This is a genomic window from Zhengella sp. (genome assembly GCF_041397485.1).
GTDB lineage: Bacteria > Pseudomonadota > Alphaproteobacteria > Rhizobiales > Rhizobiaceae > Zhengella.
This window is the reverse complement of sequence record NZ_JAWKWO010000001.1, coordinates 454,914-567,453: the sequence shown is the minus strand read 5'-3', so window position 1 is coordinate 567,453 and position 112,540 is coordinate 454,914. Positions and strand designations below refer to the sequence as shown.

Sequence of the window (112,540 nt, the reverse complement as noted above, 5' to 3'; positions counted from 1 at the left end):
GACGATGGCTCCATCGAGCGTGGCTGGCTGGGTGTCCAGATTCAGCCCGTCACCGATGATATCGCCGAATCGGTCGGGCTTGCCGATGCCAAGGGTGCGATCATCGCTGAACCGCAGCCGGGCAGCCCGGCGCTGGCCGCTGGCCTGAAGGCGGGCGACATCATCACCGCCGTCAATGAGGAAACGGTCGACAGCCCGCGCGATCTTGCCCGCAAGATCGCGGCGATCGATCCGGGTACGAATGTGAATGTCGCCGTCTGGCGCAATGGCGAGGCCGAATCGGTAACCGTGAAGCTGGGCGTCATGCCCAAGCCGGACCAGATGGCGGCCGGTGAGAACGGCCAGCAGACCGTTCCGGCCGAACCGGGGACGATGGATGAATTCGGCCTGACGATGACGCCTGCCGATGACGGACGCGGCGTGGTCGTCACCGATGTTGAGCCCGGTTCTGACGCCGAGGATCGCGGCATCCAGGCCGGCGATGTCATCAGGTCGGTGAACTCGAACCCGGTTGGCAGCGTCTCGGACGTCGAGAAGGCGGTTGATGAAGCCGGAAAGGCTGGCCGCAAGGCTGTGCTCCTTCAGGTGGAACGCAACGGCCAGAATCGCTTCGTCGCGCTGCCCGTGCTGCGCGGCTGAACGGCCAGGTACATGCCCCGCCTGTTCGGCCCGTCCGGAGGCGGGGCAGGATGCAGCCCGGTGTAGTGTTCAAGAGGCTGCGCGGCAGCGGGTTCCCATCGCCCGCTGCCGCATGCGTTTTTTCGGGAGGCTTTCTTGGCGAATATGCAGTCCCAAATCGGTCGTGAATCCGTTAAGACCATTCCCATGAAGATTTTGGTGATCGAGGACGACCGCGAAGCGGCCGGCTATCTGGCGAAGGCGTTCGAGGAAAGCGGCCATGTGGCCCATGTGGCTGGGGATGGCGAAACCGGTTTCGCGCTGGCGGAAGCCGGCAATTACGACATTCTCGTCGTCGACCGCATGCTGCCGCGCCGCGATGGACTGTCAGTGATCGCCGGATTGCGCGCCCGCGGCATCGAAACGCCGGTTCTCATTCTTTCCGCCCTTGGTGAGGTGGACGACCGCGTCACCGGCCTGCGCGCCGGTGGAGACGATTACCTCACCAAGCCCTATGCCTTTTCCGAACTGCTGGCGCGGGTGGAAGTGCTCAACCGGCGCTCCGGCGCTCGCGACAGCGAAACCGTCTATCGTGTCGGCGACCTGGAACTGGACCGGCTGGCCCATGCGGTCCGGCGCGCCGGGCAGGACATCACGCTGCAGCCGCGCGAATTTCGCCTGCTCGAATATCTCATGCGCCATGCGGGCCAGGTGGTCACCCGCACCATGCTGCTGGAAAACGTCTGGGATTACCATTTCGACCCGCAGACCAATGTCATTGATGTCCATGTCTCGCGCCTGCGCTCCAAGATCGAGAAGGGCTTCGAGACGCCCATCCTGCATACGGTGCGCGGCGCGGGTTACATGCTGAAGGCAGGATGACATCATGCGCCTGCCGGCGATCCTCAACACGACCGCCGCGCGCCTTTCGGCGCTTTTCCTCCTTCTCTTCATGGTCTGTGCCTTGGCGCTGGTCACCTACATGACTTCGCTTTCGGTGCGAATGCTGACGGCCCAGACGCGCGAGGCCATCGACCAGGAAATCGCCCAGCTCAATCAGGTCTACCAGATTGCCGGCCTGCCGGGCCTCGTGCGCTCCGTGGACCGCCGCGCCCGCCAGCCGGGCGCCAATCTCTTCCTCATCGCCGACCCCGCCGGGCGCATCCTGGCCGGCAATGTCGAGAGCCTGGCGCCGGGCATTCTCGACGATACCGGCTGGACGGAGCATCCATTCACCTATGTCCGTTATGGCGAGATCGCGTCCACGCGCACGGGCGGCGAACGGCATGAGGCCATCGCCCGTGTCTTTGAATTGCCCAACGGCCTGATCGCGCTGGTCGGCAAGGACCTGGGGGAACCGGAGCGTCTGCGCATCGTCGTGCGCAAGGCGCTGATTCTGGCGCTGGGCATGATGGCGCTGGGCGGCTTCCTGATCTGGTTTTTCGTCGGCCGCCGCGCCCTCAAGCGCATCGATGCCGTGTCGGCCGCCAGCCGCCGCATCATGGGCGGTGATCTCTCCGGGCGTCTGCCGGTCAGCGGTTCTGGCGATGAGTTCGACCGCCTGTCGACCAACCTGAATGCGATGCTGGCCCGCATCGCCGACCTCAATGACGGGCTCAAGCAGGTGGCCGATAACATCGCCCATGACCTGAAGACACCGCTGACCCGCCTGCGCAATCGTGCCGAGGCGGCGCTGGCATCCGGTCGCAATGAATCGGAGTTGCGCGCAGGCCTCGAGCAGGCCATTGCGGAATCGGATCAATTGATCCGCACCTTCAATGCCATCCTGATGATTTCGCGCCTCGAAGCGGGCAATGGCGCAAGCGAACGCGGTGCCGTGGATCTCGCCGCCGTGGCGCGCGATGTTTGCGAACTTTATGAACCATTGGCGGAGGAAGCCGGTGTCTCGCTCGCCTGCGGCGCACTGGCCGATGTCACCGTTATCGGCAACCGCGAACTGATCGGCCAGATGGTGTCCAATGTGGTCGACAACGCCATCAAGTATGCCGGCGGGGAGGGCAAGCACGCGCGCGTGCTGGTGACGGTGGAGAAAAGCGCCGCAGGCCCGGTTCTCACCGTTGTCGACAACGGCCCCGGCATCCCCGTCGAGGACCGCGAACGGGCCACCGAACGCTTCGTGCGGCTGGAGGAAAGCCGCAGCCAGCCCGGTTCCGGTCTCGGTCTGGCGCTTGCCAAGGCGGTGATGAAGTTCCACGGTGGGCACCTTGTCCTCGGTGATGCGGAGCCGGGGCTGGCCATATCCATGATCTTTTCCCGAGGGGAGGAAAAAAGATGACTTCCGGTGTCGGACATGCCTTCAAGCCGTGGTTTGGCGAGGCCCAGGCCGTACTCAGACCGCTCGACCCGGACAATGCGCGCGCCGAGATCGCGGATCTGGCCGGCCGCGCCCGCGCCGCCGGACACGAGGCGCTGGCTGCAACATTGTCCGACGCCGAAGACCCGAACGCCGCCTTCATCGCCGCGGCGCTCGATCTTTCCCCATTCCTGCGCGACACCATCCGCCGTGATCCGGCCATGCTGCAGCGGCTGGCGCAGGAAGGGGTGGAAGCGCGGCTGGACGCGCTGCTTTCCGCGATCCGTGCGGCGGGTAGCGCCGAGGGGCAGAGTGAAACCGGCCTGATGCGCGACCTGCGCCTGCTCAAGGCCGAGGCCCACGCGCTGATCGCGCTCGATGACCTTGCCCATGGCGGCAATGCGCGCGCAACCGTTGGCCGGCTGTCGGCATTGGCGGATGCCGCCATCGGCTCCGCCATCCGTTTCCTGCTGCTGGAGGCAGCCGGACGCGGCAAGCTCGACCTGCCCGATGCGGCCGATCCGGAAAAGGGATCCGGCTGGGTCATCCTCGGCATGGGCAAGCTTGGCGCCTGTGAACTGAATTTTTCCTCTGACATCGATCTCGTGGTCTTTTTCGATCCTGAAGCGCCGGCCGTGGGCGACCCTTGGGACGCCGCAGACACCTTCGTGCGCATGACCCGCCGGCTCGTGCGCATCCTGCAGGACCGCACCGAGCATGGCTATGTGTTCCGCACCGATTTGCGCCTGCGCCCCGATCCGGGTTCCACGGCGCTCGCCATTCCGGTCGAGGCGGCGCTGATCTATTACGAGGGCAGGGGGCAGAACTGGGAGCGCGCCGCCATGATCAAGGCGCGCCCGGTGGCCGGCGACATCCGCGCGGCAGAAGGGTTCCTGAAGGAATTGCAGCCCTATGTCTGGCGCAAATACATGGACTACGCCGCCATTGCCGACGTTCATTCCATCAAGCGCCAGATCCACGCCCATCGCGGGCACGATGCGATTGCCGTGCATGGCCACAACGTCAAGCTGGGGCGCGGCGGCATTCGCGAGATCGAGTTCTTCGTCCAGACCCAGCAGCTCATCGCCGGTGGCCGTTTTCCGGAACTGCGCGGCCGGCAGACGATCGCCATGCTCTACATGCTGGCCGACCGCAAATGGATCGAGCCGGAGACGGCGTCCGAACTGGAGGAGCAATACTGGTTCCTCCGCTCTGTCGAGCACGCCATCCAGATCGTTGCCGACGAACAGACCCACATCCTGCCGGAAGATGACGAAGGCATCCGGCGCATAGCGCTCATGCTGGGATTCGCCGGTGAAGAGGCTTTTGCCGAGCGGTTCCGCGCTGCGCTGAAGACCGTCGAGGGCCATTATGCCGCCCTGTTCGAGACGGCGCCGCAGCTTTCCGGCGACATGGGCAATCTCGTCTTCACCGGTGAGGACGACGATCCGGGCACGCTGGAAACACTGTCGCAACTGGGCTTCGAACGCCCGAGCGATATGGCGCGCGTCATCCGCACCTGGCATTTCGGCCGCTACCGCGCGACGCAATCGGCCGAGGCGCGCGAACGGCTGACCGAACTGACGCCGGCCCTGCTCAAGACCTTCGGCGCAACCCGCCGGGCCGATGAGGCGTTGCTGCGCTTTGATGAATTCCTGGCCGGTCTGCCATCGGGCATCCAGCTCTTTTCGCTTCTGCAGACGAATCCGCCGCTGCTCGGCCTCCTGGCGACCATCATGGGCGCCGCGCCGCGCCTGGCCGCCATCATCACACGCCGGCCGCACGTCTTTGACGGGCTTCTCGACCCGGCGCTGATTTCCGACCTGCCCACCCGCGCCTATCTGGCCGACAGGCTGGAAACCTTTCTCGCCGGCGCCACCTTGCACGAGGAAGTGCTGGACCGGCTGCGCATTTTCGCCGCCGAACAGAAATTCCTCATTGGCATCCGTTTGCTGACCGGCGCCATTGACGCAAGGCGCGCCGGCAAGGCGTTCTCCGACCTGGCTGACCTGACGATCAGCGCCGCCCTCGATGCGGTTCAGGACGAATTCGCCCTGCGCCACGGCCGCGTCCCCGGCGGGCGCGTGGCAATTCTCGGCATGGGCAAGCTCGGCAGCCGCGAATTGACCGCCGGTTCCGATGTCGACCTCATCCTGCTTTACGATCATGACCCGGACGCGATGGAAAGTGACGGGGAAAAGGGCCTGGCACCATCGCAATACCATATCCGCCTGACGCAGCGCCTCATTGCCGCCGTCTCGGCCCCGACCGCGGAAGGCGTGCTCTACGAGCTGGATCTGCGCCTGCGCCCCTCCGGCAACAAAGGGCCGGTGGCAACCCATGTGGAGAGTTTCGCCAAGTACCAGCGCACCGAGGCCTGGGTCTGGGAGCACATGGCGCTGACCCGTGGCCGCATGATTGCAGGCGATGCGGGATTGTGCAGCGAAATGACCGCCGTGATGGCCGACTTGCTGGACGAGGCCGGCGCCGATGGCGCGAAGATCGCGAAGGAAGCGCGCAAGATGCGCAAGCTCATCGAGGAGGAAAAACCGCCGCGCGATGCCTGGGACCTGAAACTCGTGCCCGGCGGCCTGATCGATCTGGAGTTCATCGCCCAGGTGGCGCGCCTGACCGGCCGCCTGGACCTGCCGGAAGATGGGCCCGTCCCCACCGCCACCGTGAACGTCCTTTCCATCCTGTCGCCGGACTTCGCCGATCCGGCGGTCCGCGACGATCTGGTCGAGGCGGCACAGCTCTACATGGATCTGACCCAGATGCTCAGGCTTTGCCTGACCGGTCCGTTCGAGCGCGACGATGCGCCGCCCGGACTGGTGGACCTGCTCCTGCGCAGCACCGATTTACCCGATTTCTCGGTGCTGGAAGCCCATGTCAAGGAAACCGCAGGGCGTGTGCGCAAGTATTTCGAGGCGCTTCTGCGCGCGGCAGACCGGTAGGCCTGCCACCGCGCGTACAAGCATAGAAGCCCCGGAGGATCGATCCGCCCGGGGCGTTCCGTGGACAGGGCGGGGCGCCGCCGGCGCGTCAGGCCGCCAGCTTGTCGGCCTGCGCATGCGGGATACGCACCGAGACGATGGTGCCGCGGCCCTCGCGCGAGCGGATCTTCAGCGCGCCGCCATGCAGTTCGGCCAGCGAGCGGGAAATCGCCAGCCCCAGGCCGGACCCGTTGTGGTTCTTGGAAAACTGGTTCTGCACCTGCTCGAACGGTCTGCCCAGCTTGCGCAGCGCGGCGTGGGGAATGCCGCAGCCATTGTCCTCGATGGTCAGCGTGACGGCGCCGGACATGTTGCGCGCGCGCACCATCACGCGGCCGCCTTCGCCGGTGAACTTCACCGCATTGGAGAGCAGGTTGAGCGTGATCTGCTTCATCGCCCGGCGGTCGGCAAACACGGTCAGGCTGTCGGAAATCCGGGTCTCCATGGTGATGTTCTTCGCCTTGGCCTGAAGCGAAACCATGGAGACGGTTTCCTTGATCATCGGGCAAAGATCGAAGCTTTCGCGATCGAGCGTGAAGCGGCCGGCCTCGATCTTGGACATGTCGAGAATGTCGTTGATGACGTTCAGCAGGTAATTGCCGCTCTGGTGGATGTCGCGGGCATATTCCTCGTAGCGATCCGACCCCAGCGGCCCGAACAGGCCCGATTGCATGACCTCGGAAAAGCCGATGACGGCGTTGAGCGGCGTGCGCAGTTCATGGCTCATATTGGCCAGGAATTCCGACTTGGCGCGGTTTGCCGCTTCCGCCCGGTCCTTCTCCACCTGGTATTTGCGGTTCAGATCTTCCAGTTCGCGCGTGCGCTCCTCGTCGGTCTTGCGCATCAGCGACAGGTCATGGATCGTCGCCATCAGCCGGCGCTCGCTTTCCTGCAAGCGCTCCTGATGAACCTTGAGCGCGGTGATGTCGGTTCCGATGGAAACCGTGCCGCCATCGCGCGTGCCGAATTCGTTGACCTGCAGCCAGCGCCCGTCCGCAAGCTGGCGCTCCCATGTGGCCCCGCCATGGCCGCTGGCCATGCGCTTCTGTGCCGCGAAGGGCGCCATCTGCGCTTCCACGTGGTCGCGATGGGTGCCCGGCTGAACATCCGATGCCGTCAGCCCCATCTGTTCCAAATACTTGCTGTTGCACAGGACGAGGCGCTCGCTGGAATCCCAGAGCACGAAGGATTCCGGCACGTTCTCGATGGCGGTGCGCAGCCGCATGTCGGCTTCCTCGGAGGCCTGTGCCAGCCTGTGCTGCTCGGTCACGTCCACCGCGATGCCGATCAGGTGCGCTTCCGGCGCTTCCGGATCGACAACCTTGGCGCGCGCGCGCATCCAGACCCAGTGGCCCTTGGCGTGGCGCATGCGGAAGACCTGGTCGATATGGTCGATCTCCCGGCCGGCAATGCGCGTGGCGATCTCGAACAGGTCGCCATCCTCGGGATGGATGATGCGCGACACCTCGCCGAAGGAAAGCATGCCCTCGCTTGGCGCGTAGCCCAGCATGTCATACATCGAGCGCGACCAGTACATGCAGCCGCGCGCCATGTCCCAGTCCCACAGCCCGCAGCGTCCGCGCATCAGCGCCATGTCGACATGGTCATGGGCCTTGGCGTACATCGCGTCCGCGGCGCGGGCACGGGCCGCCTGGCCGAAATAGGCGTAGAGGATGACGATCAGCACCATGGCCGTGGTGACGAACAGGGTCACGTTGAGCGAGACCGTCTGTTTCCATGCGGCAAAGACCTGCGTCTCGGGAACGATCGCCAGCGCGCCATAAGTCCGTCCCGGCGTGAAATCCATGGCCGCGAACTGGCGGCTGCCGGCCATGTCCACCGTCATCACGCCGGCCTTCTCGCCAAACAGCACGAGCGGCTGGCCGCCGGTCAGGATGGAATCGAGGCTGCGGCCCACCAGTTGCTGCGATGTGCCGACCGAGGCGACGACGGCCAGGGAATTGTCCGTGACGATCAGTGCGGAGCGGCCGTCGAGTGCGCCCAGTGCGTTCACATCCTCGATGGCCGCCAGCACACGCGAAAGCGGGGCGCCATCCTCCATCTGGCCGAGTTCGCTGGCCAGCTTGCCGGCGCTCATCTGCAGCATGACACGGGCCGTCTGCGCGGCTTCGTCATGCTGGTTGAGGACGCTGATGAAGCGGGCAGCCGCGATCATGCACAGGAAGATGACGATAAGAACGGGAACCGAACGGCGAAGCACCGGCTCGGAGGCTATCAGACGGCGATAGGCCGGTTCTGCAAGCAATTGCGCTGCCCCCTTCAGCGTGGCCGACCGGCCGCTTCCGGCGCTGCCACGCACAAATGTGTCCCGTTCGGCCGCGCCGCACGCGTCCGCCTTGGCCATGTCTGGCCTCCCCGTTCCCTGTTAGCCGCTCATCGATCCGGCAACGCCGCACAACCGAATCGTCTATAAGGAATCATCGGCGATTCCCCTTGTCCAGTCCCCGGGCTTCAAAAAGTTACGAATTGATGAAACCAGCCGGGATGGATATCAGGCCAGCGTGCGCTCCAGAATGTCCTTCAGATCGGTCGAGAGATTTTCCTGCCCCGCCATGAACACCAGCGCCTTGCGGGCCCTGTCGCGGCGTTGCGGTTCCAGCGACCGCCAAGACCGGAGCGCCGTTGCCAGCCTTGCGGCCACCTGCGGGTTCATGCCGCCGATCTTGAGCACCGTCTCGGCCAGGAACATGTAGCCTTCGCCGTCGCGGCGGTGGAAACCGGTCTGGTTGGCGCTGGCGAAGGCGCCGATCAGGGCGCGCACCCGGTTCGGATTGGCGAGCGAGAAACCGGGATGATCCATGAGCGCCCGGATGCGGGCAAGCGCGCCGTCTCCCGGGATCATGGCCTGGATGGAAAACCACTTGTCGAGCACCAGCGGATCGTCGATGAACCGCGTCTCGAAAGCGGCCAGCGCCTGCGCGGCTGCCTCAGTCCCGCCGGCCTTCTGGGTCAGCGCCGACAAGGCGCCGGCCAGATCGGTCATGTTCGTCGCCGTTTCGAAATGCGCCGTGGCCAGTTCCGTGCTGTCCTCACCGGTGAGATAGGCCAGAAGCGTCAGGCGCAGCGCCCGCCGGCCAGCCTGCTCGGCATCCGGGCTGAACGGCCCGGTATCCGCAAGCTGGTCGTAGAGCGCGCGGAAGCATTGCGCGTTGGCCTGCGCGATGGTCTTCGACAGCGCCTCGCGCGCGGCGTGGATGGCATCGGGATCCACATCCTCGCCGATTTCGCGCGCAACATCCGCCTCGCCGGGCAGGGTCAGCGCCAGCGAACGGTAGGCCGGCTCCAGGGCCTCGTTGGCGGCAACCTCGCCGGCAAGCTGCGCCAGCCGCATGTCGGCCTTCAGCGGCTTGCCACCGCGCGCCAGCCGCGTCAGGCGGATCAGTTCGTCGCTGAAAAGCCGGTCGAGCGCCTGCCAGCGGGAAAACGCGTCGCTGTCGTGGCGGGCAAGGAAGATCCGGTCGGCCTCGCTCTGTTCCAGCGCCATGGTGACGGGCGCGGAGAAGCCGCGCAGCAGCGAGGGAACCGGCCGCTCCTGGATGCCGGCAAACCGGACCGTGTGCTTGCGCTTCTTCAGGTGGATGACGCCGTCGCGCACCTCCGCGCCGTCGGCGGATGACGGCTCCAGGTCCAAGCCATCCGGTCCCACCAGCCCGAAGGCCAGCGGAATGTGCATCAGTTTCTTGCGGCTCTCGCCCGGCGTGGCCGGTATCGACTGCTCGATGTCGAGCACGAATTCGCCGGCCTTGGCGTCGTGGCTGGCCTTGATGGACAGATGCGGCGTGCCCGCCTGGTGATACCAGAGCGCGAACTGCTTCAGGTCGCGCCCGGAGGCGTCCTCGAAACAGGTCAGGAAGTCCTCGATCGTCGCCGCGTCGCCGTCGTGGCGCGCGAAATACAGGTCCATTCCCGTCCGGAACGTCTCGGAGCCCAGGATGGTGCGGAGCATGCGCACCACTTCCGAGCCTTTTTCGTAGACGGTCGCCGTATAGAAGTTGTTGATCTCGCGATAGGCGCGCGGGCGCACCGGATGGGCCAGCGGACCGGCATCTTCCGGGAACTGGTGCGACTTGAGAAGCCGAACCTCGGCAATCCGCTTGACGCCTCGCGAGCGCATGTCGGCCGAGAATTCATGGTCGCGATAAACCGTCAGCCCCTCCTTGAGACAAAGCTGGAACCAGTCGCGGCAAGTGATTCTGTTTCCTGTCCAATTGTGGAAATATTCATGCGCGATGATGGCCTCGATATTGGCGAAATCCGAATCGGTCGCCGTCTGCGCATCGGCCAGCACGTATTTGTCGTTGAAGACGTTGAGGCCCTTGTTCTCCATCGCGCCCATGTTGAAGTCGGACACGGCGACGATGTTGAACACGTCGAGATCGTATTCGCGGCCGAAGACGTCTTCGTCCCAGCGCATGGAGCGTTTCAGCGCATCCATCGCATAGGCCGCGCGGTCGCCCTTGCCGTGTTCGACAAAAATGCCGAGATCGACGCACCGTCCGCTCATCGTGGTGAAGGTGTCGCTCACCCGTTCGAGATCGCCGGCCACCAGCGCGAAGAGATAGGACGGCTTGGGGAAGGGGTCATGCCATTCGGCGAAATGCCAGCCGTCGTCCATCGCGCCCGATGCACCCGGATTGCCGTTGGAGAGCATCACGGGGTGGCCGTCCTTCGGCGCCTCGATTCGCACCGAATAGATGGACAGCACGTCGGGACGGTCGAGGAAATAGGTGATCCGGCGGAAGCCTTCCGCCTCGCATTGCGTGCAGTAGTTGCCCGATGACCGGTAGAGCCCGGAAAGGGCCTTGTTGGCGTCGGGATCGAGCCGGGTCACGATTTCCAGTTCGAACCTGGCAGGAGGGGAGGAAAGCGCCAGCTTGTCCGGTGACGCCTCGAATCCGTCATTGAGCAGCCGTCCGTCCAGCTTCAGCGAAACAAGCGCCAGCCCGTCGCCGTCGAGCACCAGCGGCGTACCCTCGGCCACACCGTCGCGTCGCTCCACGCTCAGCACCGTACGGCAGGTGACATTGCCTTCCTCCAGGCGGAATGTCATCTTCGTCTCGGGAATGAGGTAATCCGTCGGCCGGTATTCGGAAAGCTTGAAGACCTGTCCTGAGTCGGTTCGCATTGCGGCCCTTTCGCCGGCGTCCTGCCGGTGCTATCGCTTGAGCGCCCCGCCGGCGGGGCTGGATCGTGTCACGGTCCGCGCCTGTTTATCCAATCGGGACCAATCGACAAAGCCTTTTGCTGACCCAGATAGGGTGCTGGCTGACAGAGCAAGGGAGAGGGATGGCCATGGGCATGGCAAATGTGAAATTCGGCTTCGGTGCATCGGCGCGCCGCGTGGAGGATCAGGCCTTCCTGACGGGCCAGGGCCGCTATACCGACGACATCGCCCCGCAAGGGTGCCTGCATGGTTATGTGCTGCGCTCGCCGGTGGCGGCCGGCACGTTCACGATGTCAGCCGATTCGCTTGAGGCCGCGCGCACCGCGCCGGGCGTGCATCTGGTACTGACCGGCGCGGACACGGCGGACCTGGGCGATCTGACCTCGCCCATGTACAGCGTGCTGCCGCAGTTGAAGGAAGAGACGCCGCGCAACATTCCGGTCCTGTGCCGCGATACGGTGCGCCACGTGGGCGACGCCGTGGCCTTCATCGTCGCCGAAAGCCGTGCCCAGGCCATGGACGCCGCAGAGCTGATCGAGGTGGACTATGAACCGTCCGCCGCGGTGACCGAGACGGCCAGGGCGCTCGATGCGGACGCACCGCTGGTGTGGCCTGATGCGAAGAACAATCACGCCTTCACCTATCATCGCGGCTCGGCGGATGAGGCCGATGCCGCCTTCGCCAAGGCTGCCCATGTCACGAAGGTCGCCTTCGTCAACAACCGCCTCGTCTGCAACTACATGGAGCCGCGAGCGGCCATCGGCGACTGGCGCGACGATGGCATCACCCTGACCACGGGCTCGCAGGGCGTGTTCGGCATGCGCCGTCTGCTCTGCCAGAACGTTTTCCGCATCGAGCCGGAGCGCATGCGTGTCATCACGCCCGATGTCGGCGGCGGTTTCGGGCCGAAAACCTTTGTCTATCGTGAGTACCCGCTGGTGCTGGAAGCGTCGCACCGTCTCGGCCGGCCGGTCAAGTGGACGGGCGACCGCACCGAGCATTTCCTGCAGGATGCCCAGGGCCGCGACAATGTCGTGGAGGCGGAAATGGCCATGGATGCCGAAGGCCGCTTCCTCGCCCTGCGGATCAACCTGATCGCGGCCATGGGCGCCTATGCCAACCAGTTCGGCCCCTTCATTCCCTGGGTCGGCACCTCCATGACCACCGGCGTCTATGACATCCCGGTCATCGACGTGACCGTGGAATGCGTCTACACCAATACCGTGCCGGTGGATGCCTATCGCGGCGCCGGCCGGCCCGAGGCCGCCCTGCTGATCGAGAAACTGGCCGACCAGTGCGCCCGCGACATGAACATGACGCCCGATGCGCTGCGTGCGGCAAACTTCATCCGGCCCGGACAGTTTCCCTACACCACGGCCACCGGGCGCATGTATGACGTTGGCGAATTCGAGGGCCACATGCGCGCGGCCATGGAAAAGGCCGACTGGAACGGCTTCGAGTCTCGTGCGGCTGAAGCCCGCGAACGGGGCCTGATTCGCGGCATCGGCATGGCCACCTATATCGAGGCCTGTGCCTTTGCCGGCTCCGAGCCCGCGCATCTGAAACTGGAAGACAGCGGCGACGTCACCCTTTTCATCGGCACCCAGTCGAACGGCCAGGGCCATGCGACCGCCTATGCGCAATTCGTCGCCGACAAGCTGAACCTGCCGCTCGAACGCATTCATGTGCGCCAGGGCGACACCAACGAACTGGCCAATGGCGGCGGCACGGGCGGCTCGCGCTCGATACCGCTGGGCGGTGTGTCGGCCTCGCGCGCCGGCGAGGATCTGGCGGAAAAGCTGCGCCGGATCGCGGCATCGGAACTGGAAGCCGACGCCGCCGACATCGAGCTGGAAGACGGCCTCGCGCGCATTGTCGGCACCGACCGCTCCATCTCCTTTGCGGCAATCGCGAAGGCGGCGAAGGATCCGGAAGACCTCAAGGGTTTCGGCGAGTTCAAGCAGGACGAGGCCACCTATCCGAACGGCACCCATGTCTGCGAAGTGGAGATCGACCCGCAGACCGGGGCCACCGAAATCGTGCGCTACACCATCGTCGACGATTTCGGCGCCACGGTGAACCCGATGTTGCTGGCCGGCCAGGTGCATGGCGGCGCGGTGCAGGGCATCGGCCAGGCATTGATGGAAAACACGGTTTATGACGACAGCGGCCAGCTGATCACCGCCACGTTCATGGACTATGCCATGCCGCGCGCCTCCGACATGCCGGCCTTCGATTTCGAGACCCGCAACGTGCCCTCGACCACCAATGCCATGGGCATCAAGGGAGCCGGCGAGGCCGGCACGATCGGCGCGACACCGGCGGCACTCAACGCCGTCACCGATGCGCTGTGGCGGGCCTGCGGCGTCTCCCACATCGAGATGCCGGCGACGCCCGAGCGTATCTGGCGCGCCATCGACCAGGCCGGCGGTGTGAAATGACGGGCAGGTAGAGGCTCATGGCGCAGGCTGCCGCCGCGGAAGGCACGGACGAGGAGCGCCCGCTTCTGGGCATTGGCCTGAAAATGGCATCGGTCACGGCATTCGTGACCATGTCGGCGCTCATCAAGGGCGCGGGGCAATTGCCGCCAGGCCAGATCGTCTTCTTCCGCTCGGCCTTCGCCATCCTTCCGATTCTCGTATGGCTGGCCCTGCGCGGCCAGATGCGCGGCCTGTTGCACACCAACCGGCTGAAGTCCCACATCCTGCGCGGGCTGTTCGGTGTCACGTCCATGGGTCTCGGCTTTTTCGGGCTGACGCGGCTGCCGCTGCCCGATGCGGTGACGCTGAACTATGCCAGCCCGCTCGTGGTGGTCATCTTTTCGGCCCTTTTCGTCGGCGAGTCGGTGCGTCTCTTCCGCTGGACCGCGGTCGTGGTCGGCCTGATCGGTGTGGTCATCATTTCATGGCCGAAGCTGACCCTGCTGACCACACCGGGCGGTATGGCCAATGACGAGGCGCTGGGCGTCATCGCCATTCTTTGCGCCGCCGTCATGACGGCGGCGGCGATGATCCAGGTGCGCGGACTGGTCAAGACAGAACGGACGCCGACCATCGTTCTGTATTTCTCGCTGACCGCCAGCGTGGTGGGTCTGGCCACGTGGTTCTTCGGCTGGGCGGACCTGACCCGCCTTCAGGTGGCCCTTCTGGTCATGGCCGGTTTTTGCGGCGGCATCGGCCAGATCCTGATGACGCAGAGCTACCGCCATGCGGCCATGTCCACCATCGCGCCCTTTGAATACACATCGATGATCCTGGCCGTCGTGATCGGCTACCTGGCATTCGGCGACCTGCCGACGGTCTGGACCCTGACGGGCGGCGCCATCGTCATCGGCTCGGGGCTGTTCATCATCTGGCGCGAACACCGCCTCGGCCTGGAACGGCGCGCGGCACGGCGCTTCCAGCCACCCCAATAGGCGTCAGCTGAGCGCGTCTCAGCCGTTGAGGCGCTCCTCTTCGGGTACGTCCTCGATGCGCGGGTCGAGTTGCAGGCTCTCCGGCGTCTGCGGCACGGCAGGCGTGATCACCTGATAATCGGTGCGGTCTTCCGCCGGCACCGCCTCGCGCCGCATCGAACGCCAGAGGGCATAGCCGCCATAGACGGCAAAACCGACGCCAAGGCTCATGAAGACGCCTGACTTGCCGACCGCATCGATGATCGGACCGCCGGCCAGCGGTCCGGCTGTCGTGCCAAGCCCGTAGAAGATCAGGATGCCGCTTGAAATCTTCACGAAATCCTCCGGCTGGGCGATGTCGTTGGCATGCGCGCTCGCCAGCGCGTAAACGGGGAACAGGACCATGCCGAGGGCGAAGGTGAAGCAGAAGATGATCCACGGCGTGGTGGGGGCGATGATCGCCGCCGGAATGCAAAGGGCCGCGCCAAAGACACCGGCGCCGGCCATGACATAGCGCCGGTCCATGCGGTCCGACATGCGGCCGATGGGAAACTGCGCGATGATGCCGCCGAGCATCGCGAAGGCCAGCATGGTGGCGATCGTCAGGTCGGAAAGACCGGCCATCTTGCCGTAGACCGGCACGAAGAAGGACCAGATCGAAAACACCATGCCGGCCATGAAGGCCCCCACCATGGCGGCAGGCGAGGCCCTGAACAGCCCCTTGAGGTCGATCGAGACCTGCGTGATCGGGCGTGGCGACTGGGCGCTCGTCAATGTCACCGGCAGAACGGCGGCGGCGAAAAGCAGCGCACAGACGATGAACAGCGCCTGCCTGGTCGGGTCGCCGGCCGGCGCCAGGTATTGGCCCGAAGCGACCGCGGCCATGGACACGATCATGTAGGCCGACATCACGGCGCCGCGCGTCTCGTTGGTCACACGCTCGTTCAGCCAGCTTTCCAGCACCATGTAGCTGCCGGCGACCGACGCGCCGGCGATCAGCCGGAAGGCCGCCCAGGCCAGGGGATCGACGACCAGCGCATGCAGCAGCAGCGAGGCGACCAGCAGCGTCTGCATGGCGGCGAAGACGCGGATATGGCCCACGCGCAGGACGAGGCGCGGCACCACCACGCAGCCCGCCGTGAAGGCCGCCGCATAGGCTGCACCGATCCAGCCGAGCGTCAGCGTCGACCAGTTTTCGGCCGTGGCCCGCAACGGGATCAGGATGCCGGCCAGGCCCACCCCGGCCACCATGAAGAAGGCGCTGAGCATGAGGGCGGCAATCGGGCGAATCTGTGCGAACATGAAAAACCGGTATTGCTGGAGTTCGGGATATGCAGGTGGCTGCCTGCGCTGACCGCCTCGGGACGAGGGCTCTCATGATTTGCCCGCCGGCGATGACGCGAATGCGACGCCTCGTATCGCATTCCGTTGCAAGCAGGAAAAAGCGCGATGCCGCGCGGCGTCAAGTCTCTGCCCGCAAAACGGATGATTTACCAGTTCCTGATGTTTCCGCTCCGCTTTACCGGGGGGAAGGCCTTGCCGGCCAATGATACCACGTCTGCGGGCAGGGAGTTCATGCATGCGAACCTATTGGAAGGCCCTTCTGGTTCTGGTTGCCATGGCATTGGTGATGGCCGTCGATGGCGTCGCCCTGGTCGCCGTGCTGTTGACCTTCGGGCTCGCCTTTCCGCTGGTTTTTGCGGCAACCGGTGCCCTCGCGCTCCTCTGCCTTTATCCGGCCGTTCGCGGCTGGAAGGACAACCGGGTTCGCGGTGTGCTGCTGAGCGCGGCCCTCGCGGCCATCGTCTTTGCCGGCCCCGCCATCGTGGGCGACTGGCAGGCCCGCCGCCTTGTCGCCGTCGCCACGTCCGCTGACGTCGCACCGCCTGCCATGCCGGAGAATCCCGGTTCGCTGGAAATACGCCGCCCGTCATCCGGGCATGACGGGCTGTTCGAGGGTTCTGGCGCGTGCGGGAGCGAATGCAGGGCGCTTCTGCGTTCGGGCCGTGTGGATTGGGTGCGCGTCGTCATGCTCGACATGCGCGGCAAGCCACTGGACGAACAACCGGTGCGCGTCCGGCTTGGCCGTGGCGATGACTGCGCCGCGCCCGGCTTTGCCGCTGACGGCGGCGACACCTGCATTCTCCAGTCTGCCGACGATGGCGCGCCCGCCGGCCTGGTGCTGAGTTTTGAAACCGGTAGCGGCAAGCGGGTCGAGGGCCTGACGGACAGGGGGTTCGCCGGGCCCCGCCGCATCTGGCGCGTGACCGCCCGCCGTCCGGGTGACGCGGCCCCGGTCCTGCGCCGGACCGCCGTCGAAATCAGGCGGCCTGCAATGCCGGCGATTGTTGGGCCGGAATTCAACGGCATGAACTCCGAAGGGATCCGCTTTCAGCAAACGGCGCGCAGGCATGGCGATGTCTCCCTTTCGGCCACGCTTGCCGCCCTCGGCCTGGCAGTGAACCCCGCTGCCATCGCCGAAGAGCGCACCGCCGCCGTCAGGACACGCGGTGAACCGCCTTCTGCCGCCACCACGCGCTCCATGGTCGCGGTGCTCGATCTGCCCCAGGCCGCGCCCTTCAGCCGCGATCAGGCCAGACCTGTTGCGCAATGGGTGATGCAGGCCCGCGCCATCCGTGACTGGACCCCGGAACGAACCGCGCTGTTCAGGCGGGTCCTGCGTGACAGGCGGATCCAGTCACCCACATTCGCCGATCAGATCTTCGCGCGTAACCCGGACCTTGCCCGCCAGATGCTGCCGGACCTGCTGGAGGTGCTGGAGACCGACGATGGCGAGGCAGTCTATACGCAGGCACGCCGGATCGCCTACAGCCTGGCCGATATCGACCCCGCCTTGCTGGCGCCCCATGCCACCCGCCTTGCCGCCCTGGCCCGGCGGGACGACCGCACCGGTCATGCCGTGCTGCTCGCCGCCGGTCGGCTCGGCATCGATCCGCGCCCGCTCCTCGTACCCTTTGCCGGCGAGGGTGACGCGCGCGGCGCCTCGGCGCTTGTGCGCCTGCGTGCCGCCTGCCGGGCGGAAGACCGCTGGGGCGAGGCGCTCGTGCCGCCTCTGAAGGACGCGCTGCGGGACGTGCGGGGAACGCCCGGCTTCAGGCGCGATTTCGTGGATGCTGCCGCCCGTGCGCTGGCCCGGTTCGGCGAAACCGACCATCTGCGTGCCACGCTGCCCGGCCTCGGCTGGGATGAACGCCGCATCGAAAACACCATCCGCCGCGCCGGCCGCGAGAGCCGCAACGGCCCCGACTGCTGATCGCTCAGCCGGTCTCCAGATTCCGCAGGCGCATCTTCAGCGACAGGAAGTCCTTCCAGGCGAAAGCCTTGTGCGCCGGATTGCGCAGCAGATAAGCCGGGTGCAGCGTTGGAAGGACCGGTACCTCGACACCCGATGGCGTGCGGTGGACGAGCCATGAGCCACGGGTGCGCATGATGCTGTCATTGCGCCCTGTCAGCACCGCCATGGAAGGCCGGCCGAGGGCAAGGATGACATGGGGCGCGGCCAGTTCGATGTGACGTTCGAGGAACGGCCGGCAAATCTCGGTCTCATGCGGTGTCGGCGTGCGGTTGCCCGGCGGGCGCCATGGAATGACATTGGTGATATAGGCGCTGGTCCGGTCGCGGCCGATGGCGGCCAGCATGCGGTCGAGCAATTGGCCCGACCGGCCGACGAAGGGCAGGCCCTGCAGGTCCTCGTCGCGCCCCGGCGCCTCGCCGATCACCATCAGGCCGGATGCCGGGTTTCCGTCGCCGAACACGAAGCTCTTGGCCGTGACCTTCAGGTTGCAACCGTCGAAACCGGAAAACAGCGTCTTCAGTTCATCCAGGCTTGCCGCCGATCGCGCCATGTCGCGCGCGCGCGCCACTTGCGCTTCATCGGGTACGGCGGCTGTTGCGGAAGGAATGGCCGGGGGCGGGGGAGGGGCAGCCTTGCCGGGCGAAGGTGTCCGCTCCCGGTTCCGCGCCGGCCCGCCCGGTTCTGCGTCGCGTGCCGCGCGCGCCTCCCGCTGCGCCTGCTTCAGCCGCTGCGCCTCGGCGAACCGGTCGCCCGGGGTGTCGTCCAACACCCAGTCCACGCCCGCGTCGCGGTAGAAGTGCAGGAGGCCGGCCAGATCGTTCATGGAAAAGAGCAGTGCCATGCCGGCCCGCCCGGCGCAAGGCATGTCTCGGGCCTGTGACGTTTTCGTTGACGCAAGCCGCCGGAGGCTGTCGGCAAGGTCCGGCGCCGGTGGACTGCGGCCGGCAAAATATTGACGTGGACGTAAAGGTAAATTATTTGGGAGGATCAATGGCCGAAATCGGTCTTGCCTGTGCCTGTGCGGTTTTCTTGGCTCTTGCCTTGCGCTAAGGGCAGGGGATGATAAGGCAGGCCGGATCGAGGCTTACCCGGCGGAGGAACCGATGAGCGAAGTTGAACGCGAAAGCATGGAATTCGATGTCGTGATCGTGGGCGCGGGCCCGGCCGGCCTGTCGGCGGCGATCCGGCTCAAGCAGGTCAATCCGGACATTTCGGTCGTCGTGTTGGAAAAGGGTGGCGAAGTGGGCGCGCATATCCTCTCCGGCGCGGTCGTCGATCCCATCGCGATCAACCGCCTCCTGCCGGACTGGAAGGACGATCCGGATCACCCCTTCCGCACGCCCGTCACCGATGACCACTTCCTCTGGCTTGGGCCCGCCGGCTCGTTGCGCCTGCCGAATTTCGCCATGCCGCCGCTGATGAACAATCACGGCAATTACATCGTCTCGCTGGGCAATGTCTGCCGCTGGCTGGCCGCCAGGGCCGAGGAACTGGGCGTGGAGATCTATCCGGGCTTCGCTGCCGCCGAAGTGCTGTATGACAACAACGGCGCTGTGATTGGCGTGGCGACGGGCGACATGGGCATTGGCCGCGATGGCGAGCCGGGACCGAACTTTGCGCCGGGCATGGCCCTGCTTGGCAAGTATACGCTGATCGGCGAAGGGGTGCGCGGATCGCTGGCCAAGCAGCTCATCGCGAAATTCGATCTGGCCCGCGACAGCGAGCCGGGCAAGTTCGGCATCGGCCTCAAGGAACTGTGGGAAGTGAAGCCGGAAAACCACCGGCCGGGCCTCGTCCAGCACTCCTTCGGCTGGCCGCTGGACGGGCGCACCGGCGGTGGCTCCTTCCTCTATCATCTGGAGGACAACCTCGTCGCCGTCGGCTTCGTGCTGCATCTGAACTACCAGAATCCCTATCTCTCGCCCTTCGAGGAGTTCCAGCGCTTCAAGACCCACCCGGCCATCGCGCCGGTTTTCGAGGGCGGCAAGCGGCTGTCCTACGGCGCGCGTGCCATCACCGAGGGTGGCTGGCAGTCGGTGCCGAAGCTGACCTTCCCCGGTGGCGCGCTGATTGGCTGTTCGGCCGGTTTCGTCAACGTGCCGCGCATCAAGGGTTCCCACAATGCCATGCTGTCAGGCATGCTGGCCGCGGAAAAGGTGGCAGAGGCCATTGCCGCGGACCGGGCGCAGGATGAGCTGGACGCTTATGAGAATGAATGGCGGGGCACCGACATTGGCAAGGACCTGAAGAAGGTCCGCAACGTCAAGCCGCTCTGGTCGCGTTTCGGCACCATGCTGGGCGTCGGGCTGGGCGGGCTGGACATGTGGACCAACCAGCTTTTCGGCCTCTCGCTGTTCGGCACCCTCAAGCATGGCAAGACCGACGCGGCTGCACTCGGGAAGGCAAAGAACTTCAAGCCGATCGCCTATCCCAGGCCTGATGGTGTGCTGACCTTCGACCGCCTGTCCTCGGTCTTCCTGTCGAATACCAACCACGAGGAAGATCAGCCCATCCACCTGCAGGTCAAGGATCCGGCCTTGCAATATTCCTCCGAACTCAAGGAATTTGCCGGCCCGTCGACGCGCTATTGCCCGGCCGGCGTCTATGAATGGGTGGACGCGGAAGGCAATGCCATTCCCGCCGGCGAGATGACGTCGGCAGGGTCGGAAGCGCGTTTCGTCATCAATGCGCAGAACTGCGTCCACTGCAAGACCTGCGACATCAAGGATCCCAACCAGAACATCAACTGGGTGCCACCGCAGGGCGGTGAGGGGCCGGTCTATCCGAACATGTGATCCCGTCTTTTCGACGCGCATTGCACAGGCCCGGCCGGCGCCGGGCCTTTCTTATTGGCGCAGCGCAAGATCGGCGATCACCGGCAGGTGGTCGCTGCCCGATGACGGCCCGGTGCGGATGGTGCGGATACGGATGCCTTCCGACACCAGCACATGGTCGATCGGCAGGCCGACGGCCGGACGCAAGGCATCGGGTGCTTTCAGAAACAGCCATGACGGGCGCAGGCCGGGCGCGATGCGCGTGCCCGTGAGCGCGGCCACCCGCGAGACCGCCTGGCTCCATGGCGCAGCGTTGAAGTCGCCGCCAAGGACCAGCGGGTGCGGCAAGCCTGCCAGTATGGGTGCGAGGCGGTCGATCTGGCCGGCCTGGTTGATTGGCCAAGGCCATTTCAGGTGCAGGCTGGCGAAGGTGACCGGCTTGCCGCGCACCAGCAGGCGCACGGCGGCCAGACGGGAATCGCTGCTGCAGGCATGTGCCGGGTCGTCGATCGTCGGCCAGCGGCTGAGCACCAGGATCCCGCCCCGCCAGATCGGATAGCGGCACCGGGCACGCACCGGCCAGGCATCGGACAGCAGGTCCGCGAGTCCGCCCGGTCCGAATTTCGCCTCCTGGATGATGATGACATCGGGCGCGAACCCTCGGATATGCGCGGCAGCGGTCGCGATTGCGCGGTTGCCGGAATGGGCATTGAACTGGACGATGCGCAGGCCGTCCGGGCCGGCGGCGGCTTTGCTCATGGCCGCGCCCGGCAGAAACGGCGCGGTCCACACGGCTGCGAGCGCCAGGACGGCAAGGCCGGAAAGGGCCTGCCGCCGCAAGCCGTTCACCCAGGCCGAAAGGCAGGCCAGCGCCAGCAGGACCGCCAGATGCAGCCGGAAATGGGCCAGGGAATCGAGGGCCGGATGCAGCGGGGCAGCCAGCGAAGCCAGAAGCGCAACGGCCAAGGGCACCATCGCCGGGCGCAGGAAGAAACGTGTCGGTCGTGGCGTTGCGGACATGGGTTCTTGCGGCTCCCGGTTGCCGTCCTGTCTATTGCCCAAATCAAAACGGAAAGTTGGCCGGTTTTCGCGGATTTTAGACAATCGCCTGAAAGCGGCCCGCCCATCGTGTTGCAGGGCGCGCCGCCTTGTGGTTTCCTTGCTCCCGGTTCGGCAATCCCAGAGGTTGCGCATGCGAATGCCCTGGTTTTCCTGTCTTGCGGTCCTCATCGCCGTGATGGCTCGGCCGGACGCGGCCGAGGCCGGGGCGCGCATCACCACCACGACGAAATATTACACGGTTCAGGGCGAAAACGGGCATGCCCTGTTCAGGTCGATGAACCGCAACGGGCCGCGCCATGCCTTCATGAAAAAGGCCATGGCCCAGACCCAGTACAAGACCAGTCCGCGCGGCAAGATGACATGGAAGGACGGCGTCTGCCGGGTGGACGATGGCGGCTACGATGCCGAGATCACCTACGTCTTTCCCAAGCCTGCCCGGCGTCTGACCGGCGACATGGCCCGGCGCTGGAAAGCCTTCATGGTGCACACCGTGGCCCATGAGAAGGTTCACGGACGCATTGCCGCGCAGATGGCCCACGCGCTGGACCGCCATATCCGCCAGTTCGCCATGAAGGATGGCAAGGGTTGCCGCCGGGCACTGGCCCGCCTGCGCAAGGACGTCAAGGCCATCTACAAGCGTTTCGATGACAAGCAGAACGCCTATGACCAGCGTGAACACCGTGAGGGCGGCGCGGTGGAAAAAAGCGTGCTGCGCCTCGTAAAATAAGGCACGTCATCGGCGCATTGATTCGCGGCGGTGGCGTCTCTCCCTCGTCATCCTCGGGCTTGTCCCGAGGATCCGCGACGATGGCGGACAACGCATCCGCGTATCGGTCTGTGAGGCACGGGTGCAGATCCTTGCAGAAGGGCGAGGATGACGGTCCACACGAGACGGCCACCCTGAAATGAGCGAGGGGCGAAAAACCCATGGCCCTGTGACGCGAAAAAGAAAATGCCCGGCTCACGTGCTCGCCGGGCAGCGCCACCAAGGAGTTGGAGGCCCGGCACGGGGCGGCTTGGCGGTCACGTTTTGCGCCACGGCCAGAAGCCATGACACGAGAAGTTCGCCCGGTTCACACGCATTGCCGGGCCGTGCTGCCAAGGAGTTCGAGACCCTCCGCGTGGGGTACGCTTGGCAATCGCATTTCGCGCCGGACCTTGTGGCGCGGCATGAAAGTCAAACGCCCGGCTCACGCGTCTTGCCAGGCTGTGCCGTCAAGGAGTTCAAGCTTGAAACGCGAAACGGCTTGACAAGCACACGTTTGACGATAGCTGTGGATGCACGGAAATGCAAGTCTCGCGTTCAGAAAAATTCCGTTTCAACCGGAAAGGCAGGCCCCGGCGCATGCGGGTTGCCGGGGCATCCGGTGGAGGGGTAGCCCGCCCGCACGGGTGCCAGCCGGATCTACTCCACCATGGCGGGAAGAACGATCATTGTCAACGCCGGTCTGGTACTACTGGAACGCGGTTTCGGTGAAGCTCCTGAGCTTGCGCGAATGCAGCCGCTCCGGCGGCATGGCTGCCAGCTTTTCCATGGCGCGAATGCCGATGTCCAGATGCTGCGCCACCTGCCGCTTGTAGAACTCCGTCGCCATGCCCGGCAGCTTCAGTTCGCCATGCAGCGGCTTGTCGGAAACGCACAGCAGCGTGCCATAGGGAACCCGGAAGCGGAAACCGTTGGCCGCGATGGTCGCCGATTCCATGTCCAACGCGATGGCGCGGCTGACCGAGAGCCGCTGCACCGGGCCGCGCTGCTCGCGCAGTTCCCAGTTCCGGTTGTCGATGGTCGCCACCGTCCCCGTGCGCATGATCTTCTTGAGCTCGTAACCCGAAAGGCCGGTCACTTCGGCCACCGCTTCCTGCAGCGCCACCTGCACTTCCGCAAGCGCCGGGATGGGCACCCAGACAGGCAGGTCGTCGTCCAGCACGTGGTCCTCGCGCACATAGGCATGAGCGAGCACATAGTCGCCCAGCGCCTGGCTGTTGCGCAGCCCCGCGCAATGACCCAGCATCAGCCAGGCATGGGGCCGCAGCACGGCGATGTGGTCGGTGATCGTCTTGGCGTTCGAGGGGCCGACGCCGATATTGACCATGGTGATGCCGCTGTGATCGCCCTTTTTCAGGTGATAGGCCGGCATTTGCGGCAGGCGGGCCAGCGCGGCGCCGGACGAGGGGTCGCGCTCGCCGGCCAGCGTCACCGAATTGCCCGGTTCGACGAAAGCCTCGTATCCGCCGCCACCCCGCGCCATGAGCTGGCGCGCGAACATGGCGAATTCGTCGATATAGAACTGGTAATTGGTGAACAGCACGAAATTCTGGAAATGGCCCGGGCTGGTGGCCGTGTAATGCGCCAGCCGGTGCAGCGAATAGTCGATGCGCTGCGCCGTGAACGGCGCCAGCGGCAGCGGCTCGCCATCGGCGGGTTCATGGGTGCCGTTGACGATGTGGTCGTCGGTGGCGTTGAGGTCGGGCACATCGAACAGGTCACGCAGCGGCCGCGACACGCGCTCGGCCACATTGGCCTCCACATGCGATCCTTCCGAAAAGCAGAAATGCAGCGGAATGGGCGTGGCCGATTCGCCCACGCTCACCGGCACGCCATGGTTCTTCATGATCAGGCCGATCTGGTCCTCCAGATAGTCCTGGAACAGGTCCGGCCGGGTGATCGTCGTGGCATAATCGCCGGGCATGACCATGTGGCCATAGGCCAGGCGGGAGTCCACCTGCGCGAAGGAGGATGTCGCCACCCGGATATCGGGATAAAAGGCACGCCAGCGCCGGTCGCTGCGCCCTGTCGTCGCCACGGTCTCGAAGGCGTCGCGCAGGAAGGTCGTGTTGCGCTCGTAGATGTCCGTCAGCGCCTTCACGGCGGCTGCGGCATCGGTAAGGTCGCGTCTTTGCAAACGCTCCGGCATGGCGACGTCGGCAATCGGTGAGGGATAGATTCGCTTTTCCATGGCCCACTGTAGTCAGTCAATGTGACAAGGGAAGGGGGCGCGGCGGTGATTTCCGCGCCCGCCGCCGTGGTTTCGCAGGCGCGTCAGCGCGGTTCCGGGCCGAACCGGTTCGGGCCTTCCGTTCCGCGCTGGATGAAGAAGATCAGCAGCACGATGAAACCGATCAGCGGGATGAAGACCATCAGGTACCACCAGCCGACGCGATCCGTGTCGTGCAGGCGGCGCACACCGACCGCGATGGAGGGAATGAGCATGGCCAGGCTGAACACCGCGCTCAGCAGGCCGGCATCCGATGCCGCGCCGAAAATCGCCACGTCGAGAAAACTGGCCACCATGGATCCGGCAAAGGTGAACAGCGCGAACCACCAGAATTCCGGCCGCCGCGCCCGACCCTCGAAGGTCGCGTATTTCGAGAGACAGGTCTTGACGGCGCCCATGAATGTATCGGGATCGGGCGCGTCGGCATCGCGCATGCCGCCTTGCGTGCTGCCCGCGCCGGTGCCCTGCCACGGACCGCGGCTGTCCGCGCCGGCCGGTTGCCGCGCGGCCTCGGACCGCTCGAGCGGCGGCGCACTGACCGGAGGCGGGGCATCGCCGCCCCAATGGGATGGACGGATCCCGGCCGGCAGCGTGTCCGCGGCTTTCTGCCAATTGTCCATGCCGGCTGTCCAGACCAGCGTTTCAGGCCGGATCAGGCCGCTTTCGGCCATGCCGCGCACCTCGTCCTCGCCCACCGGTCCGCGCCGTTCCTGCGCCTCGGCGTAATACCACTGCCGCTCACTCATTCCGGCTCACCCTCTTCTGACCATCACCCGCGCCACTGTGGCAGAAGACGCCACCGGGCCGCAAGCCGTGGTTTCAGCGGCACAACCCGGATTGATGGGCGAAGCATGGCGCTGCAGCCGCTTCCCAGGAGCGGGCAGGGCGCGCCGTTTCGGCAATCAGGATGGAGAGCCCGCTGCCCATGATGGCGGCAAGCAGACAGACAATGACAAAGCGGCGGGCGAGCATGAAACGCATCCTTTGCAATCGGGATGCCGAAACCATGCCGCAGCCACCCTGAACCGGCCCTGATGCGGCCGTTCATCCACGGTTCAAGATGGTTGACGCGTCACCTGTGCATTGCCCGCTTGAGGGCGGGGACGGCCTGTGCTTGTCTGCCCGCCATTCCCGGAGGACAGGACCATGACAGCAACCAACACCCGGCCGATCGCGCTTCATTACTGGCCCACGCCCAACGGCTGGAAGGTCGCCATCATGCTGGAGGAACTGGGCGTTCCCTACGAGTTGCACTTCGTGGACATCCTCAAGGGTGAGCAGTTCGAGCCGGATTTCCTGGCCATTTCGCCAAACAATCGCATGCCTGCAATCGTCGATCCGGAAGGCCCGGACGGCGCGCCGGTCTCGGTCTTCGAGAGCGGCGCCATCCTGCAATATCTCGGCCGCAAGTTCGGCCGGTTCTATCCTTCGCAGGAGCGTGCGCGCATCGAGGTCGAGCAATGGCTGTTCTGGCAGGTCGGCGGCCTCGGCCCCATGTGCGGCCAGGCGCATCATTTCCGTGGCTATGCGCCCGAGGAAGTGCCCTATGCCATCGAGCGCTACACCAACGAGGTCAACCGGCTCTACGGCGTGATGAACCGCCGCCTGGCCGACCGCCAATTCCTTGCCGGCGACTATTCCATCGCCGACATGGCCTGTATCGGCTGGGTGAAGCCCCACAAGCGGCAGGGCCAGAGTCTCGATGATTTCCCGAATGTGAAACGCTGGTTCGAGGCCATGATGGCGCGCCCGGCAGTCGAGCGCGGCATCCGGGCGGGTGAAGAGAAGCGACTTTCCATCAACGAGATGACGAAGGACCGCGACGCCTGGAACCTGCTCTTCACGCAGAAGGCGCGGTAATCGTCACGCCCCTAGCGCTTCGTCCAGGTTTGCGTCTTGCAGAAGATCTTCAGGGCGCAGCCTTTCAGCTTCATCGATGCGCCGGCAACCTTTGCCGAACCGGAATAGGTCTTGTCGTCGGCCGGATCGGTAATCGTGCCGGAATAGTCTCCGCTTGAACCCGACATCTTGCCGATGCGCTTGCCGTTGTACTTGCCGCTTTTCAGCGTGATGCAATAGGCGCCGCCGCAAGGCGCGATCGCCGCGGTCTCGCCGCTTTCGGTGCGCCAATTGCCTTCGATCGGGTCGGCCATCGCCGCTGCGCTCATCAGTACGAACGTCGCGGCGGTCAATGAAATCATGCGCATCATGTCATTCCTCCCATGGCGCCGCCATCCGGCAGCACCTCAGAATACGTCTAACGTAAACGTAAAAGCAATCGCCTCCCGCGTGACGCTGGGAAAGCATGGCGCGGCGCGCCTTGGCGGACGCGGGGCCTGGACGGGGCGCGCCTGGACACGGTGCGCGGTGCGTTTCCGGTGCGCCGGGAGCGGGCCGAGCCGTTTTCGTGTTGTTGTCTTGGTCAATGAATCCTTGATTTCAGCGGCTCGTATTTTAGGAGAATTCTCGCCGGAATCCCGGAACGGCGCGGGTTGCAATGCTTAATGAAGACTGAGGTTTACGCCTTGTTTTCATTTTGTTTGTTTCAAATTAAGCACAAGTTTTTACGGCGGATTCAAGGCTCTGCGGCATTCTCGGAACCATGAAGAGCGGCCCTCGAGTGAGGCAAGGAAACGGGCCGCGACACGGGATACAGGGGATTGGGAAATGGCACGTTTTGACATGCACGAAGCCGGCGCTGGCGCCATGGACGCGACGACCCAGGCAGACATCCTTTTCGAGATGGGCATGATGTATGCCACCGGCCGCGATTGCGAAATGGATGTGGTCGCCGCGCACAAGTGGTTCAACATCGCCGCCATCAAGGGCTCGGCCCGCGCGGTGGCCCTGCGCGCCGAAATGGCCTCGCAGATGTCGAAGGCGGAACTGGCCCGCGCCCTGCGCGAGGCACGCGAATGGATGACGATGCACTGAACGTCGTTGCGGCCTGGTCCGGCGCGAATGCCGGGCCCTGCCTGGAATGAAGGTTTCAAGCCCCGCACGGCAAGAACGGGGCCGGTCTGCCGCAGGCAGACACCGCCGGTCGGCGCAACAACAAGAATACGGGCCCTTCTGGGATAGGGAACCGATAGCCAGGACCGGCAGGCGGACGCGATTTTCGGCGTGGGGACGCAGGGGGACGCGACCGTGAACTGAAGTGAGCCGCGACCGGCAGGGGACAGGCCGGCGCGGCTCTTTTTTCAGGTCGGGGACGGCCTGACGCCGCCCGCACGCGTTCAGCCGCTCTCTTCGAACCGCACCAGCACGGTGCCGTCCGTCACCTGCGCGCCCTGGGCAGCCACCTCCGCGATCACGCCGTCATGGGGCGCGGCTATGGTGTGCTCCATCTTCATGGCTTCCAGCACCAGCAGAGGCTGGCCCTTGGTCACGGTCGCACCGGCCTCGACATTCACCATCTTGACCAGCCCGGGCATCGGCGCGGTCAGCTTGTCGGCACCCGCTGAATCATCGGCATCCGCAAAGGGATCGCGCAGCGAGAAGTCGATGGCATGGCCGGCGGAAAACACGGTCACATGGCCCGGCCAGTGGACTGCCGCGCCATCGCCAAGCGGCAGCGTGACCGGAGGATGGCCGCCGGCGGCCACCTTCGCCGACCGGCCGTCCACCGGCGTGACCCGCGCCGGGACCGTTTCGTCGTTGCGGGTCAGCTCGACCGCGATGGACAGCGGGTGGAAATGGCTGAACCCGGCCAGCGAATCCCACGGATCGCTTCCCGCTGCGGGCTTGAGACCCGACGCGGCCAGCGCGGCTTCCGCCACCATGCGCGCCGAGGCTTCCGGCCTGGCCACGAGAGAGGTCTGGTCGCGCTCGATCAGCCCGGTATCCACATCCCCGGCCGCGAAGCCGGAATGGCGGGCCAACGCGGCCAGGAAGCCGGTATTGGCGGTGGAGCCGGCCACCTGCGTGGCCTCAAGGGCTTGCGCCAGTCCCGAGAGCGCGGCTGCACGGTCGCTGCCCTGCACGATCAGCTTGGCGATCATCGGATCGTAGAACGGGCTGATGGCATCACCCTGTTCCACGCCGCTGTCGATGCGCATAAGCGCGCCCTCCACCGATGCCGGAAACGCGAGATGGTGCAGGGTGCCGATGGCCGGCAGGAAGCCGCGCGCCGGATCCTCGGCATAGACGCGCGCCTCGAAGGCATGGCCACAGAGCGCGATTTCGTCCTGGCTTCGGGGCAGCGGCTCGCCGGCGGCGACCCGCAATTGCCACTCGACGAGATCGATGCCGGTGACGCATTCGGTCACCGGATGCTCCACCTGAAGGCGGGTGTTCATTTCCATGAACCAGAAGCCGTCGGGCCTCAGCCCGTTCGAGCCGTCGACGATGAATTCGATCGTCCCCGCGCCGCGATAGTCGATGGCCTTGGCCGCCTTGACGGCCGCCTCCGTCATCGCCGCGCGCATCTCATCGGTCATGCCGGGGGCAGGGGCTTCCTCGATCACCTTCTGGTGGCGGCGTTGCAGCGAGCAGTCGCGCTCGAACAGGTGAACGACATGGCCGTGGCTGTCGCCGAAAACCTGCACCTCGATATGGCGCGGCTTCTCGATATATTTCTCCACCAGCACCCGGTCGTCGCCGAAGGCGGCCTTGGATTCGCGCCGCGCCGCCGAAAGCGCATCCTTGAAATCCTCCGGCCGCTCCACCTTGCGCATGCCCTTGCCGCCACCGCCTGCGGCTGCCTTGATGAGCACGGGATAGCCGATCTCGCTGGCCTTGGTGGCCAGCACCACCAGTTCCTGGGCGTCGCCGTGATAGCCGGGGACCACCGGCACGCCGGCCTTTTCCATCAGCCGCTTGGCGGCATCCTTCAGCCCCATGGCGCGAATCGACGCCGCCGACGGGCCGATGAACACGAGGCCCGCCGCCTCCACCTTCTCCACGAAACCGGGATTTTCCGAGAGGAAGCCGTAGCCCGGATGAATGGCCTGTGCGCCCGTGGCCTCAGCCGCCGCGATGATGCGCTCGGCGACCAGATAGCTTTCCGCCGCCGCCGCCGGGCCGATATGCACCGCCTCGTCGGCCATGCGCACATGCAGGGCGTTGCGGTCGGCATCGGAATGGACCGCCACGGTGGCAATGCCCATGCGCCGGGCGGTGCGGATGACGCGGCAGGCGATCTCGCCGCGATTGGCGATGAGGATCTTGGTGAACATGGTCTAGGTCTCCCTGAAGGGGCTGCGGCTGATCGCGCCCGGAATTACGCTTGACGTACCCCCCTCTGTCCTGCCGGACATCTCCCCCACAAGGAGGGAGATCGGCTGAACCACGCTTGGGTGCAAAATGTTGCGGCCGGCAAGTTTGCGGATCGTTGAAGCGACTTGTTCTCCCCCCTTGTGGGGGAGATGTCCGGCAGGACAGAGGGGGGTGAATGCCATTTCCATCCTGCTCACATCCTGAACACGCCGAATTTCGTGTCCTCCACCGGCGCGTTGAGCGCGGCCGAAAGCGAAAGTCCGATCACGTCGCGCGTCTTGGCCGGATCGATGATGCCGTCGTCCCACAGCCGCGCCGAGGAATAGAGCGGATGGCCCTCGCGTTCGTATTTCTCCAGGATGGGCGCGCGGAAGTCGGCTTCCTCTTGCGTGCTCCAGGTGCCGCCCTTGCGCTCGATGCCCTCACGCTTGACCAGCGCCAGCACCGTGGCGGCCTGTTCGCCGCCCATCACCGAGATGCGCGCATTCGGCCACATCCACAGGAAGCGCGGCGAATAGGCCCGCCCGCACATTCCGTAATTGCCTGCGCCGAAAGACCCGCCGATGATGATGGTCACCTTCGGCACTTTCGCTGTCGCCACCGCCGTCACCAGCTTGGCGCCGTCCTTGGCGATGCCGCCGGCCTCGTACTTGCGGCCCACCATGAAGCCGGTGATGTTTTGCAGGAAGACGAGCGGAATCTTGCGCTGGCAGCACAGCTCGATGAAATGCGCACCCTTCTGCGCGCTTTCCGAAAACAGCACGCCATTGTTGGCGATGATGCCGACCGGAATGCCGTGAACATGGGCAAAGCCGGTGACGAGCGTCGTGCCGTAATTGGCCTTGAACTCGTCGAATTCGGACCCGTCCACCGTCCGTGCGATGACCTCGCGCACGTCGAACGGCTTCGACAGGCTCTGCGGCACGATGCCGTATACTTCGTCAGGGGCGTGAAGTGGCGGCAGCGGGTCGCGAAGAACGAGGTTCATCTGCTTGCGCCGGTTGAGGTTTTTCACGATCCGCCGGACCATGGCCAGCGCGTGATGATCGTCCAGTGCGTAGTGATCGGCCACACCGGATTCGCGCGTGTGCAGATCCGCGCCGCCGAGATCCTCGGCCGACACTTCCTCACCCGTCGCCGCCTTCACCAGCGGAGGCCCGCCCAGAAAGATGGTTGCCTGCTTGCGCACCATGATCGTCTCGTCGCTCATCGCCGGCACATAGGCGCCCCCGGCCGTGCAGGAGCCCATCACGCAGGCGATCTGCGGAATGCCTTTGGCGCTCATGTTGGCCTGGTTGAAGAAGATGCGTCCGAAATGGTCGCGGTCGGGAAACACCTCGTCCTGGTTGGGCAGGTTGGCCCCGCCCGAATCCACCAGGTAGATGCAGGGCAGGTTGTTCTGCTCGGCGATTTCCTGGGCGCGCAGATGCTTCTTCACCGTCAGCGGGTAATAGGTGCCGCCCTTCACTGTGGCATCGTTGACCACGATCATGCATTCGGTGCCTTCCACGCGCCCGACACCGGTGATGATGCCGGCCGACGCGATATCGCCGCCATACATGCCGAAGGCGGCGAACTGGCCCACTTCGAGAAACGGCGAGCCGGGATCGATCAGTGCCGCCAGCCGCTCGCGCGGCAGCAGCTTGCCGCGCTCCACATGGCGCTGGCGGGCGTGGTCTGGTCCGCCAAGCTCGATGGTGGCCGCCTTTCCGGCCAGATCATCCAGCAGGGCGCGCATGGCCTGTGCATTGGCGTTGAAGTCGTCGCTGCCGGTCGAGACCGAAGAGGTGAGAGCGGGCATGGTGCGCCTTCCGATTCGTGACTGCTTCGGGAAGAGGGTAGCTGCAAGGCAGGGGCGTTGTCACACGCCCTCGGCCATCATTTCCCGGCCGATCAGCATGCGCCGGATTTCCGATGTGCCCGCGCCGATCTCGTAAAGCTTGGCATCGCGCAGCAGCCGGCCGGTCGGATATTCGTTGGTGTAGCCGTTGCCGCCAAGAAGCTGGATCGCATCCAGCGCGCATTGGGTGGCCTTTTCCGCCGAGAACAGCACGCAGCCCGCCGCATCCTTGCGCGTCGTTTCGCCCCGGTCGCAAGCCGCGGCCACCGCATAGACATAGGCGCGCGCCGCGTTCATCGTCGAATACATGTCGGCAAGCTTGCCCTGGACAAGCTGGAAATTGCCGATCGGCTCGCCGAATTGCTTGCGCTCGTGCACATAGGGCACGGCCACGTCGAGACAGGCGGCCATCAGGCCGAGCGGGCCGCCCGACAGGACAACGCGCTCATAGTCCAGCCCGCTCATCAGAACCGCCACGCCCCTGCCTTCCTCGCCGAGCACGTTCTCGAACGGCACTTCCACGTCCTCGAACACCAGTTCGCCCGTGTTGGAGCCGCGCATCCCCAGCTTGTCCAGCTTCTGCGCCACCTTGAAGCCTTTCATCTCCTTCTCGATCAGGAAGGCGGTGATGCCCTTGGAATGGGCGGCCATGTCGGTCTTGGCATAGACCACCAGCGTATCGGCATCCGGACCGTTGGTGATCCACATCTTCGAGCCGTTGAGCACATAGCGGTCGTTCTTCTTGTCGGCGCGCAGCTTCATGCCCACGACATCCGAACCGGCGCCGGGCTCGCTCATCGCCAGCGCGCCCACATGCTCGCCCGAGCACAGCTTCGGCAGGTATTTCTCCTTCTGCTCCGCCGTGCCCCAGCGGTTGATCTGGTTGACGCAAAGGTTGGAGTGGGCGCCATAGGAAAGCCCGACAGACGCGGAGGCCCGGCTGATCTCCTCGATCGCCACCGTATGCGCCAGGTAGGTCATGCCCGAACCGCCATAGGCAGGATCGGCGGTGATGCCAAGCAGGCCGAGCGCGCCGAATTCCTTCCACAGGTGGGCCGGGAAATTGTCGTCCCGGTCGATCCGGGCAGCCAGCGGCGCGATCTTTTCCTGCGCGAAACGGTGAACCATCTCGCGCAGGGCCTCGATCTCCTCACCGAGCCCGAATTTCATGGAGTGGTGGTACATGGCGTTTCTCCTCGGCAGCCAATGCGCCCGCCAGGCGCATGGTCATGGTTTGATACTTGGTGGTCACGTCTTCGATGGAAAGGCGGTCGTCGGGCCGGAACCAGACGATGACGCCGGTAATCATCTGGATGATCGCCATGGACGTCAGCGCAACATCGTCCACGGCAAAAACGCCGGCGTCCTGCCCGTCACGCAGGATGGCGCGCAATTCCTTCTCATAGGCCGAGCGCAGCCGCAGGATTTCGCTCAGATGGTCGCGCGAGAGGCTGCGCAATTCCATGTTGGAAACATGCGTGGCGTGGCGGCGCTCCACATGGAAGCGCACGTGGTTGGCGATGAACGCTTCGAGGCGCGCGCGCGGATCGCCATGGGCGGGCAGGGCGGCCTCCAGCGCTTCGGCCAACCCGTTCATGTGGTCGCGCATCAGCTTGAAAAGCAGGTCTTCCTTGGATGGAAAATAGCGATAGAGCGCGGCGGCCTGCACACCCACTTCCGCCGCAAGCTGGCGCATCGTCACCGCCTCGAAACCGTGCCGCGCGATCAGTTGCGCGGCCGCCTCGCGGATCGCCGCTTCCGTCCTTTCGCCATCCGATCCGGCCGTGCGCGCCATGGTTCCTCCTGTTGGCCTGAATTAATAAAACAAACGTTCAATTCTTTCAAGGGATGGATACGGGCTCACGGCAAGAGGCCGCTTTTTTGTGCCCGGTCATTGCGCGGTCATGCGGACAGGGTTCAAGATGCGGCCAGTCCGACCTGCCGAGCGAAACCCCATGAAGCCCATTCTCGCCATTGCCCTCAATCCGACCATCGACATGGCGTCGGATGCCCGGCGTGTCCAGCCAACCTTCAAGATCCGCACCCGCAACCAGCAATTCTACCCCGGCGGCGGCGGCACCAATGTCGCCCGCGTGATCGCCGAACTGGGTGGCGCGGTGGAACTCGCCTATCTAGCCGGGGGCGCCACCGGCCCGGTCTTTGAAAGCCTGCTGGCGGATACGGGCATCACGTTGCATGCCTTCCCCATGCGCGGCGCCGTGCGCATTTCCGTGACCATCTTCGAGGAGGAGACCGGCTTCGAGTATCGCGCCGTCCCGGAAGGCCCGCAGGTCAGCGAGGCGGAACTCGAACCGGTCCTCGATCTGGTACGCCGGTTCACCGACGGCTATATCGTCGCATCCGGCAGCCTGCCACGCGGCTGCGCAACGGATGTCTATGCCCGCATGGCAGACATCGCGCAGGCCAATGGCGTCCGCTTCGTGCTCGATACATCCGGCGAAGCACTCACGCAAACCATTGAAAGGTCGAAGATATTCTTGCTGAAGCCGAGCATCGGCGAATTGTCCGCCCATGCCGGGCGCAAGCTGGACGAGGATGGCGCGGTGGAGGCGGCCTGCGCCATCGTGACGTCCGGCGCGGCCGAAAACGTGGCCGTGTCGATGGGCCGCGATGGCGCGTTCCTGGCCAATGGCGAGGGCGTGATCCGGATGCCGCCGGTGCATGTGAAGACGCAATCGGCCGTTGGCGCGGGCGACAGCTTCGTGGCCGCCATGGTGCTCAAGCTGGCCGCCGGCATGCCCATGCGCGAAGCCTTCCGCTATGGCATGGCGGCGGGCGCTGCTGCGGCCATGACCCCGGGCACGGTTCTGTGCCGGCGTGCTGACGTGGAACGTCTCTACGCGGCGATGGACTAGGGGTGAGCCGGGCCGCTCACCCTGTTTTCTGCTGGTCGGCGAAGTGGCGGTCTATATAGGCGAGCCAATGGCTGACATCCGCCTCCAGCGCGTGCAGGTCGCGCTCCACCTCTTCGCGCACACCGACCAGAAGGCTGCTTCCATCCGCCGGAAGCTTGTCTTGCAGCGCCCGCGCCCGCGCTTCCATGTCGGTCATGGAATAGGTGAGTTCGCCATCCTTCACCAGATCTTCGGCTGTGCGTGCGAGGCGCGCGCGCAAGGCCTCGATCCGTTCCCCGAGTTCCGCTGTGGTCTGTTGCCTGGACATGATTGGTCTCCTTCCTGCCATTGGATGCAGGCCCGGTCGGCGATCAGTCCCGGCCGCGCCGCATCTTCACGGTGAAGACAATGCGGTAGAACAATGGCAGGATTTGGAGCGCGGAACAGTCTTCCGCCGCAAGGGGAAAACGCCGGGCCTGACCGGTCAGGCTGAAACCGCTGCCAGCGATTCGGCCAGCGCCGCGGCGAAGAGATCGAGATCCGCATCCGGCCCGCAGGAAATGCGGATGCAGCGGTCCAGCCCTGGCGCCATGGGCTTTCGCGCGAACACGCCGCGCGCGACAAGCCCGTTCATCACCGAAAGCGCGAACGCGCCGTCGCGGCCGCAATCGATGGTGACGAAATTGGTCGCGGAGGGCAGGGGCTTCAATCCGTTTTCCGTTGCAATGGCACCGATGCGCCCGCGTGCGCGCTCCACGTTTGCGATGGTCTGCGCCAGGTAACCGGTGTCGCCGAGGGCCGCCAGGCAGGCCGCCTGCGCCATGCGCGTGATGCCGAAATGGTTGCGCACCTTGTCGAAGGAGGCGATGGCGTCCGCTTCGCCGATGCAATAGCCGCAGCGCAGGCCCGCCAGCCCGTAAGCCTTGGAGAAGGTGCGCATGCGCAGCACGTTCGGGCGGTCCGTCTCGATGTCCGGCATGGTGCCGGCTGGCGCGAACTCGCCATAGGCTTCGTCCAGCACCAGCATGGTCGTTGCCGGCAGGGCCTCGATGAAGGCCTGCACCGCGCCGGCTTCGTGCCAGCTTGCCATCGGATTGTCCGGATTGGCGAAATAGACCAGCCCCGCGCCCTCGCGCTTCACCGCGTCGAGCAGCGCCTGCGGGTCCTCGCGGTCGCCCGCATAGGGCACGGCGACCAGCCGGCCGCCGAATCCGCTGACATGATAGTTGAAGGTGGGATAGGCGCCGAGAGAGGTGACGACCGGCTGCCCCGGCTCGACATACTGGCGCACGACGAGGCCGAGCAGCCCGTCAATGCCTTCGCCCACCATCACGTTCTGCGGCGAAACATCCAGATGCGCGGCCAGCGCATGGCGCAGGTCGTGGTTTTCCGGGTCGCAATATTTCCACATGTCGGGCGCGGCCGCTGCCATGGCCGCAATGGCGCTGGGCGATGGGCCGAAGCCGTTCTCGTTGGCGCCGAGCCGCGCCGCGAAGGGCTTGCCGCGCGCCCGTTCCTGGGTTTCCGGCCCGACGAAGGGCACGGTGGCGGGCAGCGACTGGACAAGCGGTGTGGAACGGGGGCGAAGCGTCATGGGCATGATCCTCCTGCGGGCCTTCCGCTTTACCAAGCCGCGCGGCCTGCCGGAAGCACCAAAAGGAGAAACCGCCCCTCAGCGGACGGGGCGAGCCCGCCCGATCCAATTGGGCAAAAGAAAGCCGCCCAATCCAATTGGGCAAAAGAACGCCGCCCAATCCAATTGGGCAAAAGAAAACGGGGCGCCCGGAGGACGCCCCGCAATCTGTTTCACGCGAACTTCAGATTAGAAGTAGCGGGTGAAGCGCAGGAAACCGGAGAACGTGCCATCGGAGTTGGCAATGTCGGAGTCCTGGTAAGCGAGTTCCGAACGGACCTCGAAGTTCTGGACCGGGGTCCAGACCATCGACAGTTCAGCGGCCCAGGTGTCAACACCCGAGTTGAGGCTGGTGCCGGCGATGTAGTGGTCGTTGTTGTACTGGAAGGCCACGGACGCCGAGAAGGTCGACGTGAAGACGTGGTTATACGAAGCCAGGATCGACCATTCGGCGGAGCCGAAGCCGATGCGGGCAACGCCGTAGGCGTTGTCGCCGGAGGAGTAGTAACCGATCAGGCGCGCAGGCTGGAACCGTTCATGTTCGGGATGTTATACTGCATGCCGAGAGCGCTGAACCATCCCGACGACCGGCGGCCATGGAACATGTCGGAATCGTAGGCCGAGCGTGGCCCAGACAGCGCACCCAACCGGCGTTGTAGGAAACCTTGACACCACCACATCCGGAACCCAATCGGCAGCGTTGGCAGAGCCGGCGGTTCCGAGAGCGCCATCGTCATCATGCTCCACGGAGACGGCGGCGAAGCCGTTGCCGGAGAAGGTGTAGCCGATCTGGTGACGCTGCTGGTAGCCGTAGTACATGCCCGGTCCGGAGTGCGAACCCGCTGAACATGGATACACCGCCGCTGTTCTGCGAGTTGCCGAAGGCCGACCGGTGTGTAGCCGAGGCGCAGACCACCGAGCTCGAGGATACGCCTGGTCGAACGACAGCGACCATCGGTGTGTGCCCCAGGTGCCCTGAATGCGGCATAAGAACGCAGCGTGCCCCACTCGGTGTCGGAACGGGCATCGAAGTTCACGCGGGCACGGGTCAGCACTTGCAGCCGTCGTTCACCGCACCGTAGTGACAGGACGGGGCGTCGTTGACGTTTTTCCAGACCGCCGCCACCTGCATGCACACGTAGCCGCGGATGGACAGGCAGGCTCGGTGCCCGGGATGAAGGAAGCAGCGCCGTAAGCATCGCAGACGCGGGACATACTCAACCGGCTCCGGCTCGTACACGATGGCGTCGGCGGCCTGGCGCAGAAGCGGCAACCATGGCAGCCGCGGAGCCGAGAAGAAGGCTCTTGATGTCATTGTTGACCTCCAGTCAAAGTTAATAACGGGTCTGGGTACTTTAGCTGAAGGACAGCGTTTCCCTGCCCCATCCCCAATTTGCCGAAAAAGACGCGCTGTCCGCGCCCCTTCTTCGAGGCTGACAATACGCATGGGCTTGCCCCGTTCAACAAAGAACATCACCGATGAGGGCGGGGGCGATGCCGATGCACCCTGCTTGTTGCACAAATGACACGGTTTGGCCGGCGGCGGTAACGCGTTGTTAACGAAGCATGCGAATTTCCCGGGTTTTCGTGATGCCGGCTGGCGCCCGAGCCGACGCAATCCGCTGGAAAATGCCGGAATCACTGGGGGAATCAGGCTGCACGGCCCTGCAAGGGGGATTCGGTGGCGGCTGGCTGTTTTCCGGCTGCCCTTGCCGGCCGGCAGGGCGCGCGGACCATGCCTTTATATATGGAGAGCGCAAGCGGGCGGCTGGCCGCGCCTGCCCGGGGAAAGAAAATGGCGGCCAGGCTGCAATGCGATGTTGATTATCCGGGGGCTTTTCTTTATCCACCGGCGCTGTGGAGAGGTGGCCGAGTGGTCGAAGGCGCTCCCCTGCTAAGGGAGTAGACGGGAAACCGTCTCGAGGGTTCGAATCCCTTCCTCTCCGCCACTTTATCTGGCCTCACGCTGCCGCCCTGCGGGCTTCGCTCCGGCCGGGGCCTCGCATCGGCCCGGACGGCCCTCGGCCTTGCGGACCCTGAGGGCCCGATCCACATCTGGCCTCACGCTGCCGCCCTGCGGGCTTCGCTCCGGCCGGGGCCTCGCATCGGCTCGGACGGCCCTCGGCCTTGCGGACCCTGAGGGCCCGGAATCCCTTGCTTTTTGCCACCGGTTTTTTCTCAAAATTCCGGAGGTCATAAAAAAGGCCCGAGCATTCAAGCTCTTGGGCCGCATTTAGCTGTCCGTGCCGTGCGATTGCGTTCATCGTTGACTGGAGGTCAACAATGAACATCAAGAGCCTTCTTCTCGGCTCCGCGGCTGCCATGGTTGCCGCTTCCGCTGCCCAGGCCGCCGACGCCATCGTGTACGAGCCGGAGCCGGTTGAGTATGTCCGCGTCTGCGATGCTTACGGCGCTGGCTTCTTTTACATCCCGGGCACCGAGACCTGCCTTGCCATTTCCGGCTATGTCCGCATGCAGGTGGGCGGCGAGACGTGGAAAAATGCTGGCGATTCAGCTTCTTATCTCGCTGCCTTTTCCGCTGCCACTAACGATGCGGTGGACGGCTATGCCGTGCGCACTCGTGGCCGCGTGAACTTCGATGCCCGTTCCGACACCGAGTGGGGTACGCTGCGTTCTTATGTCCGCATTCAGGGCACCTGGGGCACGAACACCGATGGTGCGGTGTCGTTTGATCAGGCCTATATCGAACTCGGTGGTCTGCGCCTCGGCTACACTGAATCGGCTTGGGCCCAGTCCCAGCGCGGCGGTGTATCCATGTTCAGCGGGTCGCACTCCGACACGGGTATGTCCTATGGCTACCAGCAGCGTCACCTGATCGCCTACACCTTCGGTGGCAACGGCTTTGCCGCTACTGTCTCGGTGGAGCATGATGATGATGGCGCTCTTGGCACCGTCGGTTCTGCCAACGCTGCCGATTGGGTGCCGGATGTCGTGGGTGTCGTTTCCTACAACGCCGGTTGGGGTGGCGTCTGGGCAAAGGCGGCCTACGATTCTGATGCTTCCATCGCAGCAGGTCGTCAGGGCGAGTGGGCTGCTCAGCTCGGTATGCAGTATAACATCCCGAACATGAACGGTTCCAGCCTGCGCCTGATCGGTTACTACGCCTCGGAAGACAATGCCTATGCGGTTGGCTCGGAATTCTCCATCCTGGCCTCCTACAACCACGTCTTCACGAACACCTTCTCGGCCTCCGTTGGTTTCCAGTATTTCAACGATACCAATTACGGTGCTGTCGGCTCGCCGGACGCCTATGCGGCTGAACTCTCCATGATCTGGACCCCGGTTCAGAACTTCGAGGTCCGTTCGGAACTCGGCTACACCAAGGAAGATGCTCTGGACGGCACCTTCTCCGGTTACATCCGTTTCACCCGCTACTTCTGATCTGAAGTTCGGTTGATGTGATCGAGGGGCGCCGGCCGGCAAAGGCCGGCGCCCTTTTTCTGAAGCAAGCATTCGAACGCGAAAGGAAACCGGGGGCTTTCGGCGAAAGCGCATGGATGCAGGGCCGGCAAGGACGCAGGATCGGGTCGCGCGGGTGAAAGCCGCGCCATGACAGGACTCGACGCGGCGCAACTTTGCCGATAGATGCCATGGCCGTGTGCGGTTCTGGATGAACGATTTCGGATCGGGTGTGCAATCGATCCGGCGTTTTGACAGGGCAGATGACTCTGCGTGGGGTGAACGCCGTGAGTGAAAGACGAAGCAATCTGCGGCGGCGGGCGCTTGCGCCGGCCGGTCATCGGGCAGTCGTGTCCGCACCGCGCGTGAAGATTGTTGAAAGCGTGACCGTGGGTGAGCTGGCGCGCCGCTATCTGGACATTCTCTGGGAGGAGGGCCAGCACAAGCGCCATGTCACCGCCTTCCTCGACGAGATCGACCTGCTCCTGAAACGGCGGGAGTTCAGCGTCTTTTCCGAGGACATGCTGGATGAAGTCACCGGCAGCCTTCGGGCCAAGGGCAATTCCAACGCCACCATCAATCGCAAGATGGCGGCACTGGGAAAGCTGCTTCGCAAGGCGCGCAAGATGGGCGATATTGTCGGCCTGCCGGAATTCCGGCGCCAGAAGGAAAGGCAAGGGCGCATCCGCTTCCTCGAATGGGAAGAGGAGGATCGCCTGTTTTCCGCCATCCGCGCCCACAGCGAGGATGCCTGGCGGCTCTGTGTCTTCCTCGTCGATTCGGGCGCACGCCTCGGCGAGGCGCTGGCACTCACCTGGAATGATGTGCATGATGGCCGCGCCACCTTCTGGGTCACCAAGTCCAACCGCAGCCGCACCGTGCCGCTCACCGCGCGTGCCCGCGACGTGCTCGACATGCGCCGGGGCAGGGGGCTGAAAGGCCCTTTCTGCATGCTCAACCAGCAGGCCTTCCGCTTTGTCTGGAACAAGGCGAAGAAGGAATGCGGGCTGGGCACCGATCCCCATGTCGTGCCGCATATCCTGCGCCACACCTGCGCCTCGCGCCTCGTCAAGGGTGGGGTGGATATCCGCCGCGTGCAGATGTGGCTCGGCCACCAGACCCTGCATGTCACCATGCGCTACGCCCATCTGGCCGCCAACGATCTCGACGCCTGCGTCAACGTTCTTGAGGCCAACCGTTTCGTCGAGGCGAATGCCGGTTCCGTGCGCGCGGCCGCCGGCGCCCGTGCGGCAGTCCCTCAGGCGGCGCCGCCCGGTTGACCGGTTCCTGCCTTGCCAGCGCGGCCTGTTGTCTGGAAGGCAGGCGCCCCGGGAGGGGTGCTTGCCCACCATCCTGCGCCCGTGCTTTGCCCCGCGCCCTTCCTGTGGCCGTCGCCGGGCCCCTCAGGTCAAAAAATCGGCAACTGCTGAAAAAACAATTGAAACAGGCGTTTGCGCTGTAGCGTCCGCGCAACAGTGGCGGTCGCATGCGATGCGCCGGCTAAAAATCCTGTTGCGGAAATCAACGGCCCGGATCAACGATTTTTGCAAGGGAAGCGCCGCGAAGTGCTTTCCGCAAGGGGTGGTGACGTCCTGCCAGTTGAATTGACGGCCCGGCCATGGTGGCAGGCCGTGCAGATCGGAGAAACCGAACATGAACCTCAAGGGCCTTCTTCTTGGCTCCACGGCGGCACTGGCCGCCGTTTCCGGCGCGCGCGCTGCCGATGCTGTCGTCTACGAACCCGAGCCGGTGGACTATGTGAAGGTATGCGATGCCTATGGCGCCGGCTTCTACTATATCCCTGGCACCGAAACCTGCCTGTCGATTGGCGGTTACGTCTATTTCCAGCTCGGCGCGACCAATGACCGCGGCGTCTTCCCCGACACGCCGAATTATCACGCCTTCGGCTATGGCGGTTACAATGTCGCCACGCGCGGCCGCCTGAATTTCGATGCCCGCTCGGACACCGAATGGGGCACGCTGCGTGCCTATCTGCGCCTGCAAGGCACCTGGGGCACCAATGCCGACGGCAATGTCGCCTTCAACCAGGCCTATCTGGAACTGGGCGGCCTGCGCATGGGCTATACCGAGTCCGCCTGGGTCGACTCCATGAATGCCGGCGTCGCCACCTACGGTTCCCATTCCGATGGCGGCCTCTTCTATGCCTACCAGATGCGCCAGCAGATCAGCTACACCTATTCCGCCAACGGCATCGCCGCCACGCTCTCGCTCGAGCATGACGATGACGGCTTCCTCGGCACCGCCGGTGCGGCCGCTGCCGCCGACTGGGTGCCTGATGTCGTCGGCGTCCTGTCCTACAATGCCGGTTGGGGCGGCGCATGGGCCAAGCTGGCTTACGACAGCGACTATCTGCCGCTCGCCGGCCGTCAGGACGGCTTCGCCGCGCAGATCGGCATGCAGTACAACATCCCCAACATGAACGGCTCCAGCCTGCGCCTGCTCGGCTTCTATGCCGACACGCCCAATGCCTATGCCGTCGGTTCGCGGTGGTCGGTTCTCGCCTCCTACAACCACGTGTTCACGGATACCTTCTCCGCGTCGGTCGGTGTGCAATATTTCGGCGACACCAATTACGGCCTCGCCGGCACGCCGGATGGCTGGGCGGCGGAACTCTCCACGGTCTGGACCCCGGTCCAGAATTTCGAGGTCCGCACCGAGACTGTCTACACCGAGGCCGAGGGCCAGGACGGATCGCTGTCCGGCTTCCTGCGCTTCACCCGCTACTTCTGATCGCTGCCGGCCAGTGGTCCCTGAAAGGCCCGGTGCGAAGGCGCCGGGCCTTTTTCAATTTCCGGTCGTGCCCGCACGGCCCTTGTGCTTGGCCTCCCCTTGGCTAAAGTCTGGGGAGCGGGCATGCATGCCATGCATGCCGGAGCGAGGCTGAGGGTTTTGATGTTTGACTGGAAGCGATGGATTTGGCCGGGCGTCATTGCCACGGTGTTCCTCACGGTGCTTGCGCTGTGGTTCCGCACCGGCGCCATCGAAAGCGATCTTGCCGCGAAGATCGCCCATGCCCATGGCAATGGCCATTGGGCGTCCGTGACGATTGACGGGCGCGACGTCACCCTGTCCGGCACCGCGCCGGATGCGGACATGCAGGCCGAGGCTGTGCGTCTGGCGCGCCAGGCCCTTGGCGTGCGCCATGTTGCCGACCGCACCGGGCTGGCCCGGCTGGCCGACCCCTACCGCTTCTCCGCCGTCAAGACCGCCCAGGGCGTCACATTGTCGGGCCATTTCCCGCAGCCCATGGCCCATGAGGCGGTGAAGGAAGCCGCCGCGCGGATTTTCCCGGGGCTTGCCGTCGTGGATGAGCTTGCCTTGGCCCGTGGCGCCCCCGATGGCTATACCAGCCAGGCCGAATTCGCCATGATTCAACTCAGTCGCCTCGTCGAAGGCGCCGCCACGGTGACAGGCGGCCGGCTGGCCGTCGAAGGGCGCGCAGCCGGTCCGGTGGCATGGGCCGATCTCGAGCGGGACCTGGCGGGTGTCCTTCCCGCCGGCCTGCAATTGCACTCGATGACGGTCGAACCGGCGCCGGACGCCTCGGGAAGCGCCGTCACGCCGCCTTCGCAGGGCGCGGGCGAACAGGATCGCGAGGTGGAATGATGTGGTATCTGGTGTCGCAGCTCTGGGTCTTCCTTTTTCTGGCTCTGGTCGCGGGCGCGGTGAGCGGCTGGATGACCTGCCGCAAGCGGTCCTGACAGGCGTGAAAGGAGAACCTTTGCCATGTTGGCCCTGATCGTCCAGACCGCGCTGCTTGTCGCCATTGCCTTCATCGCGGGCGCTGTCCTCGGTTCGCTGGCGAAGCGGGCATTCGGCACGGGCGTGGTAGAGGAAGACAGCACGGTCGTCGCCACATACGGGCTTTCCCCGGCACCGCCGGCCACGCCGCCCGCCACACCGCCTGCCATGCCTGCCGGCAGCCAGGAGGCAGGAATGCCCGCTTCCGGAAAACCGGCCGCCGCGCCCGGGCCCGACGCTGAAGCCGGCGCCGGTTCGTTGCCGGACAAGCCGGGCGACGAAGGCGCAGCGCCTGTGGCTGATCCCCCGCCCGCAGCCGGCCAGCCCGTGCCGCCCACCGAAACGGGAAGCGCGCAGCCTGTGCCCGACACCGCGCCGCAACAGGTGGCGCAGGTGGACGATCTCAAGCGCATTCGCGGCATAGGCCCGCAAAACGCCGCCCGCCTGAATGCCGAAGGCGTCACCGCCTTCGCCCAGATCGCAAGCTGGACGAAGAAGGATCAAGCCGCATGGGGCGAGCGTCTCGCCTTTCCCGGACGTATCGAGCGTGAAGGCTGGGTCCGCCAGGCAAGGGCGCTGGCACGCGAGCAGGAAAAGGCGGCCGCCGGGCCCGCCGCTCCGCCGGCCGATGATGCCGCGCCGGGCACCCGGCCACGCCTGCTCAAGGCGCCCCGGCGGAACAAGCCCGACGATCTCACGCGCATCGGCGGCATCGGCAAGGCGATCCAGGCCAAGTTGAACGGGATCGGCGTGTTCCACTACGACCAGGTGGCGAAATGGAGCCCGGATGAAGCGGCCTGGGTGTCGCACGCCATCGGCTTTCCCGGTCGCGTCGAGCGTGAGAACTGGACCGGCGAGGCCGCGCGGCTGGCCCCGTCCGGCTCCCGGAAGGCAGGCGGCGCGCGGTCACCGAAAGCCGGATCGTCACGGAGCAAATCCGCCGGCAAGGCAGGCAAGAAGACGAAGTGATCGCCCGTCGGCGCGTTGCGGGTCCGCCGGTTCCCGGCTCTGCTCCGGTATCTCGACCGCGCAAGAGCGATGCGCCGGGGCGCAAGAGGGATTCTGCGAAAGGCAGAATCAGCCTTTGGCCGTGGCAGGCTCCCTGGCGGCCCTTGCCTTGCCCTTGTCCACCCGCCCCAGGAACTCGGCGATGATGGCCGGCAATTCGCCCGTTTCCAGCAGCGGCGCGTGTCCCTGTCCGGCCACCGTCACGGTTTCCATGGATGGCGCATATTCGCGCATCTGGTCGACCGTGGCTTGCGAAAGCAGGCGCGAATTGGCGCCGCGTATGGTCATCAGCGGCATTGCCGTCAGGCCCACGAATTGCGGCCACAGAACCGGCAGCGGCTGGGAAAGGTCCAGTCCGGTCAGGGTCTTGAGCAGGTTGGGGTCATGGTCGGCCACCGGTTTGCCCCCTTCGTCCCGGTAAAGCGCGCGGGCGGAGCGTTCGTGGTCCGCCGGCCCCAGCGCCGGAAACGGATCCTTCATCGCCTGCGCCATGATGGCGATCGCTTCGTCCCATGTCCGCGGCGTCGGCGCGCGCTCCAGATAGGTCCGGATCTGGGCCAGCCCTTCGCCCTCGATCACCGGGCCGACATCGTTGAGAATGCCGGCCTTCATCGCGCCCGGGCGCATGCCGGCCAGCACGTGCATGATCAGTCCGCCGCGCGATGTGCCGATGAAGGCGCCATGCTCCACACCCGCCGCAGCCAGTCCCGCCAGCACGTCGCCAGCCTCCACAAGGACGTTGTAATTGTGCCAGTGCGGATCATGCGCGGAGGCGCCGCGTCCGCGCAGGTCGAACACGATCACCTGCCGCGGGGACTTGTCATGACAGGCCAGAAACAGCGCCAGTTCATGAAAATCGCGGGCATTGCGGGTCAGTCCGGGAATGCAGACCGCCGTCAGTGCCCCTTGGCCGGCCGTGCCGTAAAGCCTGGCATGAAGGCGCAAACCGTCCTGCGCGCTGTAGAAGAGATCGCGGTAGCCGTTCGTGTCCGTCATGAAGAACCTGAAACGTGACGTTTTGGGATGGAGCGCGCGCAGCGGCGCCACGGGAAGCAACGCTTACCTAGCGCAGCCACGCCGTCAGGTCGAATCCTCCGATGGGACCAACCGGCACGAAAATCAGATGTTCCGGCCGGCCGTCAGATCCTTTTCCACAGTGGCATTGCCTGTCAGCCGCTGCTTGTAGACCTGCAGGTTCTCCATCACGCGCTGCACATAGTTGCGCGTCTCGCCATAGGGAATGCGCTCGACCCAGTCGATCACGGCGTCGACCGGCATGCCGCGCGGATCGCCATAGCGTTCGATCCACTGTGCGGCCCGGCGTGGTCCGGCATTGTAGGCGATGAACGTGAGGATGTAGGAGCCGGAAAAGCGCTCCAGTTGCTGCGTCAGATAGGCCGCGCCCAGCGTCGCGTTATAGGCCGGATCGCTGGTCAGGCGCTCGCCCGAATAGGCAAGCCCCACCTGGCCGGCCATTTCCCGCGCGGTGCCGGGCATCAGTTGCAGCAGCCCGCGCGCGCCCGCGTGGGACACCGCGCCTGTGTTGAACTCGCTTTCCTGGCGCGCGATCGCATAGGCCAGCGCCTTGTCCCCCGCCTCGATGGCGGCATCGTCGGGTATGGCCCCCATGGGATGGGCGAGCCCGCCCACATCGAGCCCCCGGCCGGCCGCGATCTTGCCGATGCGAAGCGCCGTGTGATGATCGCCGCGGCTTTCGGCCATGCCCGCCAGCAGCGCGATTTCGCCCGGGCTTTCCAGTTCGCCGGCCAGGTCGCGGTAAAGGATGCCGGCGCGCCAGCCGTGGCCGGCCTCTTCAAGGCGGCCGATAGCCTGCACCGCCGGGCGTGCGGCAAACAGCTTGCGGTCATGCGTATCGGCCGCCGGCGGCGCGATGTCGATCTGCTTCATGCCGAGCCTTGCGGAGGCAAGCTGGCCGTAGAACGTGGTTCCATGCTGCGCGGCTCGCCGGAAATGGGCTGTTGCATCGCCAGCCGCGCCGGCTTCGATGGCCCGGCCCAGCCAGTATTGCGCCCGCGCGTTGGAAATCGGGCCGTCGGCGATGGAGGCGATGGTAGCGAAATGCACCGCAGCCGCCTTGGCATCGCCGAGAAAGGTGAGGGCGATCCAGCCGGCGTGGAATTCCGCGTCTGCCACGGTGCCGGGCCTGCCACCCCGCTGTCCCGAGGCGATCGCATAGGCGGTCCGGTATTTCTTCAGGTCGATCATCTCGCGCGCCAGCGCCCGCCGTTCCACCCACCACTGGTCCAGATCGATGAGTTCGGCCGGATCGGCCGGCGCTTGCGCCATCGCCTCAGCCGCTTCCGCGAATTTGCCGGATCGGCGCAGGAACCGCGCCAGCGCGTAGGTATAGCCGGCGCTGCGTTCGCTTTCGGGAACCGCCTTCAGCAACGACGCGGCGTCGCTGCGGCCACGGATCACCGCTGCCCAGGCCTCCAGAAGGGCAGGGCGGCCGCACAATGGCGCCACGCGCCCGGCGGAGCGGATCCGGTCTTCATAAAGCATGTATTCCTGGCGGTGGCAGTGGTCCGCTTGGGCGATAATCGGGCCGAACCGGCTGAGAATGGCCAGTTCATCTGTCGCGTCCAGCTTTGTCTCGCGCCAGAACGCGCCGAGACGGCGGGCGGCGTCTCCGGCCCTGTCTTCCGCCAGCAGCGCTTCGGCCAGCGCCATGGCTCCCTGCGCCGTTTCCGGTTCGCGGCCGGCAAAGGCGGCAAGCATGGCCGCCGGGGGCGCGTTCTCGCGCGCCAGCGCCCGTTCGTGGTGGCGGCGCAGCGCAGCCATGCCGGGCCAGCCTGACAGGTCTGCCATGGCCTCTTCCAGCTGGCTGCTCGAGAGGTCCGATCCACCGTAGAGCGCTGCCGCCCAGGTCAGGATGCGACGGTCGTCCGCCCCCGGGGCCATGCTGTCACGGGCGGCAAGCGCCGTGGCGACGTCGCCGCGCGAGATGGCGTCCAGCCCGGTTCTCAGCGCCGCGATGTCCTGCGCCATCGAAAGCGGGGAGGACGAGGGCACCGGAGGCACGCCATCGCGAAGGGTCATGGCGCCGGTAACCGCCGCCGTCAGCGCCAGCACACCGGCCAATGCCGGCAGGACCAGTCGGGTGCGTTTCATCTCGCCAACACTCCTTCTCGGGCCGTCCTCGGCAACCGGGACCGGAACCGCGAAATCCCCAGTCTGGCCGTGGCATGTGAAAACACGGTTAACGGGCCGTTACACGGCTGCCGCGCACGATTGCATTCCGGCGTGAAACCGCTCTTGCCGCACGCGCATGGCGAGACTATGGTGCCGCGCCTGTCGCCGGGCCGCAAAAACGGCTTCCGGCGCTCGTCTTGAAACCCTGAACGGCAGTCCTGGAGTCCACCGCAATGTTCAAAGGCTCGTTTCCGGCCCTCGTCACGCCCTTCACGCCCGATGGCGCGGTGGACGAGAAAGCCTTTGTCGACCTGGTGGAATGGCAGATCAGCGAAGGGTCCAACGGCCTGGTGCCCGTCGGCACCACGGGCGAGAGCCCGACGCTGAGCCATGACGAACACCGCCGCGTGGTGGAGATGTGTGTCCAGACCGCCGCGGGCCGCGTTCCCGTCATCGCGGGCGCCGGCTCCAACAACACGCGTGAGGCCATCGGCCTTGTCGAACATGCAGAGGAGGTGGGCGCGAGCGCTGTCCTCGTCGTCACGCCCTACTACAACAAGCCGGACCAGCGCGGTCTCTATGAGCACTTCGCCGCTGTCGCCCGCGCCACGTCGCTGCCGATCATCATATACAACATCCCGCCGCGCTCGGTCATCGACATGACGCCGGAGACGATGGGCCGCCTGGCGCATGATTTCAGGAATATTGCCGGCGTCAAGGATGCCACCGGCAAGATCGAACGGGTGACCGAGCAGCGTCTTGCCTGCGGCAGGGACTTCATTCAGCTTTCCGGCGAGGATGCCACGGCGCTGGGCTTCAACGTCCATGGCGGCGTCGGCTGCATTTCCGTATCCGCCAACGTCGCGCCGCGCCTGTGTGCCGAATTCCAGGCCGCGACGCTGGCCGGCCAATGGGACAAGGCGCTGGACATGCAGGACCGGCTGATGGCGCTGCACAAGGCCATCTTCATGGTTTCCGGTGTGGCCGGCGCGAAATACGGCCTGTCGCGCATGGGCCGCATGGAGAATGCCTTGCGCATGCCGATGATGCCGGTCACCGATGCCGGCGCGCAGGCCATGGACGAGGCCATGCGTGCCCTCGGCCTGTTGAACTGACAGGCCGCAAGGCGCATGTATCGGCAATGAGCAAGGTCAAGTCGACAAACGGCAAGGTGATTGCCGAAAACCGGAAGGCGCGGTTCTCCTACGCCATCGAGGACACCATCGAGGCCGGTCTGGTGCTGACCGGCACGGAGGTGAAGTCCCTGCGTCTCGGCACTGCCAATATCCAGGAGAGCTATGCCTCGATGGAAAACGGCGAGTTCTGGCTGATCAACTCCTATATTCCCGAATATACCGAGGGCAACCGCTTCAACCATGAGCCGCGCCGCCTGCGCAAATTGCTCCTGTCGAAGCGCGAGATGGCGCGGCTGGCCAAGGAAACCGACCGCGAGGGCATGACCCTTGTGCCCCTGAAGCTCTATTTCAACGAGCGCGGACTGGCCAAGCTCCTGCTCGGCATCGCCAAGGGCAAGAAGATTCACGACAAGCGCGAAACCGAGAAGAAGCGCGACTGGAACCGTGAAAAGGCACGGCTGCTCAAGCAGGGCGGCTGACCGGGGGCGGCACGCCGGCTTGCTTCAGATCGTCAGGTGGCAGATGGCATGGCGGGCATGACCGCGATGTCTTGCGAACGCGCGCGCAATTCGACTTGAGGCGAAGACCCGCTTTAAACGCTTCCATATCATCATTCGTTCATGTATATAGGTTTCCGGATTTGTCCTGGAGAATTCTGCATGCTGTCTGGTTTGATGAAGCGCCTGACGTCAGGTGCGTCCAACACGATCGCCCATGATGATTTTGTCGCGGCGCTGAAGGCGAAGTCCCACGTTCTGGTGGATGTGCGCGAAGCGGGAGAATTTTCCTCCGGCCACATCCCCGGGGCGGTCAATGTGCCGCTGTCGCGCTTCGATCCGTCGCGTATTCCCGCTGGCAAGCCGGTGATCCTCTATTGCGCCACGGGCGCGCGCTCGGGAATGGCCGTTCGCGCGCTTCAGCAGGCTGGCCGCGAGGATGCCGTCCATTACCGGCCAGGTGTGATGGGTTGGCGCCTGCAGGGTGGCAAGCTGGTTTGACCGGCATTGACGCGTGTCAAGGCGCGCGGATGCGTTGTCACACGAATATGGGTTGCGACTGACGCACGGCGTCGTGGCTGATCGAAATGACGTGCGGCTTTGGCGAAGGAGGAAGCGATGGCGCATGTGGTGGTTCTGGGTGCCGGTCTGGGCGGCACCATCATGGCCTACGAGATGAAGGATCAACTCGGGCCCGATGACAGGCTGACAGTGGTCAACAAGGGAAGCAAATATTCCTTTGTGCCGTCCAATCCGTGGGTGGCCGTCGGCTGGCGCCAGCCCGAAGAGATCGAGGTCGATCTGGAAAAGGCGTTTGGCAAGCGCGGAATAGCGCTGGAGCCGGGTGGCGCCAGGCGCATTCATCCCGCCGAAAACCGCATCGAACTGGAAGACGGCCGCTCGCTCGACTACGATTACCTGATCATAGCGACCGGCCCGGAACTGGCCTTTGACGAGATCGAAGGGTTCGGCCCGGAGAATTTCACCCAGTCTGTCTGCCATGTCGATCACGCCTCGCAGGCCGCCGCCGCTGTCGAGAAGCTGAAGAAGAACCCGGGACCGGTCGTCATAGGCGCGGTTCAGGGGGCATCCTGCTTCGGGCCGGCCTACGAATTCCTGTTCATCCTGGAAACGGCCCTGCGCCGCGCCAGGATCCGCGACCGCGTGCCCATGACCTTCGTCACGTCCGAGCCATATATCGGCCATCTCGGCCTCGATGGCGTCGGCGACACCAAGGGCCTGCTCGAATCCGCCATGCGCGACAAGCATATCAAGTGGATCACCAATGCCAGGGTGAAGAAGGTCGAGGAAGGCGCGCTGCATATCGACGAGGTCGGCGAGGACGGCCAGGTGAAGAAGGAAACGGCGCTGCCGATGGCCTTCACCATGATGCTGCCGGCCTTCCGCGGCGTCGATGCCGTCAAGGACATCGAGGGCCTGACCAATCCGCGCGGCTTCATTCTCGTGGACGAGCACCAGCAGAACCAGACGTTCCGCAACGTGTTCTCGGTTGGCGTCTGTGTGGCCATTCCGCCCATGGGCCCGACACCGGTGCCGGTGGGCGTGCCGAAAACCGGTTTCATGATCGAATCCATGGTGACCGCCACGGCGCACAATATTTCCAACCTGATCAAGGGCGGCAAGCCGGACGCCCGTGGCACGTGGAATGCGGTCTGCCTGGCCGATTTCGGCGATGGCGGCATCGCCTTTGTCGCCCAGCCGCAACTGCCGCCGCGCAATGTCAACTGGTCGTCCCAGGGCAAGTGGGTGCATGCGGCCAAGATCGGGTTCGAGAAATATTTCCTGCACAAGATCCGGTCCGGCACGTCCGAGCCGTTCTACGAGAAGCTGGCGCTCAAGGCGCTGGGCATCGACAAGCTGAAGGAAGTCCGCATGGACGAGTGAGCGCATGGATCGCCCGTCCGGGGAGGAAAGGCCGGGAGCGCGCTTCCGGCCGTTTTTCCAGGTCCGGTCCTGCCTTGCAGGATGTCAGCCCAGATGGCCTGCCACATCCTTGAAGACGGAACGGAACATGGCTTCGGTCAGCCGGCCGGTATTGGTGTTGTAGCGCGAGCAATGGTAGCTGGCGAAGATCGCCAGGCCGTCGACAGTGCTGCGCGCGCCGTGGCCGAATGGATGGGCGGCAACCCGTCCGCCCAGCGCGCGCACGGTCGAATCATGGGCGATCTTGCCCAGCGTCACCACGGCTTGCAGGTTTTCGAACCGCCCGATCGTCGCGCGCAGGAACTGCCGGCACGTGTTGATTTCCGCGCCCACCGGCTTGTTTTCCGGCGGCACGCAGCGCACGGCATTGGTTACGGCGGCGCCGGTCAGCTCCAGGCTGTCATCGGGTCGCGCCTCGAAGCGGCCCTGCGCGAAGCCGAAGTCCTTGAGTGTCGCATAGAGCAGGTCGCCGGCGTAATCGCCGGTGAAGGGGCGCCCGGTCCGGTTCGCTCCGCGCAGCCCCGGCGCCAGCCCCACCACGAGCAGGCGCACATTCCGGTCGCCGCGCGCATCGGCAAGGGTCGGCACCGGCGCATTGTGCCAGTCCGGCTCGCGCCCACGCCAGAGCGCGATGAAATCATGCAGGCGCGGGCACAAGGGGCAATCGCGCGGGGGCTCCGCATCGGCTGCGGGCACTGCGGCCATGTCAGTAATCGTCGTCCTCGTATTCGTCCTCGACAACGGGCGCGCGGCGCGGGGCAGGGCGGTCGGAGGGATCGCGGCCCACCTTGTCCTTCAGCGACACGAGATCGATGAAGTGATCGGCCTGCCTGCGCAGGTCATCGGAGATCATCGGCGGCTGCGAGGCCATGGTCGAGATGATGGAGACCTTGCGGCCCTTGCGCTGCAGTGCCTCGACCAGGATGCGGAAATCGCCATCGCCCGAAAAGATCACATAGTGATCGACGGTCTCGGCCAGTTCCAGGGCGTCGATGGTCAGTTCGATGTCCATGTTGCCCTTGATCTTGCGCCGGCCCGAGGCGTCGGTGAACTCCTTGGCGGGTTTTGTCACCACCTTGTAGCCATTGTAGTCCAGCCAGTCGATCAGCGGACGGATGGATGAATATTCCTGGTCCTCCACAAGCGCGGTATAGTAGTAGGCGCGCAGCAGATAACCTTTTTCGTTGAAATGGCTCAGCAGCTTGCGGTAGTCTATGTCGAAGCCGAGTGCCTTGGAGGTTGCATACAGGTTTGCGCCGTCAATGAAGAGCGCGATTTTCTCGCGTGGATCGAACATTTCAGTTACCTCGTTCTGGGACGGCACATGTCCGGTGTTCGACGATCCGGCGCATGCAGGAATCTTTTTCAGTCGGTTTCGCTGGCAGCTACTAGGGATTTGCCTAGCTGCTGTTTCTTGCCTTGCCAAGGAAAATCGGTTTTTTGCCTTATTCTTCCCAAACTTTAGCGGCAGGAAGGGAATTTGGACGTCTTGCGTCGCAAGCGGCTTTTCTGTATGGAGCCGCTTTGCCCTCCCTCGAATGCACGGAATTGAAGAAAGAGGCATTTCATGGCCCGCGTTACCGTTGAAGATTGCATCGACAAGGTCTCGAATCGGTTTGATCTGGTTCTTCTGGCCAGCCACCGCGCCCGTCAGATTTCGCAGGGCGCGGCGATCACGGTCGATCGCGACAACGACAAGAACCCGGTCGTCGCCCTGCGCGAGATCGCCGACGAGATGCTGTCGCCTGGCGACCTGAAGGAAGATCTGATCCACTCGCTGCAAAAGCACGTGGAAGTGGACGAGCCCGAGGCCGATGTGCCGCCCGCCATCGACAAGCCGGTCGAGGAGACCGCGGAAGCGGCAATGGAAGATGCAGCCGACGAGCCGGTCACCTTCGACCGCATGTCGGAGGAAGACCTTCTTGCCGGCATCGAGGGCCTTGTGGCGCCGGAAAAGAACGACGATTTCTGATTGGCCCTGCGCGTGGCCTTCCGCCCGCGCGGCAGACAGTTTATCAGTGTGTGACATGCGCCGCTCCGGCACCGGTGTGGCGCATGTTCTGTTTTCGACCGTGACGGGAACCTGAAAGCCCATGATGCGCCAGTACGAGCTTGTGGAACGCGTCCAGCGCTACAAGCCCGAAGTCAACGAGGCCCTGCTGAACAAGGCCTATGTCTATGCCATGCAGAAGCATGGCCATCAGAAGCGCGCTTCCGGCGACCCCTATTTCTCCCATCCGCTGGAAGTCGCCGCCATTCTCACCGACATGCATCTCGATGAGTCCACCATTGCCGTGGCCCTTCTGCATGACACGATCGAGGACACCGACGCCACCCGCAAGGAAATCGACGAGCTTTTCGGGGACAATATCGGCAAGCTTGTCGAGGGGCTGACCAAGCTCAAGAAGCTCGACCTGGTTTCCAAGAAGGCGGAACAGGCGGAAAACCTGCGCAAGCTCCTTCTGGCCATTTCCGACGATGTGCGCGTGCTTCTCGTCAAGCTCGCCGACCGGCTGCACAACATGCGCACGCTCGATCACATGCGCGAGGACAAGCGCCATCGCATTTCCGAGGAAACGATGGAGATCTATGCGCCGCTGGCCGGGCGCATGGGCATGCAGGACATGCGCGAGGAACTGGAGGAACTGGCTTTCCGCCACATCAATCCGGAAGCCTGGCGCATGGTCACCGAGCGCCTTGAGGGGCTGATGAGCCGCAATGCCGGCGTCATCGGAGAGATCGAGCAGCAGCTTTCGGAAGTCTTTCGCAACAGCGGAATCAGCGCCGATGTGAAGAGCCGGCAGAAGAAGCCCTGGTCGATCTTCCGCAAGATGGAATCCAAGGCGCTGTCCTTCGAGCAATTGTCCGACATTTTCGGCTTCCGCGTGGTGGTCGATGGCGTCGACGACTGCTACCGGGCGCTGGGCGCCATCCACACGACATGGTCCATGGTGCCGGGGCGTTTCAAGGATTACATCTCAACGCCGAAGAGCAACGATTACCGCTCCATCCACACCACCATTGTCGGCCCGTCGCGCCAGCGCGTCGAACTGCAGATCCGCACCCGCGGCATGCACGCCATTGCCGAATATGGCGTGGCCGCCCATGCCATCTACAAGGACAAGGCCACCAGCGCCCTGACCGATGGCCATGCCATTTCGCGGGACACGAACGCCTATGCCTGGTTGCGGCGCACCATCGAGCAATTGTCGGAAGGCGACAATCCGGAGGAATTCCTGGAGAACACCAAGCTGGAACTCTTCCACGACCAGGTGTTCTGCTTCACGCCGAAGGGCGCCCTGATCGCCTTGCCGCGCGGCGCCACGCCGATCGATTTCGCCTATGCCGTTCACACCGACGTCGGCGATACCTGCGTCGGCGCCAAGATCAACGGGCGCATCATGCCGCTGATCACGGAACTGAAGAATGGCGATGAGGTGGAGATCGTGCGTTCCAAGGCGCAGGTGCCGCCTGCCGCCTGGGAATCCGTGGTCGTCACCGGCAAGGCGCGTGCCGCCATCCGCCGCGCCACCCGCACTGCCATCCGCAAGCAATATTCCGGTCTTGGCGTGCGCATCCTGGAGCGCGCCTTCGAGCGCGCCGGAAAGACCTTCTCGCGCGAATCCCTGAAGCCTGTCCTTCACCGCCTCGGCCACAAGGAGATCGACGATGCGCTGGCGGCCGTGGGGCGCGGCGAAACGCCCTCGACCGATGTCATGCGCGCCGTATTTCCTGACTACAAGGACGAGCGGATCACGCAGACGCGGCCCGAAAAGGGCGCTGGCTGGTTCAACCTGCGCAATGCGTCCGGCATGGTCTTCCGCATTCCCGGCCAGAAGGACGCCGACGCCAATCCGCGCAATGCGCTGCCCATCCGTGGCGTGCGCGGCGACCTGCCTGTCAACTTCGCACCCGAGGGCGCCGTGCCGGGCGACCGTATCGTCGGTATCCTGACGCCGGGTTCGGGTATCACCATCTATCCCATCCAGTCGCCCGCCTTGACCGCCTTCGACGACCAGCCCGACCGCTGGATCGATATCCGCTGGGACATTGACGAGGCCTCCGGCGAGCGCTTCCCGGCGCGCATTTCCGTCAATGCCATCAACGCGCCGGGCTCCCTGGCCGAGATTGCCGGCGTCATTGCCGAATCGGATGCCAACATCCACAAGCTGACCATGGTGGAAACCGCGCCGGATTTCACCGAAATGGTGGTGGATCTCGAGGTCTGGGATCTCAAGCACCTGACACGCCTGATCGCCAGGCTCAACGAGACGGCCAGCGTCGGCCAGGCCCGCCGGGTCCATGGCTGACCGCCAAGCGAGGGAACAAGCACCGATGACCATGACCACCGACGACGTTCTGGCCATTTTCCGTGAAGCCGGCGCCGTGCTGGAAGGCCATTTCATCCTGACCTCGGGCCTGCGCAGCCCGGTCTTCCTGCAAAAGGCCCGCGTCTTCATGCATGCCGGCAAGACCGAGATCCTGTGCCGCGCGCTGGCGGAGAAAATACGGGCCGCCGTGCCGGGCCGGATCGACTATGTGGTCGGCCCGGCCATTGGCGGGCTGATACCCGCCTATGAGACGTCGCGTCACCTGGGCGTCCCGGCGGTCTGGGTGGAGCGCGAGAACGGCGAATTCCGCCTGCGCCGCTTCGAAATGGAGGAGGGCGCGCGCGTCGTCATCGTCGAGGATATCGTCACCACCGGCCTGTCGATTCGCGAAACCGTCGATGCGCTGCGCAAGATTGGCGCCGATGTCGTCGCCGCGGCCTGCATCATCGACCGCTCGGCCGGAAAATCCGACGTCGGTGTGCCGCTGGTCGCGCTCGCCGAATACGAGGTGCCGGCCTATCCCGCCGACGATCTTCCGCCCGAGCTTGCCGCAATTCCGCCCGTAAAGCCCGGTAGCCGGAACATCTGACCCTCCGTTTCGGTCTTTCGTATTGCAAGCCCTTTGCCGGAGTGGCTTTTTGCTTGCCGCGATCAAGCCGGAAAGCTTATGAACGAAGCCAAGCCGTTGGCTTTCAGTGCGGCGGAAAGCGAAGGTCGAAAAGAAAGGTTTAACGGTCCCGGATCTAAGGTCGGGTCGGTGTGGCGATGTTTCGCCGGGGAATTGGTTGAATGCTATTCAGGCGGCGCAAGAAGGCTGATTTTGTGGAGCGTGCGCGCACGTTCTTCTGGCCCCGCCGGTCCTTCCTGAGGTCCGCGCAATATTTCATCAAGCGGGTGCTGCGCCTGTCGGCCACGCCGCACGCCATCGCCGCCGGTGTCGCGGCTGGCGTGTTCGCCTCCTTCACGCCGTTTCTCGGTTTCCACTTCGTCATCGCCGCGGCGCTCGCCTGGCTGATTGCGGGCAATCTCCTGGCCTCCGCGCTCGGTACGGCCATCGGCAATCCGCTCACCTTTCCCTTCATCTGGGCGGCGACCTACAAGATCGGCCAGGCCATCTCCGACGGCGGTTTCGGCCATGCCCACAAGCACATCAACCTGTTCAAGCTGTTTGCCGACCTTGAATTCTCGCAGCTCTGGCAACCCGTGCTCAAGCCCATGGCCGTCGGCGCCATTCCGCTGGGCATCGCCTTTGCGGCCGGCTTCTATTTCCTCACCCGCTGGTCGGTTGCCGCCTTTCGCGAGCAGCGCCGCAAGCGGCTAGCCGAGCGTGCGCGCAAGCGTGCCGCGCGCATGGCGGCCCGCCACGCCACCCAGACGGCTGCCCCGAACAATGCCGCGGTAAGCTGATGATCATCGGCCTTGGCTCGGACCTGATCGACATTCGCCGGGTGGAACGCTCGCTGGAGCGGTTTGGCCGCCGGTTCACCGATCGCATCTTCACGGAGGTGGAGCGGGCCAAATCCGACCGCCGCAAGGAGCGCGCGGCATCCTATGCCAAGCGGTTCGCGGCCAAGGAGGCCTGCGCCAAGGCGCTTGGCACCGGGCTTTCGCGCGGTGTCTTCTGGCGCGACATGGGCGTGGTCAACCTGCCGGGCGGCAAGCCCACCATGAACCTCACCAATGGCGCCTTGCGCCGCCTTCAAACCATGATGCCGGCCGGGCACAGGCCGGTGATTCACCTGACCATCACCGACGATTTTCCGCTCGCCCAGGCCTTTGTCATCATTGAGGCGCTGCCGGAACTGCAACAGGGCTGAGACAGGCCCGAACGGGCAGTCTGCCTGCGGCGGCATGGTTGCGCCGTTGCAGCCGGACCTTCGAGCCGTTAAGAGAAACGCCGGACCCACAGAGGAAGACATGAGCGTGGCTGACAAATCCCAGAAAAAATCCGGTGGCCTTCTTGAGATCGTCAGCGTCATCGTTCAGGCGCTGATCCTTGCCGTCATCATCCGCTCCTTCCTGTTCCAGCCGTTTTCCATTCCGTCCGGGTCCATGCGCCCGACGCTGCTGGAAGGCGATTACCTGTTCGTCAACAAGTGGGCCTATGGCTATTCGCGCCATTCGTTCCCGTTCTCGCCAAACCTGTTCGAGGGCCGCATCTGGGCCGATGAGCCGCAGCGTGGCGATATCGCCGTCTTCAAGTTTCCGCCGGATCCCTCGCTCGACTACATCAAGCGGGTGATCGGCCTGCCGGGTGATCGCGTCCAGATGCGCGACGGGGCGCTTTACATCAACGACCAGCCGGTCAAGCGCGAAAAGGTCGGCCAGATCGACAATCCCGACATCACCGAGATGAGCCGTCCCGTCGATGTCTGGCGCGAAACGCTTCCGAACGGCGTGAGCTATGACACGCTCGACATCACGCCCAACGGCATTTCCGACACGACGCGGGAGTTCACCGTGCCGCCCGGTCATTATTTCATGATGGGCGACAACCGCGACAATTCCAATGACAGCCGCATGAGCGTCGGCTTCGTGCCTTTCGAAAATTTCGTCGGCAAGGCGTCGGTGATCTTCTTCTCGGTCAGCGGTGGCGCGAGTCCGCTGGAAATCTGGCGCTGGCCGTCCGACCTGCGCACCGGCCGGCTGTTCACGCCCCTTCACTGACCACGCGGGAGAGGGGTCTTGAATCGCGGCAAACGGACCGGAGAGGCACTGGCGGCCGAAATCGGGCGCCTGACGGGCCACCGGTTCGCCGATGCCGCGCGGCTGGAGCGGGCCATGACCCATGCCAGCGCGCGCAAGACCGGTGGGGCGGATTACGAGCGGCTGGAATTCCTGGGCGACCGTGTACTGGGCCTGGTGATCGCCGAATTGCTGTTCGGTGCCTTTCCCTCCGCCAATGAGGGCGAATTGTCGGTGCGGCTGAACCAGCTTGTCAGCGCCGAGACCTGTGCCGCGGTGGCCGAGGAGATCGGGCTGCACGACTTCATCATCACCGGCGCCGAGATCAAGTCGCTGGCCGGGCGCAAGCGCCTGAACCTGCGTGCCGACGTCATGGAATCGGTCATCGCCACGATCTATCTGGATGGCGGCCTGGAGGCTGCGCGGCCCTTCATCCTGAAGCATTGGGCCGGCCGGGCGAAGGCGGCGGGCGCAGGCCGGCGCGATCCCAAGACCGCCTTGCAGGAATGGGCGCACCGCCAGGGCGGCCAGGTTCCGGTATATGTGGTAGAAAGCCGCGACGGTCCGGATCATGATCCTGTCTTTGCCGTCAGCGTCACGGTCGGAAAACGCCCGCCCGAACATGGGGCCGGCCGCTCCAAGCGGGCAGCCGAACAGGAAGCGGCCACGAAACTCCTCATTCGCGAAGGCGAATGGGAGGAGGGACAATGAACGAAGAAACGCACAATCCCGCCACGGATGACCGCGAGACCCGCTCTGCCTTTGTCGCGCTCATCGGCGCGCCCAATGCGGGCAAGTCCACGCTGCTCAATCGCCTTGTCGGCGCCAAGGTGTCCATCGTCACCCACAAGGTGCAGACCACGCGCGCGCTCATCCGCGGGGTGGCCATCAAGGACGCCAGCCAGATCGTCTTCGTCGATACGCCGGGCATCTTCAAGCCGCGCCGCCGGCTCGACCGCGCCATGGTTTCCACCGCCTGGTCCGGTGCGCGCGATGCCGATATCGTCTGCTTCCTCATCGATGCCGAACGCGGTCTGAAGGGCGATGCGGTCGACATTCTTGGAAGCCTGAAGGAGGTGCGACAGCCCAAGGCGCTGGTCATCAACAAGATCGACACCGTGAAGCGCGACAGCCTTCTGGCGCTTGCAGCCGCCGCCAACGAGGCGGTTGCCTTCGACGCCACCTTCATGATTTCCGCGCTCAACGGGTCGGGCTGCGACGACCTGATGGAGTGGCTGGCCCGGCAATCCGCGCCGGGGCCGTGGTACTATCCGGAAGATCAGATTTCCGACCTGCCCATGCGCCAGCTTGCCGCCGAGATCACGCGCGAGAAACTGTACCTGCGTCTGCACCAGGAATTGCCCTATTCCTCCCACGTCGAGACCGAGCGCTGGCAGGAACAGAAGAACGGATCGGTGCGCATCGACCAGGTCATCTATGTCGAGCGCGACAGCCAGAAGAAGATCATCCTTGGCCGCAAGGGCGAGACGATCAAGGCCATCGGACAGGCCGCGCGCGAGGAACTGGCGGAGATCCTCGAACAGCCCGTACACCTCTTCCTTTTCGTCAAGGTGCGGGAAAACTGGGGCGACGATCCCGAACGCTACCGCGAAATGGGGCTGGACTTTCCTGGCTGATGTGCAGGTCGTCGCTCCATGCAATGGAGAGATACAAGCAATTTCAGCGAAAGTTGCAGACTTTCGCGCTCGCGAAATTGCGCTTGGGAAAAGTCGATTTCAGCGAAAGTTGCAGACTTTCGCGCTCGCGAAATTGCGTGGGGAAAGTCGATTTCAGCGAAAGTTGCAGACTTTCGCGCCCGCGAAATTGCGCTTGGGAAAACCGTCGTTTCCACTCTGGACTTCCGGCCGCATGAGGTAGATCGTCGCTCCATGGAATGGAGAGATGACGGCATCGTTCTTGGAACGCGCAGGCATGGCGAGACGAGCGTCATCCTGGAGGTCATGACACGCGCCCACGGTCGCCATCTGGGCCTCGTGCGCGGTGGCCGGTCGCGCTCCATGCAGCCCGTGTTGCAGCCGGGCAACCGCGTGGACCTGGCCTGGCGCGCGCGCCTCGACGAGCACATGGGCACTTTCCAGGTGGAGCCGGTGGAGCATCACGCCGCGCGCCTGTTCGAAAGCGCGACCGGCGTCTATGGCCTGCAGGCCTGCGCGGCGCATTTGCGGCTTCTGCCCGAGCGCGATCCCCATCCCGGTCTCTACGAGACGCTGGGCATCCTGCTGGAGCATCTCGACGACCCGCAGGGGGCGGGCGAGTTGTTCGTGCGCTTTGAACTGATGGTTCTCGATGAACTCGGCTTCGGTCTTGATCTGACGCGCTGCGCGGCCACCGGCGCGGCGCAGGACCTGGCCTGGGTCTCGCCCAGGTCGGGCAGGGCGGTCAGCCGGCAGGCCGGCGAGCCATGGGCCGACAAGCTGCTGCTGCTGCCTTCCTTTCTCCTGCGCGGTGCGGGCGGCCGGGCGACTGGCGAGGCGCTGGATGGGGCCTTTGCACTGACCGGTTATTTCTTCGCCCGCCATGTCTGGGAGCCGAGGGGAATGACGGAGCCACAGGAGCGCGTGGGCCTGGCGCAGGCGCTCAAACGGCATTTCAGCAAGCAGGAAGGGAATGCGGCATGAGCACCTGGCGGGCGCGGCTGGAGGCGGCAAAGCAGACGGGACAGTTCGGCACCATTCCGCTGGGCGATCTGGCCCGCTATTCCGGTCTGCAACTGATGCAGCGCATCATCGACGGCACCTATCCGCCGCCGTCCATCGGCGGCGCGCTGGATTTCGTGCTGACGGAAGCCGAGGAAGGGCGGGTCATCTTCACCGGCTGGCCGTCCGACGCGCATCTCAACCCGATGGGCACGGTGCATGGCGGCTGGGCCGCGACCATCATGGATTCCGCCCTAGCCTGTGCGGTGCATACGACCTGCGCCCCGGGCGAAGCGTCCACGACAGTTGAATTCAAGGTCAATCTGGTCCGCCCGGTCCTGCCCGGCATGGGCGAACTGACCTGTGAGGGGCGCGTGGTGCATCGCGGCCGCAATCTGGCCGTGTCGGAGGCAACGCTGCGCGGCCCCGACGGCAAGACACTGGCCTTTGGCACCGAAACCTGCTCAATTCTGCGCATGCCGGGATAGGCCGGCCGGCAACGGGAGGCGGGCCCCGTGTTCTACATCGATTTCATGGAACTGATTGTCCTGGCGGGTGCGGTGCTCGTCGGCTTCTGGGTGCTGCTCAACCGGCTGCGCAGGCTCGAACGCCGCGTGGCGGAAGCCGAGAAAAGCCTGTCGGCACTCGCTGGCCGTTTCACGCCCGGCGGTGCTGTCCGTCCCGCCGCACCGGTCCTTGTGCCGGATGACACGGCATCGTCGCAAGTTGCATCGGTGCCGCCTGCCGCACCCCCTGATACCACCTTGCCCCCGCCCTTGCCGCCGGACCTGCCGCCCGCGCCAGCCGGACCCGCCGAGCGGCCTGTCCGGTCGCTTGAGGAAACCATCGGCAGCCGCTGGGCCATCTGGATCGGCGGGCTGGCATTCGCGCTCGGCGGGCTTTTCCTCGTTCGCTATTCCATCGAGGCCGGCCTGTTCAGCCCGGCCGTGCGGATGAGCGTGGCATTCGTGGCGGGCATGGTGGCGCTTGCCGGAGGCGAGGTGATCCGCCGCCGCGAACGCGAGCCTGACGATGCGGGTGATCGCGCCGCCCATGTGCCGGCCATTCTCACCGCGGCCGGCCTCGCCATCCTGTTCGGTGTCGCCTTCGCCGCCCATGCGGTCTATGGCTGGCTGCCTTCCGCGGCCGGCTTCCTGGCCATGGGCCTGGTCTCGCTGGCCGCCATCGCGCTGGCCATTCCACACGGCTCCGCGCTGGCCGGCCTTGGCCTCGTCGGTTCCTTTGCCACGCCGGTGCTGGTCGCATCCACCGAGCCCAAGCCCTTTGCCCTGTTCACCTTCCTCTCCGCGGTGCTTGTCGCGGCGGCGGCTCTGGCGCGGTTCAGGCAGGCTGCATGGGTGCTGGTCCTCGCCATGGCGGGAACCGGCCTGTGGGTGATCCTCGACGGCCGCTTTTCGCCGCTTCCCTCGCCCTGGGCCAGCCTGCTGGCGCTTGCCGCCATGGTGGCGGCCATGGGCGGCATCTGGCTTTCGCGCCGGGAAGCGCCTGACAATCTCGGCCTTGCCATTGCCGGGCGTATCGGTCTGCCCGTCTTTGCCGGCACGCTGTTGACGCTTGTCGCGGCGCTTTACGGGCTTGGCATGCAGGGGCTGGACATTGGCCCCGTGCGCCATGCCGCCGGCATTGCCGCCCTGCTTCTGCTCGCCATGGCGCTGTGGCGGCCGGGCGGCATCCATGGCGCGCCCGCCGGCGCGCTTCTCGTCACCGGTATTCTGGCAGGCTGGATGCTGACGCGCCACGATATCATCGGCATCGTCATCGACCTTTTCGGATTGCATTCGGGAGGGCGCGGCGTCGCCATTGGCGCCGGACCCGGGGAGGGCGCATTTCTTGCCTTTGCCGCCGGATTGGGCCTGCCCGTGTTCATGGCTGGCCTGCTCATGGCCTGGCGGCTGGCCGATGTCCGGCTGACAGCCATGTTGTGGGCCTTTTCCGCGGTTCTTGCACCACTGGCCGCCCTTGCGCTTGCCGTGGGCAATTATGCGCGCTGGGACGAGGATTTCGCCTATGGCCCGGCTGCGCTGGCAATGGCTGCGATCATTGGCGCTGCTGCCTTTGGCATCTGGCGGCGCGAAGGGGCAGGGCGCCCGCTCCTGTCGGCCTCGGCCCTGCTATTCTTTGCCGCCGCCCTGCCGCTTGGCGTGGCGGTTCATCTTCTCACGACCGCCGCCTGGACCGGCATCGTGCTGGCGGGTCTGTCCCTGGCCCTTGCCGTCTGGTCCGCGCGCGGCGGCCATGCCGCCTTCGGCTGGATCGCCGTGATCGGCGCCGTTTCCGTGCTGGCGCGTTTCGGACTGGATCCGTCGGTGGCGGGGCATGAGGCGTTGTCCGCAACGCCGGTGCTCAACTGGCTGACGCCGGGATATCTGGGACCCGCCCTGGCCTTCGGCCTCGCGGCAATCGTCCTGCGCGCAGCCGGCGCGTCAACGCCGGCGCGCCTGATGGAGGCCTTCGCCCTGACGGCCGCACTTGCCGGCATTGCCATGCTGATCCGTCACGCCATGCATGGTGGCGTCCTGTCGGCGGAAGGTCCGGTCACGCTGGGCGAGCAGGCACTCTATACCATCCTTCTGCTCGGTGCCTCGCTGGCGCTGGTGCGCCTGGACGACCGCGCGCCAAGCCCGGTCTTCCGGCTGGCCTCCATGGGCCTCGGCCTTTTCGGCGCGGTAATGGCGCTGATCCAGCATCTGGCCGTGCTCAACCCCTATTTCACCAACCGGTTCGTGGGCAATTGGCCATTGGTGAACCTGATTGGCGCGGCCTACCTCATTCCCGGCCTCATGGCCGCGCTCGTGGCTTGGCAGGCGGTCAGGCGGCGCCCGCGTTTCTATGTTCATGCCATGGCGGGAATGGCCGCGCTCATGCTCTTTGCCTGGCTCAACCTGGAAATCCGCCGCTTCTGGCAAGGGCCATATCTGGGCGACTGGAAGGGTGCCGGCGCGGGCGAAACCTACAGCTATTCCGCTGCCTGGCTGGTCTCCGGGCTCGTGCTTCTGGCCGCTGGCCTGCGCCTCGACAGGCAGGGCCTGCGTGCCGCGTCCGGCCTGCTGGTCCTGCTCACGGTACTCAAGGTCTTCCTGTTCGACATGGCCGAGCTGGAAGGCGTGCTGCGCGCCGCCTCCTTCATGGGGCTGGGTGTCTGCCTCATCGGCATCGGCCTGTTCTACCAGCGGGTGCTGGGGCGGGCGAAGGCGCCTATTGCGCCGGCTGAAGGGCAGGGCGGCTGACCGGCGCCTCACGAATCGGCCAATGCACCACGGCGGCGAACAGGCCGAGCGCCACGCCGAGCCACCAGACCATGTCGTAGGAACCGGTCAGGTCGCGCAGGTAGCCGCCGAGCCAGACGCCAAGGAACGAGCCCACCTGGTGCGACAGGAACACGATGCCGCCCAGCATGCCAAGGTGCCGCGTTCCGAAGAAGATGGCGACCAGCCCGTTCGTCGGCGGCACGGTGGACAGCCACAGCAGGCCCATGAGGATGGCGAAGGTGACGACAAGCGCCGGGCTGTGCGGCAGCAGCAGGAAGGCGGTCACGAGCGCCGAGCGCGCCAGGTAGATATAGGCGAGGAAGACGGGCTTGGAATGGCGCTGGCCAATCACGCCCGATGCCAGCGAGCCGATGATGTTGAACAGTCCGATCAGCGCCATGGCGATCACCGCATAGCGCGCCTCGATTCCGATATCGTTCAGATAGGCGGGGAAATGGGCGGTGATGAAGGCGACCTGAAAGCCGCAGACGAAGAAGCCGGCCACCAGCAGGAGATAGCTCTTGTGGGCGAAGGCCTCGGCCAGCGCCTCGCGCACGGTCTGTTCCATCTCCGCCTGCGCGAATTTCGACGAACCGGAATTGCCGGTCAGCGGTATGGCCAGCACCGGCACCACGAGCATCAGCGCGCCCATCCAGATCAGCGCGTCGGACCAGCCCAGGGCATTGATCATGCCCTGTGACAGCGGCGCGAAGACGAACATGCCGGCCGAACCCGCCGCCGTGCCCATGCCGAAGACGAGGCTGCGATGTTCGGCGGAGACATTGCGCGCGAAGGCCGCCAGCACGATGCCGAACGAGCCGGAGGCAATGCCCAGGCCCACCAGGATGCCGCCGCTGACATGCAGCATGGCCGGTGTTGTCGCCACCGACATCAGCACCAGGCCCGCCGCATAGAGGATGCCCGAAAGCGCCAGCACGCGCCAGGTGCCGAACTTGTCGGCAATGGCGCCGAAAACGGGCGTTCCCAGCCCCCAGAAGATGTTCTGGATCGCCATGGCGAGACCGAACGTGGTGCGGTCGAAGCCCCGGTCTTCCAGCATCGGAATGAGGAAGAAGCCCATGGCGGAGCGCGGCCCGAAGGTGAGCAGCGCGATCAGGCAGCCGCACACCACCAGCAGAAGCGGGAAGGAACGGGTGGAAGGCGTCGGCGTCGTTGCTGTCATCGGTCGGAGTCCACGGCGAGGAAACGGGAAGGGCATGCGCCGCCATGCACGGCGCCGGCTGCCCGAAGTGCCGGAGGATTGCCGAACCTGCCCGCCGGGTCAAACGAAAAGCCATGGGCGTTCGGATCAGCATCGTTGATCCGTCCGCCCGCCCCGTCACTGTGCCGCGTCTTGCGCAACCGGTTCGCGGAACAGGTGGATGTCGCGCTGCGGGAAGGGAATCGTCAGTCCGGCCGCGTCGAACCGCTCCTTGGCCTTGTGCGTCATGTCGCGGCTTGTCGTCCACCAGTCGGCGGAGGTGGTCCAGTAGCGGCAGGTCACATCCACCGCGCTGTCGCCCAGCGCCGAGACATAGATATAGGGTTCCGGATCGGCCAGCACGCGCGGGTCTTCCGCCATCATCTCGCGGTAGATTTCCATGGCCTTGTTGATGTCGTCGTCATAGGCGATGCCGATGACGAGATCGTTGCGCCGGGTGGGGTTGCGGGAATAGTTGGTCACCGCCTGGCTCCACAGTTCCGAATTGGGCGCCAGCAGGAAGAGCCCGTCCAGCGTCTTGAACTCGGTGGCGAACAGGCCGATTTCCTGCACCGTGCCCATCGTTCCGCCAGCCTGTATGAATTCACCGTTCTTGAACGGGCGCAGCACCAGCAGCATGATGCCGGCCGCCACGTTTTGCAGCGTGCCCTGCAGCGCCAGGCCGATCGCCAGGCCGGCGGCGCCGAGCGCGGCGATGATGGAAGCGGTCTGCACGCCGAATTGCGACAGCACTGTCACCAGCACGATGGCCAGCACGCCATAGCGCGCGATCTTGGAGAGGAACTTGCGCAGCGTCTCGTCGAAGCCCTTCCAGGATCCGAGCCCGCGATAGGCCCAGCGCTCGATCATCCCGGCCACGACAAAGCCGATGATGAGGATGAGAACCGCACCGATGACCGAGAACGCATATTGCACAACAAGCGCGGAAAGACCGGCCACGGCCCCTTCCACGGCAGCAACCGTGCTGTCGGCTGAAAACTCCATGAATGTCTCCTTGTGTCTGCCCGGACAGAATGGATCGCAACGACAACGCAAAGCGGGCCGGACGGTTCCGCTTCGGTCACAATTCAGCCGCATTGCCGGCGCTATCGCGTTACCGCTGCTTGCGCGGATGAAGGCCGCACGCAGGCGTCCGGCCCAATGCCGGTCCCAACAGGCCTTGTACTCGCACGTGTTGTACCCCTTGTGGCATCCATGACAACAGCCCTGCGCCGGGCCACGCCAGCCGATATCGACCAGCTTGTCGCCCTTGAACACACCGTCTTCGACACCGATCGCATTTCCCGGCGCTCCTTCCGTCAATTGATCGACCGGGAGACGGCCGAAACCGTCGTGGCGGATGCTGACGGGCGAATCGCCGGTTATGCGATGGTCCTGTTCCGCAAGGGCACCGCCGTGGCGCGGCTCTATTCGATCGCCGTCCTGCCGGCCGCCGGTGAAGCCGGGCTCGGCGCGCGCCTTCTGCAAGCTGCCGAGGACGCCGCCTTTTCCCATGGCCGGATGGTGCTGCGGCTGGAAGTGCGCGAGGACAATGTCCGCGCCATTGGCCTGTACGAGCGGCGCGGCTACCGCCGGATCGGCCGCTACCTCGACTACTATGGCGACCACACTGACGCGCTGCGCTACGAGAAGCTGCTGCGCGGCGCCGCGCAGCATTTCACGGCGGTGCCCTATTACGAGCAGACGGCGGATTTCACCTGCGGCCCTTGCTGCCTGATGATGGCCATGGCGCATTTCCGGCCCGGATTCCAGCCGTCGCCGCTCATGGAAATCCGCCTCTGGCGCGAGGCGACCACCATTTTCATGCTGTCGGGCCCGGGCGGCTGCGAGCCGCATGGCATGGCCCTGACCGCGGTGGAAAACGGGCTGGATGCCAGCGTGATCGTGTCGGAGGAAGGCCCGCTCTTTCTCCAGTCTGTCCGGTCGGCGGAGAAGCGCCGCGTCATGGAACTCGCCCAGGCCGATTTTCGCCAGCGCGCCGCCGACCTGGACGTGCCGGTTTCGGTCCGCTTCTTCACGCTGGAGGATATCCGTGCCGCACTCGCCGCCGGGCAACTGGTTGCGGTCCTGGTGTCCGGTTTCATGATGTTCGGCAAGAAGGTGCCGCATTGGGTGCTGGCCATCGGCGACGACGGCGCCCACATCTTCGTTCACGATCCGTGGGTGGAGGACGAGGCCGGCGAGACGGTGGCCGACGCGGCCAACATTCCCATTCCCCATTCCATCTTCATGGCCATGGCGCAGTTCGGCAAGCCGCCGCTGCGCGCGGCCGTTTTCCTGGGAGGAAAGCAGGCATGACCTGGGTCATCCTGACCGGCAAGGCGAACGACATCGACCAGGCGCAGACGCCGCACAAGGTCATCACCATTCGCGATTACCTGACGCATCCGAACCTGTTTCGCGGCCAGCGGCCGAAGATCATCAACCTGGCGGCCTCCTATGCCTATCAGAGCCGCGGCTATTATGCTTCGCTGCTGGCCTCCTCGCGCGGGCACCGGGTCATACCCTCCGTCGAGACCATGATCGACCTGTCGGAGCCCAAGCTCTACGACAATGCGCTGCCGGATCTGGAACAGGCGCTCAATGCGTCCCGCAAGGCCATCGAACCCTTCGAGGCGACGAGGATCCGCTTCTTCTTCGGCATCGGCCCGTCGAAAGGCTGGGAGCGTTTCGGCCGCCTGCTGTTCGACTGGTTTCGCGCACCCTCGCTGGAAGTGGTGATCGAGCCGGGCGAATGGATCCGCATCCGCCGCATCGGCTTCCACCCGCTCTCGCGCATGGATGCAGCGGAAAAGACCCGTTTCCTTGCCGCGCTTGAGGCCCATACCGCGCGCGAATGGCGCGACCGCAAGTCGCGCACGCCCGCGCGCTATTCGTTTGCCGTCCTCGTCGACCCGAAGGAGGAACTGCCGCCGTCCAGCATTGCCACGCTGAAGCACTGGGCGCGGCTGGCTGCGCGCATGGGCGTGGAGGTCGAACCCGTCACGAAGAAGGATCTGGCGACGCTGGCCAACCACGATGCCCTTTTCATTCGCGAGACGACATCGATCTCCAACCATACCTACCGATTCGCCCGCCGTGCCCAGCAGGAAAACATGCCTGTCATCGACGATCCCCTGTCGATGATCCGCTGCACCAACAAGGTCTACCTGCATGAACTGATGGGCGTGAACGGCGTGCCCGTGCCGCCAAGCGTCATCATCGCCGGCCCCGGCGATCTGGAGCGCGCGGCAGCGGATCTGGATTTCCCGATGGTGCTGAAGATACCCGACAGCGCCTTTTCCCGCGGCGTCAAGAAGGTGGCCGACCGCGACGGACTGAAGGCGCTGGCGACGAAATGGCTGGAGGATTCCGATCTCATCATCGCGCAGAAATACCTGCCAACGGAATTCGACTGGCGCGTTGGTGTGCTCGGCGGCCAGCCGCTATTCGTGGTCCAGTACCTGATGGCCAAGAAGCACTGGCAGATCGTCAACCATGAGACCGGCGGCAAGCCGCAGGAAGGCGGCTTCCGCTCATTCGCCCTGGCCGATGCGCCGCCCGAGGTCATCGACATCGCCGTGCGCGCGGCCCGTTGCATCGGCGAGGGGCTCTACGGCGTCGACCTGAAGGAAACGAACCAGGGCGTGGTCGTCATCGAGGTCAATGACAATCCGAATCTGGAGCATGGCGTGGAGGATGCCGCCGAGAAGGACGCGGTCTGGACCAAGCTCACGCAATGGTTCATCGACCGGCTGGAGCGGCAGGGCTGAACCCGGCAGCGTATCTCAGCCGTCAACCAGCGCGTCCACGTCGAGCGGCAGGATGAAGGTCTGCCCCTGGTAGGCCATGTCGCCAAGGCCGATGGTCTCGATGGCAGCGGTCATCCGGCCCTGCCTGCCGAGCAGCGTGTCCGCTGTGCTGACCAGCAGCCGGTTCGGCGTTGCCGTGGTCGAATTGGCGCGGATATGGCGTGCGATCGCCATTTCATCGAGATCCGGGTTGAGCGCGCATGCGGTGATGAAGGCGCCTGCCGTGGAGCGCGAAATGCCGGCGAAGCAATGGATGACCAGCGGGCGGGCCCGGTCCCACGCCCGCACGAAATCAAGCAATTGCCGCACATGGGCCTCGCCGGGCGGCGTCATGCCGTCCATCGCCATGTCGATGTCATGCATGCCGAGAAACAGGTGGCACTTTTCCTCGATGGAAACCGGGCGCGTGACCGGCGTCCCCTCGTTGATCAGGGTGACGATATGACTGGCCTCGTGCTGCTCGACCGTGTCGTGCAGCCGGGCCAGCGAAGTGACGACGATATGCGGCATGGCCGGCCTCTCCCCCATCCGTGTCTGCAACCGGTGCCGTCACCGGGTGCAGCCGAACCTTTCAGCGTTTCCCGTAGCGCGCCGCCTCGATGGCCTCGAAGCGGGCGATGAATTCCCCTTGTACGACATGGGCGGGCTTCGGGTCGAGATCGAACTGTTCGGCATGAAAGCCGCGCGGCCGCCCGAAGAACTTCGCCGCCTCCGTTTCCGAAAAGCCGGCCAGCACGGTCGCCTCGAAATAGGCCGAGACGATATCGGCGCGCTTGATGGTGGCCTTGAGCGTCCTGGCGGTCAGTGCCGGCAGGCCGAAACGCAGGTGGATGGCCGCTTGCAGGCGTTCTTCCACCGCCTTGTAGCCACCGCCCATGACGGCCTTGAACGGCGAGATCATGTCGCCGATCACATATTCCGGCGCGTCGTGCAGCAAGGCTGTCAGCCGCTGCGCGGCGTTTGCGCCGGGCTTCATGGCGTGGAAAACCTGCTCCACGATCAGCGAATGCTGCGCCACGGAAAAGGCATGGTCGCCCGCCGTCTGCCCGTTCCAGCGCGCCACGCGCGCCAGCCCGTGGGCAATATCCACGATCTCGACATCCATCGGAGAAGGGTCCAGCAGGTCGAGCCTGCGCCCCGACAACATGCGCTGCCACGCCCGTGGCGGCGCTTCCGGCCGGTCAGCCATCCGCTTGCGAATCCTCGTTTGTCTCGGGGAAGCGGTAGGCGACATGCGGCGGCAGGGCAAGGGTCACCGTCACGTCGCCGGCGCGGATCGGCGTACCGGCATCCATCGCCGACTTCACCCGGTCGATCCGTGCCAGGGCCAGCCCGGATGTCCCGTCCACCGAGCCGAGCGCGCCCACCGGCTTGCCATCGGCTTCCAGCGGTGTGCCGGGCGCGGGCAGGGCGCCATCGCCGGAGATGGTCAGGATGCGCCGGCGTGCAGTGCCGCGATGCTGCATGCGCGACACCACTTCCTGGCCCACGAAGCAGCCCTTGCGGAAGGACACGCCTCCCGTCTGGTCCAGCCCCGCATCATGCGGAAAGGCGTCGCCCTCCTCATAGTCGACCCCGGCTTCCGCGACCCCATGGGCGATGCGCAGCGCCGTCCATGCGCCCGCGTCATCGCCCCCCTCGGGCGCGCCGTAGTGGCGCCAGACATCGACACCGGCAAACCGGCTGTCACGAAGGCTGTCTTCGCCGGGTGGGTCCATGTCCCAGGAAACGCTCGCTTCGGCCTGTTCCTCAACGGACAGGTCCACCTTGGAGCGAAGCTTGTAGAGCATGAGCCGGCGGGCGAAATCGCTGGCCGAAGCCGCCATGCAGTCCAGCCGGAACGCATCGTCACCACTGCGTGACACCAGGAAATCGAAGAGGATCTTGCCCTGCGGCGTCAGCAGGGCCCCCGGTGTGAGCACGCCGGGTTGCAGGCCGGCAATGTCGGTCGTCACCAGATTGTGCAGGAAATGCGCCGCTTCCGGTCCCTTGACCGTGATGAGCGAACGATTGTCGAGAAAGACCGATGGCATGGCATGTCTCCGGCGAGAAACAGGGCGCTGTGGGCAAGGCAGGTGCAGGCCCCATCTATGCGCGCATGAACTGTCAGGCAAGGGCGCCCGCGCGCCGGGCCGGGCTCAGTCGCCCGCCACGAAGAAGATCCAGCGCCCGTCCGGCGTGATGCCCGCACGGTAGAAGATATAGGCACCGAAGGCCTGCATGTCCTCGTAGTCGCCGGCCGTGACCAGCTTGAAAAGCTCCACTTTTTGCGGCGGCGTCAGCTTGTCCAGCGGCATGGCGTAGAAATAGGGCCAGACGTAAAGCTCCTGTTCGGTGCCCGCGTCCATGCGCACGAAACGGGCTTCCAGCACCTCCAGTAGAATGGCGAGAATTTCCTGGCCCTGACCGTCTCCGGACGCCCCGCGCAGGAAGGCGACAGGGTCGCCGTCGATACCGCCGAACGACAGCGACGTCATCGACTGTCCGGTACCCAGCAGCGGGCGCAGCTTTTCCAGGTCGCCCGTGCGCGCGGCATCCATGATGAGGGCACGCATGCGCTGCACCGGTTCGGGCAGGGCGGAAACATCGTCGAGGATGTCTGGGATCGGGATGGCGCGGGGCTGCACCACCTGATTGTCGGGTGCTTCCCCATTGCCGCTGCCATCGGGTTCCGGCTGCGGCTCGTTGGAAAGGGCAGGCAATTCGTCGGGCAGGGGCACCGGTTCCAGAATGACCGGCGGCGGCGCGGCCTTTTCGTCCGATGGGGCACCATCCTCTTCGGCAACGGGCGCCGTGTCGCGCTTGAGTTCGCTCAGCGCCGCGGCGGGAAGGGCCGCCCAGAGGAGGCACAGGAAGGAAATCAGGAAAGCGCTCGCCGCTCTGCCGGGACGAAGGTTCGCAAACATGTCAGGGGCCTCCCGCTCAGGCGAGAGGAAACGACGAAATCGCGCCCCCGTCAATGGCGCCGGATATCCGGGTCGAAGGCGCCGTTGAGCGCCTGCTCGCGCATCCGGTCAAGCAGCGTCAGCACGGCCTGTTCGCCCGAATCGCGGTGCAGTTCCTCCAGCGCGATGACAATGGCGGTTTCGGCAATGATCTCCGGCTCGATCCGGCCATGAGACCGGCCGCCCATGCCTCGTCGTGGCACTCGGTGGCCGAGATCCGCTTCTCCTCGCGGATCATGGCGTCGATATCATTGGCGGTATGCTGCATGATCTTGTCCCGGAATGACCTGGCCTTTTAAGCCTCGGTTAAGACTTGTAGCAGGGGCGGCGGGCTTGAACACCCCGTTGGTGAGGAAAAAGTTAACGCCCTGTCAAAAAACATGCTTTCCGGAAGGTTTATCCTCCGAAACGCACAACGATCTCGCGGCTCAGGGCCTCGCCCTCTTTCATGTAGCTCTCGATGGCGGCCATCGAGGCGTCGGTGCAGGTTGTGTGAATGGCCGCATAGCTGCGATAGCCGCGATTGAAGGCCGCCACATAGCGCTTGCGGCGCTCGCCTTCGGGCGATTCCGCTTCCAGCACGGCTTCCATCTGCCGGCGCCAGTCATTGCCCTTCTCACCGCACAGGTTGCGCAGGTAATGCAGCGAGCCGAGCACTTCCGAAAGCCGCAGCATCTTGTCGTCATAGGGCGCCGACTGGGCGAGCGCCGCCTGGGCGGCGGTAAGCAGGATCAGGCCGGAAAGGGCAGCGCGCGGAAACCTCATGCGCGCGGTTGTGCACCGCTTTTGCGGCGCTGGCAAGGCGGCCCGCCTCACCGCGCGGCGGCAATGGCGCGGGCGACCGCAAGCGTCGAATCGGTCACCGGAAGGCAGGCCATTTCGTCGAGTGTCAGCCATTCCGCCGTCTCGGCATCGTCGCCAGCCAGCGGCGTGCCGCCCGCATAGGTGCCGGTATGGACATGCAGCCGGTAAGTGACACCCGCACCCTCGCTGTCCAGCTCGACGATGCTGTGCAGCGCCAGCGGCCCGGCGGTCATGCCGGTTTCCTCCATCAGTTCGCGCCGCGCGGCCTCCTCCAGCGTCTCGCCGGCCTCCACGCGCCCGCCCGGAAAGGCATATTGGCCCTTGGCCGGCGCATTGCCGCGCCGCACCAGCAGGAAGCGGCCTTCATTGTGAATGGCGACGGAAACGGCAAGGCGGATGGGCAGACCGGTCATGGCCTTTCCTGTAGCGCACCCGGCGTCCCGGCGCCACCTGTGCTTGACCGGTCGCGGACCTTGGCGCAGGGTCGCGCCATGTGTGGACGTTTTTCATTGACGGCGGCGCCGGAGGAAGTGGAAGCGGTCTTCGGCCTGGCCGGGATCGAGGCCTTTCCGCCGCGCTACAATATCGCGCCCACGCAGCCCGTTCTCATCGTCACCGCCGGGCCGGTGCCGGACCCCGGCTCCAACCAGCCCGACCGCGTGGCCATGCTGGCACGCTGGGGCTTCACACCGTCCTGGGTGAAGGACCCGCGCGATTTTCCGCTTCTCATCAATGCCCGCTCGGAAACGGCAGCGCGGAAGAATTCGTTTCGCACCGCCATGCGCCACCGCCGCATGCTCGTGCCGGCCTCCGGCTTCTACGAATGGAAGCGCGAGGGCAAGGCCACGGCCCAGCCTTTCTGGGTGCGCCCGAAAGGCGGTGGCGTCGTCGCTTTTGCCGGGCTGTGGGAAACATGGGAAGGGCCGGAAGGCTCGGCGGTGGATACCGCCTGCATCCTGACGACGCGCGCCAACGCCGCCATCGCCGCCATTCACGACCGCATGCCGGTGGTCATCAGGCCGGAGGATTTCGCCCGCTGGCTGGATTGCCGCACGCAGGAGCCACGCGACGTGGCCGACCTGCTGGAGCCCGTGGAACCGGACTTCTTCGAGGCGATACCCGTATCGACGAAGGTCAACAAGGTGGCCAATGGCGGTCCGGACGTGCAGGACGCGATTGACCTGCCCGACGCACCGGAGCAAAAGGCGAAGGAGAAAGCCGCGCCGAAGAAGAAGGACGGCGGCCAGATGTCGCTTTTCTGATCGCCGGAGTGTGCCCCGCGTGAACGCCGTTCTACCCGCCGCCCTGTCGGGCTTCCTGCTTGGCGCCACGCTCATCATCGCCATTGGCGCGCAGAATGCCTTCATCCTGCGCCAGGGCCTGCTGCGTGAGCATGTTTTCCTGCTTTGCCTGATCTGCGCGCTCTGCGATGCTGCCCTCATTACCGCCGGCGTCGCCGGCCTCGGCACGCTCATCGCGCAGGCGCCCGTGCTGATCTGGTGGGTGACGCTGGGCGGCGCGCTGTTTCTCACCGTCTATGCCCTGATCGCCTTTCGCCGCGCCTTTCACCCCGGTGCGCTGCGCGCGGGGCCAGCCTCCGGCGGCAGTCTGAAACAGGCCGTGCTGACCTGCCTGGCATTCACCTTCCTCAATCCGCATGTCTATCTGGATACCGTGGTGCTTCTGGGCTCGCTTTCGGCCCGCCATGCCGGGCAGGCGCGCCTTGCATACGGGCTTGGCGCCGCTGCGGCCTCCTTCGTATGGTTCTTTGCGCTGGGCTACGGCGCACGCCTGCTTCAGCCGGTCTTTGCCCGTCCGTCCGCGTGGCGGGTGCTCGATGTGCTCATCGGCCTTGTCATGGCCGGTCTTGCCGCCAGCCTTTACGCGCGGCTCTGATCAGGCCGGCATCGTCGGATCAGGGGCAGTCGCTGTCGCGCACATAACGTGCCTTGACCCACCCTTTTGTCACGCGGTCGCCATCGTAATGGGTGACGGGACACCACCGGCTGCCCCATGGCCGCGACAGCGGGATGCAGGTGTCATCGAGATGGATGATGCCATGGGCGCCGGGCCTGAGCCGGTCGACGATCCGCGACGAGGCGGAAGGCCTGGCGCGCATGTTCAACACATCCCGGGAATCGACGTTCACCACGTAAAGGCAGCCCGGCCCGGATGTCGCATGGGCGGGGAAGGGCACGGCGAAAAGGGCGAGAGCCAGCAGCAGACGCTTCATCGCAGATCTCCGGTCTTTCAAGGCCCCATGTGAATTTATCATGGGAAAGGCCTGAGGCAACGTGAAAAGCGTTGGCTTCGCTCCCGCCGCTTGTCGTCAGTGGCGCGCCTTGCGGCTCTTGGCACCGGCGGTCTTGCCGGCATAGATGAGCGCCGCGCAGACGGCGCCCGATCCCAGTTTGCCATAGCGTTCCGAAAGGCCGGAATCGCCCCAGCGCGCCTGCCGGGCCGGCGTTTTCGCCGTGACGGTGTTGGTGTTCGTCTGTTTCATGGCGTCACCTGCATTGTCGCATGACCTGTTTCCAGTATGCGGCCGGGAATGAAACAGCCGGTTAACGAACCGGTTAACCGGCGTTAACGCTTTGCGGGCTTCTTGGCGCCAGCCAGCAGCGCGGCACGAATGGCGGCCGGTCCTATGGCGCCATAATGCATGACGAAGGAATCGGCGGGTTTCGGGCGCTCGGCGGCTTGTTTGCCGGACATGTCTTGTCTCCGTTGGTGTCAATGGCTTACGTTTCGTCATCTGGGTACGGATCTGGGCAAATCGGCGGCAAAAGCGCGGCCTTTCGAAGAAATCGCAATTGTGTCTTCGCCTGCGCCGTCACTGTTGCGCAAACGCCACGCGCAGCTTGATTTTCCCGCTTGACCCGCCATCCTCCCTTGGCGATAACCCTTGCCCATGAAAACGGATCTGCGCGCTCGCGCCATTTGCATTTGCGGGATCATTATCAGCTAGCACTTCGCTGGCCGGCCGTTTTCGTCCTCACGACAAGCCCTTGAGACAAACGCCCCGGCCAGCAGGCGGGCGGCATCATGCCGCGCGAACGGGGAAAGAGGATCATGGCGGACAACGGCTTTCGCGGCCTTCGCATCACCAACACGCTGACGCGGCGCAAGGAGGATTTCATCCCCGCCGACCCGGACAACGTGCGCATGTATGTCTGCGGCCCCACGGTCTACGACCATGCCCATATCGGCAATGCGCGCCCGGCCATCGTCTTCGACGTGCTGTTCCGCCTGCTGCGCCATCTCTACGGCGCCGATCACGTCACCTATGTGCGCAACATCACCGACGTCGACGACAAGATCAACGCCCGCGCGCTGCGCGACTTCGGCGGCGAGATCGACGCCGGCCGCATGACGCTGAACGAGGCCATCCGCCAGGTGACGGAGCGCACCTACGACCAATATCACCGGGACGTCGCGGCGCTGGGTTGCCTGCCACCCACGCAGGAGCCGCGCGCCACCGAGCACATCGCCGGCATGGTGGCCATGATCCAGGGCCTGCTCGACCGTGGCCACGCCTATGTCGCGCAAGGTGCGGAGGGCCGCGAGGTGCTGTTCGAGACCGGCTCCATGGCCGATTACGGACAGTTGTCGAAGCGCCGGCTGGAGGACCAGCAGGCCGGCGCGCGCATCGAGGTGAAGGACCACAAGCGCGCTCCGTCCGATTTCGTGCTGTGGAAGGAATCCGCTGCCACCGAACCCGGCTGGGACGGGGATTTCACCGTCGAGGGCAAACCGTTGCGTATCCACGGCCGCCCCGGCTGGCACATCGAATGCTCGGTCATGTCCAAGGCTTTTCTCGGCGAGACCTTCGACATTCACGGCGGCGGGCTGGACCTCATCTTTCCCCACCACGAGAACGAGATCGCCCAGTCGCGCTGCGCCCATGGCACGGACGTGATGGCGAAATACTGGATGCACAACGGCTTTCTCCAGGTCGAGGGCCGCAAGATGTCCAAGTCAGAAGGCAATTTCGTCACCATCCACGACCTGCTGGAAACGGAGAAATTCGGCGGCCGCAAATGGCCGGGCGAAGTGCTCCGCCTCGCCATGCTGATGACGCATTACAAGGAACCGATCGACTTCTCCGTGCGCCGGCTGGAGGAAGCCGGCAATGTTCTTGCCAAGATGCAACGCCGCGTCGGCGATGCGGACGCCGGATCGCCGGATGCCGTTGTCGATGCCCTCGGGGATGACCTGAACATCACCGCGGCACTCTCCGCCATGAATGCCATGGCGGGCAGGCCGCTGGCCGATGCGCTGGATTTTCTCGGCCTTCCGGCTTCGGCGCAGGCGAATGTGGATGAAAGCGAGATCGCGGCCATCGTCGAGGCCCGTCTCGCCTTCATTCGCGAGAAGAACTGGGCCGAGGCCGACCGCATCCGCGACGAGCTTCTCGGACAGGGCATCCAGTTGAAGGATGGCAAGGACAAGGACACCGGCGAGCGCGTGACAACCTGGGAAGTGAAGCGGTGAGGGCACGGCGCGCCGTGCAGGCGCACCCCCCTCTGCCCTGCCGGGCATCTCCCCACAAGGGGGAGATCGGTAATTCGCTCGTCGAGCGCGTCCTGGATAAGGCTTTCGTCCCTTGCAGACGATGGAACTTTGGGCAGCAATCGCTCCACAGTCGATCTCCCCTTGTGGGGGAGATGCCCGGCAGGGCAGAGGGGGAGATCGTATGAACAGCTGATATTGCCCGTAATTCGTCTGCCGGGAATCGGGAGAACATTGAACCGTGAGCCGCTGAGGCCGGTGACAGCCGATCTCCCCTTTGCGGGAGATGCCCGGCAGGGCAGAGGGGGGTGATCATGCCATCACATGCGCTTGTTCCCGAGTTTCTCCGGCGAAATGCCAAGCGCATGCGCAAGGACATGACAGATGCCGAACTCAGGTTATGGAACCAATTGCGCGCCCATCGCCTGATGGGGCTGGGTTTCGGAGGCAGTATCCGATCCGGAACGACATCGCGGATTTCGCTTGCCCTGATCATCGGCTGATCGTCGAACTGGACGGAACTCAACACGGCGACCCTATAGTTGCTGCCCGTGATAGCGAATGGACGCGGGCCCTTGAGCAGGATGGCTGGACCGTTCTTCGCTTCTGGAATGACGATGTATGAACTTGAAGCTGTAATCACATGCGGGGTGCGGCCGTGAGTTTGATTTCCTTTTCGCATCCGGACTTGCCGGAACGCGCCATGGAGGCGCACCCCCTCTGCCCTCGGGCATCTCCCCCACAAGCGGGGAACGGAAATCGCTCGTCAACCGTCGGGAGACGATGGAACTTTGGGCAGCAATCGCTCCACAGTCGATCTCCCCCCTTGTGGGGGAGATGCCCGGCAGGGCAGAGGGGGGAGATCGTATGAACAGCTGATATTGCCCGTAATTCGTCTGCCGGGAATCGGGAGAACATTGAACCGTGAGCCGCTGAGGCCGGTGACAGCCGATCTCCCCCCTTGTGGGGGAGATGCCCGGCAGGGCAGAGGGGGGTAATGATGCAGACCGATCAGCAGAAACAGGCCACGCAGATGCCGAAATGGCTGTTCTACGGCCTCGTCGCCAAGGGTGTTCTGGTGGTGGTGATCACCGCCGCCGTTCTGTGGTATGCGGGTGTATTCGGGTGAGGGGGCAGGAACCATGACCAGCGAGCGCATCTATCTTTTCGACACGACATTGCGCGACGGCCAGCAGACGCCGGGCGTGGACTTCTCGGTGGAAGACAAGATCGCCATCGCGAAAATGCTCGATGACTTCGGCATCGACTATGTCGAGGGCGGCTATCCGGGCGCCAATCCCACCGACACGGCCTTCTTCGCGAAGAAGCGCACCCAGGCCGCGAAATTCGTCGCTTTCGGCATGACCAAGCGCGCCGGCATCTCCGCCTCCAACGATCCGGGCCTGACCGCCCTTGTCCAGGCTGCGTCGGATGCCATCTGCTTCGTGGCGAAAAGCTGGGACTACCACGTGCGCGTGGCGCTCGGCTGCACCAACGAGGAAAATCTCGAATGCATCGCCGCCTCCGTCGCGGCAACGGTCGCCGCCGGCAAGGAAGCCATGGTCGATTGCGAGCATTTCTTCGACGGCTACAAGGCCAATCCGGATTATGCGCTGGCCTGCGCCAGGACCGCCTTTGACGCGGGCGCACGCTGGATCGTGCTGTGCGACACCAATGGCGGCACGCTGCCTGCAGAAATACGCGAGATCGTGCGGGCGGTGATCGCCGCCGGTGTGCCCGGAGATCGCCTCGGCATCCATGCCCATGACGACACCGGCCAGGCCGTGGCCAATTCGCTGGCCGCCATCGAGGCCGGCTGCCGCCAGGTGCAGGGCACGTTGAACGGCATTGGCGAACGCTGCGGCAATGCCAACCTCATCGCCATCATCCCCACCCTGATGCTGAAATCCGCCTATGCCGGCCGCTTCGAGACCGGCATCACGGCAGAAGCACTGGCCGGCATCACGCGGCTTTCGCGCGGCTTCGACGAATTGCTGAACCGCGCGCCGGACGCGCAACTGCCCTATGTCGGCGCCTCGGCCTTCGCCACCAAGGCCGGCATCCATGCCTCCGCGCTGCTGAAGGAGCCGGAAACCTATGAGCATGTGCCGCCGGAAACGGTGGGCAACACGCGCCGGGTCATGGTCTCGGACCAGGGCGGAAAATCCAACTTCATCAACGAGTTGAAGCGCCGCGGCATTGCCGTCGCCAAGGATGATCCGCGCCTCGACACGCTTATCTCGCTGGTCAAGGAGCGCGAGGCCCAGGGCTATTCCTACGAGGGCGCGGACGCGTCCTTCGAACTGCTGGCGCGGCGCACGCTGGGCGAGGTGCCGCATTTCTTCAAGGTGGAAAGCTTCCGCTGCATGGTGGAGCGCCGCTTCGATGCCAACGGGCAATTGAAAACGGTGTCGGAAGCCATCGTGCGCGTCGAGGTAGACGGCGAGCAGAAACTGTCGGTGGCCGAGGGCCATGGCCCGGTCAACGCGCTGGACATCGCGCTGCGCAAGGATCTCGGCCGCTTCCAGGACGAGATCGGCGACCTGGAACTGGCCGATTACAAGGTGCGCATCCTCAATGGCGGCACCGAGGCGATTACCCGCGTGCTGATCGAATCGACCGACGCGACCGATGCCCGCTGGTGGACGGTCGGCGTCTCCGACAACATCATCGACGCTTCTTTCCAGGCGCTGATGGATTCCATCGTCTACAAGCTGATGAAGAACCGCGAACTGGCCGGCCTGATGGCGGCGGAGTAGCGGCCGGCATCTTGCCGCACCGCTTCGCTTCAACGTCCCGCGTCTCACCCATCAGCTTTTCTGGCTGGTCGCGCCGGACCGTCTGTGCCAAGGAGCGGCCCTGGAGGGTCATCCATGGCTGACGACAAGACCGCGCCGCAAGCGCCGGCGGACAATCGCGACACGCTGGACGGCTTCCTGTTCGCGCTCGCCGCCTACCTGATGTGGGGCTTCCTGCCCTTCTACATGAAGGCACTGGCCCATGTGCCCGCAGCCGAAGTGGTGGCCCATCGCGCGCTCTGGTCCGTGCCGATTGCCGGCGTGGTGCTGGTTGCGCTGCGCCGCACGGCCGATCTGAAGGCAGCGCTCCGCTCCTGGCCCATGATCCGCATGGCCATGCTGACAGCCGGACTCATTTCCATCAACTGGGGCGTCTATGTCTGGGCCGTCGGCAACGGGCGCACGGTGGAGACGGCGCTCGGCTACTACATAAACCCGCTATTTTCGGTGCTGCTGGCAGCCACGCTGCTCAAGGAGCGGCTGAATCGCGCGCAATGGGTCGCCATCGCCTTCGCGGTGGTCGCCGTGGCGATCCTGACGGTGGAGAGCGGCGGCCTTCCCTGGGTCTCGCTGGCGCTGTGCGTGTCCTGGGGCTTCTATGCCTTTTTCCGCAAGACGTTGCCCATAGGCCCGAACCAGGGCTTCCTGCTGGAAGTGCTGATCCTGTCGCCCTTCGCGCTCGGCTACCTCATCTGGCTGTCGCTGACCGGGCAGAACCATTTCGCCGGCGGCGACTGGCGCGACATGGCGCTGCTGGCCGGTGCCGGCCTCGTCACCGCGGTGCCGCTCATTTCCTATGCCAACGGCGCCAAGCGGCTGCGCCTGTCGACCATCGGCATCATGCAGTACATCGCGCCGTCGATAATCTTCATCATCGCCGTCTTCGCCTTCCGCGAACCGTTCGACATGACGCGCCTCGTCGCCTTCGGCTTCATCTGGGCCGCGCTGGTCATCTATAGCTGGTCCATGGCATCGGGCGCGCGCCGCGCCCGCGCCCGCCTGCCCGACGTGGAGCCGGGGCAGAAGACCTGAGACGCGCCGGGGCAGGGCCGCTTCAGCCGCCGTCGGCCCAGCGGGTGCGGTAGAGGTCGAAGCGGCGGTCGCGCAGGTTACGCACGGAGCCTTGCGCGCGCGCCCATTGCACCGTGGCGAGATTGAGGTCGGCTACCGTGATCATCTCCACGTTCTCGCTGGCTTCCGCCGCGATGCCGTCGCGCGCGAAGGGGAAGTCGCAGGGCGTGAAAACCGCCGACTGGGCATACTGGATGTCGAGATTCGACACATTGTCGAGATTGCCCACCATGCCCGACGTGACCACGTAGCTCTGATTTTCGATGGCGCGGGCCTGGCAGCAATATCGCACCCGCAGGTAGCCGTGGCGCGTATCGGTGTTGAAGGGCACGAAGAGGATGCGCGCGCCCTGGTCCGTCAGCCGCCGCGCGATTTCGGGAAATTCGGAATCGTAGCAGATCATCACGCCCACCGGCCCGCAATCGGTCTCGATCACGTCCACTCCGTCGCCGCCCTGCACGTTCCAGGCCTCCCGCTCGTCGGGCGTGGGGTGGATCTTCTCGCGCACATGCACCGAACCGTCGCGCAGGAAGACATGGCAGACATTGCGGATCTCGCCATCCTCGCCCAGCACCGGGTGGGAACCGCCAATGATGTTGATCGCCCGCTGGATGGCCATCTGGCGCATCCGTTCGACCAGCGTGTCGGTGTGTTCGGCGGCGCGCCGGATCGCCGGTTCCGGCGCCAGTTCCTCCTCTTCCACCGACAGCAATTGCAGGGAGAAATATTCCGGAAACACGACGAAATCCGCGCCGTAATCGGAAGCGACGGTAACGAAGTAATCCACCGCCTTGTAAAACGCGCCGGTGTCGGACAGCGTGCGCGCCTGCATCTGCACGGTCGCCACGCGCACCACTTCCGGGTTGGCCCGCGTCACCGGCTGGTTCTCGATGGAGGCATGCAGATAAGGATTGCGCCAGACCATCAGCACCGCGTGACCGCCAGACGGCGTGTCGTCGGGATTGTAGTCCTTCAGCGCCATGACCGGCTCGAAGCCGGCCCGCATCTGGAAGCTCATCACGCTGTCGCGGATGTCGCCGGCCATCACCGCTTCCACATAGGCCTGCGGATCGGGATAGTGCTTGCGCTTGCGGGCAAAGCCCGGAATGCGCCCGCCAAAGGCAATGCCCTTCAGGCCCAGTTCGGTGGCCAGCCGTTCGCGCGCCTGATAGAGGCGCTTGCCGATGCGCAGCCGGCGGTAGTCGGGATGCACCATCACCTCGATGCCGTAGAGCCAGTCGCCGCCGGCGAAATGCTGGCTGGCATAGCCGCCACCGGTCACCTCCGACCAGCTATGGGCACGCATCACACGGGATTCGCGCAGGATCAGCGAGGCCGCATAACCCACCACCACGCCCTCGTAGAGCGCGACGAACTGCCCTTCGGCAAAGGCATTGATATGGCCGCGGATCATGCCGGGCGTGTAGGCCGTTTCCTGCGGATAGACCCGCCGGCACAGCGCGATGATGCCGTCGATGTCGCCCTTGCGGGCATTGCGCACTTCAAGCGCCGGCCGTGTCGTGTCTGTCATGGCTCATGTCCCGTGTTGGGCTGGCAATGCCGGCAAGCGGAGTGCCCTGGCCGTCCTGGCCGCAGGCCGGGCTTACAGGCGTTCGATCACCGCCGGTTCGCCTGCCGGCGTCTCGGCTTGGCGCGCGGCTTCCAGGACGGCGGGCACGATATCCCCCACCGTATCGATCACCAGCGGCCTCACCCGGTTCGCGGTATGGATGAAACCTTCCGTCCTCATGTGGTCCATCATCTCGACCATTGGACCCCAGTAGCCGCCGATATTGCCGAAAACCATCGGCTTGGTGTGGTGGCCAAGCTGCGCCCAGGTCATCATTTCCACGATCTCCTCCACGGTGCCGATGCCTCCGGGCATGGCGACAAAGGCGTCGGAACGCTGGAACAGCGCATGCTTGCGCTCGTGCATGGTCTCGGTGACGACCAGTTCGTCAAGGTTGTTGCCGGCTGCCTCCGGTGCTTCCTTGCGCATCAGGAAGCGTGGGATGATGCCGGTAATCTTGCCGCCATGGGCGACCGCGCCCTCGGCCACGGCACCCATGATGCCGCGTGTGCCGCCGCCGTAGACCAGCCTGAGACCCGCCTCGGCAATGGCCTGGCCAAGCCGAAAGCCGGCCTCGCGATAGATTTCTCTGGCTCCATCGGAAGAACCGCAATAAACGCAAATGGAAGATATCGTGATCATGGCCTTCTTTTTGTCCTTCGAGGCGAGGGCGGTCAAGAGCGCGAAAGGCGCGGCGCACCGGGTTTCTTGAGGCCCGGGGCGACTGGGTCTAAAAGGGCGCGACAGATGAACACAAGGGTGAATGGGGCATGAAACCGGTCAAGGTCGTCCAGTGGGCTGGTGTGGCGGTGGCGATTGTCGTCGCCGCGGTCTTTGCATATATGTCCGGCTTGAGCCCGTTCAACGAGCCCGGCGCAAGCCGCGAGGCCGCTCGCACGCCTGCTGTTACGGAACAAAAGGCCGGTGGCACGGAAAGCAGCCCGGCCGCGGATCGCGCCGAGGGGCAGGGCGGACAGCCCGCTTCAACCGCCGCCGGCACTGCGCAGGACATGGCTTCGGCGCAGGACGACGGCGGGCAGGAAAGCGCGCCGGCCCCGCAGGTCACCACGCCTTCCTTCGACATCGTGCGCGTGGAACCGGACGGCTCCCTCGTCGTGGCCGGTTCCGCCGGGGCGGAAGCCGGCGTCGAACTGATTTCCGGCACCCGCAAGCTTGGCGAGACCAAGGCGAGCCTTTCCGGCGATTTCGCCATCGTTCTCGACATCCCGCTCAAGCCCGGCGATTACCAGCTTGTCCTGCGCTCGACCGAAACCGACGGCCGCGCCGCCACGTCGCTCGAAACGGCCATTGTCGCCGTGCCGGAAACCGAGGAAGGCCAGGTGTTGGCCCTGGTTGAGGAGCCGGGCAAACCCAGCCGCCTGATCACCACGCCGGCCCCGCCGCGGCCCAAGCCGCAGGACGCGGCGCCGGCGCAGACGGCACGGACAGAAACCGCGCCGGCTCAGGCCGAACCCGCGCCGGATGGCCGCGAGGACGGCGCGGCTGGCACGCAGGGCGCCGCCACGCTTCAGGCGGGCAGGGAAGGCGGAAGCGGACAGACGGCAGCCGGGACCGGGGCTGACGAGACCGTCGCCATGGCCACGCCCGGGATTGGTTCCGATCGGCAAGCCGCTGATGCCGCCCCACAAGGCGCTGATCCTGTGCCGGAAAACCCCGATGCCGCTCAGGAAGGCAGGGAGGGAACGGCCAACGAGACGGCTGGCGAAGCCGGGGCGGCATCGCCGGCCGGCGATGCCGCGTCGCAGGAGACGCGCGCGCCAGAGGCGCAACAAGCCGCCGGCACACCCCGGTCGCCCGGTGGCGCGGGTGAAGCAGCCCCTTCCGCCGATGGCGATGCTGCCGGGCAGCCGGATCCGGCGATGAAGCCGCGTGAGGATACCGCAAGCGCCTCCGGTGACGCGCCTGTGCAAACGGCCGTGGCCGATCCGTCCGCTGGCCGGGAAGCCGGCACGGCGGATGGCGAAAAGCAGCAGACCGCGACCGACGCCGCGCCAAGGCCGGAACCTGACGCTGCGCCCGCCAGGGCCGCGGAAAAGCCCCTGGTGCTTGTCGAGGCAGTCGAGATCGAGGGACGCCGCGTCTTTGTCGCCGGCGCTGCAACCGGCGGTGCGCGCGTGCGCGTCTATGCCAATGAGATTCTTCTCGGCGATGCGCCGGTCACCGATGGCGGGCGTTTCCTTGTCGAGGCGACGCGAGACCTGCCGGTCGGCGACTATATCGTTCGGGCCGATCTTCTGGCCGCCAACAATGCCGATGTGATTGCCCGCGCAGCCGTGCCCTTCCGGCGCGCCGAGGGCGAGGCCATCGCGGCGGTGGCGCCGCGACAGCCGGAACCGCAAGCCGGTACGGGCACCCGGGAGCGCGCCGCGCAACCCGCCACGGACGCCGAGGAACCCGCCCGGACCGCAACGCAGGCCGGAAGCGCGCAACAGCAGCCTGCCCGGGAAGACGCCGGGGCCCGGTCCGGTGAGAGGCTGGCCGCGGCCGAACCCGGTACCGATGGCTCCAGCCCGCCCGAAAGCGGCGGACAAGCCGCCCCCGAACCGGATGGTGGTGCCACTGCACCGGCAGACATCAAGGCCGCAACGGTCGGGGATGAACCGGCGGCCATGCCCGGCAGCGTTTCCGAAACGGTGGCCACCACCGCGCCGGCGCTGGAGGCAACGGACGGCTCGGTCATCATCCGGCGCGGCGACACGCTGTGGCAGATTTCGCGCCGGGTCTACGGGCGAGGTGTGCGCTATTCCACCATCTATCTGGCCAATCAGGAACAGATCGCCGATCCCGACCGCATCTGGCCGGGGCAGGTCTTCCGGGTGCCCGACCAGACGCCGGAAGGCGAAACCGCCGACATGAGCACGGTGGAAACGCCGGTGCAGGACGGTGATTCCGGCGGCGAGGAATCCGGCGCGAAGTAGACGGGCTTGCTTTCGCAAGCCGTTTGCATCTTGCCGGGCTGACCTCTTGCATTCGCTTCATTCATCGTATATCGGCGATGAACGATGAATGAAGCGACTCGATCCCTTTCGCCCGCAGAGCCTTGCCGCCAGACCGCCAGCGATGCCGACTTGGCGCGCCGGCTTGCGGCGCTGGGCAACCCGGCGCGGCTGCGCATTCTCAGGCGGCTGGCCTGTGCCGATGCCTGCTGCTGCAAGGATGTGGTGGAAACGACCGGGCTTGCCCAGTCCACTGTCTCGCAGCATCTCAAGGTGCTGGTGGAGGCGGGTTTCGTGACCTATGAACCCGATGCCCAGCGCTCCCGTTATTCGCTGAACCGTGCGGCGCTTGCCGGCCTGCGCGGCGATTTCCATGACCTGCTGGCCGGTTGCTGCGCTGCCGGCCCCGCGTCCTGAACAGGAAAATTCCTCTTGGCAAAGACCGTTTCCGCCGATTCCGGCTCCACGTTCCAGACGCTGCGCAATCTCTGGCCCTATATGTGGCCGGCGGGAAGGCCGGACCTGAAGATGCGGGTTGTCTGGGCAGCGTTTTTCCTCGTTGTTGCGAAGCTGGTGCTCATGCTCGTGCCCTATTTCTTCAAATGGGCGACGGATGCGCTGAACGGTGAGGGCGATCTGCCCGGCGGGCTGCCGGTGTTCCTTCTGGCCCCGGTTGCGCTGGTGCTGGCCTACAACATCGCCCGCGTCGGCCAGCAGGGCTTCAACCAGTTGCGCGATGCGCTGTTCGCCCGCGTCAGCCAATATGCCGTGCGCCAACTGGCCCACCGCACCTTCGTTCACATGCACAAGCTGTCGCTGCGCTTTCATCTGGAACGGCGCACCGGCGGCCTGTCGCGCATCATCGAGCGCGGCACCAAGGGTATCGAGACGATCGTCCGCTTCACCATTCTCAACACGGCCCCCACGATCATCGAATTCGCCCTGACGGCGGTGATCTTCGCCGTGACCTATGGCTGGCAATATGTGGCGGTGGTGGCCGTCACGGTCTGGGTCTATACCTGGTTCACGGTCAAGGCATCGGACTGGCGCATCCAGATCCGGCGCGAGATGAACGATTCCGACACCGACGCTAACACCAAGGCCATCGATTCGCTTCTGAACTACGAGACGGTGAAGTATTTCAACAACGAGGCCATGGAGGCCGACCGCTTCGACCGCTCCATGGCGCGCTACGAGAAGGCAGCCACGCAGACCTGGACATCGCTTGGCTGGCTGAACTTCGGGCAAGGGGTGATTTTCGGCATCGGCATGGCCGTGGCCATGGTCATGTCGGCACTGGAAGTACAGGCCGGAACGCAGACGCTGGGCGATTTCGTCTTCATCAACGCCATGCTGATCCAGCTCGCCATTCCGCTCAACTTCATCGGCTTCATCTATCGCGAGATCCGCCAGGGCCTGACCGATATCGAGCAGATGTTCGACCTGCTGGATGTCAGGGCCGAGGTGGTGGACAAGGCCGGCGCGTCGCCGCTGGCCGTCGATGCCGGCACGATCCGCTTCGAGGACGTGCACTTCGCCTATGACCGCGAGCGCGAGATCCTCAAGGGCATTTCCTTTGAAGTGCCTGCCGGCAGGACCGTGGCCATTGTCGGGCCGTCGGGGGCGGGCAAGTCCACCATTTCCCGGCTCCTGTTCCGCTTCTACGACGTGAAGTCGGGCGCCATCACCATCGACGGGCAGGACGTGCGCATGGTGACACAGGAGAGCCTGCGCGCAGCCATCGGCATGGTGCCGCAGGACACGGTTCTCTTCAACGACACGATTGCCTACAACATCCGCTACGGCCGCCCGGATGCCAGCGAGGAAGAGGTGCGCCGCGCCGCCGAACTGGCGCAGATTTCCGGTTTCATCGAGAAACTGCCCGAGGGCTACAAGGCCATGGTCGGCGAACGCGGGCTGAAACTGTCGGGTGGCGAGAAGCAGCGCGTCGCCATCGCCCGCACCATCCTGAAAGCCCCGCCCATCCTCATCCTCGACGAGGCGACATCGGCGCTCGATACCCATACCGAGCAGGAAATCCAGTCGGCGCTCGATCTGGTGTCGCGCGGGCGCACCACGCTGGTCATCGCGCACCGGCTTTCCACCGTCATCAGCGCCGATGCCATCATCGTGCTGCGCGACGGGCTGATCGCGGAGCAGGGCACGCATCGCGAACTGCTGGCGAGGAAGGGCCTCTATGCCGACATGTGGGACCGCCAGCGCGAGGCAACGGAAGCCGAGGAGCGCCTGCGCCGCGCCCGCGAACAGGACGACATGGGCGTCGTCGTGCGGGTCCGGCCGGCCGACGTCTGAAGGCACGGCGGAACGCCCGGCGCGTTTTCTCCACCTTGCGCCCGGCGTTTACCTTTCCCACATTCCCGTTTGCCCCGCCGCCCGCCCATCGTGTATGGCTTGGGCCGCTGATCTTTCCGAAAGAGACAAGATACCCACATGAGTCTTGCCGACACCATTTCCAGGACTTTCGTCCCCGTCCGCCGCGAGGGCTGGCCCTTCATCGCGGCCTTTTTCGCGGTGGCGCTCGTTCTTGGCCTCATCTGGGATCCGCTGTTCTGGATCGGCCTGGCGCTGACCGCCTGGTGCGCCTATTTCTTCCGCGATCCCGATCGCGTCGTGCCGCAGGATGACGACCTGATCCTGTCGGCCGCTGACGGCGTCGTCTCGGCCATCGGCGAGACCGTGCCGCCGCCGGAACTCGGCCTCGGCGACCAGCCGCGCCTGCGGGTTTCGGTGTTCATGAACGTCTTTTCCGTCCATGTGAACCGCGCGCCCGTTCGCGGGCGCATCACCACGGTTCGCCATCGCGCCGGCAAGTTTCTGAATGCCGAACTGGACAAGGCCAGCGAACTGAACGAGCGCAACGGGCTGGTCATCGACGGGCCGCACGGGCAGATTGCCACCGTGCAGGTGGCGGGTCTCGTGGCGCGCCGCATCCTGTGCTGGAGCGGCGAGGGCGAGGATGTCCGCGCCGGCGAGCGGTTCGGCCTCATCCGCTTCGGCAGCCGGCTCGATATCTACATGCCGGAAGGATACACCCTGCGGGTGGCGCTCGGGCAAATGGCGGTGGCCGGCGAAACCGTGCTGGCGGAGTTCAACGCCGCGCGCCCCGCGCCTTCGACCCGGACGGACTGACGTGGCCATGGATGCCTTTCCGCCTTTCGACCCCAATGGCGAGCCGGAGGACGACAATGGCACCGACGGGCGCGGGCCGCGCCTGCGCGAAATCCCGCTGCGCATGGTCTGGCCCAATCTCATCACCACGCTGGCCATCTGTGCCGGCCTGACCGGCGTCCGCTTTGCCATCGAGGGCGAGTTCCAGCGTTCGGTCATGCTGGTCCTGCTGGCCGCCTTTCTCGATGGCATCGACGGGCGCGTGGCGCGCATGCTCAAGGCGTCGTCCAAGTTCGGCATGCAGATGGATTCGCTGGCTGACATCGTCAATTTCGGCGTCGTGCCGGCCCTGGTCATCTGGCTCTATTTTCTCAACCTGGCGCCTCAGGTGGGCTGGATCGCCGCGCTCATCTACGCCATCGCCTGCGCGCTGCGGCTGGCCCGCTTCAATGTCATGTCGGAAAATCCGGGCCGCGCCAAATGGCAGGGCGAATATTTCGTCGGCGTTCCGGCGCCGGCCGGTGCGCTGCTGGTGCTTCTGCCCGTCTATATGGGCCTTTCCGGTTTTGAGCCAGGCCAGCCTTCCGCCTATGTCTTCTCCGTCTACACGGTCGGCGTCGCGTTCCTGCTGGTCTCGCGCCTGCCGGTCTGGTCGGGCAAGGCGCTGGGGCTGAAAATCCCGCGCACCACCGTCATCCCGCTGATCCTGGCGGTCGCGCTGGCCATCATGCTGCTGGCCGCCTTCACGTTCGAGGCGCTGATCCTGCTGGCCTTGGGCTATCTCGCCGCGGTGCCGCTCTCCTTCGTGGCCTATCGCCGCCGCGAGCAGCGCGAACTGGCCGCGCAGGCGCGCGGGGAGGGCTGAGCGCGCCCGGTCAGGCGGCGTCGCGCGGGCCCTTGTCCCGTTCTTCGAGGCCGAGCTTCTCAAGCGCGATCGTTCGTGCGCCGGCATAGTCGGTCTTGCCGGAGCCGAGCACCGGTATGTCGCCCACCTTGACGATGTCGTGGGGAACCATGAGATCGGCGGCACCGGCCTTGCGGCCGAACTCGCGCAGTTTCTCCGCGTCCGCTTCCGTGGCCGTGGTCACCAGCACGATTCGTTCGCCCCGCCGCTTGTCGGGCACCGAAACCGCCGCATGGCGTTCTTCCGGCCAGAGCGATTGCACCAGCATTTCGACCGCGCCCAGCGACACCATCTCGCCGGCGATCTTGGCGAACCGCTTGGCCCGGCCCTTGATCGACAGGAATCCGTCGCGGTCGAGAGAGACGATATCGCCGCTGTCATGCCAGCCGTCGGCGAGCGGGCGCAATTCGCCGGGATGGTCAGCGGTCAGATAGCCCAGCATCAGGTTCGGCCCCTTCAGCCACAGCCGTCCGCCATCGGCGATGCCGTCCACCGGTTCGAGCCGTGCCTGGATGCCGGGCAGCAGCCGGCCCACGGTCGAAAGGCGTCCATGCGTGTGCGAATTCACCGCCACCACGGGAGAGGCCTCGGTCATGCCGAAACCCTCCAGCACCTGCGCCCCGAACCGCTCACGCCACACCCGCTCCGTTTCCGGTTTCACGGCTTCGGCACCGGCCACCACCATGCGGAGACTGGCGAAATCGGTGTCGCGGGCCATGCGGGCATAGCCGTTGAGAAACGTATCCGTGCCGAACATGATCGTCGGCCGCACCTTGGCCACGGTTTGCGGAATGAGCTTGTAGTGAAGTGGCGACGGGTAGAGGTAGAGGTCGACGCCCGAAAGCATGGGCAGGATGGTCCCCCCGGTCAGCCCGAACGAATGGAAGACGGGAAGCACGTTGAACAGGCGGTCTGCCGGCGAAAAAGCGATGCGTGAGGCGATCTGGGCGACATTGGCCAGGATATTGCGGTGAGACAGGACAACGCCCTTCGGCGTTCCTTCCGAGCCGGAGGTAAACAGAATGACCGCTGCATCGTCCGGCTGCGAGCGGGACAGCGGCCGCGCCCGGAAAAGCGCGCCAAGCACCTTTTCCGCAAGCGTGATACTGTCGCGAATGTCCTCCAGCCAGTGAACGGCCGCGCCGGTCTTGCGAACCGCTGCGAGAATGTGGCCGAGATCGGCTTTCTCGATGAAGGCGCGCGAAGTGACGACATGGCCGATCCGTGCCGCGCGGATTGCCGATGCCACATTCGCAGGCCCGGCGGTGTAATTGATCATGGCCGCCGGCCGTCCGGTCGCCTGCACGGCGAAGAAGGCGACGGCCACCCCGTTTGCATTGGGCAGCATCAGGCCGAGCGGTTCGCCGGCATGTCCGAAGCGGGCAAACCGTCGCGCCAGGATGCGGGCGCCGATCAGCACCCGCTTGCGGCTGAGCGAACCGGTCAACGGATCGGAAACCGCATTGTCGCGCGCGCCGAATCGCCGCGTCGCTGCCACCATGCTTTCATGGAGTGTCTTGCGGCTGGCGGCACTGGCGGCGAAGCGGGCATCCGCCATCCGGTCGAAGAAGGCGTTTGTTGCCGTGGTCGTCCCAAGCGCTCCGCGCGCCATCAACTGGCTGATCGTCATGGCCGGCAGGGCGTGAACGGTGAGCGGTTGCAGCCTCCGGCGCGGCGCCTCGCTTTCAGGGACGAGGGAGGCGGGCAGGTGGCGCGCCCCGTCGATCACCACGGGAACGACATGGGCCCCGGCCCGCAGGGCGATGCGCGCGATCGCGCGGTAGAGCCGCAGCGTCTTGCGATCGGGTTCGACGGCATGAGGCAGATAGACGGCAAGCCGTCCCTTGCCCCTGAGATGGCGCACCAGCCGCCGCGAGACGAACACGTGTTCCGCCTTGAAGACGATCGTGCGGGCCAGCGCGCGCCAGGGCTCCATCCAGCTTGCCCGGGCGGTGTCGCCATCCAGGATGTGCAGCGTATCGGCGGGAAGGGCGGCCAGCATGATGGCCGGGTCGAGCCGCGACTGATGCAGGACCGCATAGACCACCGGCGCGGGAGCGTTGCATGCGCCCGCCAGGCTGCTGTCGTCGAGCCGCCAGATCAGCTTGAACGGCATCAGCCAGAAAGCCTGTGCCAGGGTGCCACGGCCGCCGAGCCATTGGGCAAGAACGGCTGTCAGATAGGCAGCCGACACGAAGGCAAGAATGGACCCGGCAACGGTCATGCGCATCTCCTCCGCTGGCAAGCGTGTTCACCATGGGCAGGAAACACGGCTTTGCCTTGGGCGAGGGTAACGCAGGATTCGGCAGGGTCAATTGCACGCCATGCCGCAAGCAGGTCTTCAGGCCGGCCTGTTGTAATCCATGAAGCGGTTTTCCGGCACGTCGAACAGCTTGCCCGTCACGGTCAGCGCCGGATCGCCCAGCGCAACGATGGCCCTTGCCACCGTATCGGGCGTTGGCAGGGTTTGCGGATCTTCGCCCGGCATGGCCTGCGCGCGCATGGCGGTGCGCGTGGCACCCGGATTCACGCAGTTGACCCGAAGCTTCATGTTCTGTGTCTCGTGAGCCCAGGAGCGCGCCAGCGCCTCAACGGCCGCTTTGGACGCGGCATAGGGACCCCAGAAGGCCTTGCAGCTATGCGCCGCGCCCGATGACAGGATGATGGCACGGCCCGCGTCCGAGAGGCGCAGCAACGGGTCCATGGAACGAATCAGGCGCCATGTCGCGGTCACGTTCACGGCCATGACCTTGTCGAAAACCTTTGGCTCGACATGCCCGATGGGCGAGATCGTGCCCAGCACGCCGGCATTGGCGGCCATGATGTCCAGCTTTCCCCAGCGCTCGAAGATGGCCGCGCCGAGCCGGTCGATCCCCGGATGGTCGGTCACGTCGAGCGGCACCAGCGTGGCCGAGCCGCCCGCTGCCTTGATCTCGTCATCCAGTTCCTCAAGGCCGCCCTGGGTGCGCGCCACGGCGACCACATGGGCACCGGCCGCGGCGAAATGCTTCGCCAGGAAATAGCCGATACCGCGCGATGCGCCGGTCACCAGGGCCAGCCGGCCGGAAAGATCGGGAAGGTCGCTCATGGTGGTCCAGTCAGTTGTTGGCGGCCAGGATGGAAAGCTGACGCACATTGTCAGCGCCCTCATGGTCGGTGAGGCGGGTCGGATAGTCGGCCGTGAAGCAGGCATCGCAGAATTGCGGCGCCTCGCCGTTTCGCTGCGCTTCGCCGACGGCGCGGTAGAGGCCGTCAATCGAGAGGAAGCCGAGCGAATCGACGCGAATGAAATCGGCCATTTCCTTGATCGACATGCGCGAGGCGAGCAACTTGGCGGTTTCCGGTGTGTCAACGCCATAGAAGCAGGATGCCTGGGTGGGCGGCGAGGCAATGCGCATATGCACTTCCTTCGCGCCTGCATCGCGGACCATCTGGACGATCTTCTGGCTCGTCGTGCCGCGCACGATGGAATCGTCGACGAGAACGACGCGCTTGCCCTCGATCATGCGGCGGTTGGGATTGTGCTTCAGCTTCACGCCCATGTGGCGGATCGAATCGGACGGCTGGATGAAGGTGCGCCCTACATAGTGATTGCGGATGATGCCGAGTTCGAAGGGCAGGCCGGCCTCCTGGGCATAACCGATCGCCGCCGGGACGCCCGAATCGGGAACCGGCACCACGAGATCGGCTTCCACGGGATTTTCGCGCGCCAGTTCCATGCCGATCTGCTTGCGCACGCCATAGACATTGCGGCCCTCGACCGAGGAATCCGGCCGCGCGAAATAGACATATTCGAAGATGCAGAACCGCGAACCGCCTGTTTCGAACGGGAAATGGCTCTCGATCCCCTTGTCGGTCACGACGATCATCTCGCCGGGCTTCAGGTCGCGCACGTAGCGCGCGCCGATGATGTCGAGCGCACAGGTCTCCGACGCCAGGATATAGGCGCCATCGAGGTCGCCGAGCACCAGCGGCCGTATGCCCAGCGGATCGCGGCAGCCGACCATCTTCTTGTTGGAAAGGGCCACCAGCGCAAAGGCGCCCTCGAGCTGGCGCACCGCATCGATGAAGCGGTTGTTGAAGCCTTTTTGCTGGCTGAACGCCACCAGGTGCAGGATCGTCTCCGTATCCGAGGTGGAGGAGAAGATCGCGCCCTGTTTCTGCAAGGTGCGCTGCACTGTCATGGCGTTGGTGATGTTGCCGTTATGCGCGACCGCGAACCCGCCCTCCGCCAGTTCGGCGAACAGGGGCTGGACATTGCGCAGGCCCGCGCCCCCCGTGGTCGAGTAGCGCACATGGCCGATGGCCCGGTGTCCGCGCAGCCGGTCGATCACCGCCTGCTTGGTGAACGTGTCGCCCACGAGCCCGATATGGCGCTCGACATGGAATTGCGTACCGTCGAAGGAGACGATGCCCGCCGCTTCCTGGCCGCGATGCTGCAGTGCATGAAGACCCAGCGTCACAATGGCGGCGGCATCCTGTCGGCCGAAGATGCCGAACACCCCGCATTCATCGCGAAAGGCATCCGCCTCGTTGTCGGGCGCGTCTACTGGATGGAAGGAACGATCCGCGTCTGCCATGATCTGCGGCCTTTCTGCCTGCGGAAAACGATTCATGCCGGGCGTCAGCTCCCGGCAAGGATTTCAGAACGCCCGGAATGGGGCGAAAAGACGGACATGCGACCCATCAACCGTCCGAGGCGGCGTCATTTTCCTCGCCACCCGACCCCGGCGATATCCGCTTGAGGATCGAATTCTCCGGATCGTCGGGCAGAAGCCCCTGCAGCTTGGCACCAACGGCCTCCAGCATCGGCCGCGACTTGGCATTGGCGACCCATGCCGGCTGGTTGCTGGCCACGAGCCAGTTGAAGAACAACAGGCCCACCGCCACGACAAGAATGCCACGGGCTGCGCCGTAAACAAAGCCGAGCGTGCGGTCGAGTGGTCCGACACGGCTGTCAATGATGAAATCGGCGATCTTCATGGTGATGATCGTCACGATGATCAGCGCGACGAAGAACACCGCCGCCGCGGCCCCTGCCATAGCGATCTTTTCGTTGCTGATATAGGGCCTCAGCAGGGGCGTCACGAGCGGATAGAAGAAGTATGCCGCCGCGCCGGCTGCCACCCAGGAGGCGATCGAGAGAACTTCGCGGGAAAACCCGCGCACCATGGCTAGGATGGCGGAAACGAGCGTGAACGCGATCAGGACGCCGTCGAGAATGGTGATGGGCATGTGCCTTCAAAACCCCTGTGCCGGCGCGCCCGCGCCTTGAAATCCTTCATGCCTGCCCGTCCTGCCGCGCATCGCCCGCGATCCGCGCGACCAGTTCCACCAGCGTTTTCGGCTGGAAACTGCCCATCGCAACGGCTGCTCCGGCCTCCTCGCCACCCGATGGCATGACCGCCTGGCCAAATCCCAGCTTTTCGGCTTCCTTGAGCCGGTGTGCGGCATGGCCGACCGGTCTGACCGCCCCGGACAGACTGATTTCGCCGAAATAGACGCTATTGGCGGGAAGGGCAATACCAGCAAGCGACGAAACAAGGGCAGCCGCTACGGCAAGATCGGCTGCCGGCTCCGAAATCCGGTATCCGCCGGCCACGTTCAGATAGACGTCGTGCTGCGAGAAACGCACGCCGCAATGGGCCTCCAGCACGGCAAGCACCATCGACAGGCGCGGCGAATCCCATCCCACCACCGCCCGGCGCGGCGTGCCCAGCGGGGAGGGTGCGACGAGCGCCTGGATTTCCACCAGGACCGGCCGTGTGCCCTCGATGCCGGCAAAGACCGCAGCCCCCGGTGCGCTGGCCGAGCGTTCGCCAAGGAAAAGTTCGGAGGGATTGGCCACTTCCGAAAGGCCCCGGTCGCCCATGGAGAACACACCGATCTCGTCGGTCGCGCCGAAGCGGTTTTTCACCGTGCGCAGGATCCGGTGCTGATGCCCGCCTTCGCCCTCGAAATAGAGCACGCCGTCCACCATGTGCTCGACGACGCGCGGACCCGCGATCTGGCCTTCCTTGGTGACATGGCCGACCAGCACGATGGCTGCGCCCGTGGACTTGGCATAGCGGATCATGGCCTGCGCCGAGGCACGCACCTGCGTCACCGTTCCAGGCGCCGATTCGGCCAGGTCCGTCCACAATGTCTGCACCGAATCGAGAATGACGAAATCGGGCCGCGGACCCTGTTCCAGCGTTGCAAGGATATCCTCGACATTGGTTTCCGCCGCCAGTTCGACCGACGAATCGGCCGCGCCGAGGCGCTGGGCGCGCAAACGCACCTGCGCCACCGCTTCCTCGCCGGAAACATAGATGACCCGGTTGCCCCGGCGGGCCAGCGCCGCGGCCGCCTGCATCAGCAGCGTGGACTTGCCGATGCCCGGATCGCCGCCCACCAGCAAGGCCGAACCGCGCACGAAACCGCCGCCGGTGACGCGGTCCAGTTCGGCAATGCCCGTGGCAATGCGCGGCGCATCCTCGATCTCGCCCGACAGTGTGGTGAGTGCGACCGGCTTGCCCTTGCGAACCGAGCGCAGCGCCTGCGGTCCGCCGCCCACGCCGCCGCCCTGGCTGCCTTCCTCGACCAGCGTGTTCCATTCGCCGCAGCCATCGCATTTGCCGCCCCATCGCGGATGCACCGTACCGCAGGCGGTGCAGACGAATTGCGTTTTGACCCTGGCCATGCATGCCCCGAATGTTCTTGCTGTGTTCTTGTTGCCAGATCAGCTTGCCCGCGTCAATGCGCGCAGCCCGTCAGCCGCCGACATGACGTCGGTGATAGCGCGCGCCCAGGCTCGTCAGCAGCTCATAGCCGATCGTGCCGGCTGCCCGCGCTGCATCGTCGAGCGTGACGGTGCCGCCGAAAAGTTCGATCCAGCCGGCACGCCCAAGCTCGGCATCGGGCACGTCGGTCACGTCGAACATGGTCAGATCCATCGTCACCCGGCCGACGACGGGGACAGGCCGGCCATTGAGCGCACCGCAATAGCCTTGCCCGACAGCCTGTCGCAGCGGCACCCCGGCGCCCGATCCGGCACGGTGCCAGCCGTCCGCATAGCCGGCGCCGCAGACGGCGACGAGGCTGTCGCGCGCCATCACCTGCGATGCGCCGTAGGACACGGATTCGCCGGCCTTGACCCGCCGGATTTGCAAAATGCGCGCTTCCGCCTTCACCACCGGGCGCATCGGATTGGGCATTTCATTGACGGCCTCGCCGCCATAAAGCGCAATGCCCGGACGGGTGAGGTCGAAGTGGTAATCCGGTCCGAGGAACACGCCGGCGGAGTTCGCCAGACTTGATTCGATCTCTCCGAAGGCGGCGCGAACCCGTTGAAAAACCGAGAGTTGCATCCGGTTGAGCGTATGGTCCGGCTGATCCCCGCACGCCAGGTGGCTGACCAGGAGGATCGGGGTCACGGCATGGTCGCGCCCGTTGCGTTCGGCAAATGCCAGCGCTTCCGCTTCCGACAGGCCAAGCCGGTTCATGCCGGTATCGACATGGATGGCGCAGGGGCGGCGCGAGCCGTGCGCCTTCCAGTAGGACGCCCAGAGGCTGATCTGGTCGGGCGAGTTGAGCACAGGAACGGCACCGGCCTCGGCCAGCACGGCCGCGCTTTCGGTGTCGAAAATGCCGGAAAGCACGAACACCTGCATTGCCGGAAGAATGCGCTTGAGGCGCACCGCCTCATCGGGAACGGCGACGAAAAATGTCCGGCATCCCGCTTTGGCCAGCGCTTGCGCGGCCTGTTCCAGCCCTGTGCCATAGGCATCGGCCTTGACCACGGCCGCCGCTTGCGCCGTGCCGCTGCGCTCGCGCATGAGGCGGTAATTGTCGGCCAGCGCATCCAGGTCGACCGTCAGCCGTGCCGTTGCGATACGCGGATCGGCGGATGGGCGGCTCACTCGAACCGCTCCGGCAGGCGGTCCTCTTCTGCCAGGTCGGAGAAGCGCGTGAACTGCCCCTCGAAGGCCAGTTCCACGGTCCCGGTGGGTCCGTGACGCTGTTTGGCGATGATCATTTCGGCCTTGCCCTTGGCGCGTTCGAACTTTTCCAGCCACGTGGCATGTTCGGCCGAGCCTTCTTCCGGCTCGCGGTTCTGCAGGTAGTATTCATCGCGATAGACGAACAGCACCACGTCGGCATCCTGCTCGATGGAGCCGGATTCGCGCAGGTCGGCCAGTTGCGGGCGCTTGTCATCACGCGATTCCACCTGGCGCGAAAGCTGCGACAGCGCGATGATGGGAACGTGAAGTTCCTTGGCCAGCGCCTTCAGCCCGGTCGTGATCTCGGTGATTTCCTGCACGCGGTTCTGGCTCGACTTGGCCGATGATCCCTGCATGAGCTGAACATAGTCGATGACGAGGAGATCGAGTCCGCGCTGGCGTTTCAGGCGCCGTGCCCGTGCAGTGAGCTGGGCAATCGAGATGCCGCCCGTCTGGTCGATATAGAGCGGCACCCGCTGCAGCATTTCCGAACAGGCGACGAGTTTCTCGAAATCCGTCTCGGTGATCTCGCCCCTGCGGATCTTGGAGGAGGATATTTCCGTCTGCTCGGAAATGATGCGCGTGGCGAGCTGCTCGGCCGACATTTCCAGGCTGAAGAAGCCGACGACACCGCCGCGCACGGCCTTGACCGAACCGTCGGCCTGCTCCGCCGCCTCGTAGGCTGCCGCCACGTTGAAGGCGATATTGGTGGCCAGCGACGTCTTGCCCATGGCCGGACGGCCGGCAAGGATGACGAGGTCGGAGGGCTGCAGTCCGCCGAGCCGCCGGTCGACATCGCGAAAGCCGGTGGAAATTCCCGACAGGTGGCCTTCGCGCTGATAGGCGGCGCCCGCCATGTCCACCGCCAGCTTCACCGCATCGGTGAAGGTCTGGAAGCCGCCATCGTAGCGCCCCGTCTCGGCCAGCTCGAACAGGCGTCGCTCCGCATCCTCGATCTGTTCCTGCGGCGCCATGTCCACCGGCGCGTCGAAGGCGATGTTGACCATGTCCTCGCCGATGGTGATCAGCGCGCGCCGTGTCGCCAGGTCATAGATCGCGCGGCCGTAGTCCTCGGCATTGATGATGGTGACGGCCTCGGCCGCCAGCCGCGCCAGGTAGTGCGCCACCGTCATGTCGCCGACACGCTCGTCTGCCGGCAGGAAGGTCTTCAGCGTGACCGGATTGGCCGCCTTGCCCATGCGGATCAGCTCACCCGCGGTCTCGAATATCTTGCGGTGCAGGGCCTCGTAGAAATGAACCGGCTTGAGGAAGTCCGAGACGCGGTAGAAAGCGTCATTGTTGACCAGGATGGCGCCCAGCAGCGCCTGCTCGGCCTCGATGTTGTTCGGCGCCTCGCGGTACAGTCCGCCGTCCTTGCTATCCAGTTTCCGCGCCGCCTCGGCCATCGCGTTTCATCCACCCTGTCTGTCTGCCTGTCCACAACCGGTTTAACCCGCTTGCCCGCGCGCGCAAGCGTCTGCCGCCGGGAATCGTGCCATGTCTCGGATACCCACGATAATCACAGGCTGGGGAAAACCGAAACCGCGATTCAGGACGTCCGGGCTTGACCGTCCGCGGTCGCGAATCGCCTTGCCGGTAAAGGTTGACGGGGCCGGAAAACGAAAACGCCCGGGCAGCATGGCCCGGGCGCATGGATGATCTGCCGGCAGGCCGATCAGGCGTTCTCGTCGCCTTCCTCGGCGGCAGCCTCGCCTTCCTCGTAGCCTTCCTCGTCACCGGTGAAGAATTCATCCGGGCGGGCCGCGTCGTTGATGTCCTCGCCGTAGATCGCCTCGGCGGAGGTCAGGTCCTCGCCGCGCGCCTGACGCTCGGCCTCGTCGGTGGAGCGGGCGACGTTCAGCGTGACGGTGACTTCCACTTCCGGGTGCAGGGCGATGGCGACATCCGACAGGCCGATGGCCTTGATCGGCTGGTTCAGGTTGACCATGTTGCGGCCGACCGTGAAGCCTTCGCCGGCCAGGATGTCGGCCACGTCACGCGCGGCGACCGAGCCGTAGAGCTGGCCGGTTTCGCCGGCGGCGCGAACGACGATGAAGGTCTTGCCGTCGAGGCCCTCTGCGATCTTGGCGGCTTCGGCCTTGCGCTCGTTGTTGCGGGCTTCGAGCTGGGCGCGCTCGGCCTCGAAACGGGCCTTGTTGGCGGCATTGGCACGCAGCGCCTTGCCCTGCGGCAGCAGGAAGTTGCGGGCGTAGCCGTCCTTGACCTTCACGGTCTCGCCCATGTGGCCGAGCTTGGTGATGCGTTCGAGCAGGATGACGTCCATTGTCGTGTTCCTTTCGTTGATACTTGGATTCAGGGAAGGGGAGGCGGACCGCCGGCGTCGGACATGCCGGCCGGCCTGCGCGTGTCGGTCAGTCCTGCAAGCGCGAAGATGAACAGGACCGGAATGAAGAAGAGTGCGGCCAGATAGGCAGCGCCAAGCGCCGCCGGGCGCCAGGGCTTGCCCATGGACCGGTCGTGCAGCATGGCGAAACCGGCCAGCATGAAACCCGCGGCCATGGCCCCGGAGACGGCAGCGCCGACATGGCCAAGGGGGCCGGAAACGATCGTCAGCAGCATGGCGCCGGCGAAGACGGGCAAGGCCGTGCGCGGCATGCGCAGCGAAAGCGGCCAGATGTCGTCCGGCCGCCGCGATTGCCCGGCCCGTTTCGCAAAGGCCATCGCGGTGTAGAAATTGGCGACGAGAACACAGACCCAGACCCAGGGAAGCTGTGCCGGAACCAGTGTTGCCAGCATGGCCACGATCTGGCCGCGCTGCTCCTCGCCAAGCTGAAGCTGCGGATCGGCCTGCCGCATGGCCTCGATCAGGCGCGCGGCAAGTTCCGCGACGAAGGCGTCGCCATAGCCATGCACGATGCCGGTGACGATGAAACCGGCGGCAACGGCAAGGCCGGTATAGAACAGGATGTCGGCCAGCGGGAACCAGACGAGTTTTCCGGCGGGGCCGCCCACTTCCTCTGCCGGCCGGGCCAGGTTGGCCAATTGCGCCGCCAGCATGGACGGAAAGACGATGACCGCGGCCACGACGACGGCGCCCAGTGTTCCGGCGACGGCGGCGACAACGCCGATGGTGGTGACGGCGGCGGCAAAGCCGGACGCGGCACCGAAGCCGAGCGTGGCCAGCATCAGCGGCAGGGGAGAAAGCATGAACAGGAAGGCCATGCCTCCGCTCATCGCGGCCGAGAGCGCGGCTGCGGCAAGGCCGGCAAGGACGCCGGCGCCAATGGCGATGGTCTGCTTCTTCGTCATGGTCGCTGTCCTGCTCTCTTCAAGCAGTTAGGGGAGCATGTCCCCAACCCGGTCTTGAGCGTGGCGTCCGCGCGCCGTTCACGCGGGGCCTTGTGAAGGCCCGGCGGCCGGAGCCGCCGGGCCAGAACGGTCTGCTTACTGCACCACGTAGGGCAGCAGGCCGAGGAAGCGGGCGCGCTTGATCGCACGGGCGAGTTCACGCTGCTTCTTCTGGCTGACGGCCGTGATGCGGGACGGCACGATCTTGCCGCGCTCGGAAATGTAGCGCTGCAGGAGCTTGATGTCCTTGTAGTCGATCTTCGGCGCGTTGGCGCCGGAGAACGGGCAGGTCTTGCGGCGACGGTGGAACGGACGCCGGGTCGGGATCTGGTTGATGTCGACCATGGTCGCTTCTCCTTAATTGTCGCGGCGCGGGCCGCGGTCGCCACGGTCGCCACGATCACCGCGGTCGCCACGATCACCGCGCGGGCCGCGGTCGCCACGATCACCGCGCGGGCCGCGCTCGTCGCGGCGCGTCATCATGGCGGATGCGCCTTCTTCATGTTCCTCGACGCGCACCGTCATGTAGCGCAGCACGTCTTCGGACAGGCGCTGCATGCGCTCGATCTCGTTGATGGCGGCAGCCGGGGCGTCGATGTTGATGAGCGTGTAGTACGCCTTGCGGTTCTTGTTGATCCGGTAGGCGAGGGACTTCAGTCCCCAGTTCTCGACCTTGCCGAAAGAACCGCCAGCCTGCTCGACGATACCCTTGTACTGTTCCACAAGGGCATCGACCTGCTGCTGGGAGAGGTCCTGACGGGCAAGGAAGACATGTTCGTAAAGAGCCATTTTCTCTTGCCTTTCTTCCGTTTCGTCTGCCGTTCACGGCGGCTAAGCCTCTGCGACTTTCCAGGAAACATCCGCGTTTGGCGGAGAAGAAAGGCGCTTGGGTGCGGTCGAGAGCGGAGACGGGAAGGGAGGCCGAAGACCTTTTGGCTTCTGCTTTGCCCGGAACACGGACAAAACCCTCCGTTCAACCCCCGGCCATGACCGGCAGAACGGCGCGCTTATACAGGTTTTTCGGCCCGTGGCAAGTCCGTTCGTCCGGTCGGCTCCGGTCAATTGTTGTCCGGGTGGGTTTCCGCCTGCCAGGCAAGGCGCCCGGCGGCAATGGTGGCGGCTGTTGCGGCAATGGCGAATATCCCGCCGGCAACGAGCGTGGCAACCGCTCCCAGATGCAGGAGGCCGCCGACGGCCCATGCTGAAAGAAATGCCGCCGCATAGGCTTCGGTGGCGATGAAAAGTGTCGTTCCGGCCACGCCGGCGATCACGGCTGCGTTGACGACGCGCCGCACGGGAACGGCCGGCGCGTCGGGGAGGGTCTGTGTCTTGTTCATGGAATCTGTTCCGGTCGCTTCCGCCATGGAGCGCAAGCATGAATCGACACGCCCGGATTGCGGCGAAAATGTGGCGGAACCGGCATGGCCGCTGTCCGCGCGCGGTTTTCCTGTCGGAGCCGTGAGAGCCCCGCCCGCTTGACTTTCGCGGTCCACCTGCGCAACGAGGGCGGGATACAGGTGCCAGCATTCATCAGGGAGCGGTTTATCATGGCCATTGCATTCACTTTTCCAGGCCAGGGCAGCCAGTCGGTCGGCATGGGCAAGGAACTGGCCGAGGCGTTTCCGGAGGCACGCGCCGTGTTTGCCGAGGTCGATGACGCGCTGGGCGAAAAACTTTCGGCGCTCATGTGGGAAGGGCCGGAAGAGACGCTGACGCTGACCGCGAATGCGCAACCGGCGCTGATGGCCGTTTCGATGGCGGTCATGCGGGTCATGGAATCGCGCGGCTTTTCGTTGGCGGGAAGCGCGGCCTGCGTGGCCGGACACTCGCTTGGCGAATATTCCGCGCTTTGCGCCGCCGGCATGTTCACCATTGCCGACACGGCCCGCCTGCTGCGCATCCGCGGCAATGCCATGCAGGCTGCTGTGCCTGCGGGCGAAGGTGCCATGGCGGCTGTCATCGGCCTGGAAGAGCCCGATGTCGCTGCCGTCTGCCAGGAAGCGTCGGCCATCGGCCCCTGCCAGATCGCCAATGACAATGGCGGCGGCCAGATCGTCATTTCGGGCGCGAAACCGGCCGTTGAGAAGGCGGCCGCGCTGGCCGGCGAAAAGGGGGCGAAGCGCGCCATCATGCTTCCCGTTTCGGCGCCCTTCCATTCCTCCATGATGACGCCGGCGGCCGATGCCATGCGGGAAGCCCTGGCAACGGTGGAGAAGAAGGCGCCGGTCGTGCCCGTCATTGCCAATGTCACGGTTTCGCCGCTGACCGATCCGCAAGAGATCGCCGGGCGGCTTGTGGAGCAGGTGACGGGCCGGGTGCGCTGGCGCGAGACCGTGCAGTGGTTTGCAGCCAATAACATCGGCACCGCCTATGAGATCGGCTCCGGCAAGGTGCTGACCGGCCTGGCGCGGCGCATCGACAAGTCCGTGTCCGGCATTGCCGTCAACACGCCGGCCGACATCGAGACCGCGCTCGCCGCGCTGGCCTGACCGCCGCCGGCCAAGCCCGAACCGCGAAAGGAATTGCAACATGATCGACCTGACTGGCCGCAAGGCATTGGTGACGGGCGCGACTGGCGGCATCGGCGAATCGATTGCCCGCCAGCTTCACGCCCTTGGCGCAACCGTGGGGCTGCATGGCACCCGTGTCGAGAAACTGGAAAGCCTGGCCGCCGATCTCGGCGATCGTGTCGTTCTGTTGCCCGCCAACCTGTCTGACCGCGATGCGGTGAAGGAACTGGGCCGGAAGGCGGAGGCCGAACTGGAGGGCGTGGACATCCTCGTCAACAATGCCGGCATCACCCGCGACGGCCTGTTCGTGCGCATGTCGGATGCCGACTGGGATGCCGTCATGGAAGTCAACCTCACCGCTGTCTTTCGCCTGACCCGCGAACTGACCCACCCGATGATGCGCCGCCGCTTCGGGCGCATCGTCAACATCACCTCGGTCGTCGGCGTCACGGGCAATCCCGGACAGGCCAACTACTGCGCCTCCAAGGCCGGCATGATCGGCTTCTCCAAGTCGCTCGCCCAGGAGATTGCCAGCCGCAACGTCACGGTCAATTGCGTCGCGCCCGGATTCATCGAATCCGACATGACCGAAAAGCTGAATGAAAAGCAGAAGGATGCCATCATGGGCGCGATTCCGATGAAGCGGATGGGCAGGGGCGACGAGATCGCGTCCGCTGTCGCCTGGCTGGCTTCCGATGGCGCCGCCTATGTCACCGGACAGACCATTCACGTCAATGGCGGCATGGCGATGATCTGAAAACGGCTGATTTGCTGGCCGGGCGGCCCGGTCAAGCCCCGAAGTTTTGGGTATTTCCCGCCGCCCCGCCATCTTTCAGCTTGATTACCGGCAGGCCTGCCGTTAACGAAGGCGCACCTTTTTCAAACCAAGTCGAGGGTTCCGACATGAGCGATATCGCAGACCGCGTCAAGAAAATCGTCGTTGAGCATCTGGGTGTGGATGCCGACAAGGTCAACGAAGGCGCGTCCTTCATCGACGACCTGGGCGCTGACAGCCTGGACACTGTCGAGCTCGTGATGGCCTTCGAGGAAGAGTTCGGCGTGGAAATCCCTGACGATGCCGCCGAGACCATCCTGACTGTCGGCGACGCCGTGAAATATATCGAGAAGGCTTCGGCCTGATTGCTGTTGCCGGGGCGGCCGCATCCGGCCGCCCGCGCAGCGCCTGCTTTCCCGTTTCAGCGCTGAACCCATGGAGAGTCTCGCATGCGGCGAGTCGTAGTCACCGGTATCGGCCTCCTTTCGCCCTTCGGCATGGGGGCGGAGCACACGTGGAAGCAGATCCTGGCCGGCAAGTCCGCCTGCCGGAAGATCGACGCGTTCGAGACCGATGATCTGGCCTGCCGGATCGCCCATATCGTGCCGCGTGGCGATGGGTCCGACAACACGTTCAACCCTGACCGTTTCCTTGAACCGAAGGAACAGCGCAAGGTCGGCGCGTTCATTCTCTACGGGATCGCCGCCGCTGAAGAGGCCATTGCCGATTCGGGCTGGAAGGCGGCGACGTATGAGCAGCAGTGTGCCACGGGCGTCCTGATCGGGTCCGGCATCGGCGGTGTCGACGGCATAGCCGAAAGCACGCTGACGCTCGACCAGCGCGGCCCGCGCCGCATTTCCCCCTTCTTCATTCCGGGCAACATCATCAACCTGATTTCGGGTCAGGTTTCCATCCGGCACGGTTTCAAGGGCCCGAATCATGCGGTCGTGACCGCCTGCTCGACCGGTGCCCATGCCATTGGCGACGCGGCCCGCCTGATCATGCTGGGCGATGCCGATGTCATGGTGGCCGGCGGTGCGGAAGCGCCGATCACCCGCCTCTCGATGGCCGGTTTTGCTGCCTGCAAGGCGTTGTCCACCAAGCGCAACGACGATCCGCAACGCGCCTCGCGTCCCTATGATGCGGACCGCGACGGTTTCGTCATGGGTGAGGGCGCCGGCGTCGTCGTCCTGGAGGAACTGGAACATGCCAGGGCACGTGGTGCCCGGATTTATGGCGAGGTCGTCGGCTACGGCCTGACCGGTGATGCCTATCACATCACCGCGCCTGCCGAGGACGGCGATGGCGCCTATCGCTGCATGCAGGCGGCCATGAAGCGCGCCAATATCGCGCCGGCCGATATCGACTACATCAATGCCCATGGAACCTCCACCATGGCCGACGTGATCGAACTCGGCGCTGTCGAACGCGTGCTCGGCAATGCGGCGTCGAAGGTGTCGATGTCCTCGACGAAATCGTCGATCGGCCATCTGCTTGGCGCGGCCGGGGCGGCCGAGGCGATTTTCTCGCTGCTTGCCATCCGCGACAATATCGCCCCGCCGACGATCAACCTCGAAACGCCATCGGTGGAAACGGCCATCGATCTGGTGCCGAACACGGCGCGCGAGCGCCAGATCGATGTCGCACTGTCCAACTCCTTCGGCTTTGGCGGCACCAACGCGTCGCTGGTGTTCCGACGCTGCGACGGCTGATGGCGAACCGCCTTTTCGCCATATTGGCTGCCGAAAAGGCCGTTTCGAAAGAAAATGAGTCAGGCATGATGGCGCAAGGACGATGAACGATACGCCGCAAAACCGGTTTGGCCGCAACGGGGGCAGAAGCGAAAACGGCCCGATCGTACCCAAGTCTCCCAGCCAGGCGTTTCGTCCCGAGCAGGGAACGCCGCCGCCCCGCCGCTCGCGAGCGGCCCGCAACCAGTTTGTCATCTTCCTCAATTTCGTCCTTTCGACCGTCATTCTCGCGGTCATTGCCATTGGCATCGCGCTCTGGTTCGGGCGTGAGGAATTTGTCGCCCCCGGCCCGGCGGCAACCGCAACCACCTTCACCGTCCCCCGGGCCGCCGGGACGAGCCAGATCGCAGCCCAGCTCGCCCGCCGCAACCTGATCACCGATGAACGCATCTTCTCGCTGGGGGTCCGGGCCTTCGGCAATGACGGCACGCTGAAGGCGGGCGAATATGAGATCAAGGCCGGCGCCTCCATGAAGGACATCATGGAATTGCTCAAGAGCGGCCGCTCCATCCTCTATTCGCTGACCGTGCCCGAGGGCTTCACGGTCGCACAGGTGATGAAGCGCATCGAGCAGAACGAGGTGCTGACCGGTGACATGCCCGCCGAAATGCCGCCGGAAGGCAGCCTGATTGCCGACACGCAGAAGTTCGAGCGCGGCACCGCCCGCAAGGATCTTGTCGAGCGCATGCGCAAGGCGCAGGAGCAATTGGTCCAGCGCATCTGGGAGCGCCGCGATCCCGACATTCCGGTCACCGATATCAATGAATTCGTCACGCTGGCTTCCATCGTGGAAAAGGAAACCGGTGTCGCGGACGAGCGCCCGCGTGTTGCCGCCGTTTTCATCAACCGTCTGCGCAAGGGCATGCGCCTGCAATCGGATCCGACAATCATCTACGGCTTGTTCGGCGGTGAGGGAAAGCCGTCGGACCGGCCGATCTATCGGTCGGATATCGAGAAGCCGACGCCCTACAACACCTATGTGATCGACGGTTTGCCGCCCGCGCCCATCGCCATTCCCGGCCGTGCCTCGCTGGAGGCCGTGGCCAATCCGTCGACCACCGACGAACTCTTTTTCGTCGCCGATGGCACCGGCGGCCACGTCTTTGCCCGCACACTGGACGAACACAATGAGAATGTCCGCCGCTGGCGCGAGGTCGAGCGGCAACGCGAAGCGGAAGCGAACAAGGCGGCCAGCGAGGCGGCGGGTGGTGAAGAAACGGCTCAGTAACGAGCCGGATGAGCGGGGGAGGCGGGCAATGGCATTGCAGAGCATGACGGGCTTCGCCCGCGCGGAAAGGGAGGCACCGGATGCGTCCTTCTCCTGGGAACTGAAATCCGTCAACGGCAAGGGGCTGGAAATCCGCTTGCGTCTGCCGCAGGGCATGGAGCGGATCGAGCAAGCCGTTCGCGCGGCCATCCAGCGCCGGTTTGCCCGTGGAAACATCCATGCAACTTTATCAGTCACCCGCACCGCGGGCCAGGGCGCTCCGGCCGTCAATCGTGAATTCCTGCATGAAGTTGCGCTGCTTGCGCAGCAATTGAGCAAGGAATACGGTTTCCGGCCCGCCTCCGCCGATGGCATCCTGGCGCTGCGCGGCGTCCTGGAGCAGGGCGAGACGGAGCAGGCGCCTGAGCAGCGGGAGGCTTTTGACGCCGAGCTTCTCTCGGCTCTGGATGCTGCGCTTGACGACCTCGCCGCGATGCGCGCCCAGGAGGGCAAGGCCCTGTCCGCGTTCCTGCTGCTGCAGATCGACGAGATCGAGGTGCTCACGCTTCGCGCCGAGGCCGATCCGTCGCGCCAGGCCGACGAGATCGCCAGGCGGTTGGCCCAGCAGGTTGACCTGCTCATGGCCTCCGGCAAGCAATTCGATGCAGACCGCCTTCACGCGGAAGCCGCGCTCCTGGCGGCCAAGGCCGATATTCGCGAGGAACTGGATCGTCTGAAAACGCATGTCGCCTCCGCGCGCGATCTCATCGCATCGGGCGGCAGGGCAGGCCGCAAGCTTGATTTCCTGGCACAGGAATTCAACCGCGAGGCCAATACCCTGTGTTCGAAGTCCAATGCCGCCGCCGTCACCGCGATCGGCTTGCAGATGAAGGTGGCCGTGGACCAGTTCCGCGAGCAGGTCCAGAACATTGAATGAGGAGCCGGCCATGCCGACCACGCTGACAAAGGCGTCCGTTCTTCCCTCGGCAGCGATCCGGCGCCGCGGACTCATGCTCGTCCTCTCGTCTCCCTCCGGTGCCGGCAAGTCCACCATTGCCCGCAACCTTCTGGAGAACGACAAGCAGCTTGAACTCTCGGTCTCGGTGACCACGCGTTCGCGGCGCCCGTCCGAGATCGACGGCGTCCACTATCATTTCACCAACCAGCGCGATTTCGAACGCATGCGCGACACCGACGCGCTTGTCGAATGGGCCGAGGTGCATGGCAATTTCTACGGAACGCCACGCGAGGCTGCCGAGAACGCGCTCGCCGAAGGCCGTGACATGCTTTTCGACATCGACTGGCAGGGCGCCCAGCAGATGAAGGAGAAGATGCGCGCCGACATCGTTTCCATCTTCATTCTTCCGCCGTCCATGGCGGAGTTGAAGGCCCGGCTCAAACGGCGGGCCGAGGACGCCGAAGAGATAATCGAGCGGCGGCTGGCCAATGCCCGCGCCGAGATCGAGCATTGGCGCGAATATGATTATGTCGTGGTCAATGACGATCTCGACCGGGCCTTTGGCGCTGTGCGCGCCATCGTTTCCGCCGAGCGCTTGCGCCGTGACCGCCGCCCGGGCCTGTTTGACTTCGTCAGCGGCCTGCTCGACGAGCAACTGGCCTGAAAGACGGGCGAAGTTCGTTCAGGTCAGGTTCGCCAGGCGTACGAACTCACCGATGTCCAGTGTCTCTGCCCGCCGTGTCGGGTCGATCCCGGCCTCGGCGAGCAGCGCCTCTCCGCCAAGCGGCTTCAGGCTCTGACGCAGCATCTTGCGCCGTTGGCCGAAGGCGGCCATCGTCACCCGTTCCAGTTTCGCCAATGCGCATGGCGCGGGAGCGGCTCGCGGCACGAGATGAACAACGGCGGAACTCACCTTCGGCGGCGGTGAAAAGGCTTGCGGCGGCAATTCGAAGGCGATGCGCGCTTCCGAACGCCAACCCGCCAGCACGCCGAGACGCCCATAGGCTGGCGTGCCCGGCGCAGCCACGATGCGCTGCGCCACTTCCTTCTGGAACATCAGCGTGAGCGATGTGTAGAAGGGCGGCCAGGGATCCGCGGTCAGCCAGCCCGTCAGCAGTTCCGTGCCGATATTGTAGGGCAGGTTGGCGACGATGCGTGTGTCGCCATGGCCCTCGGCAAGTCCTGCGAAATCGGTTTCCAGCGCATCGCCTGAAATGATCTCCAGCCGGCCGTCGTGATGGGCGGCGATCTGCTCCAGCGCGGGCAGGCAGCGTTCGTCCCGTTCCACGGCAATGACGCGCCGGGCGCCCGCGTGCAGCAGCGCCCGCGTCAGGCCGCCCGGACCCGGCCCCACCTCGATGACGGTGACACCTTCGAGCGGACCGGCGATCCGGGCAATCTTGGCGGTGATGTTCAGGTCCAGAAGGAAATTCTGGCCAAGCGATTTCCTTGCCGCAAGCCCATGGGCAGCAATCACGTCGCGCAGCGGCGGCAGCCCGTCCATGCTCACGCTGTCCTGGCGGCTCATGCGTCTGCGCCTTCATGTGCAGCCATCGCGGCTGCCATCCGGAGGGCGGCGATGAAGCTGTCCGGCCGTGCAATGCCCTTGCCGGCAATGTCGAAAGCCGTGCCATGATCGGGCGAAGTGCGGATGAAGGGCAGGCCGAGCGTGACATTGACGGCATCGTCGAAGCCGAGCGCCTTGGCCGGAATCAGGGCCTGGTCGTGATACATGCATATGGCCACATCGTAGCGCGAACGCGCCCGGTCGTGGAACATGGTGTCTGCCGGCAACGGACCGGCAATGTCATGACCCTCGGTCCGCAACCTGTCGAGAACGGGACCGATCACCTCGATCTCCTCACGGCCAAGGCTGCCGCCTTCGCCGGCATGCGGGTTCAGCCCGGCAACGGCGAGCCGCGGGCGCGCAAGCCCGAACCGCCGGCGCATGTCCGCAGCCGTGATCCGTATGGTCTCTTCCAGAAGATCGGGCGTGAGAGCAGCGGCAACGTCGCATAGCGGAATGTGAATGGTCACCGGCACCGTGCGCAGCTTCGGGCCGGCAAGCATCATCACCGGACGGACGGGAAGGCCGGTCGCGTCCGCCGAAAGGTGTGCCAGATATTCGGTGTGGCCGGGAAAGGCGAAACCGGCCTCGTAAAGCGGCCTCTTCGCAATCGGCAATGTGACAACGGCCGACGCCCGCCCATCCATCGTATCGGCCACCGCCCGTTCGATGGCGCCCGTGATCGCACCGGCATGGGCCGGATCGGGTACGCCGGCCTTGACCTCGTGCCCGCATGGCAGGCTGATGACCGGCAGCGCTTCGGCAAAGGCGTCGCACGCCTGCTCGGGACCGCTGATTTCCCGGATCGGCACGGAACATCCCGTGGCGATGGCCCGCGCCGCCAGAACCGTGCTGTCCGCGATGACATAGAAGGGCGGCAGCGCCGCTTCCGTTCGAATGCTCCATGCCCGGGCTGCGATCTCCGGGCCGATACCTGCGGGATCCCCGCCAGAAACAGAAAGCGGCTTCAAGGGATTATCGCTTGATGATCCGGGCCCGCTCGCGCAGTTCCTTCATGTACTTGTCGCTCAGCTTCTTGGCCTGCTCGTCCAGATCGCCCTCGTTGGTGAAGACCATCTGGGCAACGCGATCGTCGGAAACCAGTTTTGCACGGCAGATCGCGATGAATTCCGCGCCGCGATCCGTCACGCGGACCTTTGTGGCCTGGCCTTCATTGATCGCCTTGATGAGCGGCGCCCAGTCCGGCGGAAGTTCAGGCTCCAGCACGCGGCCGAGGTCGCGTACGGTCACGTCGAGCAACCCCTTGGCCTGGTCGTGTGTCTTGTCGCAGCCGGCAAAGCGCGTCCGCATGTTCTCCGCCTCGCGTTTGCGGGTGTTCAGCTTCGCGCTGCGCTCGGCGGCGGGGACGACGAAGATCACCTGCTGGAGAATGTATTCCGTGGCCGTCGGCTTGTCGCCGCCCTGGTTGAGCATGCGCTGGACCACATCCTGCTCGCTCATCCGCCCCTCGGCGCGAAAACGCGCCCGCAGCAGCGCCTGCCAGCCCATCTGGACGCGAATGAATTCCTTGAAATGCGCGGTCGTCACGCCGGATTGCGTCAGCACGCCTGAAAGCTGCTTGGGCGAAAGCTTGTTCTGCTTGGCGAAATTGGCGAAATTGGCGTCCACGGCGGATTTCGGGATGTTCACGTTAAGACGCTGCATCTCCACCGACCGCAGGGCCTGTTCCACCATGTCGTCGGCCGCCTGGCTGTTGATGTTGCCGCCACGTCGCTGGAGCCGCAGAAAGGCTGCCCGCCGCGCGATGTCATAGCTGGTGACCGGCAGGTTGTTGACCACGTAGCGTATTTCCGACGCCTGTGCCTGATTTGCAGCGGGACCGCCGCCGGCAAGTGGCGACAGCGCCATCGCGGTGGCGAGCGCGCCGGCAGTCAGGAATGTCTTCATGCGCAGGGTCATGCTGGCTCCGTTGAACTGGCGTTTTGGTCTCAGGACAGTCGGGTGCCCATTTTATGCGGCGAAAGCATGACGTCAAACGACGATCACTGCGAGTCCAGGTTCTCCCGCGATCCGAAATCGCCCAATGTACGGAAGGCGAGGCGGAAGCCCACCGAGCGGACCGGGTCGGCGGTCGGCACGCGCGGATTGCGGCTTTCGCTGAAGTTCAGCCCGAATGTGAAGCACTCGTCATCGTAGAGGAAGCCGACGCGCTTGCCCGAAATCATCTCATAGTTGAGATTGTAGGTCACGCCGCCATAAACCTTCCAGTCGCTGGCGAAGTTCAGGCTGGCATCCGCCGCGATTTCCGCGCGCCGTCCGGGGAAGGAATAGGTCGGCTGCGGTGCGATCTCGGTATAGCGAACGAGAAGGGAGCCGCGCGCATTGACGACGCCGGCCCGCGTCTCGAAGCGCTGCATGCTGAACGTGTCCTTGTCGAACCGCGCGGAAACCGAGGCGGCAAGGCCGTTCGGGCTGGCCACGCCGAACATGCCGACATAATCGGAACGGTCGGTCTCCAGGCCCGATTCGGCGCCGACGGCCACGAAGTCGGGCTGCGCATAGGGATTTTCGCCGGCCAGATGGAAGGACTGGCCGAACAGTCCGTTGGCCGACCAGCCATTGGCGAAACTGCCGGAATAGCGGACGCCGAGGTTGGCGCGCGTCCCGCCCTCGATCCGGTCCCAGCCGGCGAACTTGTCGCGCTGGAACAGGTTGGACGCATCGAAGACGAGGCTCTGTGCATCTTCGTTGGGCAGGC

Annotated in this window: 103 protein-coding genes, 1 tRNA gene and 2 pseudogenes (2 of these 106 only partly in view); 54 read left to right on the top strand and 52 right to left on the bottom strand. The window is 65.2% G+C overall.

What is annotated here, in order from left to right; all coding sequences use genetic code 11:
• The 4 genes from R3D65_RS02590 to R3D65_RS02575 all read left to right on the top strand — a co-directional run.
• A protein-coding gene (locus tag R3D65_RS02590; RefSeq protein WP_371273667.1) for a Do family serine endopeptidase crosses the window boundary here: on the top strand, positions 1–639 show its final stretch. 894 nt of this gene lie to the left of the window's left edge; 639 of the gene's 1,533 nt are visible here — the last part of the coding sequence; its start codon lies beyond the left edge, outside the window; its stop codon occupies positions 637–639.
• A gap of 186 nt (positions 640–825) precedes the next feature.
• Positions 826–1,500: a response regulator transcription factor gene (locus tag R3D65_RS02585; protein WP_371273666.1), complete on the top strand. Its 675-nt coding sequence runs from the start codon at positions 826–828 to the stop codon at positions 1,498–1,500.
• Position 1,501: 1 nt separating this feature from the next.
• Positions 1,502–2,914 (top strand): ATP-binding protein, encoded by a 1,413-nt coding sequence (locus R3D65_RS02580; protein ID WP_371274342.1) that lies wholly within the window; start codon positions 1,502–1,504, stop codon positions 2,912–2,914.
• The gene (locus R3D65_RS02575) at positions 2,911–5,886 is read left to right on the top strand and encodes a bifunctional [glutamine synthetase] adenylyltransferase/[glutamine synthetase]-adenylyl-L-tyrosine phosphorylase (RefSeq protein WP_371273665.1); all 2,976 of its coding nucleotides are present in this window, start codon (positions 2,911–2,913) and stop codon (positions 5,884–5,886) included. The genes R3D65_RS02580 and R3D65_RS02575 overlap by 4 nt, the downstream gene beginning before the upstream one ends.
• An 88-nt stretch (positions 5,887–5,974) precedes the next feature.
• Here the strand turns inward: R3D65_RS02575 and R3D65_RS02570 are convergent, their stop codons facing one another.
• Complete coding sequence (locus tag R3D65_RS02570; RefSeq protein WP_371273664.1) at positions 5,975–8,290, bottom strand: PAS domain-containing sensor histidine kinase; 2,316 nt, start codon at positions 8,288–8,290, stop codon at positions 5,975–5,977.
• Positions 8,291–8,437: 147 nt separating this feature from the next.
• Positions 8,438–11,071 carry an aminopeptidase N gene (gene pepN / locus R3D65_RS02565; protein WP_371273663.1) on the bottom strand — a complete coding sequence of 878 codons (2,634 nt, stop codon included), beginning with the start codon at positions 11,069–11,071 and terminating at the stop codon, positions 8,438–8,440.
• Between the two features lie 167 nt (positions 11,072–11,238).
• Here pepN and R3D65_RS02560 point away from each other — a divergent pair, with 167 nt between their 5' ends.
• Entirely contained in the window at positions 11,239–13,551 is a 2,313-nt protein-coding gene (locus R3D65_RS02560) for a xanthine dehydrogenase family protein molybdopterin-binding subunit (RefSeq protein ID WP_371273662.1), read from the top strand.
• Between the two features lie 17 nt (positions 13,552–13,568).
• Positions 13,569–14,525 carry a DMT family transporter gene (locus R3D65_RS02555; protein ID WP_371273661.1) on the top strand — a complete coding sequence of 319 codons (957 nt, stop codon included), beginning with the start codon at positions 13,569–13,571 and terminating at the stop codon, positions 14,523–14,525.
• Positions 14,526–14,543: 18 nt separating this feature from the next.
• Here R3D65_RS02555 and R3D65_RS02550 read toward each other — a convergent pair whose 3' ends face one another.
• On the bottom strand, positions 14,544–15,806 hold the full coding sequence (locus R3D65_RS02550; RefSeq protein WP_371273660.1) for an MFS transporter: 1,263 nt from the start codon (positions 15,804–15,806) through the stop codon (positions 14,544–14,546).
• Between the two features lie 277 nt (positions 15,807–16,083).
• Here R3D65_RS02550 and R3D65_RS02545 point away from each other — a divergent pair, with 277 nt between their 5' ends.
• Complete coding sequence (locus R3D65_RS02545; RefSeq protein ID WP_371273659.1) at positions 16,084–17,778, top strand: hypothetical protein; 1,695 nt, start codon at positions 16,084–16,086, stop codon at positions 17,776–17,778.
• Positions 17,779–17,782: 4 nt separating this feature from the next.
• Here the strand turns inward: R3D65_RS02545 and R3D65_RS02540 are convergent, their stop codons facing one another.
• Complete coding sequence (locus R3D65_RS02540; protein ID WP_371273658.1) at positions 17,783–18,661, bottom strand: uracil-DNA glycosylase; 879 nt, start codon at positions 18,659–18,661, stop codon at positions 17,783–17,785.
• A 262-nt stretch (positions 18,662–18,923) separates the two neighbouring features.
• Here R3D65_RS02540 and R3D65_RS02535 point away from each other — a divergent pair, with 262 nt between their 5' ends.
• Positions 18,924–20,615: an electron transfer flavoprotein-ubiquinone oxidoreductase gene (locus tag R3D65_RS02535; protein WP_371273657.1), complete on the top strand. Its 1,692-nt coding sequence runs from the start codon at positions 18,924–18,926 to the stop codon at positions 20,613–20,615.
• A 51-nt stretch (positions 20,616–20,666) separates the two neighbouring features.
• Here the strand turns inward: R3D65_RS02535 and R3D65_RS02530 are convergent, their stop codons facing one another.
• Positions 20,667–21,614 (bottom strand): endonuclease/exonuclease/phosphatase family protein, encoded by a 948-nt coding sequence (locus tag R3D65_RS02530; RefSeq protein ID WP_371273656.1) that lies wholly within the window; start codon positions 21,612–21,614, stop codon positions 20,667–20,669.
• A 172-nt stretch (positions 21,615–21,786) separates the two neighbouring features.
• Here R3D65_RS02530 and R3D65_RS02525 point away from each other — a divergent pair, with 172 nt between their 5' ends.
• Positions 21,787–22,383 (top strand): DUF922 domain-containing protein, encoded by a 597-nt coding sequence (locus tag R3D65_RS02525; RefSeq protein WP_371273654.1) that lies wholly within the window; start codon positions 21,787–21,789, stop codon positions 22,381–22,383.
• Positions 22,384–23,110: 727 nt separating this feature from the next.
• Here R3D65_RS02525 and R3D65_RS02520 read toward each other — a convergent pair.
• The 3 genes from R3D65_RS02520 to R3D65_RS02510 all read right to left on the bottom strand — a co-directional run bounded on the left by R3D65_RS02520 (position 23,111) and on the right by R3D65_RS02510 (position 25,624).
• Positions 23,111–24,571, bottom strand: coding sequence for an AMP nucleosidase (locus R3D65_RS02520; protein ID WP_371274341.1), 1,461 nt, complete (start codon positions 24,569–24,571; stop codon positions 23,111–23,113).
• A gap of 125 nt (positions 24,572–24,696) precedes the next feature.
• The gene (locus R3D65_RS02515; RefSeq protein ID WP_371273653.1) at positions 24,697–25,398 is read right to left on the bottom strand and encodes a DUF805 domain-containing protein; all 702 of its coding nucleotides are present in this window, start codon (positions 25,396–25,398) and stop codon (positions 24,697–24,699) included.
• A 73-nt stretch (positions 25,399–25,471) separates the two neighbouring features.
• Positions 25,472–25,624, bottom strand: a complete 153-nt coding sequence (locus R3D65_RS02510) for a hypothetical protein (RefSeq protein ID WP_371273651.1) — start codon at positions 25,622–25,624, stop codon at positions 25,472–25,474.
• Between the two features lie 174 nt (positions 25,625–25,798).
• Between R3D65_RS02510 and R3D65_RS02505 the strand changes: the two genes are divergently transcribed.
• Entirely contained in the window at positions 25,799–26,512 is a 714-nt protein-coding gene (locus R3D65_RS02505; RefSeq protein WP_371273650.1) for a glutathione S-transferase family protein, read from the top strand.
• An 11-nt stretch (positions 26,513–26,523) separates the two neighbouring features.
• Here the strand turns inward: R3D65_RS02505 and R3D65_RS02500 are convergent, their stop codons facing one another.
• Entirely contained in the window at positions 26,524–26,862 is a 339-nt protein-coding gene (locus R3D65_RS02500) for a DUF2147 domain-containing protein (protein ID WP_371273649.1), read from the bottom strand.
• A gap of 457 nt (positions 26,863–27,319) precedes the next feature.
• Here R3D65_RS02500 and R3D65_RS02495 point away from each other — a divergent pair, with 457 nt between their 5' ends.
• A complete protein-coding gene (locus R3D65_RS02495) occupies positions 27,320–27,586 on the top strand; it encodes a sel1 repeat family protein (RefSeq protein ID WP_371273648.1) in 267 nt (88 codons plus the stop codon).
• 302 nt (positions 27,587–27,888) lie between these two features.
• On the opposite strand, the gene R3D65_RS02490 is transcribed toward R3D65_RS02495, so the two are convergent.
• The 4 genes from R3D65_RS02490 to R3D65_RS02475 all read right to left on the bottom strand — a co-directional run bounded on the left by R3D65_RS02490 (position 27,889) and on the right by R3D65_RS02475 (position 33,504).
• Positions 27,889–29,829, bottom strand: a complete 1,941-nt coding sequence (locus R3D65_RS02490) for an acetyl-CoA carboxylase biotin carboxylase subunit (RefSeq protein WP_371273647.1) — start codon at positions 29,827–29,829, stop codon at positions 27,889–27,891.
• 233 nt (positions 29,830–30,062) lie between these two features.
• Positions 30,063–31,670 (bottom strand): carboxyl transferase domain-containing protein, encoded by a 1,608-nt coding sequence (locus tag R3D65_RS02485; RefSeq protein WP_371273646.1) that lies wholly within the window; start codon positions 31,668–31,670, stop codon positions 30,063–30,065.
• 60 nt (positions 31,671–31,730) lie between these two features.
• On the bottom strand, positions 31,731–32,894 hold the full coding sequence (locus R3D65_RS02480; protein WP_371273645.1) for an isovaleryl-CoA dehydrogenase: 1,164 nt from the start codon (positions 32,892–32,894) through the stop codon (positions 31,731–31,733).
• Positions 32,860–33,504, bottom strand: coding sequence for a TetR/AcrR family transcriptional regulator (locus tag R3D65_RS02475; RefSeq protein ID WP_371273644.1), 645 nt, complete (start codon positions 33,502–33,504; stop codon positions 32,860–32,862). The genes R3D65_RS02480 and R3D65_RS02475 overlap by 35 nt, the downstream gene beginning before the upstream one ends.
• Before the next feature lie 160 nt (positions 33,505–33,664).
• Between R3D65_RS02475 and R3D65_RS02470 the strand changes: the two genes are divergently transcribed.
• Positions 33,665–34,585 (top strand): 1-phosphofructokinase family hexose kinase, encoded by a 921-nt coding sequence (locus tag R3D65_RS02470; protein ID WP_371273643.1) that lies wholly within the window; start codon positions 33,665–33,667, stop codon positions 34,583–34,585.
• Between the two features lie 16 nt (positions 34,586–34,601).
• Here the strand turns inward: R3D65_RS02470 and R3D65_RS02465 are convergent, their stop codons facing one another.
• The 4 genes from R3D65_RS02465 to R3D65_RS02450 form a co-directional block, all read right to left on the bottom strand.
• A complete protein-coding gene (locus R3D65_RS02465; protein ID WP_371273642.1) occupies positions 34,602–34,892 on the bottom strand; it encodes a hypothetical protein in 291 nt (96 codons plus the stop codon).
• A 156-nt stretch (positions 34,893–35,048) separates the two neighbouring features.
• Complete coding sequence (locus R3D65_RS02460) at positions 35,049–36,158, bottom strand: pyridoxal phosphate-dependent aminotransferase (RefSeq protein WP_371273641.1); 1,110 nt, start codon at positions 36,156–36,158, stop codon at positions 35,049–35,051.
• 228 nt (positions 36,159–36,386) lie between these two features.
• On the bottom strand, positions 36,387–36,710 hold the full coding sequence (locus R3D65_RS02455) for a porin (protein ID WP_371274340.1): 324 nt from the start codon (positions 36,708–36,710) through the stop codon (positions 36,387–36,389).
• A 535-nt stretch (positions 36,711–37,245) separates the two neighbouring features.
• Positions 37,246–37,512: a hypothetical protein gene (locus R3D65_RS02450; protein WP_371273640.1), complete on the bottom strand. Its 267-nt coding sequence runs from the start codon at positions 37,510–37,512 to the stop codon at positions 37,246–37,248.
• A 544-nt stretch (positions 37,513–38,056) separates the two neighbouring features.
• Between R3D65_RS02450 and R3D65_RS02445 the strand changes: the two genes are divergently transcribed.
• The 3 genes from R3D65_RS02445 (at position 38,057) to R3D65_RS02435 (ending at position 40,897) form a co-directional block, all read left to right on the top strand.
• Positions 38,057–38,146, top strand: a tRNA-Ser gene (locus R3D65_RS02445).
• A gap of 334 nt (positions 38,147–38,480) precedes the next feature.
• On the top strand, positions 38,481–39,599 hold the full coding sequence (locus tag R3D65_RS02440; RefSeq protein WP_371273639.1) for a porin: 1,119 nt from the start codon (positions 38,481–38,483) through the stop codon (positions 39,597–39,599).
• Positions 39,600–39,880: 281 nt separating this feature from the next.
• Entirely contained in the window at positions 39,881–40,897 is a 1,017-nt protein-coding gene (locus tag R3D65_RS02435; RefSeq protein WP_371273638.1) for a tyrosine-type recombinase/integrase, read from the top strand.
• A gap of 123 nt (positions 40,898–41,020) precedes the next feature.
• Here R3D65_RS02435 and R3D65_RS02430 read toward each other — a convergent pair whose 3' ends face one another.
• Positions 41,021–41,272, bottom strand: coding sequence for a hypothetical protein (locus R3D65_RS02430; protein ID WP_371273637.1), 252 nt, complete (start codon positions 41,270–41,272; stop codon positions 41,021–41,023).
• Here R3D65_RS02430 and R3D65_RS02425 point away from each other — a divergent pair.
• From R3D65_RS02425 to R3D65_RS02415, 3 genes are all read left to right on the top strand, one after another.
• Positions 41,271–42,368: a porin gene (locus R3D65_RS02425; RefSeq protein WP_371273636.1), complete on the top strand. Its 1,098-nt coding sequence runs from the start codon at positions 41,271–41,273 to the stop codon at positions 42,366–42,368. The two genes, R3D65_RS02430 and R3D65_RS02425, sit on opposite strands and share 2 nt — an antisense overlap.
• 162 nt (positions 42,369–42,530) lie before the next feature.
• Positions 42,531–43,244, top strand: a complete 714-nt coding sequence (locus tag R3D65_RS02420) for a BON domain-containing protein (protein WP_371273635.1) — start codon at positions 42,531–42,533, stop codon at positions 43,242–43,244.
• 120 nt (positions 43,245–43,364) lie between these two features.
• The gene (locus tag R3D65_RS02415; RefSeq protein ID WP_371273634.1) at positions 43,365–44,348 is read left to right on the top strand and encodes a hypothetical protein; all 984 of its coding nucleotides are present in this window, start codon (positions 43,365–43,367) and stop codon (positions 44,346–44,348) included.
• A gap of 108 nt (positions 44,349–44,456) precedes the next feature.
• On the opposite strand, the gene R3D65_RS02410 is transcribed toward R3D65_RS02415, so the two are convergent.
• Both R3D65_RS02410 and R3D65_RS02405 read right to left on the bottom strand, forming a co-directional pair.
• Positions 44,457–45,383: an alpha/beta fold hydrolase gene (locus tag R3D65_RS02410; protein ID WP_371273633.1), complete on the bottom strand. Its 927-nt coding sequence runs from the start codon at positions 45,381–45,383 to the stop codon at positions 44,457–44,459.
• Positions 45,384–45,506: 123 nt separating this feature from the next.
• Positions 45,507–47,519, bottom strand: coding sequence for a lytic transglycosylase domain-containing protein (locus R3D65_RS02405; protein ID WP_371273632.1), 2,013 nt, complete (start codon positions 47,517–47,519; stop codon positions 45,507–45,509).
• Positions 47,520–47,773: 254 nt separating this feature from the next.
• Between R3D65_RS02405 and dapA the strand changes: the two genes are divergently transcribed.
• The 4 genes from dapA (at position 47,774) to R3D65_RS02385 (ending at position 51,078) form a co-directional block, all read left to right on the top strand.
• Complete coding sequence (gene dapA, locus R3D65_RS02400; RefSeq protein ID WP_371273631.1) at positions 47,774–48,655, top strand: 4-hydroxy-tetrahydrodipicolinate synthase; 882 nt, start codon at positions 47,774–47,776, stop codon at positions 48,653–48,655.
• 26 nt (positions 48,656–48,681) lie between these two features.
• Positions 48,682–49,155 carry an SsrA-binding protein SmpB gene (smpB, locus tag R3D65_RS02395; protein ID WP_371273630.1) on the top strand — a complete coding sequence of 158 codons (474 nt, stop codon included), beginning with the start codon at positions 48,682–48,684 and terminating at the stop codon, positions 49,153–49,155.
• Positions 49,156–49,335: 180 nt separating this feature from the next.
• Positions 49,336–49,674 (top strand): rhodanese-like domain-containing protein, encoded by a 339-nt coding sequence (locus tag R3D65_RS02390; protein ID WP_371273629.1) that lies wholly within the window; start codon positions 49,336–49,338, stop codon positions 49,672–49,674.
• A 117-nt stretch (positions 49,675–49,791) separates the two neighbouring features.
• Complete coding sequence (locus R3D65_RS02385) at positions 49,792–51,078, top strand: NAD(P)/FAD-dependent oxidoreductase (RefSeq protein WP_371273628.1); 1,287 nt, start codon at positions 49,792–49,794, stop codon at positions 51,076–51,078.
• 84 nt (positions 51,079–51,162) lie between these two features.
• Here the strand turns inward: R3D65_RS02385 and R3D65_RS02380 are convergent, their stop codons facing one another.
• Both R3D65_RS02380 and R3D65_RS02375 read right to left on the bottom strand, forming a co-directional pair.
• A complete protein-coding gene (locus R3D65_RS02380; RefSeq protein WP_371273627.1) occupies positions 51,163–51,822 on the bottom strand; it encodes a uracil-DNA glycosylase in 660 nt (219 codons plus the stop codon).
• 1 nt (position 51,823) lies between these two features.
• Entirely contained in the window at positions 51,824–52,414 is a 591-nt protein-coding gene (locus R3D65_RS02375; protein WP_371273626.1) for an NYN domain-containing protein, read from the bottom strand.
• Between the two features lie 270 nt (positions 52,415–52,684).
• On the opposite strand from R3D65_RS02375, the gene rpoZ reads away from it, so the two are divergent.
• The 11 genes from rpoZ to R3D65_RS02320 all read left to right on the top strand — a co-directional run bounded on the left by rpoZ (position 52,685) and on the right by R3D65_RS02320 (position 64,038).
• Positions 52,685–53,089, top strand: coding sequence for a DNA-directed RNA polymerase subunit omega (gene rpoZ, locus R3D65_RS02370; RefSeq protein WP_371273625.1), 405 nt, complete (start codon positions 52,685–52,687; stop codon positions 53,087–53,089).
• 121 nt (positions 53,090–53,210) lie between these two features.
• Positions 53,211–55,427 carry a bifunctional (p)ppGpp synthetase/guanosine-3',5'-bis(diphosphate) 3'-pyrophosphohydrolase gene (locus tag R3D65_RS02365; protein ID WP_371273624.1) on the top strand — a complete coding sequence of 739 codons (2,217 nt, stop codon included), beginning with the start codon at positions 53,211–53,213 and terminating at the stop codon, positions 55,425–55,427.
• A gap of 31 nt (positions 55,428–55,458) precedes the next feature.
• Positions 55,459–56,037 carry an orotate phosphoribosyltransferase gene (pyrE, locus tag R3D65_RS02360; protein WP_371274339.1) on the top strand — a complete coding sequence of 193 codons (579 nt, stop codon included), beginning with the start codon at positions 55,459–55,461 and terminating at the stop codon, positions 56,035–56,037.
• 200 nt (positions 56,038–56,237) lie between these two features.
• Entirely contained in the window at positions 56,238–56,855 is a 618-nt protein-coding gene (locus tag R3D65_RS02355) for a DUF2062 domain-containing protein (protein ID WP_371273623.1), read from the top strand.
• Complete coding sequence (gene acpS / locus R3D65_RS02350) at positions 56,855–57,265, top strand: holo-ACP synthase (protein WP_371273622.1); 411 nt, start codon at positions 56,855–56,857, stop codon at positions 57,263–57,265. The genes R3D65_RS02355 and acpS overlap by 1 nt, the downstream gene beginning before the upstream one ends.
• A gap of 100 nt (positions 57,266–57,365) precedes the next feature.
• Positions 57,366–58,115: a signal peptidase I gene (gene lepB / locus R3D65_RS02345; protein ID WP_371273621.1), complete on the top strand. Its 750-nt coding sequence runs from the start codon at positions 57,366–57,368 to the stop codon at positions 58,113–58,115.
• A gap of 18 nt (positions 58,116–58,133) precedes the next feature.
• Positions 58,134–58,844, top strand: a complete 711-nt coding sequence (gene rnc / locus R3D65_RS02340; protein ID WP_371273620.1) for a ribonuclease III — start codon at positions 58,134–58,136, stop codon at positions 58,842–58,844.
• Positions 58,841–59,770, top strand: coding sequence for a GTPase Era (gene era, locus R3D65_RS02335; protein WP_371273619.1), 930 nt, complete (start codon positions 58,841–58,843; stop codon positions 59,768–59,770). The genes rnc and era overlap by 4 nt, the downstream gene beginning before the upstream one ends.
• Positions 59,771–60,022: 252 nt before the next feature.
• The gene (gene recO, locus R3D65_RS02330) at positions 60,023–60,772 is read left to right on the top strand and encodes a DNA repair protein RecO (RefSeq protein WP_371273618.1); all 750 of its coding nucleotides are present in this window, start codon (positions 60,023–60,025) and stop codon (positions 60,770–60,772) included.
• Entirely contained in the window at positions 60,769–61,278 is a 510-nt protein-coding gene (locus tag R3D65_RS02325) for a PaaI family thioesterase (protein ID WP_371273617.1), read from the top strand. The genes recO and R3D65_RS02325 overlap by 4 nt, the downstream gene beginning before the upstream one ends.
• Positions 61,279–61,305: 27 nt before the next feature.
• The gene (locus tag R3D65_RS02320; protein ID WP_371273616.1) at positions 61,306–64,038 is read left to right on the top strand and encodes a DUF2339 domain-containing protein; all 2,733 of its coding nucleotides are present in this window, start codon (positions 61,306–61,308) and stop codon (positions 64,036–64,038) included.
• Here R3D65_RS02320 and R3D65_RS02315 read toward each other — a convergent pair.
• Positions 64,007–65,242 carry an MFS transporter gene (locus R3D65_RS02315; protein ID WP_371273615.1) on the bottom strand — a complete coding sequence of 412 codons (1,236 nt, stop codon included), beginning with the start codon at positions 65,240–65,242 and terminating at the stop codon, positions 64,007–64,009. The two genes, R3D65_RS02320 and R3D65_RS02315, sit on opposite strands and share 32 nt — an antisense overlap.
• A gap of 156 nt (positions 65,243–65,398) precedes the next feature.
• Complete coding sequence (locus tag R3D65_RS02310; protein WP_371273614.1) at positions 65,399–66,265, bottom strand: mechanosensitive ion channel family protein; 867 nt, start codon at positions 66,263–66,265, stop codon at positions 65,399–65,401.
• A gap of 210 nt (positions 66,266–66,475) precedes the next feature.
• On the opposite strand from R3D65_RS02310, the gene R3D65_RS02305 reads away from it, so the two are divergent.
• Both R3D65_RS02305 and R3D65_RS02300 read left to right on the top strand, forming a co-directional pair.
• Entirely contained in the window at positions 66,476–67,579 is a 1,104-nt protein-coding gene (locus R3D65_RS02305; RefSeq protein ID WP_371273613.1) for a peptidase C39 family protein, read from the top strand.
• On the top strand, positions 67,576–69,033 hold the full coding sequence (locus R3D65_RS02300) for a RimK family protein (RefSeq protein ID WP_371273612.1): 1,458 nt from the start codon (positions 67,576–67,578) through the stop codon (positions 69,031–69,033). The genes R3D65_RS02305 and R3D65_RS02300 overlap by 4 nt, the downstream gene beginning before the upstream one ends.
• 15 nt (positions 69,034–69,048) lie before the next feature.
• Here R3D65_RS02300 and R3D65_RS02295 read toward each other — a convergent pair whose 3' ends face one another.
• The 7 genes from R3D65_RS02295 to R3D65_RS02265 form a co-directional block, all read right to left on the bottom strand.
• Positions 69,049–69,582: a tyrosine phosphatase family protein gene (locus R3D65_RS02295; RefSeq protein ID WP_371273611.1), complete on the bottom strand. Its 534-nt coding sequence runs from the start codon at positions 69,580–69,582 to the stop codon at positions 69,049–69,051.
• 61 nt (positions 69,583–69,643) lie between these two features.
• Positions 69,644–70,261: a hydrolase gene (locus R3D65_RS02290; RefSeq protein WP_371273610.1), complete on the bottom strand. Its 618-nt coding sequence runs from the start codon at positions 70,259–70,261 to the stop codon at positions 69,644–69,646.
• Complete coding sequence (locus R3D65_RS02285; RefSeq protein WP_371273609.1) at positions 70,254–71,105, bottom strand: folate-binding protein YgfZ; 852 nt, start codon at positions 71,103–71,105, stop codon at positions 70,254–70,256. Before R3D65_RS02285 ends, R3D65_RS02290 begins: the two co-directional genes overlap by 8 nt.
• Before the next feature lie 105 nt (positions 71,106–71,210).
• Positions 71,211–71,978, bottom strand: coding sequence for a hypothetical protein (locus tag R3D65_RS02280; RefSeq protein WP_371273608.1), 768 nt, complete (start codon positions 71,976–71,978; stop codon positions 71,211–71,213).
• 50 nt (positions 71,979–72,028) lie between these two features.
• A complete protein-coding gene (locus R3D65_RS02275) occupies positions 72,029–72,205 on the bottom strand; it encodes a hypothetical protein (protein WP_371273606.1) in 177 nt (58 codons plus the stop codon).
• A gap of 208 nt (positions 72,206–72,413) precedes the next feature.
• Entirely contained in the window at positions 72,414–72,782 is a 369-nt protein-coding gene (locus R3D65_RS02270) for a TIGR02301 family protein (protein WP_371273605.1), read from the bottom strand.
• A 47-nt stretch (positions 72,783–72,829) separates the two neighbouring features.
• Complete coding sequence (locus R3D65_RS02265; protein WP_371273604.1) at positions 72,830–73,234, bottom strand: NUDIX hydrolase; 405 nt, start codon at positions 73,232–73,234, stop codon at positions 72,830–72,832.
• A 78-nt stretch (positions 73,235–73,312) separates the two neighbouring features.
• Here R3D65_RS02265 and R3D65_RS02260 point away from each other — a divergent pair, with 78 nt between their 5' ends.
• Both R3D65_RS02260 and R3D65_RS02255 read left to right on the top strand, forming a co-directional pair.
• On the top strand, positions 73,313–74,083 hold the full coding sequence (locus R3D65_RS02260; RefSeq protein ID WP_371273603.1) for an SOS response-associated peptidase: 771 nt from the start codon (positions 73,313–73,315) through the stop codon (positions 74,081–74,083).
• 19 nt (positions 74,084–74,102) lie between these two features.
• Positions 74,103–74,717, top strand: coding sequence for a LysE/ArgO family amino acid transporter (locus R3D65_RS02255; RefSeq protein ID WP_371273602.1), 615 nt, complete (start codon positions 74,103–74,105; stop codon positions 74,715–74,717).
• Positions 74,718–74,736: 19 nt separating this feature from the next.
• Here R3D65_RS02255 and R3D65_RS02250 read toward each other — a convergent pair whose 3' ends face one another.
• The 3 genes from R3D65_RS02250 to R3D65_RS02240 form a co-directional block, all read right to left on the bottom strand.
• The gene (locus R3D65_RS02250) at positions 74,737–75,054 is read right to left on the bottom strand and encodes an SH3 domain-containing protein (RefSeq protein WP_371273601.1); all 318 of its coding nucleotides are present in this window, start codon (positions 75,052–75,054) and stop codon (positions 74,737–74,739) included.
• Between the two features lie 96 nt (positions 75,055–75,150).
• Positions 75,151–75,324 (bottom strand): hypothetical protein, encoded by a 174-nt coding sequence (locus tag R3D65_RS02245; RefSeq protein WP_371273600.1) that lies wholly within the window; start codon positions 75,322–75,324, stop codon positions 75,151–75,153.
• A gap of 83 nt (positions 75,325–75,407) precedes the next feature.
• Complete coding sequence (locus R3D65_RS02240) at positions 75,408–75,536, bottom strand: hypothetical protein (protein ID WP_371273599.1); 129 nt, start codon at positions 75,534–75,536, stop codon at positions 75,408–75,410.
• A gap of 357 nt (positions 75,537–75,893) precedes the next feature.
• Between R3D65_RS02240 and cysS the strand changes: the two genes are divergently transcribed.
• The 5 genes and pseudogenes from cysS to rarD all read left to right on the top strand — a co-directional run bounded on the left by cysS (position 75,894) and on the right by rarD (position 81,163).
• Positions 75,894–77,315: a cysteine--tRNA ligase gene (gene cysS, locus R3D65_RS02235; protein WP_371273598.1), complete on the top strand. Its 1,422-nt coding sequence runs from the start codon at positions 75,894–75,896 to the stop codon at positions 77,313–77,315.
• A gap of 383 nt (positions 77,316–77,698) precedes the next feature.
• Positions 77,699–77,958, top strand: a pseudogene (locus R3D65_RS02230) (endonuclease domain-containing protein).
• Between the two features lie 372 nt (positions 77,959–78,330).
• On the top strand, positions 78,331–78,462 hold the full coding sequence (locus R3D65_RS02225) for a hypothetical protein (protein ID WP_371273597.1): 132 nt from the start codon (positions 78,331–78,333) through the stop codon (positions 78,460–78,462).
• A gap of 13 nt (positions 78,463–78,475) precedes the next feature.
• Positions 78,476–80,092: a citramalate synthase gene (gene cimA / locus R3D65_RS02220; RefSeq protein WP_371273596.1), complete on the top strand. Its 1,617-nt coding sequence runs from the start codon at positions 78,476–78,478 to the stop codon at positions 80,090–80,092.
• A 114-nt stretch (positions 80,093–80,206) separates the two neighbouring features.
• Positions 80,207–81,163 (top strand): EamA family transporter RarD, encoded by a 957-nt coding sequence (gene rarD, locus R3D65_RS02215; protein ID WP_371273595.1) that lies wholly within the window; start codon positions 80,207–80,209, stop codon positions 81,161–81,163.
• 22 nt (positions 81,164–81,185) lie between these two features.
• On the opposite strand, the gene R3D65_RS02210 is transcribed toward rarD, so the two are convergent.
• Both R3D65_RS02210 and R3D65_RS02205 read right to left on the bottom strand, forming a co-directional pair.
• Complete coding sequence (locus tag R3D65_RS02210) at positions 81,186–82,733, bottom strand: GNAT family N-acetyltransferase (RefSeq protein ID WP_371273594.1); 1,548 nt, start codon at positions 82,731–82,733, stop codon at positions 81,186–81,188.
• Positions 82,734–82,805: 72 nt separating this feature from the next.
• Positions 82,806–83,414, bottom strand: coding sequence for a TIGR00730 family Rossman fold protein (locus R3D65_RS02205; RefSeq protein WP_371273593.1), 609 nt, complete (start codon positions 83,412–83,414; stop codon positions 82,806–82,808).
• 128 nt (positions 83,415–83,542) lie between these two features.
• Here R3D65_RS02205 and R3D65_RS02200 point away from each other — a divergent pair, with 128 nt between their 5' ends.
• The 5 genes and pseudogenes from R3D65_RS02200 (at position 83,543) to pssA (ending at position 89,723) form a co-directional block, all read left to right on the top strand.
• Positions 83,543–85,711, top strand: coding sequence for a LysM peptidoglycan-binding domain-containing protein (locus R3D65_RS02200; protein ID WP_371273592.1), 2,169 nt, complete (start codon positions 83,543–83,545; stop codon positions 85,709–85,711).
• A gap of 84 nt (positions 85,712–85,795) precedes the next feature.
• Positions 85,796–86,146 (top strand): ArsR/SmtB family transcription factor, encoded by a 351-nt coding sequence (locus R3D65_RS02195; RefSeq protein ID WP_371273591.1) that lies wholly within the window; start codon positions 85,796–85,798, stop codon positions 86,144–86,146.
• A 15-nt stretch (positions 86,147–86,161) separates the two neighbouring features.
• Positions 86,162–88,042 carry an ABC transporter ATP-binding protein/permease gene (locus R3D65_RS02190; protein WP_371273590.1) on the top strand — a complete coding sequence of 627 codons (1,881 nt, stop codon included), beginning with the start codon at positions 86,162–86,164 and terminating at the stop codon, positions 88,040–88,042.
• Positions 88,043–88,177: 135 nt separating this feature from the next.
• Positions 88,178–88,879: pseudogene (locus R3D65_RS02185) on the top strand (phosphatidylserine decarboxylase); the annotation flags it as partial.
• Between the two features lie 7 nt (positions 88,880–88,886).
• Positions 88,887–89,723 (top strand): CDP-diacylglycerol--serine O-phosphatidyltransferase, encoded by an 837-nt coding sequence (pssA, locus tag R3D65_RS02180; RefSeq protein WP_371274338.1) that lies wholly within the window; start codon positions 88,887–88,889, stop codon positions 89,721–89,723.
• A 10-nt stretch (positions 89,724–89,733) separates the two neighbouring features.
• Here pssA and R3D65_RS02175 read toward each other — a convergent pair whose 3' ends face one another.
• The 12 genes from R3D65_RS02175 to R3D65_RS02120 form a co-directional block, all read right to left on the bottom strand.
• Entirely contained in the window at positions 89,734–91,986 is a 2,253-nt protein-coding gene (locus tag R3D65_RS02175) for an AMP-binding protein (protein WP_371273589.1), read from the bottom strand.
• Between the two features lie 117 nt (positions 91,987–92,103).
• Complete coding sequence (locus R3D65_RS02170; RefSeq protein WP_371273588.1) at positions 92,104–92,850, bottom strand: SDR family NAD(P)-dependent oxidoreductase; 747 nt, start codon at positions 92,848–92,850, stop codon at positions 92,104–92,106.
• Between the two features lie 10 nt (positions 92,851–92,860).
• Positions 92,861–94,342, bottom strand: a complete 1,482-nt coding sequence (purF, locus tag R3D65_RS02165) for an amidophosphoribosyltransferase (protein ID WP_371273587.1) — start codon at positions 94,340–94,342, stop codon at positions 92,861–92,863.
• A 106-nt stretch (positions 94,343–94,448) separates the two neighbouring features.
• Entirely contained in the window at positions 94,449–94,997 is a 549-nt protein-coding gene (locus R3D65_RS02160) for a CvpA family protein (protein WP_371273586.1), read from the bottom strand.
• 46 nt (positions 94,998–95,043) lie between these two features.
• Complete coding sequence (gene radA / locus R3D65_RS02155) at positions 95,044–96,444, bottom strand: DNA repair protein RadA (RefSeq protein WP_371273585.1); 1,401 nt, start codon at positions 96,442–96,444, stop codon at positions 95,044–95,046.
• Between the two features lie 70 nt (positions 96,445–96,514).
• Positions 96,515–97,663: an alanine racemase gene (gene alr, locus R3D65_RS02150; protein WP_371273584.1), complete on the bottom strand. Its 1,149-nt coding sequence runs from the start codon at positions 97,661–97,663 to the stop codon at positions 96,515–96,517.
• Complete coding sequence (locus R3D65_RS02145; protein WP_371273583.1) at positions 97,660–99,150, bottom strand: replicative DNA helicase; 1,491 nt, start codon at positions 99,148–99,150, stop codon at positions 97,660–97,662. Before R3D65_RS02145 ends, alr begins: the two co-directional genes overlap by 4 nt.
• Positions 99,151–99,419: 269 nt before the next feature.
• The gene (rplI, locus tag R3D65_RS02140; protein ID WP_371273582.1) at positions 99,420–100,028 is read right to left on the bottom strand and encodes a 50S ribosomal protein L9; all 609 of its coding nucleotides are present in this window, start codon (positions 100,026–100,028) and stop codon (positions 99,420–99,422) included.
• A gap of 29 nt (positions 100,029–100,057) precedes the next feature.
• Complete coding sequence (locus R3D65_RS02135) at positions 100,058–101,014, bottom strand: DUF2232 domain-containing protein (protein ID WP_371273581.1); 957 nt, start codon at positions 101,012–101,014, stop codon at positions 100,058–100,060.
• Positions 101,015–101,149: 135 nt separating this feature from the next.
• The gene (gene rpsR, locus R3D65_RS02130) at positions 101,150–101,398 is read right to left on the bottom strand and encodes a 30S ribosomal protein S18 (protein ID WP_371273580.1); all 249 of its coding nucleotides are present in this window, start codon (positions 101,396–101,398) and stop codon (positions 101,150–101,152) included.
• Between the two features lie 12 nt (positions 101,399–101,410).
• The gene (rpsF, locus tag R3D65_RS02125; RefSeq protein ID WP_371273579.1) at positions 101,411–101,842 is read right to left on the bottom strand and encodes a 30S ribosomal protein S6; all 432 of its coding nucleotides are present in this window, start codon (positions 101,840–101,842) and stop codon (positions 101,411–101,413) included.
• A gap of 269 nt (positions 101,843–102,111) precedes the next feature.
• Positions 102,112–102,390, bottom strand: a complete 279-nt coding sequence (locus R3D65_RS02120; RefSeq protein ID WP_371273578.1) for a hypothetical protein — start codon at positions 102,388–102,390, stop codon at positions 102,112–102,114.
• Positions 102,391–102,600: 210 nt separating this feature from the next.
• Here R3D65_RS02120 and fabD point away from each other — a divergent pair, with 210 nt between their 5' ends.
• The 7 genes from fabD (at position 102,601) to gmk (ending at position 108,918) form a co-directional block, all read left to right on the top strand.
• On the top strand, positions 102,601–103,542 hold the full coding sequence (gene fabD / locus R3D65_RS02115; RefSeq protein WP_371273577.1) for an ACP S-malonyltransferase: 942 nt from the start codon (positions 102,601–102,603) through the stop codon (positions 103,540–103,542).
• Positions 103,543–103,582: 40 nt separating this feature from the next.
• Positions 103,583–104,320, top strand: a complete 738-nt coding sequence (fabG, locus tag R3D65_RS02110) for a 3-oxoacyl-[acyl-carrier-protein] reductase (RefSeq protein WP_371273576.1) — start codon at positions 103,583–103,585, stop codon at positions 104,318–104,320.
• Positions 104,321–104,466: 146 nt separating this feature from the next.
• On the top strand, positions 104,467–104,703 hold the full coding sequence (locus R3D65_RS02105; RefSeq protein WP_099304929.1) for an acyl carrier protein: 237 nt from the start codon (positions 104,467–104,469) through the stop codon (positions 104,701–104,703).
• A gap of 84 nt (positions 104,704–104,787) precedes the next feature.
• Positions 104,788–106,050, top strand: coding sequence for a beta-ketoacyl-ACP synthase II (fabF, locus tag R3D65_RS02100; RefSeq protein ID WP_371273575.1), 1,263 nt, complete (start codon positions 104,788–104,790; stop codon positions 106,048–106,050).
• Between the two features lie 82 nt (positions 106,051–106,132).
• Positions 106,133–107,317 (top strand): endolytic transglycosylase MltG, encoded by a 1,185-nt coding sequence (gene mltG, locus R3D65_RS02095; RefSeq protein ID WP_371273574.1) that lies wholly within the window; start codon positions 106,133–106,135, stop codon positions 107,315–107,317.
• A gap of 28 nt (positions 107,318–107,345) precedes the next feature.
• The gene (locus R3D65_RS02090; protein WP_371273573.1) at positions 107,346–108,233 is read left to right on the top strand and encodes a YicC/YloC family endoribonuclease; all 888 of its coding nucleotides are present in this window, start codon (positions 107,346–107,348) and stop codon (positions 108,231–108,233) included.
• Between the two features lie 10 nt (positions 108,234–108,243).
• Positions 108,244–108,918 carry a guanylate kinase gene (gmk, locus tag R3D65_RS02085; protein WP_371273572.1) on the top strand — a complete coding sequence of 225 codons (675 nt, stop codon included), beginning with the start codon at positions 108,244–108,246 and terminating at the stop codon, positions 108,916–108,918.
• 18 nt (positions 108,919–108,936) lie between these two features.
• On the opposite strand, the gene rsmA is transcribed toward gmk, so the two are convergent.
• The 4 genes from rsmA to R3D65_RS02065 form a co-directional block, all read right to left on the bottom strand.
• Complete coding sequence (gene rsmA, locus R3D65_RS02080; RefSeq protein WP_371274337.1) at positions 108,937–109,764, bottom strand: 16S rRNA (adenine(1518)-N(6)/adenine(1519)-N(6))-dimethyltransferase RsmA; 828 nt, start codon at positions 109,762–109,764, stop codon at positions 108,937–108,939.
• Positions 109,765–109,778: 14 nt separating this feature from the next.
• Positions 109,779–110,792: a 4-hydroxythreonine-4-phosphate dehydrogenase PdxA gene (gene pdxA / locus R3D65_RS02075; RefSeq protein ID WP_371273571.1), complete on the bottom strand. Its 1,014-nt coding sequence runs from the start codon at positions 110,790–110,792 to the stop codon at positions 109,779–109,781.
• 4 nt (positions 110,793–110,796) lie between these two features.
• On the bottom strand, positions 110,797–111,741 hold the full coding sequence (locus R3D65_RS02070) for a SurA N-terminal domain-containing protein (protein WP_371273570.1): 945 nt from the start codon (positions 111,739–111,741) through the stop codon (positions 110,797–110,799).
• 83 nt (positions 111,742–111,824) lie between these two features.
• Positions 111,825–112,540, bottom strand: partial view of an LPS-assembly protein LptD gene (locus R3D65_RS02065; protein ID WP_371273569.1) — the final stretch only. The gene runs 1,708 nt beyond the window's last position; 716 of the gene's 2,424 nt are visible here — the last part of the coding sequence; the start codon falls outside the window, past its right edge; it ends in the stop codon at positions 111,825–111,827.

What these genes read in the sequence shown, in the direction of transcription:
- R3D65_RS02520 (WP_371274341.1), bottom strand. Translation starts at nt 24,571, where the DNA reads ATGCCGGAGCGTTTGCAAAGACGCGACCTTACCGATGCCGCAGCCGCC.
- R3D65_RS02200 (WP_371273592.1), top strand. Translation starts at nt 83,543, where the DNA reads ATGAAACCGGTCAAGGTCGTCCAGTGGGCTGGTGTGGCGGTGGCGATT.
- R3D65_RS02305 (WP_371273613.1), top strand. Translation starts at nt 66,476, where the DNA reads ATGACAACAGCCCTGCGCCGGGCCACGCCAGCCGATATCGACCAGCTT.
- R3D65_RS02135 (WP_371273581.1), bottom strand. Translation starts at nt 101,014, where the DNA reads ATGACGAAGAAGCAGACCATCGCCATTGGCGCCGGCGTCCTTGCCGGC.
- rpsR (WP_371273580.1), bottom strand. Translation starts at nt 101,398, where the DNA reads ATGGTCGACATCAACCAGATCCCGACCCGGCGTCCGTTCCACCGTCGC.
- R3D65_RS02545 (WP_371273659.1), top strand. Translation starts at nt 16,084, where the DNA reads ATGCGAACCTATTGGAAGGCCCTTCTGGTTCTGGTTGCCATGGCATTG.
- purF (WP_371273587.1), bottom strand. Translation starts at nt 94,342, where the DNA reads ATGGCAGACGCGGATCGTTCCTTCCATCCAGTAGACGCGCCCGACAAC.
- R3D65_RS02375 (WP_371273626.1), bottom strand. Translation starts at nt 52,414, where the DNA reads ATGTTCGATCCACGCGAGAAAATCGCGCTCTTCATTGACGGCGCAAAC.
- R3D65_RS02265 (WP_371273604.1), bottom strand. Translation starts at nt 73,234, where the DNA reads ATGACCGGTCTGCCCATCCGCCTTGCCGTTTCCGTCGCCATTCACAAT.
- R3D65_RS02405 (WP_371273632.1), bottom strand. Translation starts at nt 47,519, where the DNA reads ATGAAACGCACCCGACTGGTCCTGCCGGCATTGGCCGGTGTGCTGGCG.
- dapA (WP_371273631.1), top strand. Translation starts at nt 47,774, where the DNA reads ATGTTCAAAGGCTCGTTTCCGGCCCTCGTCACGCCCTTCACGCCCGAT.
- R3D65_RS02355 (WP_371273623.1), top strand. Translation starts at nt 56,238, where the DNA reads ATGCTATTCAGGCGGCGCAAGAAGGCTGATTTTGTGGAGCGTGCGCGC.
- R3D65_RS02145 (WP_371273583.1), bottom strand. Translation starts at nt 99,150, where the DNA reads ATGGCCGAGGCGGCGCGGAAACTGGATAGCAAGGACGGCGGACTGTAC.
- R3D65_RS02440 (WP_371273639.1), top strand. Translation starts at nt 38,481, where the DNA reads ATGAACATCAAGAGCCTTCTTCTCGGCTCCGCGGCTGCCATGGTTGCC.
- fabF (WP_371273575.1), top strand. Translation starts at nt 104,788, where the DNA reads ATGCGGCGAGTCGTAGTCACCGGTATCGGCCTCCTTTCGCCCTTCGGC.
- R3D65_RS02550 (WP_371273660.1), bottom strand. Translation starts at nt 15,806, where the DNA reads ATGTTCGCACAGATTCGCCCGATTGCCGCCCTCATGCTCAGCGCCTTC.
- R3D65_RS02435 (WP_371273638.1), top strand. Translation starts at nt 39,881, where the DNA reads ATGACTCTGCGTGGGGTGAACGCCGTGAGTGAAAGACGAAGCAATCTG.
- R3D65_RS02505 (WP_371273650.1), top strand. Translation starts at nt 25,799, where the DNA reads ATGACAGCAACCAACACCCGGCCGATCGCGCTTCATTACTGGCCCACG.
- R3D65_RS02480 (WP_371273645.1), bottom strand. Translation starts at nt 32,894, where the DNA reads ATGTACCACCACTCCATGAAATTCGGGCTCGGTGAGGAGATCGAGGCC.
- R3D65_RS02070 (WP_371273570.1), bottom strand. Translation starts at nt 111,741, where the DNA reads ATGACCCTGCGCATGAAGACATTCCTGACTGCCGGCGCGCTCGCCACC.
- rplI (WP_371273582.1), bottom strand. Translation starts at nt 100,028, where the DNA reads ATGGACGTCATCCTGCTCGAACGCATCACCAAGCTCGGCCACATGGGC.
- R3D65_RS02275 (WP_371273606.1), bottom strand. Translation starts at nt 72,205, where the DNA reads ATGGGCGGCCGGTCTCATGGCCGGATCGAGCCGGAGATCATTGCCGAA.
- smpB (WP_371273630.1), top strand. Translation starts at nt 48,682, where the DNA reads ATGAGCAAGGTCAAGTCGACAAACGGCAAGGTGATTGCCGAAAACCGG.
- R3D65_RS02460 (WP_371273641.1), bottom strand. Translation starts at nt 36,158, where the DNA reads ATGACGCTTCGCCCCCGTTCCACACCGCTTGTCCAGTCGCTGCCCGCC.
- R3D65_RS02195 (WP_371273591.1), top strand. Translation starts at nt 85,796, where the DNA reads ATGAATGAAGCGACTCGATCCCTTTCGCCCGCAGAGCCTTGCCGCCAG.
- R3D65_RS02295 (WP_371273611.1), bottom strand. Translation starts at nt 69,582, where the DNA reads ATGCCGCATATCGTCGTCACTTCGCTGGCCCGGCTGCACGACACGGTC.
- R3D65_RS02560 (WP_371273662.1), top strand. Translation starts at nt 11,239, where the DNA reads ATGGGCATGGCAAATGTGAAATTCGGCTTCGGTGCATCGGCGCGCCGC.
- R3D65_RS02515 (WP_371273653.1), bottom strand. Translation starts at nt 25,398, where the DNA reads ATGAGTGAGCGGCAGTGGTATTACGCCGAGGCGCAGGAACGGCGCGGA.
- R3D65_RS02170 (WP_371273588.1), bottom strand. Translation starts at nt 92,850, where the DNA reads ATGAGCGACCTTCCCGATCTTTCCGGCCGGCTGGCCCTGGTGACCGGC.
- R3D65_RS02490 (WP_371273647.1), bottom strand. Translation starts at nt 29,829, where the DNA reads ATGTTCACCAAGATCCTCATCGCCAATCGCGGCGAGATCGCCTGCCGC.
- R3D65_RS02245 (WP_371273600.1), bottom strand. Translation starts at nt 75,324, where the DNA reads ATGAAACAGACGAACACCAACACCGTCACGGCGAAAACGCCGGCCCGG.
- R3D65_RS02585 (WP_371273666.1), top strand. Translation starts at nt 826, where the DNA reads ATGAAGATTTTGGTGATCGAGGACGACCGCGAAGCGGCCGGCTATCTG.
- rarD (WP_371273595.1), top strand. Translation starts at nt 80,207, where the DNA reads ATGGCTGACGACAAGACCGCGCCGCAAGCGCCGGCGGACAATCGCGAC.
- R3D65_RS02260 (WP_371273603.1), top strand. Translation starts at nt 73,313, where the DNA reads ATGTGTGGACGTTTTTCATTGACGGCGGCGCCGGAGGAAGTGGAAGCG.
- R3D65_RS02390 (WP_371273629.1), top strand. Translation starts at nt 49,336, where the DNA reads ATGCTGTCTGGTTTGATGAAGCGCCTGACGTCAGGTGCGTCCAACACG.
- pssA (WP_371274338.1), top strand. Translation starts at nt 88,887, where the DNA reads ATGGATGCCTTTCCGCCTTTCGACCCCAATGGCGAGCCGGAGGACGAC.
- R3D65_RS02120 (WP_371273578.1), bottom strand. Translation starts at nt 102,390, where the DNA reads ATGAACAAGACACAGACCCTCCCCGACGCGCCGGCCGTTCCCGTGCGG.
- recO (WP_371273618.1), top strand. Translation starts at nt 60,023, where the DNA reads ATGGAATGGAGAGATGACGGCATCGTTCTTGGAACGCGCAGGCATGGC.
- mltG (WP_371273574.1), top strand. Translation starts at nt 106,133, where the DNA reads ATGAACGATACGCCGCAAAACCGGTTTGGCCGCAACGGGGGCAGAAGC.
- R3D65_RS02385 (WP_371273628.1), top strand. Translation starts at nt 49,792, where the DNA reads ATGGCGCATGTGGTGGTTCTGGGTGCCGGTCTGGGCGGCACCATCATG.
- R3D65_RS02495 (WP_371273648.1), top strand. Translation starts at nt 27,320, where the DNA reads ATGGCACGTTTTGACATGCACGAAGCCGGCGCTGGCGCCATGGACGCG.
- R3D65_RS02415 (WP_371273634.1), top strand. Translation starts at nt 43,365, where the DNA reads ATGTTGGCCCTGATCGTCCAGACCGCGCTGCTTGTCGCCATTGCCTTC.
- R3D65_RS02280 (WP_371273608.1), bottom strand. Translation starts at nt 71,978, where the DNA reads ATGTTTGCGAACCTTCGTCCCGGCAGAGCGGCGAGCGCTTTCCTGATT.
- R3D65_RS02450 (WP_371273640.1), bottom strand. Translation starts at nt 37,512, where the DNA reads ATGACATCAAGAGCCTTCTTCTCGGCTCCGCGGCTGCCATGGTTGCCG.
- R3D65_RS02570 (WP_371273664.1), bottom strand. Translation starts at nt 8,290, where the DNA reads ATGGCCAAGGCGGACGCGTGCGGCGCGGCCGAACGGGACACATTTGTG.
- R3D65_RS02540 (WP_371273658.1), bottom strand. Translation starts at nt 18,661, where the DNA reads ATGGCACTGCTCTTTTCCATGAACGATCTGGCCGGCCTCCTGCACTTC.
- R3D65_RS02425 (WP_371273636.1), top strand. Translation starts at nt 41,271, where the DNA reads ATGAACCTCAAGGGCCTTCTTCTTGGCTCCACGGCGGCACTGGCCGCC.
- R3D65_RS02315 (WP_371273615.1), bottom strand. Translation starts at nt 65,242, where the DNA reads ATGACAGCAACGACGCCGACGCCTTCCACCCGTTCCTTCCCGCTTCTG.
- R3D65_RS02300 (WP_371273612.1), top strand. Translation starts at nt 67,576, where the DNA reads ATGACCTGGGTCATCCTGACCGGCAAGGCGAACGACATCGACCAGGCG.
- R3D65_RS02210 (WP_371273594.1), bottom strand. Translation starts at nt 82,733, where the DNA reads ATGACAGACACGACACGGCCGGCGCTTGAAGTGCGCAATGCCCGCAAG.
- R3D65_RS02535 (WP_371273657.1), top strand. Translation starts at nt 18,924, where the DNA reads ATGAGCGAAGTTGAACGCGAAAGCATGGAATTCGATGTCGTGATCGTG.
- R3D65_RS02160 (WP_371273586.1), bottom strand. Translation starts at nt 94,997, where the DNA reads ATGCCCATCACCATTCTCGACGGCGTCCTGATCGCGTTCACGCTCGTT.
- R3D65_RS02485 (WP_371273646.1), bottom strand. Translation starts at nt 31,670, where the DNA reads ATGCCCGCTCTCACCTCTTCGGTCTCGACCGGCAGCGACGACTTCAAC.
- R3D65_RS02365 (WP_371273624.1), top strand. Translation starts at nt 53,211, where the DNA reads ATGATGCGCCAGTACGAGCTTGTGGAACGCGTCCAGCGCTACAAGCCC.
- pepN (WP_371273663.1), bottom strand. Translation starts at nt 11,071, where the DNA reads ATGCGAACCGACTCAGGACAGGTCTTCAAGCTTTCCGAATACCGGCCG.
- R3D65_RS02410 (WP_371273633.1), bottom strand. Translation starts at nt 45,383, where the DNA reads ATGACGGACACGAACGGCTACCGCGATCTCTTCTACAGCGCGCAGGAC.
- fabD (WP_371273577.1), top strand. Translation starts at nt 102,601, where the DNA reads ATGGCCATTGCATTCACTTTTCCAGGCCAGGGCAGCCAGTCGGTCGGC.
- gmk (WP_371273572.1), top strand. Translation starts at nt 108,244, where the DNA reads ATGCCGACCACGCTGACAAAGGCGTCCGTTCTTCCCTCGGCAGCGATC.
- R3D65_RS02240 (WP_371273599.1), bottom strand. Translation starts at nt 75,536, where the DNA reads ATGTCCGGCAAACAAGCCGCCGAGCGCCCGAAACCCGCCGATTCCTTC.
- acpS (WP_371273622.1), top strand. Translation starts at nt 56,855, where the DNA reads ATGATCATCGGCCTTGGCTCGGACCTGATCGACATTCGCCGGGTGGAA.
- radA (WP_371273585.1), bottom strand. Translation starts at nt 96,444, where the DNA reads ATGGCCAGGGTCAAAACGCAATTCGTCTGCACCGCCTGCGGTACGGTG.
- R3D65_RS02465 (WP_371273642.1), bottom strand. Translation starts at nt 34,892, where the DNA reads ATGTCCAGGCAACAGACCACAGCGGAACTCGGGGAACGGATCGAGGCC.
- fabG (WP_371273576.1), top strand. Translation starts at nt 103,583, where the DNA reads ATGATCGACCTGACTGGCCGCAAGGCATTGGTGACGGGCGCGACTGGC.
- rpsF (WP_371273579.1), bottom strand. Translation starts at nt 101,842, where the DNA reads ATGGCTCTTTACGAACATGTCTTCCTTGCCCGTCAGGACCTCTCCCAG.
- R3D65_RS02205 (WP_371273593.1), bottom strand. Translation starts at nt 83,414, where the DNA reads ATGATCACGATATCTTCCATTTGCGTTTATTGCGGTTCTTCCGATGGA.
- R3D65_RS02510 (WP_371273651.1), bottom strand. Translation starts at nt 25,624, where the DNA reads ATGCTCGCCCGCCGCTTTGTCATTGTCTGTCTGCTTGCCGCCATCATG.
- R3D65_RS02310 (WP_371273614.1), bottom strand. Translation starts at nt 66,265, where the DNA reads ATGGAGTTTTCAGCCGACAGCACGGTTGCTGCCGTGGAAGGGGCCGTG.
- R3D65_RS02530 (WP_371273656.1), bottom strand. Translation starts at nt 21,614, where the DNA reads ATGTCCGCAACGCCACGACCGACACGTTTCTTCCTGCGCCCGGCGATG.
- era (WP_371273619.1), top strand. Translation starts at nt 58,841, where the DNA reads ATGAACGAAGAAACGCACAATCCCGCCACGGATGACCGCGAGACCCGC.
- R3D65_RS02555 (WP_371273661.1), top strand. Translation starts at nt 13,569, where the DNA reads ATGGCGCAGGCTGCCGCCGCGGAAGGCACGGACGAGGAGCGCCCGCTT.
- R3D65_RS02500 (WP_371273649.1), bottom strand. Translation starts at nt 26,862, where the DNA reads ATGATGCGCATGATTTCATTGACCGCCGCGACGTTCGTACTGATGAGC.
- R3D65_RS02250 (WP_371273601.1), bottom strand. Translation starts at nt 75,054, where the DNA reads ATGAAGCGTCTGCTGCTGGCTCTCGCCCTTTTCGCCGTGCCCTTCCCC.
- R3D65_RS02430 (WP_371273637.1), bottom strand. Translation starts at nt 41,272, where the DNA reads ATGTTCGGTTTCTCCGATCTGCACGGCCTGCCACCATGGCCGGGCCGT.
- R3D65_RS02285 (WP_371273609.1), bottom strand. Translation starts at nt 71,105, where the DNA reads ATGCCATCGGTCTTTCTCGACAATCGTTCGCTCATCACGGTCAAGGGA.
- R3D65_RS02090 (WP_371273573.1), top strand. Translation starts at nt 107,346, where the DNA reads ATGGCATTGCAGAGCATGACGGGCTTCGCCCGCGCGGAAAGGGAGGCA.
- R3D65_RS02575 (WP_371273665.1), top strand. Translation starts at nt 2,911, where the DNA reads ATGACTTCCGGTGTCGGACATGCCTTCAAGCCGTGGTTTGGCGAGGCC.
- R3D65_RS02420 (WP_371273635.1), top strand. Translation starts at nt 42,531, where the DNA reads ATGTTTGACTGGAAGCGATGGATTTGGCCGGGCGTCATTGCCACGGTG.
- R3D65_RS02290 (WP_371273610.1), bottom strand. Translation starts at nt 70,261, where the DNA reads ATGGCTGACCGGCCGGAAGCGCCGCCACGGGCGTGGCAGCGCATGTTG.
- cysS (WP_371273598.1), top strand. Translation starts at nt 75,894, where the DNA reads ATGGCGGACAACGGCTTTCGCGGCCTTCGCATCACCAACACGCTGACG.
- rpoZ (WP_371273625.1), top strand. Translation starts at nt 52,685, where the DNA reads ATGGCCCGCGTTACCGTTGAAGATTGCATCGACAAGGTCTCGAATCGG.
- R3D65_RS02475 (WP_371273644.1), bottom strand. Translation starts at nt 33,504, where the DNA reads ATGGCGCGCACGGCCGGATCGGATGGCGAAAGGACGGAAGCGGCGATC.
- R3D65_RS02105 (WP_099304929.1), top strand. Translation starts at nt 104,467, where the DNA reads ATGAGCGATATCGCAGACCGCGTCAAGAAAATCGTCGTTGAGCATCTG.
- lepB (WP_371273621.1), top strand. Translation starts at nt 57,366, where the DNA reads ATGAGCGTGGCTGACAAATCCCAGAAAAAATCCGGTGGCCTTCTTGAG.
- R3D65_RS02325 (WP_371273617.1), top strand. Translation starts at nt 60,769, where the DNA reads ATGAGCACCTGGCGGGCGCGGCTGGAGGCGGCAAAGCAGACGGGACAG.
- R3D65_RS02470 (WP_371273643.1), top strand. Translation starts at nt 33,665, where the DNA reads ATGAAGCCCATTCTCGCCATTGCCCTCAATCCGACCATCGACATGGCG.
- R3D65_RS02225 (WP_371273597.1), top strand. Translation starts at nt 78,331, where the DNA reads ATGATGCAGACCGATCAGCAGAAACAGGCCACGCAGATGCCGAAATGG.
- R3D65_RS02175 (WP_371273589.1), bottom strand. Translation starts at nt 91,986, where the DNA reads ATGACCGTTGCCGGGTCCATTCTTGCCTTCGTGTCGGCTGCCTATCTG.
- R3D65_RS02380 (WP_371273627.1), bottom strand. Translation starts at nt 51,822, where the DNA reads ATGGCCGCAGTGCCCGCAGCCGATGCGGAGCCCCCGCGCGATTGCCCC.
- pyrE (WP_371274339.1), top strand. Translation starts at nt 55,459, where the DNA reads ATGACCACCGACGACGTTCTGGCCATTTTCCGTGAAGCCGGCGCCGTG.
- R3D65_RS02525 (WP_371273654.1), top strand. Translation starts at nt 21,787, where the DNA reads ATGCGAATGCCCTGGTTTTCCTGTCTTGCGGTCCTCATCGCCGTGATG.
- R3D65_RS02270 (WP_371273605.1), bottom strand. Translation starts at nt 72,782, where the DNA reads ATGAGGTTTCCGCGCGCTGCCCTTTCCGGCCTGATCCTGCTTACCGCC.
- cimA (WP_371273596.1), top strand. Translation starts at nt 78,476, where the DNA reads ATGACCAGCGAGCGCATCTATCTTTTCGACACGACATTGCGCGACGGC.